At 61.7% G+C, this 113,961-nt stretch carries 107 protein-coding genes, 1 tRNA gene and 1 pseudogene (2 of these 109 only partly in view); 52 read left to right on the forward strand and 57 right to left on the reverse strand.

Going from position 1 to position 113,961, the window contains the following annotated elements; translation table 11 throughout:
• The 4 genes in view from DAES_RS07205 to dgt are tightly spaced (at most 46 nt apart) and all read left to right on the forward strand, a layout consistent with a single transcriptional unit that may run on beyond the window.
• Window positions 1–615, forward strand: partial view of an ABC transporter permease gene (locus DAES_RS07205; RefSeq protein WP_013514375.1) — the 3' portion only. It extends 456 nt beyond the left edge of the window; 615 of the gene's 1,071 nt are visible here — the last part of the coding sequence; the start codon falls outside the window, past its left edge; the stop codon is at window positions 613–615.
• 6 nt (window positions 616–621) lie between these two features.
• Window positions 622–1,539: an ABC transporter permease gene (locus tag DAES_RS07210; RefSeq protein ID WP_013514376.1), complete on the forward strand. Its 918-nt coding sequence runs from the start codon at window positions 622–624 to the stop codon at window positions 1,537–1,539.
• A 4-nt stretch (window positions 1,540–1,543) separates the two neighbouring features.
• The gene (locus DAES_RS07215; RefSeq protein WP_013514377.1) at window positions 1,544–3,079 is read left to right on the forward strand and encodes an ABC transporter ATP-binding protein; all 1,536 of its coding nucleotides are present in this window, start codon (window positions 1,544–1,546) and stop codon (window positions 3,077–3,079) included.
• 46 nt (window positions 3,080–3,125) lie between these two features.
• Window positions 3,126–4,400, forward strand: coding sequence for a dGTP triphosphohydrolase (gene dgt / locus DAES_RS07220; RefSeq protein WP_013514378.1), 1,275 nt, complete (start codon window positions 3,126–3,128; stop codon window positions 4,398–4,400).
• A gap of 98 nt (window positions 4,401–4,498) precedes the next feature.
• Here the strand turns inward: dgt and DAES_RS07225 are convergent, their stop codons facing one another.
• The 6 genes from DAES_RS07225 to DAES_RS07250 all read right to left on the reverse strand — a co-directional run bounded on the left by DAES_RS07225 (window position 4,499) and on the right by DAES_RS07250 (window position 9,914).
• Window positions 4,499–4,726 (reverse strand): YgdI/YgdR family lipoprotein, encoded by a 228-nt coding sequence (locus DAES_RS07225; RefSeq protein WP_013514379.1) that lies wholly within the window; start codon window positions 4,724–4,726, stop codon window positions 4,499–4,501.
• A 65-nt stretch (window positions 4,727–4,791) separates the two neighbouring features.
• Window positions 4,792–5,628, reverse strand: a complete 837-nt coding sequence (locus DAES_RS07230) for an amidohydrolase family protein (RefSeq protein WP_013514380.1) — start codon at window positions 5,626–5,628, stop codon at window positions 4,792–4,794.
• A gap of 137 nt (window positions 5,629–5,765) precedes the next feature.
• Window positions 5,766–6,185, reverse strand: coding sequence for an acyl-CoA thioesterase (locus DAES_RS07235; RefSeq protein WP_013514381.1), 420 nt, complete (start codon window positions 6,183–6,185; stop codon window positions 5,766–5,768).
• A complete protein-coding gene (locus DAES_RS07240) occupies window positions 6,182–7,381 on the reverse strand; it encodes a cofactor-independent phosphoglycerate mutase (RefSeq protein ID WP_013514382.1) in 1,200 nt (399 codons plus the stop codon). Before DAES_RS07240 ends, DAES_RS07235 begins: the two co-directional genes overlap by 4 nt.
• An 11-nt stretch (window positions 7,382–7,392) precedes the next feature.
• The gene (locus DAES_RS07245; RefSeq protein ID WP_013514383.1) at window positions 7,393–8,691 is read right to left on the reverse strand and encodes a homoserine dehydrogenase; all 1,299 of its coding nucleotides are present in this window, start codon (window positions 8,689–8,691) and stop codon (window positions 7,393–7,395) included.
• Between the two features lie 11 nt (window positions 8,692–8,702).
• Window positions 8,703–9,914: an aminotransferase class I/II-fold pyridoxal phosphate-dependent enzyme gene (locus DAES_RS07250; protein WP_013514384.1), complete on the reverse strand. Its 1,212-nt coding sequence runs from the start codon at window positions 9,912–9,914 to the stop codon at window positions 8,703–8,705.
• 191 nt (window positions 9,915–10,105) lie between these two features.
• On the opposite strand from DAES_RS07250, the gene DAES_RS07255 reads away from it, so the two are divergent.
• From DAES_RS07255 to ettA, 9 genes are all read left to right on the forward strand, one after another.
• On the forward strand, window positions 10,106–11,029 hold the full coding sequence (locus DAES_RS07255) for a branched-chain amino acid transaminase (protein ID WP_013514385.1): 924 nt from the start codon (window positions 10,106–10,108) through the stop codon (window positions 11,027–11,029).
• 120 nt (window positions 11,030–11,149) lie between these two features.
• Window positions 11,150–13,114, forward strand: coding sequence for a DNA polymerase III subunit gamma/tau (gene dnaX, locus DAES_RS07260; RefSeq protein WP_013514386.1), 1,965 nt, complete (start codon window positions 11,150–11,152; stop codon window positions 13,112–13,114).
• A 31-nt stretch (window positions 13,115–13,145) separates the two neighbouring features.
• A complete protein-coding gene (locus DAES_RS07265; RefSeq protein ID WP_013514387.1) occupies window positions 13,146–13,457 on the forward strand; it encodes a YbaB/EbfC family nucleoid-associated protein in 312 nt (103 codons plus the stop codon).
• Window positions 13,458–13,641: 184 nt separating this feature from the next.
• Window positions 13,642–14,247 carry a recombination mediator RecR gene (recR, locus tag DAES_RS07270; protein ID WP_013514388.1) on the forward strand — a complete coding sequence of 202 codons (606 nt, stop codon included), beginning with the start codon at window positions 13,642–13,644 and terminating at the stop codon, window positions 14,245–14,247.
• A gap of 16 nt (window positions 14,248–14,263) precedes the next feature.
• On the forward strand, window positions 14,264–16,474 hold the full coding sequence (gene recD2, locus DAES_RS07275) for an SF1B family DNA helicase RecD2 (protein ID WP_013514389.1): 2,211 nt from the start codon (window positions 14,264–14,266) through the stop codon (window positions 16,472–16,474).
• A 201-nt stretch (window positions 16,475–16,675) separates the two neighbouring features.
• Entirely contained in the window at window positions 16,676–17,182 is a 507-nt protein-coding gene (locus DAES_RS07280) for a ferritin (protein WP_013514390.1), read from the forward strand.
• 70 nt (window positions 17,183–17,252) lie between these two features.
• Complete coding sequence (locus tag DAES_RS07285; protein WP_013514391.1) at window positions 17,253–18,956, forward strand: 2-oxoacid:acceptor oxidoreductase subunit alpha; 1,704 nt, start codon at window positions 17,253–17,255, stop codon at window positions 18,954–18,956.
• Window positions 18,957–18,972: 16 nt separating this feature from the next.
• Window positions 18,973–19,803: a thiamine pyrophosphate-dependent enzyme gene (locus DAES_RS07290; RefSeq protein WP_013514392.1), complete on the forward strand. Its 831-nt coding sequence runs from the start codon at window positions 18,973–18,975 to the stop codon at window positions 19,801–19,803.
• 94 nt (window positions 19,804–19,897) lie between these two features.
• Complete coding sequence (gene ettA, locus DAES_RS07295; protein WP_013514393.1) at window positions 19,898–21,580, forward strand: energy-dependent translational throttle protein EttA; 1,683 nt, start codon at window positions 19,898–19,900, stop codon at window positions 21,578–21,580.
• A 57-nt stretch (window positions 21,581–21,637) separates the two neighbouring features.
• Here the strand turns inward: ettA and DAES_RS07300 are convergent, their stop codons facing one another.
• From DAES_RS07300 to DAES_RS07310, 3 genes are all read right to left on the reverse strand, one after another.
• Window positions 21,638–23,959, reverse strand: a complete 2,322-nt coding sequence (locus DAES_RS07300; RefSeq protein WP_013514394.1) for a GGDEF domain-containing protein — start codon at window positions 23,957–23,959, stop codon at window positions 21,638–21,640.
• Window positions 23,960–24,156: 197 nt separating this feature from the next.
• Entirely contained in the window at window positions 24,157–26,403 is a 2,247-nt protein-coding gene (locus DAES_RS07305) for a carboxyl transferase domain-containing protein (protein WP_013514395.1), read from the reverse strand.
• Between the two features lie 11 nt (window positions 26,404–26,414).
• Window positions 26,415–27,833: a biotin carboxylase N-terminal domain-containing protein gene (locus DAES_RS07310; protein WP_013514396.1), complete on the reverse strand. Its 1,419-nt coding sequence runs from the start codon at window positions 27,831–27,833 to the stop codon at window positions 26,415–26,417.
• A 248-nt stretch (window positions 27,834–28,081) separates the two neighbouring features.
• Between DAES_RS07310 and DAES_RS07315 the strand changes: the two genes are divergently transcribed.
• Window positions 28,082–29,344, forward strand: coding sequence for an NAD(P)/FAD-dependent oxidoreductase (locus DAES_RS07315; protein WP_013514397.1), 1,263 nt, complete (start codon window positions 28,082–28,084; stop codon window positions 29,342–29,344).
• A 54-nt stretch (window positions 29,345–29,398) separates the two neighbouring features.
• On the opposite strand, the gene DAES_RS07320 is transcribed toward DAES_RS07315, so the two are convergent.
• Window positions 29,399–31,624, reverse strand: coding sequence for a CHASE2 domain-containing protein (locus DAES_RS07320; RefSeq protein ID WP_013514398.1), 2,226 nt, complete (start codon window positions 31,622–31,624; stop codon window positions 29,399–29,401).
• Between the two features lie 237 nt (window positions 31,625–31,861).
• Between DAES_RS07320 and DAES_RS07325 the strand changes: the two genes are divergently transcribed.
• The 4 genes from DAES_RS07325 (at window position 31,862) to DAES_RS07340 (ending at window position 36,825) form a co-directional block, all read left to right on the forward strand.
• Window positions 31,862–33,148, forward strand: a complete 1,287-nt coding sequence (locus DAES_RS07325; RefSeq protein WP_013514399.1) for a TolC family protein — start codon at window positions 31,862–31,864, stop codon at window positions 33,146–33,148.
• 84 nt (window positions 33,149–33,232) lie between these two features.
• Complete coding sequence (locus tag DAES_RS07330; protein ID WP_013514400.1) at window positions 33,233–34,924, forward strand: peptidase domain-containing ABC transporter; 1,692 nt, start codon at window positions 33,233–33,235, stop codon at window positions 34,922–34,924.
• A gap of 8 nt (window positions 34,925–34,932) precedes the next feature.
• Window positions 34,933–36,357: an HlyD family type I secretion periplasmic adaptor subunit gene (locus DAES_RS07335; RefSeq protein ID WP_013514401.1), complete on the forward strand. Its 1,425-nt coding sequence runs from the start codon at window positions 34,933–34,935 to the stop codon at window positions 36,355–36,357.
• Window positions 36,358–36,642: 285 nt separating this feature from the next.
• Complete coding sequence (locus DAES_RS07340) at window positions 36,643–36,825, forward strand: ferredoxin (RefSeq protein ID WP_013514402.1); 183 nt, start codon at window positions 36,643–36,645, stop codon at window positions 36,823–36,825.
• 62 nt (window positions 36,826–36,887) lie between these two features.
• Here the strand turns inward: DAES_RS07340 and DAES_RS07345 are convergent, their stop codons facing one another.
• The 4 genes from DAES_RS07345 to mauJ all read right to left on the reverse strand — a co-directional run bounded on the left by DAES_RS07345 (window position 36,888) and on the right by mauJ (window position 42,211).
• Window positions 36,888–37,340 carry a DUF1499 domain-containing protein gene (locus DAES_RS07345; protein ID WP_013514403.1) on the reverse strand — a complete coding sequence of 151 codons (453 nt, stop codon included), beginning with the start codon at window positions 37,338–37,340 and terminating at the stop codon, window positions 36,888–36,890.
• A gap of 77 nt (window positions 37,341–37,417) precedes the next feature.
• Window positions 37,418–38,305, reverse strand: coding sequence for a DMT family transporter (locus DAES_RS07350; RefSeq protein WP_013514404.1), 888 nt, complete (start codon window positions 38,303–38,305; stop codon window positions 37,418–37,420).
• Window positions 38,306–38,920: 615 nt separating this feature from the next.
• Window positions 38,921–40,969 carry a methyl-accepting chemotaxis protein gene (locus tag DAES_RS07355; RefSeq protein ID WP_013514405.1) on the reverse strand — a complete coding sequence of 683 codons (2,049 nt, stop codon included), beginning with the start codon at window positions 40,967–40,969 and terminating at the stop codon, window positions 38,921–38,923.
• 498 nt (window positions 40,970–41,467) lie between these two features.
• Entirely contained in the window at window positions 41,468–42,211 is a 744-nt protein-coding gene (mauJ, locus tag DAES_RS07360) for a methylamine utilization protein MauJ (protein ID WP_013514406.1), read from the reverse strand.
• A 329-nt stretch (window positions 42,212–42,540) separates the two neighbouring features.
• Here mauJ and DAES_RS07365 point away from each other — a divergent pair, with 329 nt between their 5' ends.
• On the forward strand, window positions 42,541–43,191 hold the full coding sequence (locus DAES_RS07365) for an IS1595 family transposase (RefSeq protein WP_013513093.1): 651 nt from the start codon (window positions 42,541–42,543) through the stop codon (window positions 43,189–43,191).
• Between the two features lie 131 nt (window positions 43,192–43,322).
• On the opposite strand, the gene DAES_RS07370 is transcribed toward DAES_RS07365, so the two are convergent.
• The 5 genes and pseudogenes from DAES_RS07370 to DAES_RS07390 form a co-directional block, all read right to left on the reverse strand.
• Window positions 43,323–43,418: transfer RNA gene (locus DAES_RS07370), tRNA-Ser, on the reverse strand.
• A gap of 228 nt (window positions 43,419–43,646) precedes the next feature.
• Window positions 43,647–44,722, reverse strand: a pseudogene (locus DAES_RS16930) (IS3 family transposase); the annotation flags it as partial.
• Window positions 44,723–45,009: 287 nt separating this feature from the next.
• Entirely contained in the window at window positions 45,010–45,660 is a 651-nt protein-coding gene (locus tag DAES_RS07380; protein ID WP_013513093.1) for an IS1595 family transposase, read from the reverse strand.
• A gap of 24 nt (window positions 45,661–45,684) precedes the next feature.
• Window positions 45,685–46,182: a nucleoside deaminase gene (locus DAES_RS07385; protein WP_013514408.1), complete on the reverse strand. Its 498-nt coding sequence runs from the start codon at window positions 46,180–46,182 to the stop codon at window positions 45,685–45,687.
• Between the two features lie 5 nt (window positions 46,183–46,187).
• The gene (locus DAES_RS07390) at window positions 46,188–47,003 is read right to left on the reverse strand and encodes a phosphoribosylformylglycinamidine synthase subunit PurQ (protein WP_013514409.1); all 816 of its coding nucleotides are present in this window, start codon (window positions 47,001–47,003) and stop codon (window positions 46,188–46,190) included.
• A 172-nt stretch (window positions 47,004–47,175) separates the two neighbouring features.
• On the opposite strand from DAES_RS07390, the gene DAES_RS07395 reads away from it, so the two are divergent.
• From DAES_RS07395 to DAES_RS07460, 14 genes are all read left to right on the forward strand, one after another.
• The gene (locus tag DAES_RS07395) at window positions 47,176–48,819 is read left to right on the forward strand and encodes a CTP synthase (protein ID WP_013514410.1); all 1,644 of its coding nucleotides are present in this window, start codon (window positions 47,176–47,178) and stop codon (window positions 48,817–48,819) included.
• Window positions 48,820–49,629: a 3-deoxy-8-phosphooctulonate synthase gene (gene kdsA / locus DAES_RS07400; protein ID WP_013514411.1), complete on the forward strand. Its 810-nt coding sequence runs from the start codon at window positions 48,820–48,822 to the stop codon at window positions 49,627–49,629.
• Window positions 49,622–50,149 (forward strand): KdsC family phosphatase, encoded by a 528-nt coding sequence (locus tag DAES_RS07405; protein WP_013514412.1) that lies wholly within the window; start codon window positions 49,622–49,624, stop codon window positions 50,147–50,149. Before kdsA ends, DAES_RS07405 begins: the two co-directional genes overlap by 8 nt.
• Window positions 50,150–50,770, forward strand: coding sequence for an LPS export ABC transporter periplasmic protein LptC (gene lptC, locus DAES_RS07410; protein WP_013514413.1), 621 nt, complete (start codon window positions 50,150–50,152; stop codon window positions 50,768–50,770).
• Between the two features lie 13 nt (window positions 50,771–50,783).
• Complete coding sequence (locus DAES_RS07415) at window positions 50,784–51,725, forward strand: LptA/OstA family protein (RefSeq protein WP_157864822.1); 942 nt, start codon at window positions 50,784–50,786, stop codon at window positions 51,723–51,725.
• A complete protein-coding gene (gene lptB / locus DAES_RS07420; protein WP_013514415.1) occupies window positions 51,726–52,451 on the forward strand; it encodes an LPS export ABC transporter ATP-binding protein in 726 nt (241 codons plus the stop codon).
• A gap of 243 nt (window positions 52,452–52,694) precedes the next feature.
• Window positions 52,695–54,101 carry an RNA polymerase factor sigma-54 gene (gene rpoN, locus DAES_RS07425; RefSeq protein ID WP_013514416.1) on the forward strand — a complete coding sequence of 469 codons (1,407 nt, stop codon included), beginning with the start codon at window positions 52,695–52,697 and terminating at the stop codon, window positions 54,099–54,101.
• Between the two features lie 35 nt (window positions 54,102–54,136).
• Entirely contained in the window at window positions 54,137–54,676 is a 540-nt protein-coding gene (gene hpf / locus DAES_RS07430; RefSeq protein ID WP_013514417.1) for a ribosome hibernation-promoting factor, HPF/YfiA family, read from the forward strand.
• Window positions 54,677–54,678: 2 nt separating this feature from the next.
• The gene (locus DAES_RS07435) at window positions 54,679–55,128 is read left to right on the forward strand and encodes a PTS sugar transporter subunit IIA (protein ID WP_013514418.1); all 450 of its coding nucleotides are present in this window, start codon (window positions 54,679–54,681) and stop codon (window positions 55,126–55,128) included.
• A 20-nt stretch (window positions 55,129–55,148) separates the two neighbouring features.
• Entirely contained in the window at window positions 55,149–56,030 is an 882-nt protein-coding gene (gene rapZ / locus DAES_RS07440) for an RNase adapter RapZ (protein ID WP_013514419.1), read from the forward strand.
• 2 nt (window positions 56,031–56,032) lie between these two features.
• Window positions 56,033–56,488, forward strand: coding sequence for a PTS sugar transporter subunit IIA (locus DAES_RS07445; protein ID WP_013514420.1), 456 nt, complete (start codon window positions 56,033–56,035; stop codon window positions 56,486–56,488).
• Entirely contained in the window at window positions 56,485–56,949 is a 465-nt protein-coding gene (locus DAES_RS07450) for a PTS sugar transporter subunit IIB (protein ID WP_013514421.1), read from the forward strand. The genes DAES_RS07445 and DAES_RS07450 overlap by 4 nt, the downstream gene beginning before the upstream one ends.
• Window positions 56,950–57,004: 55 nt before the next feature.
• Window positions 57,005–57,646: a PTS sugar transporter subunit IIC gene (locus DAES_RS07455; RefSeq protein WP_269077529.1), complete on the forward strand. Its 642-nt coding sequence runs from the start codon at window positions 57,005–57,007 to the stop codon at window positions 57,644–57,646.
• Between the two features lie 93 nt (window positions 57,647–57,739).
• A complete protein-coding gene (locus tag DAES_RS07460; protein ID WP_013514423.1) occupies window positions 57,740–58,660 on the forward strand; it encodes a manganese-dependent inorganic pyrophosphatase in 921 nt (306 codons plus the stop codon).
• A 320-nt stretch (window positions 58,661–58,980) separates the two neighbouring features.
• Here DAES_RS07460 and dapA read toward each other — a convergent pair whose 3' ends face one another.
• The 14 genes from dapA to DAES_RS07530 form a co-directional block, all read right to left on the reverse strand.
• Window positions 58,981–59,862: a 4-hydroxy-tetrahydrodipicolinate synthase gene (gene dapA, locus DAES_RS07465; RefSeq protein WP_013514424.1), complete on the reverse strand. Its 882-nt coding sequence runs from the start codon at window positions 59,860–59,862 to the stop codon at window positions 58,981–58,983.
• Between the two features lie 46 nt (window positions 59,863–59,908).
• Window positions 59,909–60,766, reverse strand: a complete 858-nt coding sequence (locus DAES_RS16935) for a UshA-like (seleno)protein family 2 (protein ID WP_420705206.1) — start codon at window positions 60,764–60,766, stop codon at window positions 59,909–59,911.
• A 1-nt stretch (window position 60,767) separates the two neighbouring features.
• The gene (locus tag DAES_RS07475) at window positions 60,768–61,043 is read right to left on the reverse strand and encodes an HU family DNA-binding protein (protein WP_013514426.1); all 276 of its coding nucleotides are present in this window, start codon (window positions 61,041–61,043) and stop codon (window positions 60,768–60,770) included.
• 135 nt (window positions 61,044–61,178) lie between these two features.
• Window positions 61,179–61,988 carry a MinD/ParA family protein gene (locus DAES_RS07480; RefSeq protein WP_013514427.1) on the reverse strand — a complete coding sequence of 270 codons (810 nt, stop codon included), beginning with the start codon at window positions 61,986–61,988 and terminating at the stop codon, window positions 61,179–61,181.
• 12 nt (window positions 61,989–62,000) lie between these two features.
• Entirely contained in the window at window positions 62,001–62,834 is an 834-nt protein-coding gene (locus DAES_RS07485; protein WP_013514428.1) for a GGDEF domain-containing protein, read from the reverse strand.
• Window positions 62,827–63,946 (reverse strand): peptide chain release factor 2 gene (gene prfB / locus DAES_RS07490; protein WP_173358451.1). Its coding sequence is split into 2 segments (ribosomal slippage): window positions 62,827–63,870 and window positions 63,872–63,946, totalling 1,119 coding nucleotides; the frame shifts between segments, so codons are not numbered across the junction. Before prfB ends, DAES_RS07485 begins: the two co-directional genes overlap by 8 nt.
• A 7-nt stretch (window positions 63,947–63,953) precedes the next feature.
• Window positions 63,954–65,465, reverse strand: a complete 1,512-nt coding sequence (gene lnt, locus DAES_RS07495; protein WP_041271384.1) for an apolipoprotein N-acyltransferase — start codon at window positions 65,463–65,465, stop codon at window positions 63,954–63,956.
• Window positions 65,466–65,467: 2 nt separating this feature from the next.
• Window positions 65,468–66,286, reverse strand: a complete 819-nt coding sequence (locus DAES_RS07500) for a hemolysin family protein (protein ID WP_013514431.1) — start codon at window positions 66,284–66,286, stop codon at window positions 65,468–65,470.
• 133 nt (window positions 66,287–66,419) lie between these two features.
• Window positions 66,420–68,303 carry a tRNA uridine-5-carboxymethylaminomethyl(34) synthesis enzyme MnmG gene (gene mnmG, locus DAES_RS07505; protein WP_013514432.1) on the reverse strand — a complete coding sequence of 628 codons (1,884 nt, stop codon included), beginning with the start codon at window positions 68,301–68,303 and terminating at the stop codon, window positions 66,420–66,422.
• A 14-nt stretch (window positions 68,304–68,317) separates the two neighbouring features.
• Window positions 68,318–69,544 carry a M20 family metallo-hydrolase gene (locus DAES_RS07510; protein ID WP_013514433.1) on the reverse strand — a complete coding sequence of 409 codons (1,227 nt, stop codon included), beginning with the start codon at window positions 69,542–69,544 and terminating at the stop codon, window positions 68,318–68,320.
• Between the two features lie 96 nt (window positions 69,545–69,640).
• Entirely contained in the window at window positions 69,641–69,922 is a 282-nt protein-coding gene (locus DAES_RS07515) for a PxxKW family cysteine-rich protein (protein WP_013514434.1), read from the reverse strand.
• A gap of 128 nt (window positions 69,923–70,050) precedes the next feature.
• Entirely contained in the window at window positions 70,051–71,388 is a 1,338-nt protein-coding gene (locus DAES_RS07520; protein WP_013514435.1) for an amidohydrolase family protein, read from the reverse strand.
• A gap of 4 nt (window positions 71,389–71,392) precedes the next feature.
• Window positions 71,393–72,142: an S-methyl-5'-thioadenosine phosphorylase gene (gene mtnP, locus DAES_RS07525; RefSeq protein ID WP_013514436.1), complete on the reverse strand. Its 750-nt coding sequence runs from the start codon at window positions 72,140–72,142 to the stop codon at window positions 71,393–71,395.
• 13 nt (window positions 72,143–72,155) lie between these two features.
• A complete protein-coding gene (locus tag DAES_RS07530) occupies window positions 72,156–72,677 on the reverse strand; it encodes an adenine phosphoribosyltransferase (RefSeq protein WP_013514437.1) in 522 nt (173 codons plus the stop codon).
• A gap of 117 nt (window positions 72,678–72,794) precedes the next feature.
• Here DAES_RS07530 and rsmA point away from each other — a divergent pair, with 117 nt between their 5' ends.
• From rsmA to cbiB, 9 genes are all read left to right on the forward strand, one after another.
• The gene (gene rsmA / locus DAES_RS07535) at window positions 72,795–73,580 is read left to right on the forward strand and encodes a 16S rRNA (adenine(1518)-N(6)/adenine(1519)-N(6))-dimethyltransferase RsmA (protein WP_013514438.1); all 786 of its coding nucleotides are present in this window, start codon (window positions 72,795–72,797) and stop codon (window positions 73,578–73,580) included.
• 270 nt (window positions 73,581–73,850) lie between these two features.
• A complete protein-coding gene (locus tag DAES_RS07540) occupies window positions 73,851–74,123 on the forward strand; it encodes an HU family DNA-binding protein (RefSeq protein WP_013514439.1) in 273 nt (90 codons plus the stop codon).
• Window positions 74,124–74,140: 17 nt separating this feature from the next.
• Window positions 74,141–74,314 carry a hypothetical protein gene (locus tag DAES_RS17580; protein ID WP_013514440.1) on the forward strand — a complete coding sequence of 58 codons (174 nt, stop codon included), beginning with the start codon at window positions 74,141–74,143 and terminating at the stop codon, window positions 74,312–74,314.
• 182 nt (window positions 74,315–74,496) lie between these two features.
• A complete protein-coding gene (rpsU, locus tag DAES_RS07545; RefSeq protein WP_013514441.1) occupies window positions 74,497–74,697 on the forward strand; it encodes a 30S ribosomal protein S21 in 201 nt (66 codons plus the stop codon).
• A gap of 2 nt (window positions 74,698–74,699) precedes the next feature.
• Window positions 74,700–75,149: a GatB/YqeY domain-containing protein gene (locus tag DAES_RS07550; protein ID WP_013514442.1), complete on the forward strand. Its 450-nt coding sequence runs from the start codon at window positions 74,700–74,702 to the stop codon at window positions 75,147–75,149.
• Between the two features lie 23 nt (window positions 75,150–75,172).
• Window positions 75,173–77,491: an endonuclease MutS2 gene (locus DAES_RS07555; RefSeq protein WP_013514443.1), complete on the forward strand. Its 2,319-nt coding sequence runs from the start codon at window positions 75,173–75,175 to the stop codon at window positions 77,489–77,491.
• Window positions 77,492–77,519: 28 nt separating this feature from the next.
• Window positions 77,520–79,292, forward strand: coding sequence for a DNA primase (gene dnaG, locus DAES_RS07560; RefSeq protein WP_013514444.1), 1,773 nt, complete (start codon window positions 77,520–77,522; stop codon window positions 79,290–79,292).
• Complete coding sequence (gene rpoD, locus DAES_RS07565; protein WP_013514445.1) at window positions 79,279–81,024, forward strand: RNA polymerase sigma factor RpoD; 1,746 nt, start codon at window positions 79,279–79,281, stop codon at window positions 81,022–81,024. The genes dnaG and rpoD overlap by 14 nt, the downstream gene beginning before the upstream one ends.
• 101 nt (window positions 81,025–81,125) lie before the next feature.
• On the forward strand, window positions 81,126–82,076 hold the full coding sequence (cbiB, locus tag DAES_RS07570; RefSeq protein ID WP_013514446.1) for an adenosylcobinamide-phosphate synthase CbiB: 951 nt from the start codon (window positions 81,126–81,128) through the stop codon (window positions 82,074–82,076).
• 26 nt (window positions 82,077–82,102) lie between these two features.
• Here cbiB and DAES_RS07575 read toward each other — a convergent pair whose 3' ends face one another.
• From DAES_RS07575 to DAES_RS17585, 18 genes are all read right to left on the reverse strand, one after another.
• Window positions 82,103–82,840 carry a hypothetical protein gene (locus DAES_RS07575; RefSeq protein ID WP_157864823.1) on the reverse strand — a complete coding sequence of 246 codons (738 nt, stop codon included), beginning with the start codon at window positions 82,838–82,840 and terminating at the stop codon, window positions 82,103–82,105.
• Between the two features lie 176 nt (window positions 82,841–83,016).
• Entirely contained in the window at window positions 83,017–83,814 is a 798-nt protein-coding gene (gene proC, locus DAES_RS07580) for a pyrroline-5-carboxylate reductase (protein ID WP_013514448.1), read from the reverse strand.
• Window positions 83,814–84,236 carry a nucleoside-diphosphate kinase gene (gene ndk, locus DAES_RS07585; RefSeq protein ID WP_013514449.1) on the reverse strand — a complete coding sequence of 141 codons (423 nt, stop codon included), beginning with the start codon at window positions 84,234–84,236 and terminating at the stop codon, window positions 83,814–83,816. Before ndk ends, proC begins: the two co-directional genes overlap by 1 nt.
• A 91-nt stretch (window positions 84,237–84,327) precedes the next feature.
• Window positions 84,328–85,122: an ABC transporter ATP-binding protein gene (locus DAES_RS07590; RefSeq protein WP_013514450.1), complete on the reverse strand. Its 795-nt coding sequence runs from the start codon at window positions 85,120–85,122 to the stop codon at window positions 84,328–84,330.
• Entirely contained in the window at window positions 85,119–86,030 is a 912-nt protein-coding gene (locus DAES_RS07595) for an ABC transporter permease (RefSeq protein WP_013514451.1), read from the reverse strand. Before DAES_RS07595 ends, DAES_RS07590 begins: the two co-directional genes overlap by 4 nt.
• A 117-nt stretch (window positions 86,031–86,147) precedes the next feature.
• Window positions 86,148–87,098: an ABC transporter substrate-binding protein gene (locus DAES_RS07600; RefSeq protein WP_013514452.1), complete on the reverse strand. Its 951-nt coding sequence runs from the start codon at window positions 87,096–87,098 to the stop codon at window positions 86,148–86,150.
• Between the two features lie 379 nt (window positions 87,099–87,477).
• On the reverse strand, window positions 87,478–88,455 hold the full coding sequence (gene fliM / locus DAES_RS07605) for a flagellar motor switch protein FliM (RefSeq protein WP_013514453.1): 978 nt from the start codon (window positions 88,453–88,455) through the stop codon (window positions 87,478–87,480).
• Window positions 88,456–88,817: 362 nt separating this feature from the next.
• Window positions 88,818–90,059: a divergent polysaccharide deacetylase family protein gene (locus tag DAES_RS07610; protein ID WP_013514454.1), complete on the reverse strand. Its 1,242-nt coding sequence runs from the start codon at window positions 90,057–90,059 to the stop codon at window positions 88,818–88,820.
• 18 nt (window positions 90,060–90,077) lie between these two features.
• The gene (locus tag DAES_RS07615) at window positions 90,078–91,361 is read right to left on the reverse strand and encodes a S41 family peptidase (protein ID WP_013514455.1); all 1,284 of its coding nucleotides are present in this window, start codon (window positions 91,359–91,361) and stop codon (window positions 90,078–90,080) included.
• Between the two features lie 46 nt (window positions 91,362–91,407).
• Window positions 91,408–92,511 carry a murein hydrolase activator EnvC family protein gene (locus tag DAES_RS07620; protein WP_013514456.1) on the reverse strand — a complete coding sequence of 368 codons (1,104 nt, stop codon included), beginning with the start codon at window positions 92,509–92,511 and terminating at the stop codon, window positions 91,408–91,410.
• The gene (locus tag DAES_RS07625) at window positions 92,508–93,167 is read right to left on the reverse strand and encodes an endonuclease III domain-containing protein (RefSeq protein ID WP_013514457.1); all 660 of its coding nucleotides are present in this window, start codon (window positions 93,165–93,167) and stop codon (window positions 92,508–92,510) included. The genes DAES_RS07620 and DAES_RS07625 overlap by 4 nt, the downstream gene beginning before the upstream one ends.
• The gene (locus tag DAES_RS07630; RefSeq protein WP_013514458.1) at window positions 93,164–94,039 is read right to left on the reverse strand and encodes a 50S ribosomal protein L11 methyltransferase; all 876 of its coding nucleotides are present in this window, start codon (window positions 94,037–94,039) and stop codon (window positions 93,164–93,166) included. Before DAES_RS07630 ends, DAES_RS07625 begins: the two co-directional genes overlap by 4 nt.
• Before the next feature lie 82 nt (window positions 94,040–94,121).
• A complete protein-coding gene (locus tag DAES_RS07635) occupies window positions 94,122–94,346 on the reverse strand; it encodes a hypothetical protein (protein ID WP_013514459.1) in 225 nt (74 codons plus the stop codon).
• A gap of 71 nt (window positions 94,347–94,417) precedes the next feature.
• Window positions 94,418–95,632 (reverse strand): aspartate aminotransferase family protein, encoded by a 1,215-nt coding sequence (locus tag DAES_RS07640; protein WP_013514460.1) that lies wholly within the window; start codon window positions 95,630–95,632, stop codon window positions 94,418–94,420.
• Between the two features lie 18 nt (window positions 95,633–95,650).
• Window positions 95,651–96,109, reverse strand: coding sequence for a dUTP diphosphatase (dut, locus tag DAES_RS07645; RefSeq protein WP_013514461.1), 459 nt, complete (start codon window positions 96,107–96,109; stop codon window positions 95,651–95,653).
• 139 nt (window positions 96,110–96,248) lie between these two features.
• Complete coding sequence (locus DAES_RS07650; protein WP_013514462.1) at window positions 96,249–97,856, reverse strand: sodium:solute symporter family protein; 1,608 nt, start codon at window positions 97,854–97,856, stop codon at window positions 96,249–96,251.
• Window positions 97,857–98,003, reverse strand: coding sequence for a symporter small accessory protein (locus tag DAES_RS17785; RefSeq protein WP_013514463.1), 147 nt, complete (start codon window positions 98,001–98,003; stop codon window positions 97,857–97,859).
• 112 nt (window positions 98,004–98,115) lie between these two features.
• A complete protein-coding gene (locus tag DAES_RS17585) occupies window positions 98,116–98,253 on the reverse strand; it encodes a hypothetical protein (RefSeq protein WP_013514464.1) in 138 nt (45 codons plus the stop codon).
• A gap of 374 nt (window positions 98,254–98,627) precedes the next feature.
• Between DAES_RS17585 and DAES_RS07655 the strand changes: the two genes are divergently transcribed.
• From DAES_RS07655 to secF, 8 genes are all read left to right on the forward strand, one after another.
• Entirely contained in the window at window positions 98,628–100,154 is a 1,527-nt protein-coding gene (locus DAES_RS07655) for a glutamate synthase-related protein (protein WP_013514465.1), read from the forward strand.
• A gap of 12 nt (window positions 100,155–100,166) precedes the next feature.
• Window positions 100,167–100,613, forward strand: a complete 447-nt coding sequence (locus DAES_RS07660) for a 4Fe-4S dicluster domain-containing protein (RefSeq protein ID WP_013514466.1) — start codon at window positions 100,167–100,169, stop codon at window positions 100,611–100,613.
• Between the two features lie 32 nt (window positions 100,614–100,645).
• Window positions 100,646–101,947, forward strand: a complete 1,302-nt coding sequence (locus DAES_RS07665) for an NAD(P)/FAD-dependent oxidoreductase (protein WP_013514467.1) — start codon at window positions 100,646–100,648, stop codon at window positions 101,945–101,947.
• Between the two features lie 38 nt (window positions 101,948–101,985).
• Window positions 101,986–103,083 (forward strand): class II glutamine amidotransferase, encoded by a 1,098-nt coding sequence (locus DAES_RS07670; RefSeq protein WP_013514468.1) that lies wholly within the window; start codon window positions 101,986–101,988, stop codon window positions 103,081–103,083.
• A 1-nt stretch (window position 103,084) separates the two neighbouring features.
• Window positions 103,085–103,843: a GltB/FmdC/FwdC-like GXGXG domain-containing protein gene (locus DAES_RS07675; protein WP_013514469.1), complete on the forward strand. Its 759-nt coding sequence runs from the start codon at window positions 103,085–103,087 to the stop codon at window positions 103,841–103,843.
• A gap of 45 nt (window positions 103,844–103,888) precedes the next feature.
• Window positions 103,889–104,239 (forward strand): preprotein translocase subunit YajC, encoded by a 351-nt coding sequence (yajC, locus tag DAES_RS07680; protein ID WP_013514470.1) that lies wholly within the window; start codon window positions 103,889–103,891, stop codon window positions 104,237–104,239.
• A gap of 124 nt (window positions 104,240–104,363) precedes the next feature.
• Window positions 104,364–105,959, forward strand: coding sequence for a protein translocase subunit SecD (gene secD / locus DAES_RS07685; protein WP_013514471.1), 1,596 nt, complete (start codon window positions 104,364–104,366; stop codon window positions 105,957–105,959).
• 9 nt (window positions 105,960–105,968) lie between these two features.
• Complete coding sequence (gene secF / locus DAES_RS07690; protein WP_013514472.1) at window positions 105,969–107,036, forward strand: protein translocase subunit SecF; 1,068 nt, start codon at window positions 105,969–105,971, stop codon at window positions 107,034–107,036.
• Between the two features lie 166 nt (window positions 107,037–107,202).
• Here the strand turns inward: secF and DAES_RS07695 are convergent, their stop codons facing one another.
• The 6 genes from DAES_RS07695 to DAES_RS07720 form a co-directional block, all read right to left on the reverse strand.
• Window positions 107,203–107,871 carry an adenylate kinase gene (locus tag DAES_RS07695; RefSeq protein WP_013514473.1) on the reverse strand — a complete coding sequence of 223 codons (669 nt, stop codon included), beginning with the start codon at window positions 107,869–107,871 and terminating at the stop codon, window positions 107,203–107,205.
• 96 nt (window positions 107,872–107,967) lie between these two features.
• Window positions 107,968–108,978 carry a tRNA lysidine(34) synthetase TilS gene (tilS, locus tag DAES_RS07700; RefSeq protein WP_013514474.1) on the reverse strand — a complete coding sequence of 337 codons (1,011 nt, stop codon included), beginning with the start codon at window positions 108,976–108,978 and terminating at the stop codon, window positions 107,968–107,970.
• A 10-nt stretch (window positions 108,979–108,988) separates the two neighbouring features.
• Window positions 108,989–109,339, reverse strand: a complete 351-nt coding sequence (locus DAES_RS07705; RefSeq protein ID WP_322785283.1) for a hypothetical protein — start codon at window positions 109,337–109,339, stop codon at window positions 108,989–108,991.
• Window positions 109,336–110,709, reverse strand: coding sequence for a glutamyl-tRNA reductase (gene hemA / locus DAES_RS07710; RefSeq protein WP_013514476.1), 1,374 nt, complete (start codon window positions 110,707–110,709; stop codon window positions 109,336–109,338). Before hemA ends, DAES_RS07705 begins: the two co-directional genes overlap by 4 nt.
• Entirely contained in the window at window positions 110,706–111,518 is an 813-nt protein-coding gene (ccsA, locus tag DAES_RS07715; protein ID WP_013514477.1) for a cytochrome c biogenesis protein CcsA, read from the reverse strand. Before ccsA ends, hemA begins: the two co-directional genes overlap by 4 nt.
• The gene (locus tag DAES_RS07720) at window positions 111,505–112,182 is read right to left on the reverse strand and encodes a precorrin-2 dehydrogenase/sirohydrochlorin ferrochelatase family protein (RefSeq protein ID WP_013514478.1); all 678 of its coding nucleotides are present in this window, start codon (window positions 112,180–112,182) and stop codon (window positions 111,505–111,507) included. The genes ccsA and DAES_RS07720 overlap by 14 nt, the downstream gene beginning before the upstream one ends.
• A gap of 104 nt (window positions 112,183–112,286) precedes the next feature.
• On the opposite strand from DAES_RS07720, the gene DAES_RS07725 reads away from it, so the two are divergent.
• Both DAES_RS07725 and DAES_RS07730 read left to right on the forward strand, forming a co-directional pair.
• Window positions 112,287–113,552 (forward strand): glycosyltransferase family 9 protein, encoded by a 1,266-nt coding sequence (locus DAES_RS07725; protein WP_013514479.1) that lies wholly within the window; start codon window positions 112,287–112,289, stop codon window positions 113,550–113,552.
• A 1-nt stretch (window position 113,553) separates the two neighbouring features.
• Window positions 113,554–113,961 carry the beginning of a CgeB family protein gene (locus DAES_RS07730; RefSeq protein ID WP_013514480.1) on the forward strand. Its footprint extends 861 nt past the window's final position, so 408 of the gene's 1,269 nt are visible here — the first part of the coding sequence; its start codon is at window positions 113,554–113,556; the stop codon falls past the right edge of the window.

Consider the following 113,961-nt stretch of genomic DNA (forward strand, 5'->3'; position numbering starts at 1 on the left):
CTCAACTATATCGCCATACTGCTGCTCGACTATCTCGTCTTCGGCGTGTGGAAAGATCCGACCAGTTTCGGCTTTCCCATGACCCCGGAGTTCACGCCCGGAGCGGTCATCCAGGGCATCGGCGACAGCCGCGTCCACTGGGGGCTGCTCTTCTGCGCGGTGGTCGGCGTTGGGCTGTGGGCCTTCATGCGCTTCACCCGGCTCGGATTCGAACTCAAGGCCAGCGGCGAGGGCGCGCGCGTGGCCCGGTACGCCAAGATCCGTTACGGGATGCTGACCATGTTCGTCATGTGCCTCTCCGGCGGATTCGCGGGCTGGGCCGGGTGCGTCGAGACCTCGGCGGTGCTCAACCGGCTCCAGCCGAGCCTGATGGTCGGGTACGGCTACACGGCCATCGTGGTGGCCTGGCTGGCCCGGCTTGAGCCGCTCAACATCGCGTTCGGCTCGTTTTTGCTGGCCGCGCTCAGGGTCGGGGTGGAGAATCTCCAGCTTGAGTTGCAGATACCGGCGGCCTTTGGGGTGATCATGGAAGGCATGATTCTGCTCACGGTGCTGGCCGGGCAGTTTTTCCTGACCTACCGGATCGTGCGCGTGGCGCGAAACGGGGAGGAGTAGGCGGCCATGGGGGAGTTCCTGATACCGCTCTTTGCGGCCACGGTGCAATCGGGCACGCCGATCCTGTTCGCCACCCTGGGCGAGATGATGACCGAGAAGGGTGGGGTGCTCAATCTCGGCGTGGAGGGGATCATGTCCGTGGCCGCCCTGGCCGCGTTCCTGACCAGCTTTGCCACCGGATCGCCCTGGCTCGGCTTCCTGGCGGGCGGCACGGCAGGCCTGCTTTTCGCCTCGCTGCACGGCTTTGTCTGCATCACCTGCCTGGGCAATCAGGTGGTGTCCGGGCTGGCCCTGACCATCCTGGGGCTCGGGGTGACCAATTTCCTTGGCGTGCCCTATGTGGGGCTGCCCGCGCCCGGCTTTGATCCCTTTCCCTTCCCGCTGCTCTCGTCCATTCCGGTGCTGGGCGACATTTTTTTCAGGCACGACATGCTGGTTTACGTCTCCTTTGTGGTGCCCTTCATTTTCTGGTTCTTCTTCAGGCGCACCAGCCTCGGGCTGCATGTGGCGGCCACGGGCGAGATGCCCGCCGCAGCCGCAGCCGCCGGGCTCAAGCCCGTGGCCCTGCGCTATTTTGCGGTTCTGGCGGGCGGGTTTCTCATGGGTCTTGGCGGAGCCTACCTCTCGCTGGCCTACACCCATCTGTGGACCAACGGCCTTGCGGGCGGGCGCGGCTGGATCGCGGTGGCCCTGGTCATCTTCGCCTTCTGGCGACCGGGCCGGGCTGTGGTCGGGGCCTATCTCTTCGGCGGGGTCATGGCCTTCCAGCTCAGGCTCCAGGCCATGGGCACCCATATTCCGTCGTCCCTGCTCCTGATGCTGCCGTATCTGCTGACCATCCTCGTCCTCATCCTCTCGGCCTGGCGGGGCCGCCGCATCGACGCCCCGGCAGCCCTGGGCACCAACATCGAGCCGGAGGGGTAGGGCGATGTCCGAGCTGCGATACGTCCGGCCCGCCCGCGTCAGGCCGCTGCCCGAAGGCACTGCCCCGGTGGTCCGGCTCAAGGGGCTGACCAAGCGGTTCGGCAAGGTGGCGGCCAACGACGCCATAACGCTGGACATTTACCCAGGCCGCATCAAGGCCCTGCTGGGCGAGAACGGGGCGGGCAAGTCCACGCTGATGAGCATGCTGGCTGGCCGCTACAAGCCCGACTCCGGGACCATGGAGGTGGACGGCGTGCCGGTCCGCTTCGCCTCGTCCAAGGACGCCATCGCCGCCGGGATCGGCATGGTCTACCAGCACTTCATGCTCGTCGAGTCCATGACCGTGGCCGAGAATGTCCTGCTCGGCCAGGAGGGGACATTTTTCATCGACCCCGACGAGATGGAGGCGCGGGTCGCGGCCATGGCCGAGACCTACGGCCTGGATGTGGACGTTTCGGCCCGCATCTGCGACCTGTCCATGGGCGAGCGGCAGCTGGTGGAGATCCTCAAGCTGCTCTACCGCGAAAGCCGCATCCTCATCTTTGACGAGCCCACGGCGGTGCTCACGCCCGAGGAGACCAACCGGCTCTTCGAGGCGCTGTGGCGTATGACCGAGCAGGGCAAATCCGTCATCTTCATCAGCCACAAACTGGAGGAGGTCATCGCCCTGGCCGACGAGATCGCCATCCTCCGGCGCGGCAGGATCGAGGGCGAGCTGGACCCCTCGGCCATCGAATCCAAGGCGGACCTCGCCTCGCGCATGGTGGGCAGGGAGGTGCTGCTGGAGGTGGACCGCCAGCCCGCCGAGATCGGCGAGCCGGTGCTGGAGGTCAGAGGCATGACCGGCCTTGGGCTGACCGACGTGAATTTCGAGGTGCACAGGGGCGAGATCGTGGCCGTGGTCGGCGTGGCGGGCAACGGGCAAAAAGAGCTGGTGGAGGCCGTCACCGGCCTGATCAAGCCGCCCATCGACACGGTTTTCATCATGGGCCAGCCCTGGCGCAAGTTTTTTGCCGAATCCACCTGGAACCGCTCCATGTGCTACATCCCCGAAGACAGGCTGGGCCTGGCCACCATGCGCAACCAGAACCTCGTGGACAACCTGCTGCTGACCACCCGGATGGGGTTTGCCAAGGGCATGTGGCTCGACAAGAAGCGCGCCGAGCGCGACACCGAGGCGCTGATTGAGAAGTACGACATCCGGCCCGGACGCATCCACGCCCTGGCCTGGCAGCTCTCGGGCGGCAACCTGCAAAAGGCCGTGCTGGCCCGCGAGCTCTACCGCCAGCCGCGCTTCATCGTGGCCGAGCAGCCCACCCAGGGGCTGGACGTGTCGGCCACCGAGGAGGTCTGGCGGCGTCTGCTCGACGCCCGGGCCATGGCCGGGGTGCTGCTGGTCACGGGCGACCTCAACGAGGCGTTGCAGCTGGCGGACCGGATCGCGGTCATGTACCGTGGCCGCATCCTCGGCATGCTGCCCACCGCCGACGAGGACACGGCCAGCCGCATCGGGCCGCTCATGGCCGGGGTGCTGGACTGATTGCGCCGCCTCCCGCCCCCCCCAACCCCGTTCAGCGGAGGAATGCGTGAAGAACACCTTCTACAACGACTTTGACATCGAGAGCATCGGGCGCGGGCAGTCCCGGCACGACAAGGGTCGCACCCCGTTCGAGCAGGACCGTGACCGGATCATCTATTCGCCCGCCTTCCGCCGCCTCCAGTCCAAGACCCAGGTCTTCCTGTCCGGCGAGTTCGACTTCTACCGCACCCGGCTGACCCATTCCATCGAGGTCTCCCAGATTGGCCGCTCCATCGTCAATCATCTCAACCGGTCGTCCGGGGAGCTGCACGACGGGTTTCACATCGACCAGGATCTGGTGGAATCCATCTGCCTGGCCCATGATATCGGGCACCCCTCGTTCGGCCATGCGGGCGAGCAGGTGCTCAACGAGCTGATGCGCGACTGGGGCGGATTCGAGGGCAACGCCCAGAACCTGCGCATCCTCGCGGACCTCTTCTACCGCGACAAGGCCACCTGGACGGGCATGAAGCCTACCCGCGCCTTTCTCGACGGCCTGCTCAAGTACAAGACCCTGTTCCGGGATTCGGCACAGAAGCGCCATCACTTTCTGTACGATTTTCAGAAAGACATCCTTGATTTCGTCAGCCCGGATGTCTCGTTTGCCAGCCTGTTCGACTCCGAGGACGCGCTCAACGGCTTCAAGTCGCTGGAATGCCGGATCATGGACTGGGCCGACGACATCGCCTATTCGGTGCATGATCTCGACGACGCCATCCGGGCCGGGTTCATCTCGGTCAAGAAGATACGCAACTGGACGGACGGGCAGGGCGACGCCCTGGACGCCGAGGAAATGCGGTTTCTGGACGATCTGTGCGGGGCCGTGATGGACGATTCGTTCGGCGCGTTCCTGGCCCGGCGCATCGGCGGGTTCATCCACGCCACCACCCTGGTCCGGCGCGACAACGTGCTGGCCGGGCAGACCAACCGCTATTGCTACGACATTGAGGTGAACCCGGTGGCCCGGCGGTTGTGCGACCTGATGCAGCGGCTGGCCGTGGCCCTGGTCTTCCGCACGCCCCAGGTGCATCAGCTCGAATACAAGGGCGGCATGATCCTGCGCAAGGTGTTCACGGTCTTCGAGGACGAGTACGTGACCAAGGGCGAGCCGTCATTCCGGCTGCTGCCCGAACACTACCACCTCGCCATCCTCAAGCACGATGGGCAGGGACGGCGGCGCATGCTCTGCGATTACCTGTCGGGCATGACCGACGGGTTCGTCATCCGCACCTACAAGCGGCTCTTCGACCCCGGCTTCGGCTCCATCATCGATCTCATCTGACCGGGACCGTCGGGTCAGCGGCTGAGCCGGAGGATCGGCGCAAAAAAAGCCCCCGACCCGAAGGCAGGGGGCTGGTCGGCGGATTCGCGGCGAAGGCGTTACTCCTTCTGTTCCTGGATGACGTCCACATCGGCCCGTTTGAGGATGACCTCCTCGCCCTTTTCGTCCGTGAACTTGTAGGTCTCGCTCTTCATGTCGTATTCGGGTGCGCCCTGGGTGTGGAAGGTCTCGCCCGTCTTAGTCGTGACCTGATAGTTCCTGCTGCCGCAGGCGGCCAGCACAATCAGCATGAGCAGTACAAGCAGGGTCGTGATAAAGCGTTTCATTCCTGTCTCTCCCCCCGTTTGAAATCCCGTGATGTCTTCCCCATACACGCTCGCTGCCGATATCATCAACAGCTTTTTGCCTGTTCCCGTTCTTTTGGCCGCGCAAACACGGGATGTCGGGCGAGGATATCCCCCGCGTTGCTCAGGATGGCCTCCAGCTCGCCGGACGAGAGGTTGAGCCGGCGTTGCAGCCGTTCAAGCTCGGTCCCTGGATCAAAGAGCGGGTAGTCGCTGCCAAAGAGGATGCGGCGGCTGCCAAAGGCGCGGTAGAGCCGCAGCAGCATCGGGTCGTCCACAAAGTCGAGGGTGCTCGACGAGTCCACCAGCACGTCGGTGGCCGCCAGATGCTCCAGGGCGTATTCCCAGTGCAGATAGCCGCCCATGTGGGCCGCGATCATGACCGGGGCCGGAAAGACCTTGCGCAGCTGGGCCAGCTTGCGCGGGCAGGAGGGATTTTCTTCAGGGGGCAGGGCGTCGCCCACGTGAAAGAGGCAGACAAAGCGGTCGCCGACCATCTCCATGACATCGTAGAGGGCCGGGTCGTCCAGCCTGAATCCCTGGAAGTCGGGATGAAATTTCAATCCCTTGATGCCGTTGGCCTCCAATCTGTCCAGCTCCTGCTCCATGGCGTCGAAGCCGGGGTGGACGGTGCCGAACGGGATGAGCTGCGGGTGGTCGCGCTTGATGGACAGGGACCAGTTGTTGGCCGGAATGACCTGGGCCGGGGTGGTGGCCGCGGTCAGGACCACCGCCGTGTCGAGATGCGCCCGCTCTATCCGCGCCAGCAGGTCGTCCACCAGCCCGGTGCCCACAGGGGTGATGGCGTAGTGGTCTTCAAGCTGGGCCAGCACCTTGCCGGATATCTTGGGATGAAAGGCGTGCATGTGGATGTCGATGTACATGAACGCAGTGTGCCAGACGCAGTGGCGGCCTGTAAACGGTTGTTTGAATTGAGAGCCGAAAAAATAATCGAACTATCCTGAATGATTGTCCAGGTCCGGCAGGCAATTCTCGCGCGTGGGGGGGGGGAGGTGACTGATCAGTCGAACAATTCCCGGAGCCAACCGGGCACGCGCACGGGCTTGCCCGTGGCGTCCACGGCGGCGTGCTCGGTCATGCCCGTGGCGTGGAGCACGGTCCTGTCGTGGTTCATGACCTCGTAGCTGAAGGTCATGGACGCACGCCTCCACTGGGTGATGCCGACATGGACCAGTATCTCGTCGTCGAAGCGGACCGGGACGCGGTAGCGGCACTGGGCCTCGCGCACGGGCAGGATGATGCCGCGTTGCTCCACCTCGGCGTAACTCATGCCGTGCTCGCGGATGAAGAAGCTCCGGGATCGTTCGAAGATGTGCAGGTATTCCGCGTAGTAGAGCACGCCCATGGTGTCTGTCTCGCCATAGGAGACAAAGTGGCGGTACCAGGAGGACGAGGCCGGAAACTGCGGGGCAACGGTCATTGGCCAATCCCCAGCGTCTTCATGGCAAAGGGAAGAAGCTCAAACCCCTTGTCCAGAAGCAGGCCGGTGCTGTCGGCGGTCGCTTCGCTGAAACCGTCCACGCCCGACGCGGGGCAACCGGGGCCATGGATGATGAAGGGGACAGGGTCCGTGGTGTGGGTGCGCTCGACAATGGGGGTGAAGTGGTCGCAGGTGATGATGAAACCCACGTCCTGGCCTTTGAGCGCGGCGCGCAGGGGGGCGACCACCCGCGCGTCAAAGCGGCTGATGGCCTCCACCTTGTCCGCCGCGTTGCCGCCATGGCCGCATTCGTCCGGGCCTTCGAGGTGGACAAAGGCGAAGTCGTGGTCCTTGAGAAAGTCGAGGGCAGCGTCCACCTTGCCCTGGTAGTTGGTGTCGAGCAGGCCGGTGGCGCCCTCGATGTCGAGCACGCGCATGCCCGAGGCGTTGCCCAGCCCCTTGATCAGGTCCACCGCCGAGATGACGGCCCCGCGCAGGCCGAAGGTGTCGCCAAAGTCGGGCAGCATGAGCGGGCGGCCCTGGCCCCACGGCCAGACGGAGTTGGCCGCGCTCGTGTTGACGGTGCGGTCGGCCAGCAGGTCTGCGGCCTCGAATACGAGATCCCACAGCGGGGCGCTGCGCGAGAGGGCGCGCAGGTCGTATTTGATGGATTTGTCCGTGATGTCATGGGGCGGGTTGATCAGGAGTCCCGCGTCGTCGGTGAGTGCGCCGCCTTTCTGGACCAGCAGGTGGCGGTACTGCACGCCCGGGTAAAAGACGTAGGTCTCGTTGCCGAGCTTTTGTTGCAGGGTTTCGATGATGGGGCGCGAGACCTCGGTGGCGATATGGGCCGAGGAGTAGTCGCGCATGATTCCGTCGATGTCCAGGGAGGTGACCGTGACCAGGTTGAGCCGCCAGACGAGGTCGTCGGGGTCGAGGACGAGGCCCTGGGCCGCCGCCTCAATGGGGCCGCGCCCGGTGTGGTGGCTGGCCGGATCGAATCCGAGCAGGGACATGTTGGCCACGTCCGAGCCTGGGGCCATGCCTTGGGGCACGGTCCGGGCGCGACCCACCATGCCGGTCCTGGCCAGTTCGTCCATATGCGGCGTGTGCGCCGCCTCCATGGTGGTCTTGCCGCCCAGTTCCTTGAGCGGCCAGCCACCCATGCCGTCGGCAACGAGATAGAGAAGTTTCATCAAATGTCCTGTTAGAGAATTCTGAAGCTGACGCAGGGTTCGACGCTGAAGTCCATGGCGTCCACCTCGGCCACCACGGCCTGTGCGGCATCGGCCCGTGTCTCGTGGCTGATGATGACCAGGGGAACGCCCTTGGCCCCGGCCTCGCCGTCCTGCACCGCCTGGGCGATGGACACCCCGTGGTCGGCCATGGACCGGGTGATGGAGGCCATGACGCCGGTGCGGTCAGCCACAGTGAAGCGGAAGTAGAATTTGGATTCCGACTCTCCGGGCGGGACGATATCCGCCCTGGGGATGGGCTGGTTGCGAAAGCCGGTGTTGTCCAGGATGTCGCACCGCCCGGTGGTCTGCCGGGCCAGATTCATGATGTCGGCCAGCACGGCGCTGCCCGTGGGCAGGTCGCCCGCGCCCTGGCCGTGGAGCATGATCGGCCCCACCGCGTTGCCTTCCAGGCGCACGGCGTTGTAGTTGCCGCCCACCCTGGCCAGCAGGTAGGTGTAGGGCACCAGCGCCGGGTGCACGCCCGCTTCGAGTCTGCCGTCGCTGGTCATGGCGTGGGCCAGCAGCTTGATGCGGTAGCCGAATCTGCGGGCGAACTCGATGTCCATGGGTGTGACCGTGGTGATGCCCTGGACCGGCAGTTCGTCCAGGGGATAGTCCACCCCAAAGGCCATGCGGATGAGCACGCACAGCTTGTGGGCAGTATCAAACCCCTCGATGTCGAAGGTGGGGTCCGCCTCGGCATAGCCCAGGGCCTGGGCCTCGCTCAGGGCAATGGTGAAGTCCATGCCCTTGGTGGTCATCTCCGAGAGGATGTAGTTGGCTGTGCCGTTCACGATGCCGAGCATCTTGACGACCTCGTCCCCGGCCAGGTTCTCCTTGAGGGTCTGGACGATGGGGATGCCGCCCGCGCAGCTCGCCTCGAACATGAGGCCCACGCCGCTGGCGCTGGCCGCCTCGAAGAGTTCGAGACCGTCCACGGCCAGCAGGTGCTTGTTGGCCGTGACCACATGCTTGCCTGCACCAAACGCCTTGAGCATCAGCGCCTTGGCCGTGTCCAGCCCGCCCATCAGCTCGACCACGATGTCGATGTCCGGGTCGTTGACCAGGACATCGGGATCAGTGGTGAAGGCGACGCCCGTGCCTGGGTCGAACGTGCGCTGTTTGGTCAGGTCGCGCACGAGCACACGCCGTATTTCAATGCGTTTGCCAAGCCGCTTGGCGATGCGCTCGCCATTGGTGTCGAGTATCCGTGCCAGGCCGGTGCCGACAGTGCCGAAGCCAGCCAGGCCGAGTCGTATCACATCCATGAAAACCTCGATTAACCCTTTCCGAAGAATTTCCGGAGATTGCGCACGGCCTGGTTGGTACGGTGGCGGTTCTCCACAAAGCTGAACCGGACATGGTCGTCGCCGTATTCGCCAAAGCCGAGGCCGGGGGAGACAGCCACCTCCGCCTCCTGCAGGAGCATCTTGGAGAATTCGACCGAGCCCATGTGCTTGAATTCATCCGGGATGGGCGCCCACAGGAACATGGTCGCCTTGGGCGGGGTCACGGCCCAGCCGATGCGGTTGAGGCCCTCGCACAGGGCGTCGCGCCGATCGGCGTACACGGCCATGATGTCCTTGACGGCCTGATCCATGTCCTCGACCGTGAACTTGGGGTTCTCGCCCAGGTCGCCGTTGAGGGCGCAGGTGGCCGCGATCTGGATGGGCTGGTAGATGCCGTAGTCGAGGTAGCTCTTGATGCGGGTCAGGGCCTGGACCATGTCCTGGTTGCCCACGCAAAAGCCCACGCGCATGCCGGCCATGGAGTAGCTCTTGGTCATGGAGAAGAATTCGACGCCAACGTCCTTGGCCCCTTCGGCCTGCATGAAGCTCGGGGCGGTGTAGCCGTCGAACACGAAGTCCGCGTAGGCAAGGTCGTGGACGACGTACAGCCCGTGCTCCTTGGCGAAGTCGACGATGCGCTGGAAGAAGGGCAACTCCACACACTGGGTGGTCGGGTTGTGCGGGAAGTTGATGATCAGGAGCTTGGGCTTGGGCCAGGTGTGGCGGACAGCGGTCTCCAGATTCTCGAAAAAGTCCTGGCCCGGGCCGATGGGCACGCGGCGCACGTCCGCGCCCGCGATGATGGAAGCGTAGGGGTGGATGGGATAGGCCGGGTCCGGGGCGAGCACCACGTCGCCGGGGCTGAGCATGGCCAGGGCCAGGTGGGCCAGTCCTTCCTTGGCACCCATGGTCACGCACACTTCCTGGTTGTCGTCGAGGGAGACGTCATAGCGGCGCAGGTACCAGTCGCGGATCGCTCTCCTCAGCCCCTTGATGCCTTTTGATGCTGAATATTTGGAGTTTCCTGGTTTGTATGCCGCCTCGGCGATCTTGTCGAGGATGGGTTTGGGGGTGGGCACATCAGGGTTGCCCATGCCCAGGTCGATGATATCCGCGCCTGCGTGGCGCATTTTCATCTTCAGTTCGTTGACCTGGGCGAAGACGTAGGGAGGCAGTCGATCGACTCTCGCGAATTTGGACATGGCAAGAAACTCCTGAAATGGTATGGGTGCAAGAGTAGTTTTCTTACTCTTGACGCCAATCCCTGTCAAAATGAAATTCCGTCCGGTGACACATCGTGTCTTGACCTCGAAGTCGCTTTTTTTTAGTTTCCATTCTTTACTCGTGCTCTGCCGCATCTTGCTGCCACATCTTCCCAACAGGAGCGAATTCCATGGTTCAGAAATCGGAAACCATCTGGTTCGACGGCAAACAGGTCCCCTGGGACGAGGCCAATGTCCACGTCCTGACTCATACACTGCACTACGGCGCGGGCGTTTTCGAGGGCATCAGGGCCTACGAGTGTGCCGACGGCAGCTCCGAGGTCTTCCGCCTTGAAGAACACATGATCCGTCTCGTGAACTCGGCCAAGATCCTCGGCATCAAGGTGCCCTACACCGTGGCCGAGCTATGCGCCGCCGCCACCGAAACCCTGAAGCGCAACAAGCTGGCCGGGGCCTACCTGCGCCCGCTGGTCTTCATCGGCGACGGCGTCATGGGCGTGCATCCGGGCAACAACCCCATCCGCACCGTCATCGCCACCTGGCCCTGGGGCGCCTATCTTGGCGACGAGGCCCTGGAAAAGGGCATCAAGATCAAGACCAGCACCTTTGCCCGCCATCATGTCAATGTCATGATGACCAAGGCCAAGGCGTGCGGCAACTACGTCAACTCCGTGCTGGCCAAGACCGAGGCCGTTGCCGACGGCTACCACGAGGCCGTGCTCCTCGACACCACCGGCCATGTGTCCGAGGGGTCTGGCGAGAACATCTTCATGGTGGTCAACGATGTCATCTACACCCCGCACTCCGACGGTGTGCTGGGCGGTCTGACCCGCGACTCCATCATCACCCTGGCCACGGACCTGGGCTATGAGGTGCGCGAGGAGCCCATTACCCGTGACATGCTTTACATCGCGGACGAGGTCTTCTTTACCGGCACCGCCGCCGAGCTGACCCCGGTCAGTTCCATCGACCGCCGCGAGATCGGCGAGGGCAAGGCCGGGCCGGTGGCCAAGCTGCTCCAGACCGAGTACTTCAAGATCGTCAAGGGCGAGAATTCCGACTACGAGCACTGGCTCCACCGCTACACCATCTAGTGGCAAGTCGGTCCATCATCTGCTAGACAAGGGGGAAATCCGGCGCGGCTGGTCGGGTTTCCCCCATTTCCGTCCGTTTTTCCGGGACTGCGTGGCCGCGCACAAGCATCAGGCATACCCATGAGCACATCGAATCTGACCGCCAAATACCGTCCCCAGACCTTTGCCGAGGTGGCCGGGCAGGAGGCCATCAAGGCGATCCTCTCCAGGGCCGCGGAGCAGAACAGGATCGCCCCGGCCTATCTCTTTTCCGGCACGCGCGGGGTGGGCAAGACCACCCTCGCCCGCATCTTTGCCAAGGCCCTCAACTGCGCCAATGCGCCCACGGCAGAGCCGTGCAACCAGTGCTCCAACTGCCGGCAGATCACCGCCGGAGTGGCCGTGGATGTCATCGAGATCGACGGCGCGTCCAACCGCGGCATCGACGACGCCCGCCGTCTCAAGGAAGACATCGGCTACGCGCCGGTGGAGTGCCGCTACAAGGTCTTCATCATCGACGAGGCGCACATGTTGACCAAGGAGGCGTTCAACGCGCTGCTCAAGACCCTTGAGGAGCCGCCACCGCGCGCCACCTTCATCATGGCCACCACCGAGCCGCACAAGTTTCCGGCCACCATCGTCAGCCGCTGCCAGCACTACACCTTCAAGATGCTCTCCCAGCAGGCGCTGGTGGAGCATCTGGAAAAGCTCATGAACGCCGAGGCACTGCAATACGAGCCGGGCGCGCTCCAGATCATCGCCAAGCGCGGCGCGGGCAGCGTGCGCGACTCCATGTCGCTGCTCGGCCAGGCTCTGGCCATAGGCGAGGACGTGCTGCGCGAGGAGAGTGTGCGCGGTTTTCTCGGACTGGCCGGGCAGGATGTCTTCTTTCGGCTCATGGAGGCCATGCACGCCCGCGATCTCGTGGCCGTGGGCATGGTTCTGCGCCAGGTGCTCGACCAGGGGCTCGACCTCGGGTTCTTCCTGCGCGAGCTGACCACCTGCTGGCGCAACATGTTCCTGCTGCGCCAGGCCGGGCCGGACGCGCTGCCCCTGCTCGGATTCTCCGGCGAGGAGGCCTCCACCTGGATGGACTGGGCCGGAAAGTTCGCGCCCGCGCACATCCACGCCTGCTGGCAGATGACCCTGGACGGCCAGCGCAAGGTCATGACCAGCCTCGAACCCGCCCTGGCGCTCGAACTGCTGCTGCTCAACCTGACCAGCCTGCCGGACCTGATCAATCTCGAAGCCATGACCGGCCCCATGACCGGCCCCGTGACCGGCACTGGGTCGGCAGCGGGGCAGGGGGGCGGCCAGACCCTGCCGCGCCCGCCTTTGGCACAGCAGCCCGGTTCGCCGCCGCCTGCGGCTGGCGGCCAGCGGTTCGCGCCACAGCCGCCGCGTCAGGCCCCGCCCCGGCAGGCGGGACAGCCCGCAATGCCCCAGGCGCCCAGGCAGAGCCAGCAGGGGAACGGACGGGATTCGTCCGGCAACGAGCCGTCCGGAACCGAACCGTCCGGAGGCCCGGACGACCCTCGACCCGGACACGGAGCCTCGCCCCGGACCATGGCCCCTGCGGCACAGGAGCCTGCGCCGCCCTCCTACGACGACGGCCCGCCTGACGACAGCGACTGCCCGGATATTCAGGATGTACGGGAGGCCGGGGTCTGGACTGAGACGGGTGACGCCCCGTCGCCGCCTTCGGCTCTGTCGAAGGGGCCTGCCGCGCCCGTGGCCCGGCCATCAGGCCCGCGCGACTGGGCCGGATTCCTCGATTTCGTGGCCGAGCGCAACGGGCAGGCCGGGGTCAGGGTGGCCATGCTCCGCCTGACCGAGGGCCGGGTGGGCGACGACACGCTGGTGATCCGCTGCAAATCGCGGATGCACTGCTCACAACTCTCTGAAAATACGACGCTTTCAGCCTTGGGTATCCTGACCAGGGAATATTTCGGCCCCAAGGTTGAAGTTCGGGTGGAAACAGGCGATATTGCCGTCCCCAAGACGGACAGGCAGCTTCAGGAAGAGGCCGAAAACCATCCGGGCGTGCTCAAGGTGATGGAAACCTTCAGCGCCCAGATGCTCTCGGTCGGACACCGCAGGCAGTAATCAACGACATCAGCCCTATTCGGAGAATACCATGAGAAATATGAACGAGATGATTCGTCAGGCGCAGGTCATGCAGCGCAAGATGAGCCAGAAGCAGGATGAACTGAAAGCCATGATCGTCGAGGCGTCGAGCGGCGGCGGCATGGTCACGGTCAGGGTCACGGGCGGCCAGGAGGTGGTCGCGGTGGTCATCGAGCCGAGTGTGGTGGAGTCCGGCGACGTTGAGATGCTTCAGGACCTGGTGCTGACCGCGGCCAACGAGGCGCTCAAGAAATCCAAGGAACTCATGGAGAAGGAACTCTCCTCGGTCACCGGCGGGTTGAACATCCCTGGCATGTTCTAGTGGCGCGCCCACGAAGGGTGTTGCTTCATTTCGCGACTTTCACCCTCGATACACAGGCCGGGCGAACGCCGGGCTCGCCGCCATCGGCGGCGTAAGCGAGCCGAAAACCGCGATTTTCGGCGCAGCGGTCTTCCGAAAAGACGGCTTTGCGTGAGTATCGGACAGCACACGAGGAGAGGTATCGTTGCAGAATATTCCCGGCCCGCTCAGGGAGGTGGTGGAGCAGCTCTCCAGCCTCCCCGGAGTCGGCCCCAAGTCGGCCCTGCGCATGGCGCTGACCCTGCTCAAGATGCCGCGCGAGCGCGCCAACGGCGTGGGCCAGGCCATCCTCGACCTGCGCGAGAACCTCTGCCTGTGCGAGGAGTGCGCCTGTCTGGCCGAGGCCAGCCCCTGCGCCATCTGCGCGGACCCGAGCCGCGAGACGGACCAGCTCTGCGTGGTTCCCGAGTGGGACGCGCTTCTGGCCATGGAGGACATGGGCGTGTTCCGGGGCCGCTATCTGGTCCTGGGCGGCCTGCTGTCGCCTCTTGATGGCGTGTCTCCGGCCAACCTGGAGACCGACCGGCTGCGCCGCCATCTGCGCGCCGGGCATGTCAGGGAGCTGATCCTGGCCCTGGGCGCGACGCTCGACGCCGAGGCCACGGCCTCGTTCATCAAGAACATGGTCGGGGCGGATTTTTCCGGCATCACGGTCAGCCGTCTGGCCCAGGGAATCCCCATGGGCGGCGAGGTCAAGTTCATGGACCGGGAGACGCTTCGGCAATCCCTGGTCCACAGGCAGAAAGTGTGACCCGCAGGCACCGGCCATGAGCGACGAACAGTTGACCTTCCTCTCCGGCGCAGAGGTGCAGTCCGTCGTCTACCACAACAAGGAGAACGGCTACGCCATCGCCCGCTGCCGTATGCGCGACGAGCCGGGCCAGTTCTCCATCGTGGGCACCATGGGCGAGTTGAGCGCCGGGTCCACCCTGGACCTGCACGGCGTCTGGACCACGCATCCCAAGTTCGGGCGACAGTTCGAGGTGCGCACCTTTGAGCAGGCCCGGCCCGCCACTGAGAACGGGGTCATCCGATTCCTGCAATCCTCCATCAAGGGAGTGGGCGAGAAGACCGCGACGAGGCTGGTGGAGGCCTTTGGCGTGGCCGTGCTCGACCTGCTCGACGACGACCCGGAGCAGCTCCTGTCCATCAAGGGCATCTCCAAAAACAAGCTCACGGACATCATCGACTCCTGGAGCCGCCAGCGCGAGATCAAGAACCTGCTCGTCTTTCTTCAGACCCACGGCGTGCCGACCACCTTTGCCGGGAAGATATTCCACCTGCACGGTGCCCAGGCCGAGCGCAAGCTGCGCGTCAACCCCTATGACCTGGCTTACGAGATTCGCGGAGTGGGCTTTCGCACCGCGGACCAGATGGCCATGAAGCTCGGCTTTGCCCCGGACTGCGCCCAGCGGCTGGAGGCGGCCATCGTCTACGCCCTGTTCACCTCCTGCGAGCGCAGCGGGCACCTGTTCATTCCCAAGGACACGCTGCTCTCGGACGTGGCCCGGATGCTCGACACCTCGGACTACGACAGGCTGGAGCTGGCGCTCTATTCGCTGGAGGAGAAGAAGCGGGTCCGCATTGAGAACCTGCCCGAGCAGGGCGTGTCGGACGCGGTCTATCTGATGCATTTCTACCACTATGAGAACGAGATCACCCAGCGGCTTTACCAGCTCGTCAGCCATCCCACGCCCGTGAGCCGCAAGAAGATCGACAAGACCCTGCCCCTGGTGGAGGACAAGCTCGGCTTCAAGCTCTCGGACGAGCAGCGCCGGGCGGTCTTCGAGGCGTGCAGCAACAAGGTCTTCATCATCACCGGCGGGCCGGGCACGGGCAAGACCACCATCACCAAGGCCATCATGCTCACCCTTAAGGAGCTGGGCCTCACGGTCAAGCAGGCGGCCCCCACGGGCCGGGCGGCCAAGCGCATGACCGAGGCCACGGGCCATCCGGCCCACACGGTCCACCGGCTGCTCCAGTATCAGCCCGACGGCGGCTTTCACTACTGCGAGGATCAGAAGCTCAAGGCGGACGTGCTGGTCATCGACGAGGCGAGCATGGTGGACGCGCACCTGTTCGTGTCCATCCTGCGCTCCCTGCCGCATACCTGCCGCCTGATCCTGGTGGGCGATGTCAACCAGCTGCCCAGCGTCGGGCCGGGCAACGTGCTGGCCGACCTGATCAACTCCGAGCGGGTGCCGTGCGCCGTACTGACCCATATTTTTCGGCAGGCGCAGGAGAGCTTCATCGTGGTCAACGCCCACCGCATCAACAGCGGGCAGTTCCCCCGGCAGCATCCGTGCCAGGCTCCTGAGGCGGATTTTTTCTGGATACCGCAGGAGGACTCGGCCAAGGTCCAGAAGCTCATCCTCGACAGCGTCTGCGAGCGCATCCCGGAGCGGTACGGGCTTGACCCCCGGCGCGACATCCAGGTGCTCACGCCCATGCACAAGGGCGACGTGGGCACCCAGGCCCTGAATGCGGCCCTGCAGGCGCGGCTCAACCCGCCCGGACCGCATGTCCGCGAACTCAAGCGCAAGTTCGCCACCTACCGGGCCGGTGACCGGGTCATCCAGCTCAAGAACAACTACGACAAGGAAGTGTTCAACGGCGACCTCGGCTGGATCGTGGATGTGGACACCGAGGCCCAGGAGCTGTTGGTGGAGTTCGACGGCAACAACGTCCAGTTCGAGGCGGGGGAGTTGGACGAGCTGGGGCTGGCCTACGCCGTGAGCGTCCACAAGTCCCAGGGCAGCGAATACACGGCGGTGGTCATGCCTATCGTCACCCAGCACTACATGCTCTTGCAGCGCAATCTGCTCTACACCGGCTTGACCCGCGCCCGCGAGCTGGCCGTGCTCATCGGCAGCGAGCGGGCCTTCCAGATTGGCCTGAACAACGCCACCGCAGGCCAGCGGAACACGAACCTGGCCTATCGGCTCCGGAACATGTTCACCCAGAACCGGCTTGTCTGACAGGTCAGACTGACAGGCCAGACTGACAGGCCAGACAGGCGGGCCAGACCGTTCGCATTCCCTTGCAAACCGACCTGAAAGATGGTGTATTCGTTAATGACGTTTCATGAAGACATGAGACGACTGCCAGCTATGCCCGGCCCGCGCTCAAGGCGCGAGTCAGATCAATGAACCAATCCGCCACGAGGCACAGGAGTTTTCATGCTCAGCGAGAAAATGCAGGACGCGCTCAACGCCCAGATGAACTGGGAGATATACTCGGCGCATATCTACCTTTCCATGGCCGCCCATTTCTCCAAGGAAGGGTTGTCCGGGTTCTCCACCTGGATGTATGCCCAGTATCAGGAGGAGATGTTCCACGCCATGCGCTTCTTCAACTATATCAATGAAGCCGGTGGCCACGCCAAGCTCGGCGTCATTGATGCGCCCCAGTATTCGTGGGAGACGCCCCTGGCCGCCTTTGAGAACGCCCTGGAACATGAGCAGGGCGTGACCGCGCGCATCAACGCCCTGGCCGATCTCGCGGTGGCGGAGCGCAACCACGCCGTGGGCATCTTCCTGCAATGGTTCATCACCGAGCAGGTGGAGGAAGAGGACACGGTGGGCGCCATCGTGGGCAAGCTCAGGATGCTGGGGGACGGCGGCGGGCTGTTCATGCTCGACCGCGACCTGGGCACCAGGGTCTTCACGCCGCCGACCAACGCGTAAGCGGGCTGAATCACAAAGGCCGGACGGTGCATCCCTCCGGCCTTTCCATTGACTGACACAGGAGGCGGACATGCCGGATACGGGCATCAACATCGTCATCGGCGGCGAGGCCGGGCAGGGGCTGGCCACCCTAGGGCAGATCATGGCGCGCGCAGTCATGCGGGCCGGGTATCATCTGCTGGTCAAGCAGGACTACATGTCGCGCATCCGGGGCGGGCACAATTTCTTTTCCATCCGCATGGGGGCCGAGCCGGTGCTGGCCGTCACCGAGGCCATCGACATCCTCGTGGCCATGGACGCCCGGACCATCGAGCTGCACCGCGACCGGCTCAACCCCGGAGCCGTGGTCATTGCCGGGGATTCCATCGACACCGCCGGGCTCAATGCGCTGCGCGTGCCGCTCAAGGATCTGGCTCCCAAGCCGCTCTTTTACAACGTGGTGGCCCTGGGCGTTCTGGGCGGGGCCGTGTGTGCCGATGTGGCCATTCTCGAAGATTTGCTGCGGCAGACATTCGGCAAAAAGGGCGACGCGGTGGTCCAGGCCAACATCGAGGTGGTGCGCAAGGCCCATGCCTGGGTCGGGGAGCAGAAGTACGACTTCTCCTGCATCGCGCCGCTGCCAAAGAATGCGGAAAAGCGGCTGATGCTCAATGGCAACGAGGCCATCGCCATGGGCGCGCTGGCCGCCGGATGCAATTTCGTCTCGTTCTATCCCATGACACCGGCCACCACCGTGCCCACCGCCCTGATTGCCAAGGGGCGCTCGCTCGGCCTTGTCCACGATCAGGCCGAGGACGAGATCGCGGCCATCAACATGGCCATCGGTGCCTCTTATGCCGGGGCCAAAGCCCTGGTGGCTACCTCGGGCGGCGGGTTCGCCCTCATGGTCGAGGGCGTGAGTCTGGCCGGGGTCTCGGAAACACCCCTGGTGGTCGTGGTCGCCCAGCGGCCCGGTCCGGCCACGGGCCTGGCCACCCGTACCGAGCAGGCAGACCTCAACCTTGTGCTCCACGCCGGGCACGGCGAGTTTCCCAGAGCCATCTTTGCGCCCGGCACGGTGGAGGAGTGTTATTACCTGACGCATCACGCCTTTGACCTGGCCGAGCAGTACCAGACGCCCATGTTCGTGCTCACGGACCAGTTCCTGGCCGATTCGTACCGGGACGTGCCGCCCTTTGACCTCGACGATCTGCCGCAGATCGCGCAGCCGCTCATGGAAGCCCCGGTTCCCTACAGCCGCTACGCCGTGACCGATGACGGGGTGTCGCCCCGCGTGGTGCCGGGCTTTGCCGAGGTGCTGGTCCGGGCCGACTCCCACGAGCACGACGAGCAGAGCCACATGACCGAGGACGCGGCCAACCGCGTGCGCCAGAACGTCAAGCGGCTCGACAAGGGCAACGGCCTGATGCAGGACGTCATCGGCCCGGATTATTATGGTCCTGACGAGAACGATGAGGACGCGGACCTCGTGCTCCTGTGCTGGGGCTCGTCCCTTGGCGCGTGTCTCGAAGCGGCGGAAACCCTGAACAAGAAGGCTGCGCGGCGCGTGGCAGTGCTCCACTTCAGCCAGGTCTATCCCCTGCGCGAGGAGCAGTTCATGGACCGGCTGGAAGCGGCGGGGCAGGTGGTGGCCGTGGAGGGCAACGCCACGGCCCAGTTCGCCCGGCTGGTGGCGCGCGAGACGGGATTCACCGTCACCGGCTCGGTCCTGCGCTTCGACGGCAGGCCGCTGAGCCCGGAATATGTCCTCAAGGGACTGGAAAGCATCATCTAGCCCAAGGAGCGAAAGCATGACCTCCATAGAGCAATACGGCCAGTTCGAGACCTCCTGGTGTCCCGGCTGCGGCAACTTTCCCCTTCTCGAATCATTGAAGAAGGCCCTGGCGAGGCTCGACCTGCCCCCGCACCGGGTCATGGTCTCGTCCGGCATTGGTCAGGCGGCCAAGACGCCGCATTACATGCACTGTCACATGTTCAACGGTCTGCATGGCCGCTCCCTGCCCGTGGCCCAGGGCATGAAGATGGCCAACCCGGAAATGACCGTCATCTGCGAGTCGGGCGACGGCTGCGTCTACGGCGAGGGCGGCAACCACTTCCTGGCCGCCATCAGGCGCAACATGGACATCACCCTGCTGGTCCACGACAACCAGATATACGGGCTGACCAAGGGACAGGCCAGTCCCACCTCCGGGCGCGGCCATGTGACCAAGACCCAGCCCGAGGGCGCGCCCTCGGAGGCGTTCAACCCTGTGGCCGTGGCCGTGGCCATGAAGGCCGGGTTCGTGGCCCGTGCCTTTACCGGCGAGCCCGAACACCTGACGGAGATGATCGTTCAGGCGGTCAGCCATCCGGGATTCTCCCTGGTGGACATCTTTCAACCCTGCGTCTCCTTCAACAAGGTCAACACCTTTGGCTGGTACAAGGAGCGCTGCCTGATGCTGGAAGACCATGATCCCACGGACTGGGCCGCGGCCCTGGCCAGGGCCGACGAGTTCGGCGAGCGCATTCCCCTTGGCGTGCTCTATCGCAACGACCGCCCGGTTCTCGCCACGAGCCAGCCCCTGGCGAAGCACCGCTACGCTGCCGAAGACCTCAGGGCCGCGCTGGAGTCCTACGCCTGACGGGCGGAGCCTCGCTGCTGATACTCCTTTACAAAGGGCGGCTTCTTTGCAAAAGCTCATGCCCACGAGACAACCCCCATTTCACGAGGTGAGAATGAGCAACGATTCGGAAAAGATCATCTACTCCATGTACAAGGTGACCAAGCGTCACGGACAGCGTGAAGTACTGAAAAGCATATCCCTGTCATACTTCTATGGTGCCAAGATCGGCGTGCTCGGCCTTAACGGGTCGGGCAAGAGTTCGCTCCTCAGGGTCCTGGCGGGCGTTGACAAGAATTTCGAGGGCGAGACGCACGTCAAGGAAGGCTACACCGTGGGCTACCTGGAGCAGGAGCCGCTGGTGGACGAAACCCGCACCGTGCGCGAGGTGGTCGAGGAGGGCGTGGGCGAGATCATGGCCATTGTCCGCGAATACAACGAGATCAACGAGAAGTTCGCCGAGCCCATGGAGGCGGACGAGATGGATGCCCTCATCGAGCGCCAGGGCAAGGTGCAGGAACTGATGGATGCCAAGGGGGCCTGGGATATCGACTCCAAGCTCGACATGGCCATGGACTCCCTGCGCTGTCCGCCGTCGGACACCTTGGTCTCGGTCATCTCCGGCGGCGAGCGCCGCCGCGTGGCCCTGTGCCGCCTGCTGCTCCAGGCCCCGGACATCCTGCTGCTCGACGAGCCCACCAACCATCTGGACGCGGATTCCGTGGCCTGGCTCGAAAAATTCCTGTCCCAGTTCCCTGGCACGGTCATCGCCGTGACCCACGATCGCTATTTTCTCGACAACGTGGCCGGCTGGATTCTCGAACTGGACCGTGGCCGCGGCATTCCCTGGAAGGGCAACTACTCGTCCTGGCTCGAACAGAAGCAGAACCGCCTCAATCTGGAGAGCAAGGCCGAGTCCGAGCGCCAGAAAACCCTGGAGCGCGAGCTTGAGTGGATACGCATGTCGCCCAAGGGTCGCCGGGCCAAGGGCAAGGCGCGCATCAACGCCTACGAGTCCATGGTCAGCCACGAGAGCGAGCGTCTGGCGGACGATCTGCAGATCTACATTCCGCCGGGACCGCACCTTGGCAAGAAGGTGGTCGAGGCCGAGCACGTGACCAAGTCCATGGGCGACAAGCTGTTGGTGGAGGACATGAACTTCATCATCCCGCCCAATGCCATTGTCGGCATTGTCGGCCCCAACGGCGTGGGCAAGTCCACGCTGTTCAAGATGATCGTGGGCGAGGAAAAGCCCGATTCTGGCACCATGATCCTTGGCACCACGGTCAAGTTGGCCTATGCCGACCAGAATCGCGGGTCGCTGACGCCCGGAAAGAGCGTCTACGAGATCATCAGTGGCGGGGCGGAATTCATCAAGCTGGGCGAGCGCGACGTCAATGCCAGGGCCTACTGCTCACGCTTCAATTTCGCGGGACAGGATCAGCAAAAACCCGTGGAAGTGCTTTCGGGCGGCGAGCGCAACCGGGTCCATCTGGCCCAGATGCTCAAGTCCGGGGCCAATGTGCTGTTGCTTGACGAACCGACCAACGACCTGGACGTGAACACCATGCGCGCCCTGGAGGACGGGCTGGAGAACTTTGCGGGCTGCGTGCTGGTCATCAGCCACGACCGCTGGTTCCTGGACCGCGTCGCCACCCACATCATCGCCTTTGAGGGCGATTCCACGGCAGTGTTTCTTGAGGGCAACTACAGCGACTACGTGCTGGACCGCAAGAAGCGGCTGGGCGTGGACGCGGACCAGCCCCACCGGGTCAAGTTCCGCAGGCTGACCCGCTGATCCCTCTGGATCGCGAGCAAGGACAGGCCCTCCGTCGTCATCGGCGGAGGGCTTTTATTATCGTTTGGCCTCTTCGGAGCCCAGGGGCGGACGGCGGTCCATGGCCACGGAGTTGCCGGGCCGGGACTTGGCGAATTTCTTGACGTGGGCGGCGCGTTCGCCGATCTCCATGAGCGAGCACTGGCCGCAGATTTCGATGACCCCGAGCGATATGCTGACCAGGGGATAGTTGCGCTCCTGGCCGTCGCGCCCTCTGGCCTTGATCCAACCCCTGGCCCGGTCCTCGGGGCAGTAACACCGGTTGATCAGCCTGCCAAAGCAGCGGTGAATGGACCGGCATATTTTTTCGACAGGCTCCGGCGCGGTGATGAGCACGAAGTCGTCGCCGCCGATATGGCACACCTGGGCCTCCTGCCCCGCGTGCTTGCGCGCGGCCCAGCTCATGATGTCCGCAGCCAACTTGAGAACCCCGTCGCCGTTCTTGAACCCGTAGGTGTCGTTGTAGACCTTGAAATTGTCCAGGTCGGCGTAGATGATGCTGAATTTCCGCTTCTGGGCGATGCGGCTCTCCACCTCTTTCTCGATGGCCACATTGCCGGGCAGGCCGGTGAGCGGGTTGGTGCCCTTGGCCATCTCCACCTGGATCTTGGCCATGGCGTTGAGGAGGTTCTGCACCGAGACGATGCCGTAGAGGCGGCCCTTGCGGGTGATGATGATGTCGTCGTAGGCCTTGAGATGCTCGCGCTTCATGGCCTGGCGCGCCGCCTGTTCCACCGGGGTGTCCAGTTCCACGGTCAGTGGTGTCGCGTCCATGACCGCCTCGATGGGGCGGCGGTAGTACAGGGCGATGCCGTACTGCGACGAGAGCTGGCGGTTGAGGTGGTACTCCATGACCAGCCCGCGTGGGATATCGTCGTCGGTCACGATGATGCTTGAGAAACGGCTGTTGTTCTTGAAGAATTCTTGCGCATCGGCAACGAGATAGTCGGCAGGCACCGAGTGGGGCGGGTGCGCCAGGTCGCCGATGGGCAGGGAGCAGGTGATGTTCCGGGCGCTGATGTCGCTCACGGACTGGATGTCCAGGCATTCCTTGGTCAATTCCGGCTTGGGAAAGGCGGGCCGGGCCAGAAAATACCCCTGGCCGCAGTGGACGCCGATGTCCTTGAGGCAGAGGGTCTGCGCCTTGGTCTCTATGCCCTCGGCAATGATGCGCGAGCCGATCTTGTCGGCAAAGGTCACGGTGGTCTCCACCAGGGCGCGCTTGACCGGGTCCTTGTGGATTTTGTCGATGAGCAACTTGTCGAGTTTGATGTATTCGGGCTGGAGTTGGGCGATGAGGGTCAGGCCGGCGTATCCGGCCCCGGCATCGTCCACGGCCACACAGAATCCCTGGCTGCGATAGTGATCCAGCGTCCGGTAAAAGAGGTCGAAATCCTGGACGCTGTGCCGTTCGGTGATCTCGAAGACGATGTCGTCCGGCACCAGCCCGGCCTGTTCCATCAGCTCCAGGGTCTTGCCCGGCGTGAACTCCGGATCAGCCATGGTCTTGGGGTGGATGTTCAGGAAGAGCTTCTGCCCTTTTCGCAGGGGCCCGGCGTTCCTGATGGCCGACTCGCGACACAGCCGCTCCAAGGCGAACAGCCGCCCGAACTGCTCGGCGGTCTCGAAAAGGATGACCGGGGAGCGGAAGGACGACCCTTCGGGCCCGCGCGACAGGGCCTCCCAGCCGAGAATTGAGCCGGACTTGAAGTCCAGGATGGGCTGGTAATGGGTGGAGATCAGGCTTTTGGCCAGGATGTCGTTGTAGGTGTTGGCGATGGAGAGTCCCTGCATGTCCAGCGGAGTGCGCAGGATGCGCCGCGCCTCGTCCAGGGCCGACTCGAAGCGTATGGGATCATCTCCGTCGCCGAGGCTCCCGGTGGCGTCTGGCATGGATGATCCAACCTCCAGGGTGGCGAAGCCCATGCCCAGGTCAATGCCGATGCCGGTGTGGTTGAACATGGTCCGCTTCAGTCCGTTCTGGGCCTTGAGCTTGTATTCATAGGCAATGTCCGCAGGGGCGTTGGTTCTCGGGACAATGAACGAGACCTGGCCCGGCCCGACGCTGATGGCTTCCATGTGGCGGCAGTCGTTGTTTTCGTGGGCCGTGGATGCAATGGCCTCCTTGAGTTCGTGTTCCAGTTGCTGGATGAACCCCTGACCGTACATCTCGTTGAGGATGAAGTAATCCTTGATGGCGATCAGGACCAGCGTGAACCCGCACTGGGCGGGGTGGTGGTTTCCTGTTTTGGAGAAACCCGATAGATCATAATTCATTTCAGCCTCTTGGGCGTTGTAGTTCTTGTTGAACATGAATCGCGAGAGCAAGGAGTAGGGCATGGTGTTTCCCCGGTGTCCACGAGCGGGAGCGGCTGTTGTGCCGAGGGGCATCCTGTCGGCAACAGCAATTTTCTACCTCTCGCGTGACATGAGTTGTTACTTCGGTGTGACAATTTTGCGGAGATTGCGGGCGCGAAAAAAAGGGTGGCCGCGTGATGCGGCCACCCTGACGATGCGAGGCTTGGAACAGTGGGGAATCAGCGGTAGTAGAGGTTTCGTCCGCCGATGGTCAGGAGCGCCTGCCGAAGGTTGTTGCGGATGTCCTTGCGGCTCCACACGCCCTGGATGTGGCCCCTGGACAGGGCCTTGAAGCAGTTGTGGTAGTCGGGCGGAATCTCCACCCCGGTGGTCTCCTTGATCACGCCTGGACCGGCAAAGCCGAGCCGCGAGGAGCGCACGGCATACTGGTAGGGCGAGCAGCCGAGGAACGAGGCCACTGGTCCGGCATAGGAGTTGGTGTCGTAGAGGACGATGTAGAGGCCGCCCTCCTCGATGTATTTGCGCACGGCCATGGTGCAGCGGGGCATCTGGATGAGGCCGTTGACGCCCTCCTGGATGCGGATGCCCGCCGTGCCGTGGACATAGGCCAGGAAGGGCTGGTGTTTGGACTGGGCCAGCTCCAGGGCGCGGATGAACTTCTCGCCCTCTGCCGCGCCCACCGAGCCGCCCCGGAAGTTGGCGATCAGCGTGGCGCACGTCAGGCGGATGCCTTCCAGGCTGGCGTTGAAGGTCATGCAACTGCTGTGCAGCCCGGTCTTGGCCCTGGCCGCCTCGATGCGCTTCTCAAAGCCGGGGAAGCCGGTGGGGTTGCCCGAGGCGATATCCCTGTTGAATTCGCGGACTGACCCCTTGTCGAAGACGTTGTGGAGATACCACTGGTATTCCATGGGGAAGTTGTAGCCGCAGTGGGGGCAGACACCAGAGAAGTCGGTGAACAGATCGCGCGCCCAGATGTCAAGGCAGCCGCGCTTGTCGGCGTGGGGGCAGGTGATCTCGCGGTCCACGCGCGCCTGGGGGCTGACATAGTCGCAGCTGTTGTCGATGCACAGATCCTGTGGATCGGTCTGCGACAGGCCGGTCAGCCGCATTTCCTTCTGCCTGTCGCCGATGGATCTGACCCCAAGTTTCTTGAGTGTGGACCGGTACATGGAGTCGATCTTGCCAGTGACCACATGGATTTCGTCCGTGGCCTCCTCGACGATGCGGGCGATCTTGTGCTGGAACGGCTTGATCAGCCCGTAGTGGACCGCCGAGGTGGTGGTGGAGACGATGACGCTCCGGGTGGCGTTGAGTTTTTCCAGCAGGGAGCGGTTGTCGTGGAAGGCGTGCCGGGCCAGCTTGCGGTATTTCTTGAAGCGGCGCTGGATGAGGCGCTCGCGCGCGTTCTCGGTCAGGGTCCAGCGCACGATGATGTCCGCGTGCTTGTGAAAGTGGCGCATGGCGAATGCCCGGAACAGGCGCATGCCGCGCACGGACAGGGTGACTTCATCCGTGGCCCGGACCACCTGATCGCGCAGTCGCTTGTAGAAGTCGAAATGGTCCGCCCGCACGCCCAGCGCCGGTTCCTGGATGATCTCGTCGATGTAGCCGTTTCTCAAGTTGTCCTGGGCCGTGATCTGCTGGGCAATGGCGCAGGACTCTATGAGTTCCGCCGGGGCGCGTTCCGAGCCCCGGATGCGGCCCTCAATGGCTGCCGCACCTTCGGGTGAGATGACCGAGTAGTAGCCGTGGGAGAGCATGAGCCGCTTGTCGGCCATGCCGATGGCCTCGGCTCCGCCCGAGCCGCCCTCGGAAAAGATGGCGATGATGGGCACAGGCAGCCCGGCCATTTCATAGATGTTTTCCGCGATCTGCTGGGCCGCGCCTGGGAAGTCCTCGACAGGATAGGAGCCGGGCGTGTTGACATAGGCGTGGATGGGAATCTGTTCCCTGGCCGCGACCTTCATGTATTTCAATGCCTTGCTGTTTCCCCAGGGCTTGATGGAGCCGCCGTTGCGGAACTCCTGGCCGTGGCCTTTTTCCTGGCCCACCACCATGACCGGCTGGTTGATGAGTTTCCTGCCCTTGCGGCGGGTGATGTAGGCGCGGGCGATGAGCATGCCCGGATCGATGGAGTGTTCGTCCTTGCCGCCGATCTCGGTGTAGTTGTCGTAGACGTTTTCAAGGATGTCCTTGAGGCAGGCGCGCTGGGGGTGGCGCACGATGCGCACCTTGTCCATGGCGGTCAGTTGCGCGTCTATGGCCGTCTCCATGGTCGAGAGGCGGACTTCGAGGGACTCCAGGGCACGCACGGCCCTGTCGTCGGCCACGACGTTGTTCTTGTCGGGAAATTCGCTGATTTCCCTGGCAAAGGCGTCCAGCTCAGGGCGGTCCTTGTTGCCGAGTATTTCACGGGCGTAGTTGACCCGTTCCATGAGTTCCGTGAGTTTTTTTTCTATAGTCATGGTGTGCTTATCTAGAATTCTAGCAGGTTTTCCGTGCGATCCAGAAGAAAGGGGATGTTCGATTTCATGACGCCGCCGCCAGAGTCCACGCCGCCGAGCTTCAGGTCCGCGAGGAACTCGAGACCGCGCCGTTTTGCTTCGTCAAGATCCTTGCCCCAGATGATGGCCAGGGCCAGGTTGGGGTCGTATTCCGTGGGGATCTGGTAGGGCCGGTCCAGCGGGATGTGGGTGTGAAGCGAGAGCCAGTCCCGCGGTGTCCACCGCAGTTCGTCGATTCTGCCCACCCATGGGGCGAAGCCGTTCTCGGTGTCTTCGGCGATGATCCGGTACTCGATGCTCACGCCGTCAAAGGAGATGTCTTTCTGGCTGTAGCCCTGACTCTCGCCAAGGCCGAGCCGGATCTGCTCGCGCACGAGGTTGACGTTGCTGTCGCCCCTGATGGAGGAGATGTCTGCCGAGACGCCGTTTTCCACCTGGATGCGGGTGTTCACTTCCATGAGAAAAGGCTTGCCGTCCGGAGTGACGATCCACTCCCAGGTGCCCACGTTGTCGTATTTGATCTCCCTGGCGATGGACAGGGAGTAGCCGGTGATGTCGTCGATCACCTTGGCCGCGTCGAACTCGTAGCGCAGGTTTTCGGGCCGGAATCCGGGGGCGATCTCAATGCGTTTTTGCAGGCCGGGGCTTTGCACCGAGCAGTTGCGGGTGCCGAAATGGACCGGGTTCTTGCCGCTGCGGTCCGACACGATCTGCACCTCAAGGTGGTTGAAGTTGAACACCCGCTGTTCGATGAGCACGCCCTCGTCGCTGAAGGTGCGCAGCGAGTAGTTGCGGATGCGGCGGTAGGTCTGCCGGAAGCGGGCCATGTCCTCCACCACGTCGATGCCCATGCCGCCGCCGCCCGCGGATGCCTTGACCAGGACCACGGGCCGCTTGATGCCCATGTTGGCCTGGAACTCGAAGAGGCTCTCGGCAATGGCCTCGGCCTCCATCTCGTCATATATGGCGCGATCAGAGCCGGGTACGGTGGGTACGCCGAGGCTTCTGGCCAGTCGCTTGGTGTTGATCTTGTCGCCCAGATCGCGGATGACGCGCCAGGAGGGGCCGATGAAGGCCATGGGCCTGTCGCGCTCGCTGACGCGCCGGGCGAAGCGGTAGTTTTCAGAAAAGAATCCATATCCCGGATGAATGGCCGTGGCCTTGGCCTGGTCAGCCACCGACAGGATGTCGCCCGCGTCGAGATAGTTCTGGATTCTGAAAAGCGATCCCTGGCCGCCGAGCTTGCGGGCCATGTCCACATGGCCGGAGTGCTCGTCCTCCCTGGTGTACAGGGCAACGAAGTCGAGCCCGAGCTCGGCGCACGCCTGCATGATCCTCACGGCGATCTCGCCCCTGTTGGCTATCAGTACCTTATTCCCTTGTATGCTCACTGTGACTCTTCGTCTCCTCAATTTGCGTTTTGAAGCTGCTCTAAATAGCCCTTCTCGGATGATCTTGCAAATTCTTTGCTTGTCACATAATTGCTTGGATTTCAGGTTTTTGTGGAGAAACGGGCGTTTGAATTTATTGTTATGGATTTTTTTGGGAATACTGGGTAAAGAGACTGTCCGCTTGCATTTTGCCGCCTTTTTGAACAGAATTGGGAATGGATACCGAATCGAACACAGGGAGAGTTTTCATGGATTACGTTATTGTCGGAAACGGCGTTTCGGCCATAGGAGCGATAGAGGGAATTCGACTGAAAGACACTTCCGGGAAGATTCTCGTCATCAGCGACGAAGAGGTGCCCACCTACGGAAGGCCGCTCATTTCCTACTATCTGTCCGACAAGATCAAATTCGAGACGCTCCCCTACAGGCCGGAAGCATTCTATCAAAAGAACAATATCGAGATGAAGCTCGGCTCGCGGGTGCTCTCCGTGGACACCGAGGCCAGGGAACTGCTGCTCGACAGCGGCGAAAAGGTGACCTACGGCAAGCTGCTGCTGGCTACCGGCGGCGCGCCGGTCAAGCCCGCCCTGCCGGGCATCGACGGCCCTGGCGTCTACAACTTCACCACCGTGGCCCATGCCGAGGCCCTGCGCGAGCTGGTGGACAAGGTCAAGAAGGTCGTGGTCATAGGCGCGGGCCTCATTGCCCTCAAGGCTGCCGAGGGGTTTGCCGAGAAGGGCGTGGATGTGACCATCGTCGTGCGCTCCCGGATCATGCGCACCTATTTTGACGAGACTGCCAGCGAGCTCATCGTGGCGCACCTGGAGAAGAACGGCATCCGCTTCATGCAGGGGACCGGCACAAAGGAGATCGTCCGCTACTCCGACGGCACCATCAAGGGCGTGGAGACCGACCAGGGCTTTGTGGGCGCGGATGTGGTCATAGTGGCTGCGGGCGTGCGGCCCAACATGGGGCTGGCCGTGCAGGCGGGCATCAGTACGGTCAAGGGCATCCGGGTCAACGACTTCATGGCCACCAGCAATCCCGAGGTGTTTGCGGCGGGCGATGTGGCCGAGGCCAGGGACATGCTCACCGGCGAATTCACAGTGCGCCCCATCTGGCCCAACGCCTATTCACAGGGCCGCTACGCCGGGCTGAACATGGCCGGGGCGGGCAAGCCCTATACCGGCGGCATGTCCATGAACTCCATCACCTACTACGGCCTGGCCACCATCTCGGTGGGCGAGACCAACCCAGGCGAGGGGGAAGGCTACGAGACCGAGACCTTTCTCGACCGTGACAAGTCCGTTTACCGCAAGCTCGTCTTCAAGGGCGACAAGCTGGCCGGCTGCATCCTCATCGGTGACATTGACGGTGCCGGTTTCTACACCAGTTTCATCAAAAACGGCTTCACCCTCGACGCCGACGCCCGCAAGCGGCTCATGGAGGGCGACCCCTCGCCCGCCCTGTGGCCCGACGAGTTCATCGAGGCCATGCACAATAATCCTTAAACTACAGAATAATTCATGAAAAAGGGCCGCGCATTTTGATGCGCGGCCCTTTTCCTATTTGGTCTTGTGGGTGAACACGCCGTCCCAGGTTTCTCCGGGCGGTTCCTCGGCCAGATGCTGGCACCGTTCGATATACATGTCGCAGAGCACAGGCTCGTTGCCCAGCGCCCGGAGCTCCTCGAACAAGGCGCGTGCCTCGTCGAAGCGCTGGGCCAGGTACAGTTCGTGGGCCTGCTCGTAGGTGGCCAGCTCGGCCTCCCGGATCTGCGCTTCCGCATGGGTGTAGGCTGTATAAATGGTCACCGGCTTCTCCTTGCCCTTGACCCGCACGCTGTCCAGGATGCGGAAACGGTAAGTGTCGCCGCAGGCGTCCACGATGGTCTGGCTGACCACGAGTTTCTGCCCGTAGTATTTGGTCAATCCCTCCAGGCGCGAGGCGAGGTTCACGTTGTCGCCGATCAGGGTGTAGTCGAAGAGGTCGGCGGACCCCATGTTGCCCACCCGGACGCGGCCACAGTGCACGCCGATGCCCACGGCGATGGTGAAACCGTATTTCTCGATGAACAGCGTGTTCAGGTCGTCGAGCCGGTCGAGTTGCTCCATAGCGGCGTGCAGCGCCTTGAGCTGATGGTTCTCGACATCAAGCGGCGCGTTCCAGAAGGCCATGACTGCGTCGCCGATGAACTTGTCCAGCGTGCCCTGGTTCTCGGTGATGATCCGGGTCATGGGCGTCAGGTAGTCGTGCAGCAGATTGGTCACCTGGGTGGGGGTGAGCTTTTCCGAGAGGGTGGTGAAGCTGCGCACGTCCGAGAACTGGATGGTGATTTCCTTTTCCTGGCCGTCCAGGGACAGGGACTCCGGGTCGTCCATGATCTGCGAGATGACCGAGGGCGCGAGGTAGTGGGCGAACGCGCCGTGGATGAACTTCTTGGCACTCTCCTCGCGCCAGAACTTGATGGCCGTCAGCAGGAGGAAAGTCAGCCCCAGGTTGATGAAGGGGTAGAGGGGCGAGATGAAAAGGGACTGCCGGGCGTAGAGTTGCACCGTGGCGTACCACATGGCCCAGCCCAGGGCTACCAGGGGCAGCGCCAGCCACGCGGCCCTGGCCCACATCAAAAGCAGGGTGGTCAGCAATCCCATGGTCAGCATCATGGCCAGCTCGACCCCCTTGGCCCAGTCCGGGACCATGAGGAACTGCTTGGAGAGGATGTTGTCGACGATGGTGGCGTGCGCTTCCACGCCCGGATAGCCGGGGTCGAGCGGGGTGGCCCGGATGTCCTTGAGTCCGGCGGCCGAGGTGCCGATGAAGGCGATCTTGCCGCTGAGCGCACCAGGGGCGAGGCGTTTGTGCAGGATGTCGGAGGCGCTGATGTATTCAAAGGTTTTCATGCGACCGCGATAATTGATGAGCATGCGTCCGCGCTCGTCCGTGGGGATGACGGTCTGGCCCAGGCGGACCGACTCCACCCCGTTGGACGACATCTTGAGGACCGTGGATTCCGCCCCGGTGGCCTCCATCAGGGTGGAGAGGGCCAGGCTGGGGTAGAACTGTCCGTTCCAGCTGAAGAGCAGGGGGACGCGGCGGTAGACGCTGTCCTCGTCGGGCGCGATGGTGATGAATCCGGTTCTCGGAGCCGCCCCTGCCAGGACCGGCAGCGGGCAGATGGCCTCGACCGCCCGGAAGAGCATGTCGTGGGGCGAGGGCGCGCCGGGCGGGGCGATGACAGCCACCTTGGCGGGCGCGATGGCGCAGTCCGTGCCCGAAGCCGCACCGTCCTCGCGCTTCACGGCCTGGGTCAGGAAGTCAAAGCCGAGCACAAAGGGGCCGGTGGCGATGTTGCGGGCCAGCAGTTCGTCGTTGTCCTCCAGGGCCGGGGGCAGCCCCTGGATGACGATGTTGATCTTCATCTCTTTTTTGAGCTGACTGATCAGCACCCGTGGCGAGGTCCGGTCCGGCTCGGCAAAGATGATATCGATGCCCACGGCTGCCGCTCCATAGGACTGGAGGTACTTGAGCAGCATGGCCATCCGGTATCTGGGCCAGGGGAACTGGCCCATCTCGGAGAGGCTTTTTTCGTCGATGTCGATGATGACCGGCACGTTTGTGGCGTTTGAGTCATGGTAGCTTCGCAGGTATTGGTCATAGACCTTGTAGTCGAGAAAACGAAGGAATGTCGGCTGGATGATGAACAGTGCTGTCATGAGCAGCGAAGCCCCAAGCCCGGTGCCGAGGAGGATGAGCTGATCCTTTCCGAACGCTTTTTTCAGCATTGCGAGCATTTGTCTTACCTGCCTTGCGCCGGGATTGAAAGTACGTTCATAATCTTGCCATATCCTGGTAGAAAATGTGATTTTTGTTGAAAATAGTCAAAAAAGCGCATACGGTGTGCCAGTTTCATTGTGCGAGGCGGGGTGGTTCGTGAAAATAATTCACAGGATAGCTCGCTCGGACTGGTCCGAACATACACGTGGAGATGGGCTTTGAAAAGGCGTTGTACACTTTTTTGTGCCGGATTGATGGTGGTTGTGTGCGTCCTGATCCAGACAGGAAGCGCTGCCGCGCAGGAGGAACGGAGCATTGATCTCAATGCCCTGCTGCGCGAGCTTGTGGAGAGCCATGACCGCGTCAAGGCATCCGAGGCGCAACTCGAATCCGCCACGCACCAGTACAAGCGGGCACAGGGCGGCTGGTATCCCAAGGTGGATGCCAAGGTCGAGGGCGGGCGCGAGAATCTCAGCAAGCCCCTGGAAGCCGAGACCCAGATGAACCGCAACCAGCAGAAACTCTCGGCCACACAACGAGTTTACGACTTCGGCGGCACCTCCGGCTCCATCGATTCAGCCTCCGGGCGGGTCAGGGAGTTCGAGGCGCTTCTGGCCAGGACCAAGCAGGTGGTCATCACCTCGGGCATCACGGCCTATCTCCGGGTCATCCGCTCGCGCGAGCTGCTCAAGTATGCCCGCAGATCCGAGCAGAGCATGAAGGAACTCTCCGGCATGCAGGAAGTGCTCGTCCAGCGCGGGGCCGGCTACTCCTACGAGGAGTTGCAGGTCAAGGGCCAGCTGGCAGGCGCCCAGTCCTACCGCGTCACCCAGGAGCGCGAACTGCAAATTTCCATCAACAACTTCAAGGCGGTATTCGGTTTTCCTCCCACCCTGGAGGAAGTGAACCGGATGAACACCGTGCCTTTGCCGAGCCGCTTTGTACCCACCAATGTTGAAGAGGCCGTGGACATCGCCTTTGAGTCCAACCCGGTGCTGCTTGAAACCAAGTACACCCTTGAGCGCCTGGAGGGCGACCTGTCTGCCCAGGAGGCGAACTACTACCCGAAGTTCGATGCCGTGCTCGAAAGCGAGCGCAAGGAAAACGATCAGGCCAGCGCTGGCGTCAGGTCCGAGCAGCGGGCCACCCTGATGATGACCTACAACCTCTTCTCCGGTTTTCAGGATGTCGAGGGTGCCCGCGCCGTCAAATCCGAGATGACGGGCACCAGCCGCACCCTGCTGGATCGCCGCCGGACGGTGGAGGAGGGCGTGCGCAACGCGTGGCTCGAGCTGACGACCCTGCGGCAGAACTCCGAATTGTACGAGAACCAGGCCAATATCACCTGGGAATTTCTCGGTCTGGTCAAGAAGAAGAAGGCCCTGGGCGAAGATGTCCGCCTGCTCGACATCCTGGTGGGCGAGCGCGATTACATCTCCTCCATCAGCGCCAAGGTGGTCACGGATATCGACATCATCATCGCGGCCTACACCCTGCTCTACGAGATGGGCGTCATCACCGAAGACACCACCGGGATGTAGGCCCGCCGCGACGCGGGACTTCGGTCGCGATCGCCGGGACGGCCCGGACCATCTGATTTCAACGGGAATGCACAAGGGGTTGGCATGAACGAGCTCTTCAGACGCCTGTTCCGTTCCAAGCCCCTGGCGGTGCAGATCATTGTCGCCTCGTTCTTCGTCAACGTCCTGTTTCTCGCCTCTCCCATCTTTGTCATCCAGATTCTGAGCCGCTATGTGGGCTACGGGTTCGACGGCACCCTCTACACCCTGACCGCGGGCATGATCATCGCCCTGGTCCTCGGCCTCGCCTTTTCCATGATCAGGACGCGCATGTGCGCCACCCTCAGCGCCGAGCCCGACAGGCTCATGCAGGCCGCGGTGCTCGATTCCCTCTCCCGGATCAAGGCGGTCGCCTTCGAGCGCATCCCCCAGGCCCGAATCCAGGAGGTCATGGCCGGGCCGCAGGTGGTGCAGAGCGCCTACGAGTCGGCGCACATCGCCGCCGTGCTGGACATGCCGTTCTTTCTCCTCTTCCTGCTGGCGATCACGGCCTTGAGCCCGTGGCTTGGGCTGATCACGCTCCTGGCCGCCGTCACCACCGTGCTGGCGGGCCGGATGAACATGCTCCGGGCAAGGGACACGGACAACGCCCTGCGCGAGGAGCTGATCCGCCATCGCGGCGGGGTCAATTCGGCCATCCAGGGGGCCGAGACCGTGCGCGCCTTCCACGCCGCCGGGTTTCTGGGCAGGCTGTGGACAGAGCAGGTGGAGCGGCTCATGGCCCTTCGGGAGCTTGCCGTCAACCAGAAGAGCTGGGCAATGGCCGTGGTGCAGGGGCTCAATTCGCTGCTGCGGGTCCTGATCTACGCCGTGGGCGCCAAGCTGGTGGTCTCCGGCGATCTGACGGTCGGCTCCCTCATAGGCATCAGCATCCTCTCGGCCAAGGCGTTGCAGATTTCGACAGGCTTCATGCAGTCGGTCCAACTCATGGGCAAGGCCGAGGACACCATGCGCATGATCGGCGAATTCATGAGCCTGCCCAGGGAATCGGCTGGAGGCACGGCCATCAAGCGGTTCACAGGCCGGATCGAGTTCAGGGACGTTGCCATCGCCTTTCCCGGTGCCACAGGGCCGCTGTTCGAGTCTCTGAACCATGGTGTGGAACCGGGAACTGTGGTCGGTATTTTTGGTGCCAACGGCGCGGGCAAGACCACCTTGTCCAAGCTGGTGGCCGGGCTGCTCGAACCGAGCCGGGGCCAGATTCTGGCCGACGGGGTGGACCTGCGCCAGCTCGCCCCGGAGTGGTGGCGCAGGCAGGTGATGTACCTGCCCCAGGAGCCCACCTTTCTGAATGGCACCTACCGCGAGAACATCACCCTGCTCAATCCCGACATGGAGGACGCCCAGCTCAACGATATCGTGCGTCGGGCCGACCTGCGCCGCTTTCTCGACTCTACAGCCACCGGCCTGGATACCCCGATCACCGAGGGTGGGCGCAGCCTCCCCCTTGGCGTGCGCAAGCGGCTGGCCATTGCCCGGGCCCTGGTGGCCCAGGGCAGGCTGGCCGTCTTTGACGAGCCCACCGAGGGGCTGGATGTCGAAGGGTGCGAGGCCGTGTTTCAGGTCATGAATCACCTGGCCAAGGACGGCGTCACCCTGATCATTGTTTCCAGGGACCCCAACATCGTCAAGGGCTACACCACGATCATCGATCTCAACTCCAAACCCGTCCCCAAGATCGGCCTGGTGCAGAAAAAGCCCGTGGCCCCGGATCAGGCAACGGCCATGAAGTCATAGGCGGCAGGATGACGAACACGGACAACGCCCGCGAACTGGACCGGAACACGAAGGTATTCTTCTATCTTTGCGCCGGGTTCTGCATCAGCTTCTTTGTCTGGGCGTCGTTCAGCCCGCTTGATATCGTCAGCGACGCGGTGGGCGAGGTCATCCCCAGCTCGCGGGTCAAGCGCATCCAGCATCTTGAGGGCGGCATCGTCCGAAAGATCGTGGTGCGCGAGGGCGACCTTGTCGAGGTTGGGCAGCCGCTCATCGAGCTTGAGACCACGGCCAGCGATTCCACGGTGGAGGAACTCAATGTCCGGGTCAGTTCGCTCACGGCTGAAATAGCCCGGCTTGAAGCGGAATCCCGCTGGTTTGTTGTGGGCGTAGACGCGGCTGCGCAGGAAGAATCGGCGGACGCCAACGCCACCCGGTCAGAGGACTCCGGAATCGAACCCCTGGAACTCCCGAGTGTCGAAGTTGCCGGGGTGGGGCTGCGCCTTGACCCGTTTTCCGTTGAGATCGCGTTTCCAGAACAGCTTCTGCACGACGCGCCCGGCATGGCCGATCAGGCCCGCCAGCTCTATGAGGCGCGGCGGGAAAGGTTCGTCAACGACCTCAATGCGCAGCGCGAAAAGATCAAGCAGCGCGAGCAGGATGTGCAGGAGATTTTTGTCAGGATACGCAACCAGAAACAGGGCCTGGTCTATGTGCGCGAGCAGATCGCCATCAGCGAGGAATTGCTCAAGGACAAGCTGACCACGCGCTACAAGCACCTGGGGTTCCTCAAGGAGGAATCCACTCTGATCAGCCGCATCCAGGAGGACGACGCCGCCCTTGCCAGGGCCAGATCAGCCCTTGTGGCAGCGCGCGACAGCCTGGACCAGATATTCAACTCCTTCCACGAAGAAGTGCAGGAAACCCTGCGCAAATCGCGCCGCGAGCTTCTAGAATTCTCCCAACGGCTGCGCAAGATGTCCGACAGCCTGGAGCGCACGGTCATCCGCTCCCCGGCCAACGGTATCGTCAAATCCATTTACATCATGGGCGAGGGCGAGGTGGTTCAGCCGGGCATGACAGTCCTTGATATCGTCCCGGCAGGGGACAAGCTGGTCATCGAGGCGCATCTCGCCCTGGGTGACATCGGCTATGTCCAGGTGGGCCAGTCGGCCACGGTCAGCCTGGCCACGGGCGACGCCCGCATGTTCGGCCATCTGGAGGGAACGGTCGCCACCATCAGCCCTGACGCCATCACCAAGGAAGACGTGGGCACCTACTACAAGGTGCTTGTCGAGACCGAGAACGACCGCTTCGAGAAGGATGGCCGCAGGTACCAGCTCTATCCCGGCATGCGTGTGCTGGTCGGCATCAAGACCGGTGAGCGGACCGTGATGGAGTATCTCGTCTATCCCTACTTCGACACCCTCTATCACGGCATGCGCGAGCGGTAGGGCCGGGCATTTACCCGGTCCTTCGGGGGTTCAGATGTTCCTGGAGAGCATCAGCCAGCCCAGGGCGAAGACGGGGAAACCGGCGGCGACACTGGTGGCGGCAAGGGGCAGGATTTCAGGCATGGGATGGGCTTACGCCCCAGGGCCGCATTGCCAACCCGCGCACTGGGTGTTTTTTCGCGGCATAGATAAAAAAGGTTGCAACGAAAATGGCTCAAGGGGTATAGGAAGGAAAGCCATGAGCTTGTAAGGTAATCATCATAAATTGTTTCAGGAGGTTCTACTATGGGTATTGTCATCGATCACGATGAATGCATTGGCTGTGAGTCCTGTGTTGAGATTTGTCCCGATGTCTTCGAGATGGATTCCGATGGCGAAAAGGCTATCGTCATCAACGCCGACTCCACTGCCGATTGCGTTGACGAGGCCATCGAGACCTGTCCCAACGAGGCTATCTCCAAAAGTTAGCCTTCCTGATCGAACCGAAACGGCCACGCTCTGTGGCCGTTTCGGTTTTGTTCTGCCCTTGATCAATCCCCCCGATTTTCCGAGAAGATTTTCCGCAGTTCCTCGACGCGGTCCCGGCTGGCGTTGAAGTCCATCTGGCCGATGCGCGAGGACGAGCGGATTTCTATGACACCCCGGCCCTCGTCATAGTGACACTCCAGGTCATCCACCAACCGCAGCACCCGACTGGTGAACTCGGCCCGCAGGTAGGGGCCGTCCATGACCACGGCCTTGCCGCCGAACATGGACTCGATGGCATTGGACAGATCGACCATGACCACCTCCGGGCTGCCTGTGGCCGCGATGGGCGCGACGTGGTGCGGCCCGTTGTCCTGGGACGAGACGCAGGCCGGGCTCTCCGGACAGGCGGCGAATCTGCCGTTGCGCAGGCCCAGGGTTTCGGGTGCCTTGCTGGCGCAGGCGGACAGGATCAAGGCGGCCACAACCAGGGTGAGGAGGGGGGTGAGGTGCTTCATACCTCGCAATCTATGGCATTTCGCGGGGGATGATCAATGGTTTTGAGCGCGGATTCTTCGTCATCGGCAAATGGCGTTCACCGTTGGCGCGTTGCCAGGACCACTCCGGTGAAGATGAGCACGAATCCGACGCCGTGCCACACCGTGATGGGCTGGCCCAGGAGAAAATAGGCGGTGATGCCGCTGAAGACCGGCGTGAGGTATTGGAACAGGGACGAGGTGCCGGGCCCGATGAGGCAGACCGCGGAACTCCAGAGGAAGAAGGCGGCCAGCGACGCCCCGAGGCCGGTATAGAGCGCTGCCCCGACAATGGCCGGGGTCATTGCCCAGGCGGGGTGAAAATGCTGCTCGATGAGGGCCGCGGGGATGAGCGGGATGAGGCCGATAAGGAAGGTCACGCCCAGGAAGGAAAACAGGCTGACACTGGGTGACCGCCGTTTGATCAGGATGCTGTAAACGGCCCAGAGCAGTCCGGCCAGGAGCATGGTCAGATCGCCCGTGCGGAAGGTCAGGGTGCGCAACATGTCCAGGTCGCCGCGGGTGGCGATGGCAACCATGCCGCCCACGGCCACGGCAAGGCCAGCCGCCCTGAAAGGCGTGATTTTCTCCCCAAGGAAGAGGCGGGAGAGAATGACCACGAAGATGGGCGTGGTGCCGGTCAAGAGGGCGAGGTTGACGGTGTCCGTGGTCCTGGCGCTGTAATAGATGAGGGTGTTGAAGACCGTGACCCCGGTGAAGGCCGCGCCGCACAGGGGCAGCAGATTCGCGCGGATGGCGGGCCATTCGCGGCGCATGCGCCCGACGACAAACGGCGCGAAAAACAATGTGGCCGTCCCCCAGCGCAGGGCGGCCAGGGTGATGGGCGGCAGCGCGTCCACAAAGCCACTGGCAATGACGAAATTGCCGGACCAGATGACAACGGCCAGCAGGGCGTAAACATATCCAAGTGTCTGTGGCTGCAACATGGTCGGCGATTGATAGGGAATCACGGGTTCAATGGCAAGGGGGACGTGGCTGACAGGTCTGCCTGTCGAAATGCCGAGTCCTTCAAGATGGCATTGGAGCGGGAGCCGTGCCCGATAGTTTTTACTCGCATTCTGTAGAGATTACAGCAGGTTGTTTCTTGTCTTGACGCATGTTCCATGAGTCTTGAGGAATACTCTGTGATTTCTGAGAACGCACTTGCATTTTCAAAAAATGAGGCCTAGGGGGAAGGAGTGTCAATTGATTTTTGCCGACAGGGACTGTTTGTGATTCTGTGTGATTCATCCGGGAGTTTTTTTACGATTTCTCGGACTCAAAGTGTATATGTTCGGTTAGATGTCTGTTTCTTGTCAACCTTGTGAAGCATGTTATTGTAAATTTTGAAATAGGAGCATAGTCGTGGAATACATATTACCCATCGGATTGCTTGCCGTCATCGCAGCTTTTGCCGTGTATTTTTTCATGAGGCAAAAGTAGCTCTCCAAGGAAAGTCAAATCGCAGGCCGTGTTTTTACAATAGCTGAAAAGAGCCGTAAAACACCCACCTGCGGCAATGCCCCTGAGCCTGTTCCGACCCAGGGGCATTGCGGCCATCTCTAGAATTTTTCGAATCCATCATCCTCGTGGGCTTCGAGGGCCTGGGGCCGGGGCGATCCGTTCGAGGCGGTCCGTCCCCCGGCGTCGTTGCGCGCGCCGACTGCCGGACGCGGTGCGTTGCCGAAGCCAGAAGCGCGCGCCCTGCCGTCATTTGTCAGCCTGCCGATGTTGAAAAAGGCCATGGTTGTCTGCAACTGTTGGCCCTGGCTTGCCAGCTCCTCGCTGGTGGATGCCATCTCCTCCGAGGCCGAGGCGTTTTGCTGGATGACGGAATCAAGCTGATTGATGGCGTGGTTGATCTGGTTGGCCCCGGCGTTCTGCTCGTTGCTGGCCGCGGCAATCTCCTGGACCAGGGCGGCGGTGCGCTCGATGTTGGGCACCAGCGTATGTAGCATCTCCCCGGCCTTTTTGGCTATGGCCACGCTGCTGCCGGAAAGCTCGCTGATCTCGGCTGCTGCAAGGCCGCTGCGCTCGGCCAGCTTGCGCACCTCGGCGGCGACCACGGCGAAACCCTTGCCGTGCTCCCCGGCCCTGGCCGCCTCAATGGCCGCGTTGAGGGCCAGCAGGTTGGTCTGCCGGGCTATCTCCTCGACGATGGATATTTTTTCGGCGATGCTGTTCATGGCCTGCACGGTTTTGCCCACTGCCTCGCCGCTGAACCGGGCATCGTTGGCCGCTTGCTTGGCAAGGGCTTCGGTCGTCTTGGCGTTTTCCGCGTTCTGGCTGATGTTGGCGGTCATCTGCTCCATGGAGGAGGAAACCTCCTCAATGGATGCGGCCTGCTCGGTGGCTCCTTGAGACAACCCCTGGGACGAGGCCGAAAGCTCCTCGCTCCCGGCGGCGACATTGTCCGTGGCGGACTGCACGTCGCGCACCACCCCGGTGAGCTTGTCGCTCATCTCCCGCAGGGCTTCGGCGAGCTCGCCGATTTCATCGCGCTGATGCACATCGACCTTGGCCGTCAGGTCGCCCTGGGCAAGGGCTGTGGCAAACTCCACGCCCTTGCGGACCGGGCCGGTGATGGACTTGGCCAAAACATAGCCCAGCACGAGGGCCAAGCCCGTACCAAGGAGCATCCCGACGATGGAGATGGAGGCCGACCATGATGCCTCGGCAGCGGCCCTGCTTCTGGCTTCGACCGATATCTTTTCGTTTTCCACGAGCAGTTTGTCCAGAATGCCCAGGACCGCCTGCTGCTTGAGCCTGGCGATGATCATGGCCTGTTCGTTCATGCTTTCGTAGACGGTCTCGCCCTCGGCGGCCACGGACCGAAGCTCCCTGAACCTGTCGAATATCTCCTCGGCCATGGGGGCAAGGGTCTTTTCGTAGACATCCCATGCCCGGCCATTCTCGTTCGACTCGGCGTAGGCCTTGATTTCGGCCACAGCCGCGTGAAAGGCGTCGTGCGGCTTGACGGTTTCCGCCAGTATCGTTTTGATCCTGGGGTTGTCTGTCGTGGCCAAGGTCTCGTTCAGCCACATGCCAAAGGCGCACATGCCAGGATCATCGCCGCCATGGAACATGACATGGAACTGCACCGCGTTGGGCACCTGCGACATGATCTCGTAGTGGTCGGCGCGAAATTCCTCCAGCCGCCTGCGCATGTCCGTGGGGTTGAGGACGCCGTTGGCCATCAGCCTGTTCTGCAGGTTGACGAACTCGTCATTGGCCTCGTCCCACGCCTTCATGGCCGGGACAAGCTCCTCCATCATGGCCAGCTGGTCGCTGTTCTGCGGCAGGGCCGCGTATGCGTCACGGGCCGCCGCGTAGGCGTCGTGGGCCGCGTTCATGTTGACAAGCTGGGTCTGCCGTTCCTCCCTGCTCAGGCCCGGATTGAGCAGCGTGCGCTGGGCAACCCGTATGGATTCGATCTCCTTGGCCATCAGTTCCAGATGGGTGACTGCGGGCAGCCGCACCTCGCCCAGTTCTTCCACATGTCCGGATATCGAGTTGATGCTGAACCACCCCGTCATGCCCACGGCAAGGGTGATGATGGCAACCAGGATGAATCCGCCGAGCAGCTTGACCATTAATCTGATGTTTTTCATTGGAGCCTCAAAGCTATGTTCAATTATGCAACACAAAAAAAATGCAGTTAACTTGAAACAAAAATGTCACAGCTTAACATTGCAACAACACAAGAGATATCCCTATGTCATGCCAACTGTTTTTGCCTACGCTTCTTCAATCGCTCATTCAATGAGAAATTCACATGGGGGATGTTTTAAACAGCCTGGGGTAGCGGGGGCGCTGTTGATTAAAGAAGGGGTGGCCAACGACGGGGCGTGTGGGACAAAATATGCCTGAGCGTGAAATTCAGGGCTTTCGTTTTTCCTTGGCGGAGAGGGGGGGGCGAGAAGTTTTACTATCAACCTTTGGAATCATTGATACTTTTTTGCTTCGTGTTCTAGGTGTAGTGTAGCAGTCAGGTGTAGCGGTTGGCAAGGTATGATATGCTTGATTGTATGGGTGGTGGAGGCGGGGAGAGCTGAGTGCCTCTACCAACATTTGATTTTCAATCTGTCTATAGTGTAAAAACAAGATGTTTAATATTGTAATAGGTTGGGAATCCCCATTTCATCCACCATGTAATGTTCAGCTGCCATCTTGATGATGTTGTAGCATAGCCCCGTTTTCTTGTGGTCATATAGGCTTTGCACGTCGATAGCTTCCTTTCCGCCATGTGCAACGCCACACCTGCCATATTTCCACAATACCAGTTGCAGTTCGGCTGGGTCTTTAGGGACGTATTCATATGGCTTGTCAAATCCAAACCCGTCCCAATGCTCTGTCAGAAAATTTGTAACCCACTCTCGGCGAGTGGGCGCATCCATTCGAATTTCAAAAATTTTGTATAGACCAAGCAGCTGGAAGAACACACTGGTACTACTGAATCCTTCTTTGAATAGGCCTACAGCTAATCTCTGTTCATGATCAAGCGGCATAGGTTTGTAATATCTCATGTCCACATTAACGTGCATGCTTCTTTGTCCTGCCAACATCGCAATGCACCTTCCTCCACCGCCAGTCATATGTTCAGTTGCAAGGATTTTGACCTTGTAAAGCCATGACAGTTCACTGAGGAACATCATGCCTACTTCGTGTTCAGCATCACCGTTACTGTTTTTAACTTTAATTTTTAGCTGGTTGGAAATGAATTTTGGAACCGGATATTCTTCACGTACTTCGAATACTTCCTTGGTTAGTTCTATTTCATAGCCATTATAATTAAAGGCGTATGACTCCTGATCAAACATCCCACTGAAGTCAAAACCAATTATTGCGTACATCAGCTACTCCTTTCCAAGATGATTATCACATAATCACAAGTCTGTAAGTGGGCGTGTATAGACCTCAAATAGATAGATGCACACCAAGAAAGAAACAAGGGAAAACAAAACCCGTCCAGAAGCGCAGTCAGGGCGGGAGATTGCGGGAGCTGTACGAGGCATCCTGTTTTCTGATTTGACCCCAGGTCCCTGGGAATTCGGGGACACCTTACTAAATACAAATCCAATAAAAATTGATTTCCAAAAAAATCCCCCTGCACGTCAGCGCAACCTATAGGGAAAAAGTTTGGGGCTGTACCAGATAACTCCTCTGGGTTATCGGTATGGCAATGCGAAAAAGTCGTTTGAGTCAGAAAAAGCAGCTCCGATTGATTGAGCATTTTGTAGCTGGCACCACTGCCCGCTGTGCAGCTGATCTGGTTGGAGTGAACGTCAAAACAGCCGCCTTTTACTTTCATCGGCTCCGGGAAATCATAGCTGAAGAAGAGGCCGGTGAAGGGATGGATTTTGGCGAATTTGAAGTCGATGAAAGTTACTTCGGAGGAAAGCGGAAGGGCAAACGGGGCCGAGGGGCCGCAGGCAAGGTGCCTGTTTTTGGAATTCTTAAAAGAGGCGGGAAGGTATACACACAGGTGATTCCTGACGCCAAGAGCAAGACGTTGCTGCCTATTATTCGTGGGAAAGTGCAACCAGACAGTATCGTGTACTCAGATGCTCTTTACAGCTACAATGTCCTCGACGTTTCCGAGTTCAAACACTTCAGGATCAACCATTCGAGGTTGTTTGCCGACAAGCAAAACCACATCAATGGGATTGAAAATTTTTGGAACCAGGCCAAGCGCCACATGAGGAAATTCAACGGCATTCCGACCAAGAACTTTCCTCTATTCTTGAAGGAGTGTGAGTGGCGTTTTAACAACACCAATCCACAAAGACAGTTTAAGCAACTGAAACAGTGGGTTAAGAAACATATGGGCTAGTTATCTGGTACAGCCCCAAAAGTTTTGGAAAAGGGAGGGGATGGAGTCCAGAGGAAGGGGAGGGAAAGAACCTTTTTCAAAAGGTTTTTCCCTCCCCTTCCTCTGGCCGCAGGAGGCATTACAAAAAAAAGTGGCGGAGAGGGTGGGATTCGAACCCACGTACGGGCTGTTAACCCGTAACTCGATTTCGAGTCGAGCGCGTTACGACCGGACTTCGCTACCTCTCCGCGTGGGGCGGCGCGCCAGGGGCGGGCGCCGACGTGGAATGGGTTTATAAACAGACTCGGCGCGGGTGGCAAGCAATTTCGCCACCCGCGCCGAACCGTTTTGGGAGTGTGCCGCCCTGAGGTGAGGGGTGGGCGTGTAAAGTCCCCTTTCATAGGGCCAGTTAACGGTAGAGACTCCCGACAGTTTTCGGGGGGGTTGCCCAGAGGGCAGGGGGTACCCCCTGCCCTCTGGGCAGCAAAATTTATCGGCGACATATTCCCCAGGGATTCATGAGGACGTCCCTCGTTGTACTCACGGATAAAGTCCTCCGTAATGGCCCGAACTTCGCTCAGGCTGTTGAACACGTACAAATCAAGCACTTCTTCTCTGTAGGTCCGGTTGAACCGCTCGATGTATGAGTTCTGGGTGGGCTTGCCAGGCTGAATGAACTCCAGATTCACGCCATGCGATTCTGCCCAGGCCGCCATGACAGTCCCCGAGAACTCCGGACCATTGTCCATTCGCAACCTTTCGGGATAGCAGCCACGCTCTTCGGCGACCCGATCCAGCACCCTTACCACTCTTCCTGCTGGCATATTGGTATCGATTTCCACGGCCAAGGCCTCACGGTTGTAATCATCTACAGCGTTGAAAGTCCTGAAGACGCGACCGCTGTAAAGGGTGTCCCGCATGAAATCGATCGACCAGCAATGGTTTGGCGCAAGCGGCTGGGCCACTGCCGTCCGAGAGGCTTGCGGAAGCCGCTTCTTGGCCTTGCGCTTCAGGTTCATTTTCAAGAGGCAGTAAACCCTCCAAACCTTCTTGTGGTTCCAGGGCTTGCCCTGCTGTCGAAGGACGTTGAAAAGTTTACTGAAGCCCCATGTAGGCTTTTTCTCGGCCAGTTCAGTCAAGGCTGCGATGACATCGCTATCGTCCCGCGGGTGCGGCTTGTAGGCGTAGTAGCTCCTACTGATGCCCATGGCCGCGCAGGCCTTGCGCGAGCTCAGCTCAAACGCGTTGACCATGTGCGTGACAACTTCCTTGCGTTGAACTGGCCTCAGAGTTTTTTTTCGATTACATCCTTGAGCGCCATGTTTTCCAGGCTGAGGTCGGCGAACATCTGCTTGAGCTTACGGTTCTCCGCTTCGAGATCCTTCATCCGTTGGATATCGGATGCCTCCATGCCGCCATACTTTGACTTCCACTTGTAGTACGTGGCGCTGCTCACGCCGTGCTCGCGGCAGACATCGACGACAGTCCGTCCGCCTTCCACTGCCTTCAGGATCTTGACGATCTGGTACTCACTGAACTTCGATTTACGCATACAAAACTCCTGTCCCATTTTGGGCCAGAAGTCTCTACTTGGCAATGGACCTAGTTTACGGGGACTTTACAGGCGGCCTAGGTGCGGTCCGCCCGTTTCAGGGGTGACGCGGACTCGCAAGGGTTCAACACCCTCTGCATAGCATGTTTGCGAGGTTTGTAAAGAAAATCAGGAAATTCAGAGCGGTGTGGTGGGAAATTGTCCGGGCCGGGGGCGGTCAGGGCCGGGGGTGCGCCGGACATGCACTTGAAGCGTCAACGCTTTCTTTTTGGGGCTGTACCAGATAACTAGCCCATATGTTTCTTAACCCACTGTTTCAGTTGCTTAAACTGTCTTTGTGGATTGGTGTTGTTAAAACGCCACTCACACTCCTTCAAGAATAGAGGAAAGTTCTTGGTCGGAATGCCGTTGAATTTCCTCATGTGGCGCTTGGCCTGGTTCCAAAAATTTTCAATCCCATTGATGTGGTTTTGCTTGTCGGCAAACAACCTCGAATGGTTGATCCTGAAGTGTTTGAACTCGGAAACGTCGAGGACATTGTAGCTGTAAAGAGCATCTGAGTACACGATACTGTCTGGTTGCACTTTCCCACGAATAATAGGCAGCAACGTCTTGCTCTTGGCGTCAGGAATCACCTGTGTGTATACCTTCCCGCCTCTTTTAAGAATTCCAAAAACAGGCACCTTGCCTGCGGCCCCTCGGCCCCGTTTGCCCTTCCGCTTTCCTCCGAAGTAACTTTCATCGACTTCAAATTCGCCAAAATCCATCCCTTCACCGGCCTCTTCTTCAGCTATGATTTCCCGGAGCCGATGAAAGTAAAAGGCGGCTGTTTTGACGTTCACTCCAACCAGATCAGCTGCACAGCGGGCAGTGGTGCCAGCTACAAAATGCTCAATCAATCGGAGCTGCTTTTTCTGACTCAAACGACTTTTTCGCATTGCCATACCGATAACCCAGAGGAGTTATCTGGTACAGCCCCTTCTTTTTTCGAGGAAAAACCGCTTGAGCAGGGTGGAGCATTCCTCTTCCATGACACCCTGGACAAACCACATGCGGTGGTTGGCAAAGGGCAGGGCGTGGCCCTGGAGGTTGGAGATCACGGCCCCGGCGCGGGGATCGAGTGCGCCCATGACCACGCCCGCCACCCTGGCGTGGATGAGCGCGCCGGTACACATGAGGCAGGGTTCCAGCGTCACGGCCAGGATGGTGCCGGTGAGCCGGTAGTTGCCCAGCCTGGCCGCCGCCTGCCGCAGACAGAGCACCTCGGCATGGGCCGTGGGGTCGTTCAGGCCGACAGGGTTGTTGCGGGCCGCGGCCAGCAGCGCGCCATCGGGCGCGAACAGGGCGGCCCCGATGGGGGATTCGCCCTCCTTGGCCGCCATGCACGCCTGGGCAAAGGCCACGTCCATGAGCGACCGCCACGAGGTCCCGGCGGGCGGATCGGGCGGCGTCAAGGGCATGGGGATTACCGTGTCCTGAGGTAGTTGACGCCCGCCTCGAGCATGGCCAGCCCCAGCGGGATGGCCGGATCAGTGCCGCGCGTCCACGAGGGGTGGTTGGTCGGGTGGTTGTAGCATTCCGGGTGGGGCATCAGGCCGAGGATGCGGCCCGAGGGATCGGTCAACCCGGCAATGCCCAGCGGTGAACCGTTGGGATTGTAAGGATATTCCTGGGTCGGTTCGCCCGTGGCCGGGTCCACGTACTGCACGGCCACGAGGTTGCTCTCCTGAATGGCCCTGAAGGTGGCCTCGTCCATGGGGATGATCTTGCCCTCGCCGTGGCGGATGGGAACATCGAGCAGGTCGAGACCTTTGGTGAAGACGCAGGGCGAGGCGGGATTGGCCTTGAGGCGCACCCAGCGGTCCTCGAACCTGCCGGAATCGTTGTAGGAGAGGGAAACCTGCCGCTCGAAATAGCGGCCGCCCACAGCCGGGAGCAGGCCGAGCTTGCACAACAGCTGGAACCCGTTGCAGATGCCGAGGATGATGCCGCCGGAATCAAACAACGCCTTGAGCTGGTCGAGCACGGGCGAGCCGTCGACGGTATTGGCCCAGCGCCAGCGCAGGGCCGCGGCCTGGGCCGCGCCCAGATCGTCGCCATCAAGAAACCCGCCGGGGCAGAGGAGGTAGTTGTAGCTGTCCATGCGCACATGTCCGGCCACGAGGTCCGAGAAGTAGGCGATGTCGGCGCTGTCCGCGCCGGCGGCTTTCAGTGCGTAAGCGGACTCGTTTTCGCAGTTTGTGCCGTATCCCGTGATAACGAGGGCGTTGACGCGAGCCATGAAAATCTCCTCTTGCTGTTGACTTTGTTGCAGTACCCTGCAAAATTTGCGAAGCAGTTTTTGCTGGGCAGGAACATACGTGTCCGGGACTTGTCAGTCAACATGGACGGATCATGGGGTTGCTCGTCATTTTTCCTTACAATTCAAGTATAACGAAGGGGCTTGCTGGCATATGAAAACCAAATTCATATTTATTACCGGTGGTGTTTTGTCCTCCCTTGGCAAGGGGCTGGCCGCCGCTTCAATCGGGGCATTGCTCCAGGCCAGAGGGCTCAAGGCCACCATCCAGAAGCTCGACCCCTACATCAACGTGGACCCAGGGACCATGAATCCCTTCCAGCACGGAGAGGTCTACGTCACCGACGACGGCGCCGAGACCGACCTCGACCTGGGCCACTACGAACGCTACCTGGGCAAGGCGCTCACCCAGCAGAACAACTACACCTCAGGCTCCATCTACTACTCGGTCATCCAGAAGGAGCGGCGCGGCGACTACCTGGGCGGCACGGTCCAGGTCATCCCGCACATTACCGACGCCATCAAGGAAGCGGTGGTCGGCCTGCCCACCGACGAGGACGTGGCCCTCATCGAGATCGGCGGCACTGTGGGCGACATCGAGGGCCAGCCCTTCCTGGAGGCCATCCGCCAGCTCAAGAACGACCTGGGCAAGGAGAATGTCCTTTACATCCACCTGACCCTGGTGCCCTACATCAAGGCCGCTGGCGAACTCAAAACCAAGCCCACCCAGCACTCGGTCAAGGAACTGCGCAGCGTGGGCATCCAGCCCGATATCATCATCTGTCGTTCCGAGGTGGAGCTGGACGAGGACCTGAAGCGCAAGATAGCCCTGTTCTGCGACGTGGACCGCGATGCGGTCTTCACCGGCGTGGACGTCTCCTCCATCTATGAGGTGCCGCTGAAATTCTACGAGGAGGGCGTTGACCAGAAGATCGCCATCCTCCTCAAGCTGCCCGCCAAGAACGCGGAACTCGGCCCGTGGGAAAGGCTCGTGGACCGGCTCAAGAATCCCAAGGGGTCGGTCAAAATCGGCATCATCGGCAAGTATGTGGACCTGACCGAGGCCTACAAGAGCCTGCACGAGGCGCTCATCCACGGCGGCGTGGCCAATGATGTCAAGGTGGAGCTCGAATACGTCAACTCCGAGAAGGTGACGCCCAAGAACGTCGAGAAAAAGCTCAAGGGCCTGGACGGCATCCTCGTACCCGGCGGGTTCGGCTCGCGCGGCATCGAGGGCAAGATTCTGGCCATCAGATACGCTCGCGAGAATAAGGTTCCCTTTTTCGGCATCTGCCTTGGCATGCAGTGCGCGTGCATCGAGTTCGCGCGCAACGTCATAGGGCTTGAGGGCGCCAACTCCGAGGAGTTTGACCCGCTTACCGAGCACAACGTCATTTATCTGATGAAGGAATGGTACGACTTCCGCACCAGAAAGACCGAGACGAGGTGCGAGGAGTCGGACAAGGGCGGCACCATGCGCCTGGGCTCCTACCCCTGCAAGATCAAGAAGGACACCGTGGCCCACGTCGCCTACCAGACGGTCAACATCGACGAGCGGCACCGCCACCGTTTCGAGTTCAACAACCGCTTCATCGATCAGTTTGTGGAGCAAGGCATGGTCTTTTCGGGCACAGCCCCGGACGAATCCCTGATGGAGATCGTGGAGCTGCCCGGTCATCCGTGGTTCCTGGGCTGCCAGTTCCACCCGGAGTTCAAGTCCAACCCCATGAATCCCCATCCGCTGTTCCGGGATTTTATCAAGGCATCCAAGAACGAAAAGGCGAAAAAGGACAAATAATTGGCAATCTGCGAACTCTACAGGGCCAGCCGGTCGGGTCCCTTTGTCCTGGCCGGACCGTGTGTCATCGAAAACAGGGAGATCACCCTTGAGACGGCGCGGGTCCTGGCCGGGGTGGCCGACAGGCTCGGCCTGCCCCTGGTTTTCAAAAGTTCCTTTGACAAGGCCAACCGCACGGCGGTGACGAGTTTTCGCGGCCCCGGCATGGACGAGGGGCTGGCCATCCTGGCCGAGGTCAAGCGCGAGACAGGGCTGCCCATCGTCACGGACATCCACAGCCCCGAGCAGGCGGCCCGTGTGGCCGAGGTGGCGGATGTGCTCCAGATCCCGGCCTTCCTGTGCCGCCAGACCGACCTGCTGGTGGCAGCGGCGCAGACAGGGCGGATCGTGAACATCAAGAAAGGGCAGTTTCTCGCCCCCTGGGACATGAAAAACGCCGTGGAAAAGGTCCGCGCCTCCGGCAACGAGCAGGTGTGGCTGACCGAGCGCGGCTCCACCTACGGCTACAACAATCTGGTGGTGGACATGCGCTCCATCCCGGAGATGCGCAAATTCGACGTGCCTGTGATCATGGACGCCACCCACTCGGTGCAGTTGCCCGGCGGCCTGGGCGGAGCATCCGGCGGGCAGCGTGAATACGTGCCGGTGCTCGCCTGCGCAGCAGTGGCCGCCGGGGCCGACGGAGTGTTTCTGGAGACCCACCCCGACCCGGACGCAGCGTTGTGCGATGGTCCCAACAGCCTGCCGCTGGATAAAATCGAGTCTCTGCTGGTTCGGCTCAAGGCTATCTGGGAGTTGAACAATGGATGATGGCGTCATGGCGCTGGCCAGCAAAATACGGCTGCTCGTGCTCGACGTGGACGGCGTGTTGACCGACGGAGGGTTGTACTACGATGCCGACGGCCTGGTCATGAAGCGATTCAACGTCCAGGACGGCTTCGGCATCAAGCTGGCCCAGTCCGTGGGGCTGGAGATCGGCGTCATCACCGGTCTGGACCAGAAGCCGGTGGCCAAACGCATCAGGGAACTCGGCATCGTTCACTACTATCCGGGCAACCACAAGAAGCTTCCCCATTTTCTTGAGATGTGCGAAAAGGCCGGGGTCAGTCCCGGCGAGGCGGCGTTCATGGGGGACGACTGGATCGATCTGGCCGTGATGCGCGAGGCCGGGCTGGCCATGTGCGTGCCCAACGCCCAGCCTGAGGTGCTTGACGCAGCCGACTGGGTCTCCACCCGCCCCGGCGGACACGGCGCGGTACGCGAGGCCATCTCGTTCATCATGCAGGCCAGGGGGCTTACGGAAGACGCGCTGAAACAGTGGGCGGAGTAGATGAAAAGGCGTCCCGAGCTGCTGCTCGTCACGATCTTCCTGGTGGGCCTTGCCCTGGGCATCGCGGTCAAGGCCGTCTTCTTCTCCGACGAGATCATCGAGCCCACGGCCCTGGAGCCGGTGGAGGGCAAGTCCCGGGCGCAGCTCCTTGACGAGGCGGATATCTCCGCCGAGGACATCGAACTGGTGCAGGGCACCCAGGGCGCCATGACCTGGAAGCTGCTGGCAACATCGGCCCGGTACAACCAGGAGCGAAAGCTGGTCGGCGTGGACAGGCCGCAGCTTTCCGCCTATTTCGGGGTGGACCGGCAGGAGGTCTATGTCAAGGCGGACCGGGGTGAGGTCGATCAGCCCAACGACAACCTGACCCTTTACGACAACGTGACCGGGCGGTTCGGCTCGCTTGCCCTGGACGCGGCGCATCTCGACTATGTTGGAGCCATCGACAAGGTCTATCTCAAGGGCGGCGTGACCGTGCGCAGGCCCGACATGACGCTCAAGGCGGCAGCTGTGGAGATCGATCTGGTCACCCATGAACTGAAGGCGGCCGGAGGGGTGGAGGCGCTGTTTGCGCCCAAGGGATTTGACGGAAGCCCGTTCTTGGACCAGGGCAGGGAGTAAGGCTTTGATGAATATGACAGGCAGATTTTTCACGGTGGCCCTGTGCGTGCTCGTGTTCGCCTCGGTGGCGCAGGCCGCAGACTGGGGCGAGATACGCGAGGCCGCGAACACGCTCAACGTGCGCGAGGACCGCACGCCCCGCAGCGAGCATGTGGTCACCCTGGCCAAGGGCCAGCGGGTTAAGGTCGATTTTCTGAGAGACGGTTGGTACGCGATTTTTCCCGTCAACGAGACCGAGCGTAGCGAGAAGCGGGCCATGGGCTATGCCAACGCCAAGTATCTCGTGCCGGTGACGGCGGGCGCGCCTGCTCCCCTCCATGACACGCAGCCGGAAGAGTCAGGAGACACGTCAGGGGAAGCGTCAGGAGAAGCGGCGGCAGAAGTGTCTGCTGCCCTGACCGGTCAGGACCAGCCGGTTGCGGCCAAGCCTGCGCGAAGCGGCGAAGCAGGGGTGCAGGGCGAGGGCGCGGTCAAGGGGCCGGTGGCCTCCACACCGCCAGAACCCATCCAGGTGGGCGTTGACCCGAGCCAGGTGCCGGTCAAAATCACCTCGGACCGCATGACCTACGATGAGAACGGCAAGGTCGTCTCCTTTGTGGGCAACGTGGTGGCCGTACACGGCGAACTGACCCTGTGGGCCAATCGGCTCTCGGCCTTCTTCTCGTCACGCAGCGGCAAGAAGTTCGCCGTGGACAGCATCGATCGGATCGTGGCCGAGGGCGACGTGCGCGCCCAAAAAGGCAAGACCGAAGGATCGTGCGGCAAGTTGACCTACCTGGTCGAGGAGCAGATTCTCAAGATGGAGGAGGACCCGATCCTCAAGGACGGGCCGAACAGCCTGACCGGCAATGTCATCAACTTTTTCGTGCGCGAGAACCGCAGCGAGGTTGTGAGCGGCCAGGGCAAGCGGGTCCAGGCCATTTTCCTGACGCCCGAAAAGATCAAGGTGCAGTAGATGGCCGTCGGACTCATCGCAGCCAACCTCTCCAAACGGTACGGCCAGAAAGAGGTCGTGCACGGGATCAATCTCGAACTCAACACCCGCGAGGTGGTCGGCCTGCTCGGCCCCAACGGGGCGGGCAAGACCACCACGTTCTACATGCTCGTGGGCATCGTCAAGCCCAACACCGGGCATGTGTCGCTGGGCGGCGTGCCCCTGACCGACAAGCCCCTGCACGAGCGCGCCCGCATGGGCGTGAGCTATCTGCCGCAGGAAAGCTCCATCTTCAAGAAACTCACGGTGCGCCAGAACCTCCAGATCATCCTGGAGCAGACGGCCATGACCCCTGCGGCCCAACACCGACGGGCCAACGAGCTGATGGAGATGTTCACCATCACCAAGCTGGCCGATCAGGCGGCCATGTTTCTCTCCGGCGGCGAGCGGCGCAGGCTCGAGATCGCCCGCGCCCTGATCATGGACCCCAAGTTCATCCTGCTCGACGAACCCTTCGCCGGTATCGATCCCATTGCCGTCATCGACATTCAGGAGATCATCTCGGTCCTGAAAAGCATGGACATCGGCATCCTTATCTCCGATCACAACGTGCGTGAAACATTGAACATCTGCGACCGTGCCTATCTCGTGTACGAAGGGTCGGTCATTCTAGAGGGCAGCCCGGAGGAGATAGTGCAGGACAGCCGCGCCCGCCAAATCTATCTTGGCGAGGATTTCCGCCTCTGATCCCCTTTTTCCCCATCCTTCCGCTCTTGGCGATTTACACCAGGGTGAATCATTGGTACACTTTTTTCATGTGGCGTATTCTCTGGTATTAATCGAGACGCGACAGTGGGTTATAAGTATTGTGTTGCGTCCTTTTGTGATGTGTGGCAGTGTCTGAACCAAGAATCGCATGTGATGGTGAAATAAAGTGAAACGAACCCCCGGAACGCAGTCGCGATGACTCTGGTCCGAGAGGCTTAGAATATGGGATTGGAACTCAGGCAGCAACTCAAGCTCTCCCAGCAGCTGGTCATGACCCCGCAGTTGCAGCAGGCCATCAAGCTGTTGCAACTCTCGCGACTGGAGCTTTTGGAGACGGTCCAGCAGGAACTCATGGAGAATCCGTTTCTCGATGAGACCGAAGTCGAGACCGAGATTCGCGAACCTGAGAAGTTGACTGAATCCCAGGCCGAGGAGGAGCTTGTCCGCACTGCGGACTGGGAAAACTATCTCGGCGAGTTCTCCAGCACATCCAAACAATCCACGGCCCGCGACTCCGAGATTCCTGAGGAGGGGCTTTCCTTTGAGGCGCGTCTGGCCTCGAAGCCGACCCTGGAGGGGCATCTCAACTGGCAGATGCGGCTCTCCAACTTCACCGAGCGCGAGGTCGCCATTGGCGATGTGGTGGTCGGCAACCTCGACCACAACGGGTATCTCCAGGCGACCATTGAAGAGATCATGAGCATGGTCACCGCCACGCCCGAGGAGGTGGAGTCGGTTATCCGGCGGTTGCAGCGGCTCGACCCGGTGGGTGTTGGGGCGCGCACCCCGCAGGAGTGTCTGCTGGTGCAGATGGAGGTGCTTGGCTACGACGATCCGATCCTGGTCTCCCTGGTCCGCGATCACCTGGAAGACCTGGAGAAGAACCGTTTCAAGCCCCTGGCGCGCAAGTTCAAGATTTCCATGGACGAGCTCAAGGAGTACATCGAACAGCTCCAGACGCTCGACCCCATGCCCGGCTCCCACTACGCCAGCGCCGAACCCCATTATGTCAGCCCGGATGTTTTCGTCTACAAGTACGGCGAGGATTTTGTCATCATCCTCAACGAGGACGGGCTGCCCCGGCTCCAGATGAACTCTTTCTACCTGGAGACCATGCAGGGGGCCAAGAACAAGGAAAAAGAGTATTTCCAGGAAAAGATGCGATCTGCCGCCTGGCTGATGAAAAGCCTGTACCAGAGGCAGAGAACCTTGTACAAAGTAGTTGAGAGTATTGTCCGCTTTCAGCGTGATTTCTTTGAGGAAGGCGTGACAAGACTCAAACCGCTCATCCTCAAGGAGGTGGCAGAAGACATCGAGATGCACGAGTCCACCGTCAGCCGCATCACGACCAGCAAGTACGTGTCCACACCGCACGGCATCTTCGAGTTGAAGTTTTTCTTCAACAGCGCGCTGGATCTCAATGACGGCTCCCAGGTAGGCTCCGAGAGTGTCAAGGCGCTCATCAAGCAGATGATCGCCGCGGAAGACCATAAAAAACCCTTGAGCGACGAGCGGATAGGCGAGATACTTCAGGAGAGGCTCGAAGTGAACATCGCCCGCCGCACAGTGGCCAAATACCGCTCCGCCATGGGCATAGCGTCGTCTTCCAAGAGAAAGCAGTATTTCTAAGGCAGGCTTTCAGCACGTTCAACCAGGAGGAATGTATGAACATAAGCTTCACTTTCAAGAACTTTGAGCCGTCCGATCATCTCAAGGGCTATGCGCAAAAGCGTTTTGAAAAGGTGGGCAAGTATGTTTCCGACGCGGAGGCCGACCTCCAGGTCAACCTGCTGGTCGACAAGTTCCGCCACAAGGCGGATATCATCCTGAATGCCGACGGCATCCATATTTCCGCCTATGAAGACTCCGAAGACATGTACTCGACCATCGACATGGTGCTCGACAAGCTGGAAGCCCAGATGCGACGGATGCGCGAAAAGATCAAGGACAGGACCAAGCAGGCGCGCGGCAACAAGGTCCAGATGAACTTCCTGTCCTACGGGAGCATTCCCGGAGAGTCCGGGCCGACCATAGTCGGCACCGACACTTATGAACCAAAGCCCATGTCCGTTGACGAGGCGGCCCTCCAGTTGGAGACCCTTGACAACGAGTTCCTCGTGTTTCTCAACGCCGAGACCGAGGGAGTGAACGTAATCTACAAGCGCAAGAACGGCGACTTCGGTCTGATCGATCCTGGAAACTAAGCATGAAACTCGGTGATTACCTGGACAAGGACCTCGTCCTTTATGACCTCGCCTCCGCCACAAAGCCGGAGGTGCTTGAAGAACTCCTCGCCCCGGTGGGCGTGAAATATCCAGAGATGGACACGGACCTCGCGGTCCGTGTCCTTCTTGATCGTGAAAACCTCGGCACCACGGGCATCGGTGACGGCATCGCCATCCCCCACGGCAAGCTCGAAGACCTGGAGCAGGTCATTGTGGTGGTCGGCAGGAGCGTCTCAGGGGTCGATTTCGCGGCCCTGGACCACAAGCCGTGCGCCATCTTCTTTCTTGTGCTCGCCCCTGAGCAGGTGGCAGGCATGCATCTGCGCATCCTGGCCCAGGTCTCCCGGGTGCTCAAGGACGAGGCCTTCCGGCGCGAGTTCATGGAGGCCGAAAGCAACGAGGCGCTCTGGAAGCTCCTCGAAGAGGTCTAGCCTGTGCAGGAGCCATGTCAGTGACGCCAGCCAACACCTTTCCCATGGTCGTCGTGACCGGCATTTCCGGCTCTGGCAAAAGCACGGCGCTCAAGGTCTTCGAGGATCTCGGCTTCTTCTGCATCGACGGTCTGCCGTCGGGCATGTCTCCGAAGATCGCCGATCTGATCCTCAAGCAGGATTCCAAGTACCGCGGGCTGGCGCTGGGCATGGACATGCGTCAGCCGGAATTTCTGGAAGGGTGGGACACCGCCCTTGAGGAGCTGGCCAACATGGGCATCACCCCCCAGGTGCTCTTTCTCGAAGCCAAGCTCGGCGTACTCATGCGGCGCTACGCCACCACCCGCAGGCCGCACCCCCTGGAGAGCCAGTCCTTGGGCCTTGAGCAGGCGCTGGAGCAGGAGAAATCGCTCCTCGACCCCATCCGCGCCAACGCGGAACTGGTGCTCGACACCTCTGACTATTCGGTCCATGACCTGCGCCGGGTCATCCAGACCAAATGGTCGGCCATCGAGGAGCTGGGGCGGGGCATGCGCGTGCACATCATCACCTTCGGATTCAAGTACGGCGTGCCGTCCGAGGCGGATTTCGTCTTTGACCTGCGCTTTCTGCCCAATCCCTATTTCGACAAATCCCTCAGGCCGCTTTCCGGGCTGGACGAGGCCATTGCCGACTATGTGCTCGGCAGCGAGGTCGGGGCCAAATTCAATGAGAAATTTTTAGAATTCATCACCTATGTGCTGCCCCTGTACGCCGACGAGGGCCGCTACAGGATAACCCTGGCTCTGGGGTGTACGGGCGGAAGGCACCGTTCGGTCAGCGTGGCCGAGTCCGTGCTGGCGACGCTGAAGGAAAAAGGGTATGCAGTCACCATTGAACACAGACATATGGAACTGGGATAGTCATGGCTGCGAAGAATGATAAGAATGACAAGAATGCAATGGTCGGCGTGGTGCTGGTCACCCACGGCACCTTTGGCGAAGGGCTGCTCCAGGCGGCGGTCATGGTGCTGGGACCGCAGGAGAATTGCGTTGCCGTTGGCGTGGACGTCTCCACCGGGGTGGACGAATCCATGGAGGCTATCCGCAAGGCCATCAAATCCGTGGAGAGCGGCAGGGGCGTGATCGCGCTGACCGATCTCTTTGGCGGCTCGTCGACCACCATGAGCCTGTCGCTGATGAAGTCGGAGCGGCTCGAGGTCATCACCGGCGTCAACCTGCCCATGCTGATCGCCACGCTCTCGTCGCGGCTCATGGAACTCGACGCCCTGGCCGACAAGGCCATGGGGGCCGGGCAGCAGGGCATCAAGGTGGCAGGGGCCATGCTGCGCAAACGGGCGGCAGACAAGGCAAAGCCATGACCCTGGTGCGCATCGACAACCGTCTTATCCACGGCCAGATCATCGAGACGTGGCTGCCCTACACCGGGGCCACCGCCGTGGTCGTGGCCAATGACCAGCTCGCTGCCGACATCCTCCAGCAGGAGATCATGTCCCTGGCCATCCCGGAGACCGTCAAGAGCGCCTTTGTCGGGGTGGAGGGTGTGGTCGAGGCTGTGGCCCGTTACCATTCGGTTCGCGAGACGGTCGGAGTTCTCGTCCTTTTTTCCAACTGTGCCGATGCCAAGAGGGCGTATGACTCCGGATTTGCCTATGATGTCCTGAACATCGGCAACGTCCACTACAGTCCCGGAAAGCGGCAAATATCGCCAAGCGTCGCCCTTTCCACCGAGGACGAGGGGTGCCTCAAGCAGCTCTCCAGACGTGGGGTGGCCCTGGATTTCCGCTGTGTCCCCAACGATCCCGTGCAGGTGAGGTTCTAGTCGTGGCCTTGTCGAATCCTTTCCTCTGGTTTGCCCTTGTCGCTTTTTTTTTGCCCTGTTCTCCCTCTTCAGATTCGCGCTGACCATCGGGCTGCTAGAACGCCCCCTGGTCATTGGCCTGTTCTGGGGCCTGGCCACGGGCGACATGGAAACAAGCCTGTGCATCTCCATCTTCTTCGAACTCTTCTGGCTTGATCTCATCCCGGTCGGCACCTACATCCCGCCGCACCTGACGGTGGCTACCTTCGTGGCCCTTTCCCTGACGACGTATTTCGGCCTCGACCAGCCCGGGCGCATCAGTTTCGTGCTCTTTGCCAGCATGCCCCTGGCCTGGCTCGGCACCCGTCTTGAAGCGCTGCTCAGGGAGCAGGACCGGAGCAACTACAATCGGCTGCTCAACTGGGTGCGCAATCCGAAAAACCCGCACCTGCCCTCGCTGATCGTCATGCGGTCGGTGGGTCGGACCTTTGTCCTGTCCGGGCTGGCCTTCTATGTGGCAGTCATCGCACTCATGTATGCGTTCAAGGCCTTCTTTGCCTTGTATCCGAGCCGATTGGATATCGGCGTCACCTGGCCCCACCTCTGGGTGGCGGCCACCCTGGGAGGCCTCATGGCGCTCAGGCTCAAGCGTGCCTATGCCGTTTTGGCGGCGGGAATATTTCTTTTCATGATTTTCATCTTTTGGGGCAGGTTTTAGCTTGGCAGCCGGGGTTGATTGTGATATTCGTCACATTCTCTTTCGCTGGCGTACTATCCTGAGTTCAGGACTAATCAATTAGGAGGACTTGATATGGCTATTCTGGTTGTAGGACACAAGAACCCCGATACCGACACCGTCGCTTCCGCGATTGCTGTCGCCGATCTTTTCACCAAACGCGGCATGGCCGCCAAGGCGATCACCCAGGGCGAAATCGCTCCTGAGACCGCGTTTGTGCTGAAGAAGTTCGGTCTTTCCGCCCCCGCCATCGTGACCGACGCGACCGATCAGAAGATCATCCTCGTCGACCACACCGACATCTCCCAGACCATCGACAACCTGGACAAGGGCGAGTTGGTCGCTGTTGTCGACCACCACAAGCTGGGCGATGTCACCACCTCCAACCCGCTCGAGATGTGGGTCTGGCCCGTGGGCTGCTCCGCCACCGTCATCAAGAACATGTACGATTTCTACAATGTGGCAGTCCCGGCCAACATCGCCGGCATCATGCTCTGTGCCATCCTGAGCGACACCGTCATGTTCAAGTCCGTGACCACCACCGACGCCGACAAGGTCGCTGTGGAGGCCCTGGCCAAGATCGCCGGCGTCAAGGACACCATGGCTCTGGGCATGGAGATGTTCAAGGTCAAGTCCGCCGTTGACGGCGCCACCCCCGAAGCCCTGGTCTTCCGCGACTACAAGGACTTCGACATGTCCGGCAAGAAGGTTGGCATCGGCCAGCTGGAAGTTGTCGACCTGTCCATGCTGGACGCCCACAAAGCCGCCCTGCAGGCCGAGATCGAGAAGGTCAAGGCTGATGGCCGTCACTCCGTCTTCCTGCTCCTGACCGACATCATGAAGGAAGGCACCGAGATGCTCATCGCTTCCGACGACCCGTCGGTTGTCGAGAAAGCCTTTGGCGTCAAGGCCACCGGCAAGTCCGTGTGGCTGGACGGCGTCATGAGCCGCAAGAAGCAGGTCGTGCCCTGTTTCGAGAAAGGCTTCAAGGCCTAACACGGCCCAGCCTGCTGGTTATAGCGCAAAGTCAGGCCCGTCAGCGTTGTGCTGGCGGGCCTTTTCACGTCCTGTGAACGGCGCGGTTGCTGTTCTTGCATGGTCTCTCGTGAGTCGTGGCAGGGGAGGGGGCTTGTGCCAAGATGCACAATCCATGCGTTGCAATCCCGGTGAGAAAAGATGAGCAGTTCTTCCTGGCCCGGTCCCAGCGCTGTGCGTCTACGGAGAGGATTCGCAAGAGAAGGGCGGGGCAGGAGTCTCCTGCCCCGCCCTGGCGGTGTACTGATGATGCGCGCCTTGACCTGGCGGCATGGGGGAAACTACAGGAGCCCGGCTTCCTTGAGCACTGCTTCGAGCCTGGGGACGTTCTCGTCCCGCAGGGGGACGATGGGCAGGCGGAATTCGGCCCTGGGGAAGATGCCCATCATGCGCAGCGCGGTCTTGACCGGTATGGGATTGGTCTCCATGAACATGGCGCGGATGACCGGGGCCATCTTCAAGCTCAGGTCAATGGCTCCCTGGTGGTCCTTTTCCATGAAGAGCCTGCACATGTCGCTCATGGCCTTGGGCATGATGTTGGAGATGACCGAGATGACGCCCTGACCGCCCACGGAGAGCAGGGGAATGACCGTGAAATCGTCGCCAGACAGGAGCTGGAACCCCTGGCCGCAGTATTCGACCACCTGGGCGGCCTGGCACATGTTGCCCGTGGCCTCCTTGACGGCAATGGCCTGGGGCACGGCATCGACGATGCGCTTGAGATCCTGGGGCAGCAGGTTCAGCCCGGTTCGGCTTGGCACGTTGTAGATGACGAACGGGATCGAAACCTTGTCGGCAATGGCTTTGAAATGGGCGATCAACCCTTCGGGCGTGGGTTTGTTGTAGTAGGGCGTGATTTGTAATGTCGCGTCCGCACCGGCCTCTTTGGCGAGGCTGGTCAGCTCAATGGCCTCTTTGGTGCTGTTGGACCCGGCCCCGGCGATGACCGGCAGACGGCCTTTCACCTGCTCGACGCATATCCTGATGATGCGTCCCTGCTCCTCGTGGGTCAGGGTGGCGGCTTCGCCGGTGGTGCCGCAGGGTACCAGCCCGTCTATGCCCTGCTCGATCTGCCATTCGATGAATTCGCGGTAGGCGGCCTCGTCAATGGCGCCGTCCCTGAACGGGGTAGAGAGAGCGGTAAATGCTCCTCTGAATTCCATAAAACAATTCCTCCTGAGTGTGTGGGCCTGGGCCTGGGCGGTTTTCCTACTGGAGGATTGCGCTCACGTCCGGGTTGTCATCATATTGGTCGCCAAGGCCGATGGTGGTCGGCATGATGGTGCCCGGTTCCGACCATTTGAACGAGGCGGTGCGCTCCGGCCAGCTCTGGACCTGGATCTGGCTCACGGTTTGTCCCTTATCATAGGGACGGACCCAAAGACAACGGCCATTGGCCTCGATGCGTCCGTTGACACCGGAACCGCGCCCGCTGCCCAGCAGGATGTCGGGCACAAAGCCCGGCTTTTGGGCCAGATACTCGCGTTCGCCGACCCAGCCCCAGTCGGAAAGGGCCACGATCAGGCGCACCGAGGCGCGCTCCTGCCTGATTTGCCGAGAAATGTTCTCGATCAACCGCTGTGGCGGGATGTCCTTGCCCTGCGGCAGGGAAGGGAAGCGGATGAAACCGATCCGATCGCCGGACGCTGTTTCGATCACGGTGAAGGGAGTGTTTTCAGCGGTCTGCCTGACCGGTTCAGGCTCTATTCCCAGGCCGGCCAGCGTCTGGGCCTCGGACTGTCCGGCAAGCCCGATGTCATAGCGCAGGAGCCCATAGGCCTGCATCAGGCTCTCAAGGACTCGTGTGTCGGGCGTTGTGCCATCGGGATTCATGAATTCCCATCCGCCCGAGACCAGCAGCCTGGGCGCCTCTGATGTATGCACATCAAAAAAATACGTAGCCCGCCGGGCCACGCCACCAAGGGTTCGTCCGCCTCAGGATGGGCATGGCCTGACAGTGCCATACGTGTTCGCCGTATAGAGGATGGTCAGAACGGGTTGCGCCTGCGCGGGACCGCAATGAAGCAGGCCGACCGCCAGCAGCAGGCAGAAGAGAATTCGTCGCATCCTAATCGTTGATAAACTCTTTCAGCTCTTTGCCCGGACGGAAGAAGGGAAGCTTCTTGGAACGGACCTGGACCACGCTGCCGGTCTTGGGGTTGCGCCCGGTGTAGCCTTCGTAGTCCTTGATCTTGAAGCTGCCAAAGCCCCTGATCTCGACACGGTCGCCCCGCAGGAGCGCTTCCTTGACGGAATCGACGAAGGCTCCGACCACCTTGGTGGCTTCGTCAACGTGCATTTTCTTCTGTTCTGAAAGAGCCTTGATCAATTCGCTCTTGTTCATGGTTTCCCCCTGAAGCGTTAGGTTATCGCGGAACGACAATTCATCCCGCCAGGAAACAAAAAAATGATTCTCCAGCGGAATACTAACTAACTATGCCAAAAAATGGCTCTTTTCGTCAACCCCTTATTTCATTAATCACAAAGAGGGAAAATCCTTCAGGATGGGTCTGCCGGAAATGCGCTCGCGGTTGTCCTCCCGGTAACGGATGATCTTTTTGGCCAGGGCATAAATATCTTTGGCAGCCGGGGAGTTGGGGGCATATTTCATGAGCGGGGTCTGGCGCCTGACAGACTCGACCACGGTCCGGTCCTGGTGGATGAACCCGAGGTTTCTCAGTTCGATGCCCAGGAAATTCTTGCAGGCCGCAGCCAGTCTGTCAAAGGTCTGTTTCGCCTCGCTCGCCGAGGTGGCCTGATTGACGATGACCAGGAAGTCCTTCACGTCGCGCTGGGTGGCCAGCACCTTGATCACGGCGTAGCTGTCGGTCAGGGAGGTGGGCTCAGGGGTGACGATCACTATCCGAAGCTGCGTCAAGGTGGCGAATGAGAGGACCGTGTTGCTGATGCCGGCACCCAGGTCGAGCATCAGGTAGTCGTATTCCCCGGCCAGGTTCACGAGCTTCTTGAACAGGATGTCCTGGAGGTCTTCGTCCATTTCCACCAGCTCCGGGATGCCGCTGGTGGCCGGGAGCATGTCAAAACCCTTTTCGATGCAGACCAGCACGTCCTCGGCTTTGACGCCGTTTTGGAGCAGGTCGTGCAAGTTGCGTTCGGGCGAAATGCCCAGCAGCACGTCGAGATTGGCCAGTCCAAGGTCGCAGTCCATGAGCATGGCCGTCATGTTCTCCAGATGCAGGGCATAGCCGAGATTGAGGATGATGTTGGTCTTGCCGACACCGCCCTTGCCGCTCATGACGGAAAGACTCAATGTGTTGTTTCGGTTCATGTCCTGTCTCCGTTATTTCCCGCCGAACAGGAATTGCTTTTCGTTTGCGTGGACCAGCGTGTCGCTTGGGACGTTGTCGGCAAAAGGCAGTCTGGAGACCCTGATCTGGTCCTTGCCAGCGTTCTTGGCTTCGTAGAGGGCGTCGTCCGCCATCTGTACCAGCTCGACCGGCTCCAGGTCCACGGTCCCCTTGAAGCAGGTCAGGCCCACGGAGCAGGTCACGGAGAAGGTGTGGGAACCGTCCGGGGCGGTGAATTCCATCTGCCGGAACTCGGAGAGCAGCCGTTCCAACAGACGCTGCGCCTTGACCACGCCCGATCCGGCCATGACCAGGGCAAACTCCTCGCCTCCGAACCGGGCGGCGAGATCATAGCGGCGGGTGGTTTCACTGACCCTTCTGGCAAAGGCGATCAGCACTTCGTCGCCCTTGGGATGTCCGTAGGTGTCGTTGATGCGCTTGAAGTCGTCGAGGTCGAACAAGGCGAGGGAAAGGGGTGTCTTGGCCCGTCTTGAGCGTTCCACCTCGATTTCCAGGGTCCGGTCAAAGGCGCGGCGGTTGGCCAGCCCGGTAAGGGGGTCGTGGTCGGTCTGGTAGGCCAGCCGCTCAAGGGTCGCCTGGAACTGCCTGAGGTGCGGAAACGTGTCGCCGTCGATGGGCAGGGTGAGCCACTGGTACAGGTCGTATTTGCTGGCCAGGGTCTCCCATTGATCGGGCTTGAGTCCCTTGATGAGCCGGAACACCCAGACCGCGTCGGGCGAGTCGCCGTCTGGATTGAAGGCGAAGCGCAGCTCCTTCTGGAGCTCGGCCAGCTCAGAGATGAGCGCGTCTTCCTGGAAATTAGTCATGTTTTCCTTGAGCATGGACAAAAAGGAGATGGTTTCTGATCATGGCGTCAAGATCGCCGTCCAAAAACGCGTCCACATTGCCCGTTTCACTGTTGGACCGGTGGTCCTTGACCAGACGATAGGGTTGCAGGGTGTATGTCCTGATCTGGCTGCCCCAGGCTATGGCGCCCTTGGCCTGATAGTCCTGCCTGCGGCTCTCCTCGATCTTCTGCAGCTCCCTCTCGTAGAGGCGCGCCTTGACCAGCCGCAGGGCCGTGGCCTTGTTGCGGTGCTGGGACTTCTCGTTCTGGCACTGGGCCACGATGCCGGTGGGCAGATGGGTGATGCGCACGGCAGAGCTGGTCTTGTTGACGCTCTGGCCGCCGGGGCCGCTGGAGCGGAACACGTCGATGCGCAGGTCTTCGTCGCGTACCTCGATCTCGATGTCGTCGTCCATGTCGGGATAGACATCGACCGAGGCGAACGAGGTGTGCCGCCTCCCCGACGAGTCAAAGGGGGATATCCTGATGAGGCGGTGGACGCCGCTCTCGCCCTTGAGCAGGCCGTAGGAATAGAGCCCCTCGATCTGGAGGGTCACGCTCTTGATGCCCGCCTCTTCCCCAACCTGGTAGTCGAGCTGCGTGATCTTGAACCCCTTGCGCTCGGCAAACCGGGTGTACATCCGAAGCAGCATCTCGGCCCAGTCCTGGGACTCGACGCCGCCCGCGCCGGGGTGGATTTCGAGGATGGCGTTGCCCTTGTCGTGCTCAAAGGCAAACATGGTGGCCAGCTCGGTGATGCCCAGCCGTTCCTTGAAGACCGATATCTGGCCGTCGAGCCCGGCCATGGCCTCCTCGTCGCGGGATTCATGGGCCAGTTCGAGCCATGCGTCGAGGTCGTCCTTGGCCTGGGCCAGGCTCTCGTACATGGCGAGCTTGTCGGAAAGCTGCGTCTTCTCGCGCAGGAGCGGGGTCAGGGCGCCGGGCTTGTCCCAGGCGCCGGGCTTGGAGAGTTGGTGCTCTATCGCTTCGAGGCGGGTTTTGGTCTCGGCATAGTCAAAGCCGCCCCCAAAGCGTCCCGAACTTGTCGATGAGTCCTGCGGAAATGGTTTTGAGTTCGTGGTATTCGAGCATGGGAAAACTATCCTTTCGCGTTGTTTCTTGTGCGCAGGCCTACCCAGGCGAAGCACAGGGCGGTCAGGGCGTATATGGCGGAACCGAGCCAGGGGAACACCCGATGAAACACGGTGGTTTCATTGATGGGGGCGATGGCCGCGCTCAGGCTCTCGGCCTGGAACTGTTCCCCTCTGGCGACAATGCGGCCTGCCGGGTCGATGAAGGCGGAGATTCCGGTATTGGTGCTGCGGACCAGCCAGCGTCCCTGTTCCACGGCCCGCATGACTGTCAGGTTGAGGTGCTGCCGGGGAGCTGAGGTGTCGCCGAACCATGCGTCGTTGCTCATGTTGAGAAGGGCCTGCGCGCCCTGTTCCACCTGTTTCTGGGCAAGCTCCGGGAATATCCCCTCATAGCAGATGAGCACTCCGAGGGCAACGGTGTCCACGGTGATGGGCCGATTGTCAGTGCCCGGAACAAAGTCGCCCACGGCCTGGACCAGCTTCTCGAACGGCACCCATTCCTTGAGGGGCATGTATTCGCCAAAGGGCACCAGATGCTCCTTGTCGTAGGAGCTGAGGACGCGGCCCGTGTCGTCCACGAGCCAGGCGCGGTTGTAGAGCACGTAGGTGCGCAGCTCCATGTTGGTGATCCGGTAGGCGGGCGCGCCGGTGATGATGGGCGTCTTGGTTTCGCGGGCCAGCTGGCGCACAGCCTCGCTCAGCAAAGAGGCGTCCTGGAGGTAAAAAGGCATGGCCGTCTCTGGCCACACCACCAGTCCCGGTGCATGGTCGCGGATGGCCGCGCGGCTCAGATCCGCATATTTCTCAATGGTTTCGACCTGGAATCGGGGCTCCCATTTCATGCCCTGGTCCACGTTGCCCTGGACGACCGAGACCGTGAAGTCTGCCGTGCCGCTGTCAAGGGCATTGACCCTGTAGAGCCCGAAGGCCGTCAGCGTGATGGCAAGCCCCATGGCAAAGACCAGGGTGCTGCGGTAGGTGGAGTAGAGCAGGATGGCCACGGCCAGGGCGGCCAGGACGCCGGACAACCCGTAGGCTCCGATGATCGAGGCTCCCTGCACGGCAAAGGGCCAGGGCGCGAATGCCGCCGCCAGGTTCATCCAGGGGAAGCCGGACAGGACCATGCCGGTGAGCATCTCCATGGACGCCCAGGACAGCCCGGCGAGCAGGCACAGCGGGATGCCGGTGATGTGCCGCCCGGCGTGATGCATGCCCACGGCGAACAGGCCGTAATAGACGGCCAGCGCTGCCGCCAGGAGCGCCGGGCAGGGCATGGCCACATACCAGGGCAGGCCGCCGTATATCTGGACCGGGATGACCATCCAGTAGAAACAGCCCGTGCCTGCCAGCAGTCCGGCGAGCCAGCCGTATTTGAATGCGTGCCTGCCGGAGGTGGCCCGCAGGCCGATCCAGGCGAGCCCCAAAGGAAAGGCGAGGGCGGCCAGGGGAAAGTGAAAGACCGGATTGGCGAACCCAAGCCAGGCCCCCAGGGTGGCGAGCAGGACGAGCGTCAGCACCGTCACTCGTGTATCGGGTCGATGCGGATTGACCAGATTTGCCGCTCGTCGGAGCGGATAATGGTGAACTGCCTGTTGTCCACGAGAAAGACCTCCCCTTCGCGGGGGATCCGCCCGGCCATGGCCGCCACATACCCGCCGATGGAATCGACCTCGCCGCTCTCAAGCTCGAAGCCGCACTTGTCGGACACCTCGTCGAGCAGGGTGCGGCCAGAAACGATGAACACGTTGTCCTCGATTTCGAGGATTTCGTCTGGCCGTTCCTGATCGTATTCGTCAGAAATCTCGCCCACGATCTCTTCAAGCACGTCTTCCATGGTGACCATGCCCGAGGTGCCGCCGTATTCGTCCTGCACGATGGCCATGTGGTGTTTTTCGCGCTTGAAGGAGGCCAGCACCTTGTCCAGGCGCATTTCCTCGGGAACGAAAAACGGGGGGCGCATCAGGCTCGTCACGGGCATGTCCCTGCGGCCCTCAAGAAGCGGCGGCAGGAGATCCTTGGCATGCACGATGCCGAGGATGTAGTCCCGCGTTTCCTTGAAGATGGGGATTCGGGAGTGGGCGCCCTGGTTGATGATGATTTCAGCGATGTCACCGACCGTGCTGCTTGCGTCGGCGCAGGCCATGTCGGTTCGCGGGACCATTATTTCCGAGACATGTTTCTCGTCAAAATCCAATATGTTCAGGAGCATCGAGACTTCTTCGTTCTCAATTTCCCCTTCGGCCCTGGCTTCGAGGATGTGCTCCTCAAGCTGCTGTCCGTTGGAACCGAAAATTTTCTTGAAAATATTGGATAATCGACTATCAGACCCTTCGTCCAAGACCAGACTCCTTGAATAATGACGTTTTGTTGCTTCCTTGGCCGGGATGGGCTCCCGGTGCGCAGGAATGATTGCAGATTCCTTAATTAGTCTGTGGCGTATGTCATGTCAATACTCGCATATGCCGGTTTTGTCACAACAGACCGCGTTTTTTGAGGTCGATTTCGAGACACGATATGGCCGCCGGGGTGACGCCGGAGATGCGGCTGGCCTGGCCCAGGGTCAGGGGCTGGATCGCGGTCAGTTTTTCCACCACCTCGCGGGTCAGGCCGGAGACGGTCGCATAGTCCGTGTCCAGGGGCAGGGATACGTCTTCGAGCAGCCTGGAGCGGACCACCAGTTCTTCCTGTTTCCTGAGATACCCCTCGTAGCGGATGCGTGTTTCGGCCTCGGTCAGCACCTCCTCGTCCATGTCGGCCAGGGCGGGGTGGAAGGCGGCCAGACTCTGGATGGACACCTGCGGCTGCCGGAGCAGGGCGGCCAGCTCCACGGCCTTGCCCGGCACTGCCGCGCCGATCCGCTCCATGATCCCGCGGTTGACGGCGTCGGGCCGCACCCGGATGGTCTGCAAGGCCTCAATGACCGATTGCAGACGCTCCCGCTTGGTCGTGAAAAGTCGCCAGTGTTCGTCGTCCACCAGTCCGAGGTCGCGCCCGAGCGGGGTCATGCGCTCGTCGGCGTTGCCCTCGCGCAGGAGCAGGCGGTGTTCTGCGCGCGAGGTGAACATGCGGTAGGGCTCAAGGGTGCCCTTGGTCACCAGGTCGTCCACCAGCACGGCCATGTACGCCTGATCGCGGGTGGGCAGGAACGGCTCGCGGCCCGTGGCCCGGCAGACCACGTTCAGGGCGGCCCACAGTCCTTGGGCCGCGGCCTCCTCGTAGCCCGAAGTGCCGTTGATCTGCCCGGCCAGATAGAGTCCGGGCAGCACTTTCGTCTCCAGAGTGGGGCGCAGCTGGGTGGGCGGAGCGTAGTCGTACTCGATGGCGTAGCCGGGGCGCACGATCTGTGCGTTTTCCAGGCCGACGATGGCCGCGACCATCCGCTTCTGGATGTCGAGCGGCAGGCTGGTGGGGATGCCGCTGGGGTAGACTTCGGGGTTGTCCAGCCCTTCGGGCTCGATGAAAATCTGATGGCGGTCCTTTTCCGGAAATCGGGCGACCTTGTCCTCGATGGACGGGCAGTAGCGCGCTCCTGTGCCCTCGATGACGCCCGTGAACATGGGCGAGCGGTCAAAGCCGGAGCGGATGGCCTCGTGGGCCTCGGGGTTGGTGTAGGTCAGGTGGCAGGGGACCTGGGGCAGCGGCACTGTGGTGTTGCGAAAACTGAAGGGCTTGGGCGGATCGTCGCCCGGCTGCGCCTCCATCCTGTCGAAATCCACGGACGACTTGAGCAGCCGCGGGGTGGTGCCGGTCTTGAGGCGGCCAAGGGTCAGCCCAAGGGCGCGCAGGTTGCCCGAGAGCGGCCCGGACGCGGGATCGCCCATGCGTCCGCCGCTGAAATTGTCGAGCCCCACATGGATGAGCCCCTTGAGAAAGGTGCCGGTGGTCAGCAGCACGGCCCGTGACCTGATGGTCTCGCCCAGCTGTGTCCTGACCCCGCACGCCTGCCCGCCCTCCACCAGCACGCTGTCGGCGGTGTCCTGGAACACCCAAAGATTGTCCTGGCCGAAAACGGATCGCTGCACCACGCGCATGTATTCGGCCCGGTCGATCTGCGCCCGGCTGGAGCGCACCGCCGGACCCTTGCGGGTGTTGAGGGTGCGGAACTGGATGCCAGCCGCATCGGCCCACAGCCCCATCATGCCGCCCAGGGCGTCGATCTCCCTGACCATGTGGCCCTTGGCCAGCCCGCCGATGGCCGGGTTGCAGGAGAGGTGCCCGATGCGGTCGATGCTGATGGTCAGGAGCAGGGTGGCGAGGCCGAGACGCGACGCGGCCATGGCGGCTTCGCATCCGGCATGGCCTGCGCCCACCACTATGAGGTCGAAACTGTCGGGAAACCGGGCTTTACGCTGCATGCGCCCTCTTTGGCTCACCCCTGGATCAGGAGCATGTCGGCGATGACCTTGGCGTCGCCGATGGTGTTCCTGATGGAGGCCCACTCGTTGGGCTGGTGGGCGTTGTGGTTCAGGGTGGCCCAGACCACGGCGTGGAATCCGCGGCGGCGCAGGAAGGCGGCCACGGTGCCGCCGCCGATGCCCACCGCGCGGGGGGTGTTGGCATAGACCCTTTTCACGCTGGTCATGACCCGCCGCACGATCTCGCTGTCCACCGGGGTGGACGGGGCGGCCTGCTCGTACATGGTCTTGTCGTAGGAGATGGTCACGCCGTGGGCCTTTTCCACCGCGTCGCCAAACCCCCGGATGGTGTCGAGCACCTCGTCCAGCTTGTAGCAGGGCAGCACGCGCGAATCCACATGGAAGACATCGCGACCCGGTATGGTGTTGACGTTCTCCACGTTGGCCTCTTTCTTGGTCGGCTCAAAGGTGGAGTGGGGCGGGTTGTAGATGGGGTCCTCGGCGTCGTAGATCCGCTCCAATTCCTTGATGCGCAGGATGAAATCCGCAGCCGCGACCAGAGTGTTGATGCCCTGGGCCGGGGTGGAGGCATGGCACTGTTTGCCCTCCACCGTGATCTTGAGCCAGAACATGGATTTTTCGGCCACCTCAACCATGGTCGAGTCCGGCTCGCCGGAATCGGGTACCAGGAAGAGGTCGTCGGGCGAGAACATGTCGGCGTGCTCGCGCACGAGATAATCCAGGCCCATGGCGCTCCCGGTCTCCTCGTCAGCCACGAAGAGCATGCCGTAGTTCATCTCCGGCGTGAGGCCGAGGTCGAGCAGGGCCCGGGCCGTGATGATGGACGAGACGATGCCCTGCTGGTTGTCCTCCACGCCGCGGCCCACCAGGATGTCGCCGTCGCGCTTGAGGGTGTAGGGATCGGTCTTCCACAGGGCGAGGTCGCCCGGAGGCACTATGTCGATGTGGGAGATGACCCAGAGGGTTCTGGAGGTGTCCCGGCCCGCAATGACGGCGGCCACGCTCGGTCTGTACCCGCAGGACACGGCTGCGTCAGGGGCGCGAAATTCACGGATGTCACTGATGCCCATGGACTCCAGATGGCTGATGAGAAATTCGGCCTTGTCCTTTTCCCCGTCGCCGCCGTTCTTGGGTCCAAGGGCCGGGATGGCGGTGAGGCGACGCTGGAGTTCGCAAACGTATTCGGTTTGTCCGTCGAGTGCGGTGAAAAGGGCGTCCATGATTCCTCCGTGTTCTGGGCGTGTCAGAGATCGGGCCTGCGGGCGACGCAAATAAAAAAGGCGGGGCAAGCCCCGCCTTTGTGAATACCGGTTTGTCTAGCGGCCGCGGGCTGCGCGCTTGGACGCCTTGAGCGGGTTGACCTTGACCTTCGTGCCCTTTTCGGCTTCGCGGGTGTGGGTGGCAAAGTTGCATTTGCCCTTGGTCCACTTCAGCGCAGGCTGGGCGTAGGTGGTGCAGTAGCTGGCGTCCTCGAAGGGCACGACGCGGTCACACCCTTCACACTTCTCGACGATGGTTTCCATGATGACGCCTTTGTAGTTCAGACCGGCGTCGGTCTTGACTGCGCCTTCCAGGGAAACGGGTTTCTTTTTGGCCATGTTGTGCCTTCCTCCTAAAAATGATGCGGCTCAGGATATGCCGGTGGCATAAAAATCTCGTATTGGTGCAAGAGCAGAATTCGATATGCACCCAAGGTGGGTGTTGTCAAGTTGTTTGGTATTCTTTTTCATTTTCCGGCCTGGGAAACGACCCATCTGGAAGCCCGCAAAGCCTTGGCCTGCAACGATTTTACGTCGATGGTCCTGAAATCGCCGAAGAGGTAGAGGATTGTGCCGGCCACCATGGTCATGCACACTTCCATGCCGGTGGCCGAGTAGACCGCCAGTGAAACGTGGTTGTAGGCTGGCTGCATGTTGGGACCGGAGAGATCAAGGGCGATCATGTCCGCCGGATGGCCGGCCTCAATGCGCCCAAGTCCGGGCTGGCCCAGGCAGGCAGCGGAGCCGCGCGTGGCCATGTCGAGCACGGACTGAGCCGACATGGCGGCGGCGTTGCCATGACGGAGTTTGCCCAGCAGGGCGGCATAGGACAGATCGCGGAACATGTTCAGCTGGTTGTTGCTGGCCGCGCCGTCCGTGCCCAGGCCCACGGTGACGCCCGCGTCGAGCATGGCCTGCACCGGGGCGATGCCCGAGCACAGCTTGAGGTTGGAGACCGGATTGTGGACCACCCGGGCCCCGGTCCGGGCCACGATGGCGATCTCCCTCGCGTCGAGATCAACGCCGTGGTGGAGGACCGTGCGCCGGGTGAGCAGGCCGCGCTCGTGCAGGATGTCCAGGGGGCGTCTGCCGTATTTCTCCACACAGACGGCGGTCTCGGCCGGGGATTCGGCCAGATGGATCTGCCAGGGCGTGTCGAGCTCGCAGGCCAGTTCAAAGCTCTCGGCCAGCTCCTCCGGGTTCACGGTGAAGGCGGCGTGGGGGGTGACGGCGGTGGTGACAAGCGGATTGTCGGCGTAGCGCGCGTGGAGTTCCCTGATGGTCTGCCAGCAGGCCTGGGCCGTGGGGAACATGGGGGACGGGAAGCTGAAGAACCCTTCGCCCAGCACGGCCCGCAGCCCGGCGGTCGAGGCCGCGTCGCCGGTCACCTGCTCGTGGAAATAGCCGTTTAAAAATGCGGTGCATCCGGTGCGGATCAGCTCGGCGCAGCCCAGGGCCGCGCCGATGCCGAGCATCTCCTCAGTCAGCTGGAATTCCACCGGCCAGATGTGTTCCTCAAGCCACTCCATGAGCGGCATGTCGTCGGCAAACCCCCGGAACAAGGTCATGGGCAGGTGGGTGTGCCCGTTGACCAGTCCTGGCATGAGCATGCACCCGCCAAGGTCGAGCCGGTCCGCTGGGGCATACGCCCGTTCCATTTCCGGTCGCGGGCCGATCCGGTCCACCAGCCCGCCCGTGACGGCCACCGCGCCGTTGCTGATGACGGTGCGGGCGTCGTCCTGGGTGATGATCACGTCGGCCAGGACGAGCAGGTCGCAGGGAGAGGGTGGCAACGAGTTGGTCAAGGAATCAGTCCAGGTTGGCGATGGTTTCGGTCAGGAGCGAGGTGACCATTTCCACATTGCTCCTGAACACCTCGATGATGTCATCCCAGGAGACAGGGGCCTCGTCGGTCTTCCAGCAGTCGTAGTCCGTGCTCATGGCGACCGAGGCATAGGGGATGCCCGCCTCGTTGGCCAGGATGCATTCGGGCGCGATGCTCATGTTGATGACATCCGCCCCCCACATGCGGAACATGTTCGATTCCGCCCTGGTGGAGAAGCGCGAACCCTCGATGGTGACGACCGTGCCGGTCTTGTGGTGGGCGATGCCCAGCCGCTCGCAGGCGTCAATGAGGTGCCTGCGCAGCGCGGCGTCAAAGGGGTCGGCCATGCCTGTGTGTCTTGGATCGTGCGGGGCAAAGGTTTCGTAAAACGAAACGTGGCGCAGCCGGGTGAAATCGATGAACTGGTCGAGGATGATCAGGTGCCCCCGGTCGATCTCCTGGCGCAGGGAGCCGCAGGCCGTGGTGGCGATGATGCAGCCGCATCCGGCGTCCTTGAGGGCCTTGATGTTGGCCCGGTAATTGACATGGGTGGGCGGGATGGTGTGTTCGCGGCCATGCCGGGCAAGGAGGACCACGTCCCGGCCTGCCATGGTGCCATGCCTGAGCGGGGCAGAGGGGACGCCGTAGCTGTTGGAGACCTCCACGTCGCGGGCGTCGTGCAGGATATCCGGGTTGTCCAGGCCGCTGCCGCCGATGATGCCTATGAGGGTCATGAAAGTGTTCCTTCTAGTCGAGTTCAAGCAGGAAGCAGTGCTCCTGTCCGGCGTCCTGCATCCGCTTGGGGCCGTCCAGGAAGCCGAGCTGGATGACAAAGCCGCAGCCCACGATCTCGCCGCCCGCCTCGGCCACCAGTTTGAGCATGCCCTCGACGGTGCCGCCCGTGGCCAGCAGGTCGTCGATGACCAGGACCTTCTCGCCCGGAGCGATGGCGTCCTCGTGCATGCACAGGGTGTCGGTGCCGTATTCGAGGTCGTAGGTGACGCAGCGGTTCTTGAAGGGCAGCTTGCCCGGCTTGCGCACGGGCACGAAGCCGATGCCCATCTTGTAGGCCAGCGGCGCGCCGAAGATGAAGCCGCGCGCCTCCGCGGCCACGATTTTGGTGGCCCCGCAATCCTTGAACTTCTCGGCCAGACAGTCGACCGCGTGCCTGAAGGCGTCAGGGTCGCTGAGGATCGGGGTTATGTCGAAGAAAACGATGCCTTTTTTCGGGTAATCGGGAATGTCCCGAACATAGTCGCGCAGATTCATTGCTCCCTCCAGCGGATAATTACCGCCGATTCATACGTTTGAAAATCCGCAGCTGTCAATGGTGTTGCCTTGGCCCGGCGCTTGGGCTAGTGAGGTGGCCACACGGAGACCAGAAACATGCACGGCGAAGCGTACCATCACAAGGCCAAGAAGAGCCTGGGCCAGAACTTTCTGACCGACCAGAACATCTGCCGCAGGATCGTGGACGCCATCGCGCCCGGCCCGACGGACACTATAATAGAAATAGGTCCGGGGCAGGGGGCGCTGACCGGGTTCATCGCCCAGGCCCATCCGGCCCGGTTCAGCGTGATCGAGCTGGACGACGGGCTGGCCGACCGGCTTGAGGGCGCATATCCGGACATCGAGGTGATCCGGGCCGACGCGCTGAGATTCCCGTGGGAATCCCTCAACGCGGGGGAGCGGTGCAAGATCGTCGGCAACCTGCCCTACAACGTGGGCTCCAAACTCATCTGGGATATCGTCTCGCGGGTGCAAACCCTTGATCGGGCGGTGTTCATGGTCCAGCACGAGGTGGCCCTGCGCCTGACCGCCGAGCCCGGCTGCAAGGCCTACGGCGGCCTGACCGCCTGGGTGCGCAATTTCGCGGACACCCGCTATCTCTTCAAGGTGCCGCCCACGGTCTTTCGTCCGCAACCCAAGGTGGATTCCGCCGTGGTCGCCTTTGTCCCCAGGCCGGTCGGGGAATGGCCCCGGTCGCCCCAAGCGCTGGACAGGCTGATCAAGATGCTCTTCCAGAAACGGCGCAAGCAACTCTCGAACATACTCAAGCCGTTGTGGAGCCAGGAGATCGAAAATTGGTTCGCAAGCCAGGGGATAAGCCCGATGGCGCGTCCGGAGACCCTGTCGCCGCAGCAATTCCTTGAACTGTCCGCCCTTATCTGAACAGATTGCCCGCAAGTCCTTGCCCGGCAAGAGCATTGCGCCAACGGGCGCGACCGTCCCGGACAGTGGAGCGGATCGGAAAAATCCCCCGGAAGCACCAACTGGCTTCATTTTTTTCAGATTTATGGCCCGACGGGCTGGACACGGGGTGAAAGTTCATTTAAAGGCCAGTAAGTGAGTTGCTACGGATTCGAAGTGCGGACGCAAACCCGTGCGTGCCGGGCTTTTACCCAATACGTAGGTTAATTTCTTAGTGAGGAGGAAGGACTGATGACAAAGGCTGAGTTGGTTGTCAAAATTGCTGAGAAGGCCAATCTGACCAAAGCGAACGCCGAGCGCGCCCTGAACGCTTTCCTGGAAAGCGTGGAGGGCAACCTCGTGAGCGAAGGCAAGCTGACCCTGACAGGTTTCGGCACCTTTGTGGTTGAGCAGCGCAAGGCTCGTGTGGGCCGCAATCCCCGCACCGGTGCCGATATCAAGATTCCGGCCACCAAGGTGGTCAAATTCCGTCCTGGCAAGCTCCTCAAGGATGCCATTAAGTAATCTGGAGGAGATTCCCCATGATGATTCACGGTGAAACCGTTCACAGTCCGCTCCCGATGGACCTTCCCTGGTGGATGCCCGATCATTTCATCTTCTTCGGCGTCCTGTACGTCGTTCTGGGCGTCATCGGTGTTGGCCTGACCTACACGATCGCCAAGTCCTGGTGTGACGCCAAAAAGGCGCACCACTAGGCCTGTCATGCATCACGCGTAGCCTGCCGGAGCAAATCCGGCAGGCTGCTTTTATTGCCCCGCCCCAAGGTCGAGGTATGCATCTCTTTTGTGGTTGCAATTCGTCGGGCGGGGGTGTATGTAGCTTTTCTTATTTCGCCAGCCCGCCTGAGGCGGGCGGTTCACCGAGGAGGTGATTTCCATTGCCCGGCGTATATTTAGACGATAGCGACAACTTCGACATCTCCCTGCGTCGTTTCAAGAAGCAGGTTGAAAAGGCCGGAATTCTTTCCGAGCTCAAGAAGCGCCAGCACTACGAGAAGCCCAGCGTCCAGAAGAAGAAAAAGAAGGCCGCCGCCAAGAAACGGCTCGCCAAGAAAATGCGCAAAGTGCGCGGTATGTAGACATGAGTCTGTTGCAGAAGATAGACACTGACTACATAGAGGCCTACAAGGCCAAAGCGACGGTAAAAGTGGCCGTCTTGAGGCATCTCAAGACGGCCATTCAAACTCGCATGGCCGAGGGCAGGGGCAAAGACGTCACGGATGATGACGTGCTTGATCTCATTGCCAAGCAGGTCAAGCAACGCAAGGATTCCTTCGAGCAGTACACCAGTGCGGGTCGCGACGATCTTGCCAGGGTCGAGGCCGAGGAACTGGCAGAGCTTGAGCAGTATCTGCCCAGGCCCCTTGGCGACGAAGCGCTAGCTGCCGCCATCGACAAGGCCGTGGCAGACCTCGGGGCGACCGGTGTGCAGGACATGGGCAAGGTCATGCAGGCCGTCCTGAGTGCCCACAAAGGGCAGGTCGACGGCAAGAAGGCCAGCGCCCTGGTTCGTTCCAGGCTTTCCGCCTAACTCTCCAAACATAGACGGCTCATATGGAGTCCAGATCATTTCAGGTATTGGAGTTCCCGAAAATTCTCGGGGCATTGGCCGGTTTCGCCGTTTCCGGAGCCGGGACTTCCGCCTGCCTGAAACTCCATCCGTTCAAGGAGCTCGACGAAATCAGGGAGGCCCTTGTCCTCTATGGGCAGGCTGCCGCCTGGGTCGTCGAATCCTCCTTTGTCATGCGCGCCTTCCCGGAGCTGGGCGGGCTGTTCGCCTACCTTGAGGGGCCGGGCAACGCCCTGGACCAGGACGATCTCTTTGCCCTCAAGCAGGTGCTTGATGTGGCTGGCGAGGCGCGCCAGTCGCTTGAGAAATTTCAGGATCGCGGCTGGGACATCCTGGGCCGGACCCTCTTTGCCTATGCGTGGCCATCACGGACCGTTTCCGGCATAGGCCGCTGCCTGGACCCGGAAGGCAGCATCCGCGACGCCAGCTCGCCCGAGCTGCTGGCCGTGCGCCAGGAGATCCGGGCCATCCACCAGCGTTGCACCAAGAGGGTCAAGGACTTCATCCTGGCCGAGAACCTGGGGCAGGCGCTCCAGGACGAGTTCATGACCATCTCGTCCGACCGCTACGTGCTGCCCTTCAAGGCCAACTACAAGAACAAGACCAAGGGCATCATCCACGATTATTCCCAGACCGGCGAGACCTGCTATTTCGAGCCCATGTTCCTGGTGGAGACCAACAACCGGCTCCAGGAACTCAAGCGCGAAGAGCGGGAAGAAGAGTACAAGATTTTGAAATACCTGACGGAACTTGTCCGTCAGGAGCAAGAGGGCGTGCTGGGTGCGTACAGCGGTCTGGTCACTCTCGACGTGCTCATGGCCAAGGTGGCCCTGGGACGGGCCATCCAGGGGAGGGCCATCGAGGTGGAGCGGGAAGGCGAGCCCAGGCTCGTCAGGGCGCGGCATCCGCTGCTGGCCCTGACCGACACCGCCGTGCAGCCCGTGGATATCGAACTGCTGGCCGGGCACAAGGCGCTCATCATCAGCGGCGGCAACGCGGGCGGCAAGACCGTCTGCCTCAAGACCCTGGGCCTGATCGCCCTGATGACCTTTGCCGGGCTGCCCGTACCGGTTGCCGAGGGAAGCGTGCTTCCGCTGTGGACGGACATTTTCGTGGTCATGGGCGACGAGCAGAGCCTGGAGGAGAACGTCTCCACCTTCACCGCCCAGATCAAGTACCTGTGCCGGGTGTGGGACCAGATCGGCAGGCGCACGCTCTTCATCCTCGACGAATTCGGCGCGGGCACGGACCCCACCCAGGGCGCGGCCCTGGCCCAGGCGGTCATCGACAATCTGGTGGAGCGCGAGGCCACCTCGATCATCGCCACGCATTTTCCGGCCCTCAAGGCATACGCCATGGCGGCCGATTCAGTCAGGGCGGCCAGCGTGCTCTTTGATCCGGGCACCAAGAAGCCGCTGTTCCGGCTGGCCTACGATCAGGTGGGAGCGTCCATCGCCCTTGACGTGGCCCGCGAACACGGGCTGCCCCGGACCATTCTGGAACGCGCCGAGCGCTACCTGCTGCTGGAAGGCTCGGACACCTCCTCGGTGCTCGACCGGCTCAACGAGATGGCGGTCAAGCGCGAGCAGGAGCTGGACGCCGTGCGGGCCGAGCGCGAGAAGCTGGAGCACAAGCGCGACAAGCTCGAAGCACGCTTCGAGAAGGAACGCGCCAGGGTGCTCAAGGACATCCAGGCCCAGGCCCAGGCCATTGTCAGGCAGTGGCAGGCGGACAAGCTGGGCCGCAAGGAAACGCGCAAAAAGCTGGCCGAGGTGCGCGAGCGGGTGCTGGAGATGGGGCCGAATCCCACAGCCGGCACCGGGAACACGGCGGGAGATGGTGACCTTTCGTTTGCCGACATTGTCCCCGGCCTGAAAGTGTCGTATCCGGCATGGAACAAGTCCGGCACCGTCATCGAGGTGAATGTCCGCAAGCGGCAGGCCAAGGTGGACATTGGCGGCGTGGCCATGTGGATCAAGGCGGAGAACCTCGGTCCGGTCGAAAAATCGGGCGAGCCGCTGGCCAGGGCCGAAGTCGTGTCCTCAGGGCCGCCGTCGGAACTGGTGGTCGAGGTGGACATCCGGGGCAACCGGGCCGACATGGCCCTGAGCATGCTGGAGCGGGCCATGGACGACGCCCTGCGCAAGGGTGCGGGCAAGATGGAGATCATTCACGGGCGCGGGACCGGAGCCCTGCGCCGCGAGGTGCATGACTTCCTGGGGCATTATCCGGCAGTGGCGGAGTTTTCCATCGCCAATGAGGAACGCGGCGGCGACGGCATGACCGAAGTAACTCTCAAGTAGCCGGTTTTCGACCGGTGCGGAGGCGCACATGGACAGGAGTGCTGTCGAGGCCGTCAAGGCCCGCATCAGCATCGCGGACATCGTACGCCGCTACGTGGACCTGAAACCCGTTTCAGGCCGCTGGATGGGGGCGTGCCCGTTTCACCAGGAAACCAAGCCGTCCATGTCCGTGAACGACGACGAGGGTTTTTTCTACTGCTTCGGCTGTCAGGCTTCTGGCGATGTTTTCGATTTCTACGCGCGCATCAACGGGCTCGAATTTCGCGAGGCTCTGGAGCATCTGGCCGCCGAGGCCGGGGTGGAGCTTGGCAATGTTCCCCACGATCCGCACGCGGCAGAGCGCAAGGCGCGCATTGCCATGCTCTTTGACATGCACGACGAGGCCAATGCCTGGTTTCAGCGCAATCTGACCATGGAGGCAGGTGCGGTGGCCAGAGAGTATCTGACAAAACGGGGGATGACCCCGGACGTGATCCGCAAATTCGGCCTGGGCTACAGCCCGGACGACTGGCGCGGCCTTGAGAGCCACCTCAAGGGAAAAGGGCGCACGCCCGAATTGGGGGTCGAGGCCGGACTTTTGTCTCAGAACGAAAAAGGCAACATATACGACAGGTTCCGTGGAAGACTCATCTTCCCCATTCAAAATTTGTCGGGTCGGGTCATTGCCTTTGGTGGCAGAATAATTACAGATGGGGAACCCAAGTATCTGAACAGCTCGGATACCCCGATTTACAAGAAGGGTGACCATCTGTACGGGTTGAATCTGGCACGGTCCACCATGACCCGCTCCAAGCGGGCTTTGCTGACCGAGGGGTACATGGATGTCATCTCGCTCCACCAGTTCGGCTACACCGACGCCTGCGGCGTTCTGGGCACGGCCCTGACGCCCGAGCAGGTGAAACGGCTGGCCGGATTCTGCTCGCGCGTCGATCTGGTCTTTGACGGCGACGGGGCGGGGCGCAAGGCAGCCCTCAAGAGCAGCCGGATGATCCTGCTGCAGGGCGTGGCCTGCCGCGTCGTGCTCATGCCCCAGGGCGAGGACGTGGACAGCCTGTTGCAGACCAAGGGGGCCGAGGGGTTCGAGGCGTGCATGGAGCAGGCCCCGGACGGCCTTGATTTTTGCATGACCACCTTGCGCAACGAATTTGCGCCGCGTGAGATCATGGCCTGGGCCAAGGGGTTCCTGACGGATCTGCCCGATGCCTCGTTGCGCGCCTTCTACCTGCCGCGCATCGCGGGCGGTCTTGGGTTGTCCGAGGCCGATTTCAGGCGCGACACGGGCGTTTCCGGACCGCCGCGCAACACGCCCGGCAGGAGGCCGCCAGAGCGGGGCAGCCATCAGGCGCAGGATGGACAGGGTCGCCAGAATCTTCCGGCAGTGGGCAAGGAAGACCATGACGACAAGTATTTTTTGCGTTTCGCCATCCAGTACCCGGACTATGTCCAGGCGCTGGCCGAGAGGGGTTTTGCGCATGTCCTCGCCACGCAATGGGCCGGGGCGCTCTGGGAGAAGCTCGTCAATGCGCAGCATGGCCAGATACTGAGCCAGCTGAACGATCAGGAGAAGAGCTTCTACTTTAAGTGTCGCGCGGAGGTGCGCCAGACCGCGCTCACGGGACGCGAACTGCTGGACGAATGGGAACATATCTGCAATAAGATCGCGTTTGCACAGCAGAAAGAAGACAGGCGGCAGCTCAAAGAGGCCCTGAACCAGGCGCAACTCAGCGGTGACAGGCAGCGGATAAACGAGTGTTTTCGGGCCTTGGAAGAATCTCTCAGGAGGGACGATGAGCAACATTAAGGAAATCCAGCAGATCAAGACCCTGATTGCCGAAGGCAAGCAGAGGGGATTTCTGACATACGAGGAGTTGAGCAAGGCCCTGCCTTCTGACTACAACACCCCGGAACAGCTGGAAGAAATTCACGCCATCTTTGACCAGATGGGCATCGCCCTCGTCGATTCGGACGAAGACGACAAGAAGCTTGAAACCGACGACAAGGAACTCGAGCTGACCGAAAAGGACGACGATTCCGCCGATTACGCCTCGCGCAGCACCGACCCTGTGCGCATGTATCTGCGCGAGATGGGCGCCGTGCCGCTGCTCGACCGCGAGGGCGAGGTGGTCATCGCCAAGAAGATCGAGAATGGCGAGCTTGAGGTGCTCTACTCCCTGATCGAGGTGCCCGTGGCCGTGGAGGAGCTCATCTCCGTGGGCGAGGATCTCAAGGATGGCCGCGTCAAGCTCAAGGACGTGGTCAAGACCATCGAGGAGGACGATCCCAGCGAGGACGAGATGAACCAGCGCCAGCGCGTCATCTTCCTGCTCGACGAGGTCAAGAAGCTCTTCAAGAAGAAGCGTAAGATATACGAGAAGCTCGACTACTGCGCCCAGACCGACAAGCGCGTCTACGGCGTGCAGAAGGACATCCTCGTCTACAAGGACGAGGTGGTCACCCGTTTGCGCGATATCAAGCTGGAGAAGACCCTGATCGACCGCATCATCGAGACGGTCAACGACTACGTCCGCCAGATGCACAACTGCCAGCGCGACCTTTCGGCCTATGTCCTGTCCGTGGGCCAGACCAAGGCGGAGATCGAGGAGTTGTTCCGTCAGGTGGACGCGCGCACCGTCAATCCGGTGGTCGCCGCCGACACCCTGGGCCTGACCGTGGAGGAGTTCTTCTCCTTCAAGGAGATGCTGGCGGGCAAGCTGGAGATCATGAACCGGCTCCAGGACAAGTGCTGTCACAGCGTGCACGACCTGGAGGAAGTGTTGTGGCGCATCAAGCGCGGCAATCTCTCGGCCATGCGCGCCAAGCAGGAGCTCATTCGCGCCAACCTGCGTCTGGTCGTCTCCATCGCCAAGAAATACACCAACCGCGGCCTTCAGTTCCTGGATCTCATCCAGGAGGGCAACATCGGCCTGATGAAGGCGGTGGACAAGTTCGAATACCAGCGCGGCTACAAGTTCTCCACCTACGCCACCTGGTGGATTCGTCAGGCCATCACCCGCGCCATCGCGGATCAGGCCCGGACCATCCGCATCCCGGTGCACATGATCGAGACCATCAACAAGCTCATCCGCACCTCGCGCTATCTGGTGCAGGAGCTTGGCCGCGACCCCTCGCCCGAGGAGATCGCCGAGCGCATGGACTACCCGCTGGAAAAGGTCAAGAAGGTCCTCAAGATCGCCAAGGAGCCCATCTCGCTTGAGACCCCCATCGGTGACGAGGAGGATTCGAGCCTGGGCGATTTCATCGAGGACAAGAAGGCCACTGCGCCCGCCGAGGAGGTGGTCTCCACCAAGCTCGGCGAGCAGATCGCCTCGGTCCTCTCCGACCTCACCCCGCGCGAGGAGCAGGTGCTGCGCAAGCGGTTCGGCATCGGCGAGAAGTCGGACCACACCCTTGAGGAGGTGGGCAAGCTCTTCAACGTCACCCGCGAGCGCATCCGCCAGATCGAGGCCAAGGCGCTCCGCAAGCTGCGCCATCCGGTGCGCAGCGCGCTGCTCCGTTCCTACTTCGAAAACTAGGCACTGGAAGGGCCGGGAGAGACATCCTCTCCCGGCCTTTTTTTATATCTGCCGCTCCATGCGGCCCCGCGCCAGAACCCAAGCCCCACGGGATCAGGACCATGGAACAGTTTGTCTTCCTCTTCATCGTCCCGGCAGCCGCTGTCATCCTGGACGCCCTGTTCGGCGACCCGAAAAACCTGCCGCACCCGGTCCGCTCTATCGGACAAGCGCTCGACCTCTACGAGGCGTCCGCGCGCAGGGTGGGCATCAACCTGCGCGCCGCAGGCTGGGCCGCCGTGATCCTGCTGCCTGCCGCTGCCTGGGGCGTGGCCGAATTCCTCATGGCCATCCCGTATCTCGGCGTGTTCATCGCCATCTATCTCGCCTATGCCGGGCTGGCCCTGGGCTGTCTGGCGCGCGAGGCGTACAAGGTAGCCTCGTTGCTCGACACCGGCGATCTGCCCGGCGCACGCGCGGCCCTGTCCATGCTCGTCAGCCGCGACACCTCGACCCTCGACCCCAATGACGTACGGCGCACCCTGGCCGAGACGGTCAGCGAGAACCTCAACGACGGGTTCGTGGCCCCCATGTTCTATCTGGCCCTGCTCGGGCCGGGCGGCATGTGGGCCTACAAGGTGATCAGCACCATGGATTCCATGTGGGGGTATCGCACGGACCGGTTCCGCGATCTTGGCCGCGGGGCGGCCAAAACCGACGATATCCTGGCCTGGATTCCGGCCCGGATCACGGCCCGGCTGCTGATCTTCGTGGGACGTGGGCGCGGCCTGAACCACGACGCGGCCAGGGCCAACTTTGCCCGCGACGCGGCCACAATGGAGAGCCCCAACGCGGGCTGGCCCATGGCCGCCGCCGCCTGGCTCCTGGGTGGCCAGATGGGGGGCAGGGCGGTCTATTTCGGCGAGGTCAAGGACAAGCCTGTCCTCGGCCCCGTTGACGCCGTCTGGGACAAGGCCATGGTCCGCTCGCTCATATCCCTGTGCAAGTCCACGGGCCATCTGGCCGCCTGGATCTTCATCGCGGTCCTGGGCTGCCTGCGCTGGGTTTTCTGACGCCGGGTGTCGGCGCGAGCCAACGCCTAGCGGTTACATGCGGGGCGAAAGACCGTCACGGCAGCTGCAAAGGCCGCCACGCCGATGAGACCGAAAAGCCACTGCGGCCCGCTCACATAAAGCATGACGCGGATGCCGCTGCCCCAGAGAAAAATCAGGAATGCGGTCAGGATCAGAATGGCCCATCTGGTTGGCTGATTCTCCGGGGCAAAGAGGCGTTGGAGCCGAGGCATGGCGCGTCGAAAGAAGAGCCAAAGCGCCCAAGCGAGCAGCGCGGAGCCGAGGATGAAGACCCACCAGGGCGAGATGCCGGTAGCGCGATCAAAAATTCCGACATCTCCGTGCCCGGAAAATGCGCGCATCCAGACATAGGCGACCAGTTCCATGACATTGGCCACCACGAGCCAGTAGACCACATGAAACACCCATCGCCTCCTTGCGAGCCAGCGTCCGCGCATGAGGCCGATGCCGATGCCCACGACCAGTGAATGCATGATCAGCGGACAGAACCCGATGAGCGCCGCATGAAGGGTGCGCCCCTGGGCGAACAGCCGTTCGTAGTCCACTCCTTCGTCCCATCCCGTCATGGTCAGGGGGTTGCCCCAGACAATGCCCAATGGGCTCGGCATCTCCCCAAGAACCCAGGCCATGGTGCTATGGGTGAATTCGTGTGTCACCACCACTAGGGATTGCATGACGAGAAAGGTGACGATGGAAATGACGAGGTAGGGCAGGGCGCCCATGGCGTGTTCTCTTGTATCCATCCTCACCCGGTATCCCCTTGCTTCGCATGCCGTCAAGTCTGCTCAACCGGATTGGCGGCTCTGGCATGCATCCGTTTCAGCGCGGGAACGAGCCCTTGCCTGCTATGCATGACGCAATAGCTGCATGAGAAAGGGCTCCTCGCGGAGCCCTTTCTTTTAACTCTGATAGAAACAGCCTATTCGCCAAGCTCGATGCTGCGCAGGTAGGACTCGAACACGCCGTCGATGATGTCGCCGCGCACGCCCTGGCGGTCGAAGTGCATGAGAGCCCGGATGGTGGTGCCGCCGGGCGAGGTGACCATCTCACGCAGCTGCGGGATGGACAGGTCGCTCTGGGCGGCCAGCTTGGCCGAGCCGGAGAACAGCCCCTTGACCATCTCCGTGGACTGGGTCCGGGACAGCCCCAGGGCCACGCCGGATTCGATCAGCGCCTCCATGAAGTAGAAGACGTAGGCCGGGCCGGAGCCGATGACGCCGGTAAAGGCGTCGAACAGCTTCTCGGGCAGGATGTGGACCTGCCCGATGCCCTGGAAGAGACCGGGGATGAAGGTTTTCATCTCTGTGCTCAGGTCCCTGTCGTCCAGGCAGACGGCAAAGACCCCCTCGGAGACCAGGGCCGGGGTGTTGGGCATGACCCGGACCACCGGGCACACTCCCTCGGACCAGTCCTTGAACCTGGAGAGGGTGATGCCCGCGCAGATGGAGACCAGACACTTGGCGGCGCCAAGTTCTGCGGCGATCTCCTTGACCACGGGTTCGGCGTGCTGGGGCTTGACGGCCACGACGATCACATCGCACTCGTTGGCCAGCGCAAGGGGCGAGTCGTGGCTGATCACCCCGAATTCCTTGTCCAGGGCCGCGAGCTTGTCCGCGTCGTGATCCACGCCATGCAGCTCGACATCGCGGGAGGCCAGCCCCCGGATGATGGCTGAGCCCATGTTGCCAACGCCTATGAACCCGATTTTCTTGCTCATTACCCCACCAACTCGTTTTTATTGAAGAAGTAGGCCACCTCGGTCCTGGCGGTCTCGGAACCATCGGAACCGTGGCAGGAGTTGTTCTGGATGTCCAGGCCGAAGGCGGCGCGGATGGTGCCCTTTTCGGCATTGGCCGGGTTGGTCGCGCCCATCAGCTTGCGGTAGTTCTCGATGGCGTTCTCGCCTTCGAGACAGGAGACCACGACCGGGCCGGAGATCATGTAGTCCACCAGCTCGCCGAAGAAGGGGCGCTCCTTGTGCACCGCGTAGAAGCCCTCGGCCTTGGCGCGGTCCATGTGGATCATTTTCATGCCCTTGATGCGCAGGCCGGAGTCGGTGATCATCTTGAGGATGTCACCGATGAGGTTGCGTTCGACAGCGTCGGGTTTGATGATGGAAAAGGTCTGTTCGATAGCCATGGGAGCCTCCCGGTGTTTTCAATGTATACGTGTCGGACGATCTTTGCCAAGAGCTTTGCCAGAGTAACTGTGCCGGGGCTGCCGGCGCAGCCTAGCAGAGCAGCATGCGGTCTGAGACCCCGGCCTCTCCGCGCAACTCGGAGAAGCGTCGAAGCAGGTCCTCGACCTTGAGATTTCGTTTTTCCTCGCCAGCGATGTCCAGGACGATTTCGCCGCGATGGAACATGATCAGCCGGTTGCCCAGGCTGATGGCCTGGGCCATGTTGTGGGTGACCATCAGGGCCGAGAGATGCTGCGACTGCACGATCTCTGCGGTCAGGTCGAGCACCATGCCTCCGGTCTTGGGGTCCAGGGCCGCGGTGTGCTCGTCGAGCAGCAGGAGCCGGGGACGCACCAATGTGGCCATGAGCATGGTCAGGGCCTGGCGCTGGCCGCCGGAGAGCAGCCCGGTGGAGGTCTTGAGCCTGTCCTCGAGGCCCAGGCCGAGCATGGCCAGTTTCTCGCGGAAAAAGGCGCGGTCCGCAGCCTTGACCCCAAGGCCCAAGCCCCGCCGCTGGCCGCGCTTGAGGGCCATGGCCAGATTCTGCTCGATGGTCGCCCCGGAACAGGTGCCCAGGAGCGGGTCCTGGAAAACCCTGCCAATGAGCGAGGCGCGGCGGTACTCGGGCCAGCCCGTCACATCGTCGTCGCCCAGCCTTATGCTCCCGGCGTCCAGGGGGAACGACCCGGCCACGGCGTTGAGAAAGGTCGATTTGCCCGCGCCGTTGGAGCCGATGATGGTGATGAAGTCGCCATCCTTGATGTGCAGGGTGACATCCCTGAGGGCCAGGACCTCGTTCACATCGCCCTTGTGAAATGCCTTGGTGATGCCGGTCATGGAGATCATTTCGTCCTCCCGGCGGCCAATCCGCGTTTCATCCTGCCCTTGATCTGCGGCATGACCAGGGCGACCACCACCAGCAGGGCGGTGATCAGGTTCAGGTCGCTCGGCGTGATGGAGAAGCTGCCGAGCTTGAGGCCCAGGGCCAGGGCAATGGCTATGCGGTAGAGGATCGAGCCGAGCAGGGCGGCGATGATAGCGCGGGTGATGGTCCTGTTGCCGAACACGGTCTCGCCGATGATGACCGAGGCCAGCCCGGCGATGATGGTGCCAACGCCCATGTTGACATCCGCCGCGCCCTGGTTCTGGGCCACCAGCGCGCCCGAGGCGGCCACCAGCGCGTTGGACAGGCCCACGCCGAAGATGACGATGGTGTCCGTGTTCACGCCCTGGCTGGTGATCATCTGCTTGTTGTTGCCCGTGGCCAGAAAGGCCAGGCCGAGTTCGGTGTGCAAAAACCAGATGAGCGCGGCTACCACCATCACGCAGATGATGCCGAAAAGCACGGGCGTGGATATGTGGGGCGCGAGGACACTGACCTCGGCAAACCAGTCCACCACGGTGTCCTGGCCGAGCAGGGTCATGTTGGGCCGCCCCATGATGCGCAGGTTGATGGAATAGAGCGCGATCATGGTCAGGATCGAGGCCAGGAGGTGGAGAATCCTGAATTTCGTGTTGAGGATTCCGGTTGCGGCGCCGGCCAGGAATCCCGCGCCGGTGGCCATGAAAACAGCCATGACCGGGGAGTGGCCCGCGGTGATGGCCACTGCCGACACCGACGCCCCCAGAGGCAGGCTGCCGTCCACGGTCAGGTCCGGAAAGTCGAGTATCCGGAAGGTCAGGTAGACTCCGACGACCATGAGGCCGTAGGCGAATCCCTGTTCTATGGCTCCGAAGAACGCGTAACTGGTCATGTGTATTCCTGGATTGCTGCGGCCTGCCGAGTCTGGCCCAGCCGGGCCGGGCAACGAACAAGGCGCGTTGCGAACAACGCGCCTTGTATACTGTTGGCGTCAAATACGCAAATGGGGCTACTCGACAACCTTCGCAGCCCGGGCGATGGTGGCCTCGGGCAGGGTCACGCCCATGGCCGCGGCAGCCTTCATGTTCACATGCAGGTTGAGGTCATCGAGAAATTCTACCGGGATATCCCCAGGAGCCACGCCTTCGACCAGAATCCGATAGGCCATGTCGCCGGTCTGAAGGCCCATCTTGTAGTAGTCCACGGCCACGGCAGCGATGGCACCGCGATCCACGGAATCGACATCGGCCACGATGAGGGGCAGCCGGTTCTGGGTGCAGACCTTGATGGCCGATTCCAGGGCGGAGACCACGGTGTTGTCCGTGGGCACATAGACCACGTCGGCCCGGCCCACGAGGCTCTTGGCCGCCTGATACACGCCGCTGGAGTTGGCGACGGATGCGCCCTCCACCGTCATGCCAGCCTTGGACGCCTCTGCCTTGAGGGCGTCCACTAGGACAACGGAGTTGGGCTCGCCCGCATTGTAGATCACGCCGATGATTTTGGCCGCCGGGACGATCTCGCGGATCAGGGCGACATGCTTGTCCATGGGGCTGAAGTCGGACATTCCGGTGACGTTTCCGGTGCCGGAGTTCTGCAGATCCTTGACCAGACCGGCGGATACGGGATCGGTCACGCCGGTGAAGACGATGGGGATATCCTGGATCTTCTGGGCTGCGGCCTGGGCGCCGGGGGTGGCGATGGCCAGGACCAGGTCGGGCTTTTCGCCCTTGATCTGGCTGATGATCTGGACGTTGGTGGCCATGTTGCCCTGGGCTATATGGACGTTGTAGGAAACGTCCGCCCCCCGTTCCTTGAGCCTGTCCATGACGCCGTTGCGCATGGCGTCCAGGGCGGGGTGTTCGACGATCTGAGTGACCGAGACAGTGTACGGTCCTGCCGCGAACGCGTTCAGGGCCAGCAGGCACAAGGCGATGAGGGTCAAGAGAATTCGTTGCATGGGCAGGTTCCTCCGCAAGGGAATTTTGACGGATAGTGGACTCGAAAATCGCGCCAAGTCAAGGTGTATCCAACGCGCGGACAAACAAAAGGGCCGCTTGAGCGGCCTCAGACTGCTGACAAAGGCCCGATTGCGTCGTTGCTTCAAAAAAGGCACAAATCCGCAGGACAGCGGATTTGGACGTTGGCTTTGCCGATGCCCCGAAGGGGTGAGCCCCAGGACGGGGCGAATCAAACCCCCGCGTATTGTCTATACGCGTCGGTCTTGGCTTTATTTAGCGCCGAGCACTCGAACCTTTCTCAGCAGCCTGCCAGAGTGGGCTTTGTCAATACTCTGAGGCCGTGTGTATGGCCTTCTGTTTACGAATTTGGCGTTCGGGTCAGAAGCGGATTTCCTCTTCCTTGATCACCTGGAAGGATTTGTTGCCCTTGACGCGGCCTGGCAGCCCCTGGAATTTACGCACGCCCTCGACCTCGGCTTCGAGCAGTTCGTCCTCGTCGGTGTCGAGCAGGATGATGTCGCCCTCCTGAAGGTAGAGCAGCTGGCGGCCACTGATGGTCGTGCGGCCCATGCGGATCACCATTTCCACCGGGGTCTCCATGAGCCGCTCCTTGAAGCGGTTGATCCAGACATGGTCCACCTCCAGCCGCTCGGACTGGAAGGAGGCGTGCAGCTTGGAGCGGATGGGCTCCATGGTGGCGTAGGGCAGGCAGACGATGAGCGAGCCGATGGCGTTTTCGAGCTCCACCTCGAAGGTGACCACGATGACCACGTCAGAAGGTGGCACGATGGCCGCGAACTGGGGGTTGACCTCGGTGCGGACCAGCTCCACGTGGACTTCGTGGACCGGCTTCCAGGATTCCTCCATGTTGGCCAGGGCGATCTTGACCACGCGCTCGACAATGGCCTGCTCAATGGGCGTGAAGTCGCGTCCCTCGACCTTGGGCTGACTGCCCGCGCCGCCGAAGAAATTTTCCACCAGGGCAAAGACGAGGCGCGAATCGACCACCAGCAGGGCGTTGCCGCGCAGCGGGTCCATCTTGAAGATGGAAATGGAGGTGGGCACCGGCAGCGAGCGCATGAAGTCGCCGAACTTGGACATGTCGATGGAAATGGGGTTGATGTCCACCCGCTTGCGCATGGTGTTGGCCAGGGCGTTGGTGCACAGCCGGGCAAAGCGGTCGTTGACGATTTCGAGAACGGGCATGCGGCCCCGGATGATCCTGTCCTGGTTGGCCAGGTCAAAGGACACCACGCCGGAGTCGTCCTCCGGTATCTCGGTCTCTGTCTCGACATCCCCCCCCGAAAGACCTCGGAGCAGGGCGTCGACTTCATCTTGTTCGAGGATTTTGCTCATCTGGGAAAAGCCTCATGAGTTGGCCGCGCATCCGGCCCGCTTGTTGCCGGCCATGCCGGGATTTTGAACATCGTGAAACGATTAGCAAAAAGCGGGCCTAACCCGTCACATTCCTTTCGACCGGATGCCTGTTTCTCTTTAGTCACCTGTTACACTCGGCCCGCTGCGAAGGCAATAGAAAGAGACGAGGCGGGCCGTATTGGCCATGAAAAAGTCTATACATTCTCCAGATGAGGCTGAGCCGGCGCACACTGTAGTGGATAGTATCAATTGATTCAACGTATTGACGATTGATGAAAAAAGAAAGGACAGGCGTTGGGCAGGGAGTGTCCATGGACGGGCCGGGACAAGGGAAGGTCCGTCTATTGCGGCTTCAGGAGCGAGAGGGGGAGTACGCGAATGTTTGGATTCTTGCGCGCGTGCCATGATTTGAGGGCGGCCAGGGTTTCCGGGTAGGGGTGGCCGATGGCGATGGCGACCCCGTTCTTGAGGGCCACGTTTTCCGCCTTGCGCAATTGGAGGGTGATGGCCGACACGTCCTTGACGTTGTCGAGAAAGATGTCGCGCTGATAGAAAGGAGTGCCGGTCTGGCGGGCTACGCTGCGGGCCACGCTGCGGGCCGAGGTCAGACTGTCGAGGAAGAAGAGCCCGCGCTGCCTGAATTCCGACAGGGCGGTGGTCATGCCCGGCGTATGGGCGGTAAATTTCGACCCCATGTGGTTGTTGACGCCGATGGCCTCGGGTATGCGGGCGACGCTGTCGGCCACCCGTTTTCGTATGGCCTCCTCGGACATGGTGGTGAACAGGGCGTCGCTGCCCGGATTGTAGGCTGGATAGCCCATGGGCTCCATGGGAAAGTGGATGATCAGGTCGCGCCCGGAGGCCTGGATGAGCCTGACGGATTCGCGGGACTGGCTGGCATTGGGCCAGACCGCCAGGGTGACGGGAAAATTCAGGTTGATCAGCCCTTTCAGAACGTGCAGATCCTCACCAATGTCGTCGATGACAATGGCGAGCATGGGGCCTTTGCCCGTTGGTCTGGGCAGTGTCATGGGCACTGTTTCGAGCATCAGCCGGTGGGTGGGCAGGCTGGCTATGGTGATGACCGCCTCGGCGTTGCCTTTGTCGGTCAGGACGGCATCGGGCACCCGCACGGCCAGACGGTTCTTCAGCCCGGTCAGGAACGCGCTCCTGTCCTTGAGGGGAGGGATGTCCAGCACCTGATAGTGATAGGGGCGACCATCAAGGGTGCGCAGCTCCACGTCGAGGAGGCCGAGCCGGGCCAGATCCATGCCCGCACCGCGCATGGCCTCGATGACCGCGAGATCGGCCTGCCGGACCAAATCCTCCATGTCGCCTGTGGTGTCCTCCTCGTAGACCTTGGGGACCACGGTGACGGGCTCGGCCTTGATGACCATGCCCGCTGCGGCTGCGACCTCGTCGGGCGGGGTGGTGTCGGTGAGGATGAAATACCCAAGGGTGATCAACCCGGCAAAGGCCAGGGTGAAAAGCGCCACAAGAGGACCGGGCCGGTACAGCTTTGCGAAAAAGCTGACCGGTCCGGTCTCTTCATTCCTGGTTTCGTCCCTGGATTGATCGTCCATGGGGAGACGCGGCTTCCTTTACTGGATTTCCCTGAGTTTGGGCAGGCTCTTCACCAGCTCAAGGGCCATCCTGAGCTGATTGTCGCGCTCAAGCATGTCCTTGACCTCCTGCTCTGCATGGGGGCCGGTCTTCTTGCTCTCGTCGCCGTTTTCCAGGTGGCGGCTGAGATCTTTTTCCCTGACCGTGAAGCGGTCGCGCATGTCCTTGTCCTCGTCCTTGGACGGGGCCAGGAAGGCGATCTTGAGGTCGGGTTCGATGCCCATGGCCTGGATGGAGCGGCCACTGGGGGTGTAGTAGAGGGCCGTGGTCAGCTTGATGCCCGAGCCGTCGGCCATGGGGATGATGGTCTGCACCGATCCCTTGCCAAAGGAGCGCTCGCCCACGATCAGGGCGCGCTTGTGGTCCTGGAGGGCTCCGGCCACGATCTCCGAGGCCGAGGCCGAGCCAGCGTTGATGAGCACGACAAGGGGCACCTTGATTTCGTCGGAGTTCCTGGAAGCAAAGAAATCCTTGCGGTTGGACTCGTCCTTGCCCTGGATGTAGACGATGGTGCCGTCCTCGATGAAGGTGTCGGTCACGGATACCGCCTGGCCCAGGAGCCCGCCGGGGTTGTTGCGCAGGTCGAGGACAATGCCCTTGAGGGGATGCTGCTTCTGATACTGGGCGATCTCGTCGCGCATGTTCTTGGTCGTGGACTCGTGGAACTTGGTCAGACGCAGGTAGAGATAGCCGTCGTCCAGCGACTGGGTCTTGACGCTGGTGATGGGGATGGTGCCGCGCACGATGGCGACTTCCACGGGCTTGTTGGAGTCCCTGTGCAGGATGAGCAGGTTGACCGTGGTCCCCTTTTCGCCCCGGATGAGCTTGACCGCGTCCAGCAGGGTCATGTCCTGGGTGGATTGTCCGTCGATCTCGAGGATCAGGTCGCCGGGCTGGAGACCGGCCTTGTAGGCCGGGGTGTCCTCAATGGGGGAGACCACAGAGAGCCGTCCCTGTTCAAGGCTGATCTCAATGCCGATGCCACTGAACTTGCCAGCGGTATCCACCTGTATTTCCTTGTAATCCTCAGGGGAGAGATAGGCAGAGTGCGGGTCCAGCTGCTCGATCATGCCCTTGATGGAGTTGTCGATCAGCTCCTTGCGGGAGATGGGCTTGACGTAATAGCTCTCGACCATGTCGAGAACCTGGGAAAACCGCTTCAGCGCCTCGAAGTGGTCGTCCTTCCCGGCCTGGGTAGGGCCAGGGGCCACCGTGAGGGTGAAAAGCAGGGCAAAAGTGACAATCCAAAGTGATATGCGCATGCAAGCCTCCAGCCGGACGAACGCGCCATGTGCCGTCAGGCATGATTCATTGTGTCGATGTTAACCAAAGTTTCGGGTTAATTGGTTTTTGATGAAAACGCAATTCAAAATACAGGCCCGGTCCATCGACCAGGGGATAATACCCGGCGAGTCCCAGGGGCTCGTCCTTTTCAACCTCCTGCCCGTTGGTCACGTGCGTCTCGGACAGAAATGCATATAAACTGTAGTAATCATTGCCGTGGTAGACAATGATCACATGCCCGAATCCGCGCAGGGTGTCATTGTGCACCACCTTGCCCCAGAAGACCGAACTCACGGAGGCCGCATCCTGGGTGCTTATGGCCAGCCCCCGCACCGGCGGGTTGGCGTTGGGGTTGAAACCGGCCACGAGCCGCCCTTGGACAGGCCAGGGCAAGGTCCGCTTGTGGTGCGAGAATCGCTTGGTCTTCTGTGACTGCAACTGATACTTGAGGCTCTGAATGGCGGACAGGATGCTGCTCAGTTCGGCCTCGGCATCGTCGCGCTTCCTGGTCACGGAGCGCAGGTTCTTGCGCAGGGCGTATTTGCGGTCCAGGAGCCTGTCCTTGGTGGTGTTGACCTGATCCAGCTGCGCTTCGGCCTCCTTTTCCAGGGTCCGCTGCCGCTCCAGGTTGCTGGCGATGCGCTCGGAGTTGACCCTGGCCTCCTCGAATTTGGCCCTGGTGGCGTTGTAGATGTCCGCCAGCCAGTTGAAACGGCGGTCAAAGGTGTCCCAGCTATCCACGCCCTCAAACCGTGAATGGGCGCTCTGCAGATGCACCGGCCACAGGGTGCGCACCAGTCCAGAAAGCTCCTTGGCGATGCGCTGTTTCTCCTGCTCAAGGGCAAAATGCTCCTGGCGGGTGGCGCGTTCGTTCTTCCTGATCTCCTGGAGGACGGTTTCCTGTTTCCTGATTCTTTCCAGCAGACTGGCGATATCGTTTTCAATGCCAGAAAGGGACGTGGACAGCTCTCCCGCCTTTTCCGTGAGTTTTCGGACCTCCATCTCGCGCTGGTCGGCGCGGCGATGCTCCTGTTGCAGGCTCTCCTGCAACGAGCCGCTGTCCTCGGCACGGGCCGGGACGCAGACAAGGCAGAGGCACAGCAGAAACGGCAAAACCCACGTCTTCATGGCGACTCGTCGAGAAACGGTTGCAGCGGGCATGTGGCGCACAGCCCGGCCTTTTTCCGGCACCAGTCCTTGCCTACACGGACAATGAGCGCATGGAATTCATTGTAGAGTGACACATCCTCGGGCAGGGCGTCCATGAAAATGGAGCGCAGCCCGTGATAGTCGATGCCTTCATGGGCCAGTCCGTGGCGGTCCATCATCCTATAGGTGTAGGCATCCACCACAAATGTCGGCATCTCCAGGGCATAGAGCAGGATCGAATCAGCGGTTTCAGGGCCGACCCCATTGATGGAGAGCACTTTGCTTCGAAGTTCATCCATTCCTTGAGTCTTGAGCGATTCGATTTCGAACCCAGCTTCATCATTGAGAAAATTCAGGAAGTTGCGCAGCCGCGCTGCCTTGATGTTGTAGTAACCGGCGGGGCGGATGAGTTCCGCCAGCTCGCCCGTGTCCAGGGCGTGCATGGCCCTGGCCGAGAGCAGATCGCGGGCCTTGAGGTTGGCGATGGCCTTTTCCACGTTCCGCCAGTTGGTGTTCTGGGTCAGAATGGCCCCCACGGCGATCTCGAAGGGCGTGTCGCCAGGCCACCATCGGCTGGGGCCGAGCGTGGCGAGCATGGCGTGGTACATGCCTGTTATGGTGGCGGCGCGGCTCATGCCCGGTCCCAGCCCTCCACGCGTTCCCAGACGAGACAGGCCCATTCGCCCTCGATGTTGATGACTGGCGCGCCGATGCCGAGCCGCTCGTAGGCCTCGGTCACGGCCTCCTTCTGTTTGTCGGCCAGGATGCCGGAGAGGATCAGGCTGCCGCCGGGGCGCACATGGAGCAGGATGTCGCGGGCCATCTCGATGAGCGGGCCGGACAGGATGTTGGCGACCACTATGTTGAAGACGGCCTCCGGTTCAAGGAAATCGATGCTGCCCACGGCGCAGCGCATGGACTGGGCCACGGCGTTGGCCTCGGCGTTTTCCCTGGCGCATTCGATGGCCTGGGGGTCGATGTCCAGGCCAATGCCCGTGAGCCCCAGCTTGCAAAGCCCGATGCCGAGGATGCCGGAGCCGGTGCCGAGATCGAGAAAGGACTGGCCCGGTTCGATGACGCCGTCCTTGGCCATGGTGCCGATGGTGGCGAGGCACAGGGATGTGGTGGAGTGATGCCCGGTGCCAAAGGCCATCTTGGGCTCGATGACGATGTGGGTGGTGCCGTTCTCGCTGCCGTCCTCAAGCCAGGGCGGAAGGATGGTGAAGGTCTCGCCGCAGTTGACCGGGTTGAAGAAATCCTTCCAGGCCATGGCCCAGTTCTCGGACTCGCGCTCGGACCAGGTCACTTCGGAATCGGGAAACTGCGTTTCCATGGCGCGGATCAGCTCCATGCCCAGCGGGTGGTCTTCGAGGTAGAGGGTGAACCTGCGTCCCGGACCGCAGGGAGTCTCCTCCCAGCCGTGGGGAACCTTGGTGGCGATGAAGATGCCGGCCTCGTCGGCATGGTCTTCGGCAGTGACGAATTCGATCTTGAGAAGAGTGGACATGTTTTTGTCTCCGGCAAGGAAATATGACAAGGCCGGGGAGACTGGTCCCCGGCCACATGGTTGATGCGGTTGAAGCGTTCCTCTAGAAAACCCTGTCGATGAATGCGCCTTTTCCCGTGTCCTGAAAGCCCTGGACCGTGGCTTTGTTGTCCCGGTTTCCCGAGGCCTGCACCGACAGGACAAAGGCCTGCTCATGGGGCGCGGTGTCGGCTGGTTCCGGCCTGATGCCCCCGGCCTGTTCGCGCCTGTCGTCCCGGAGGGCGGGCGCATGTTCGTCCGCAGCGTTGATGGGTGCAATGGTGCTCATGCCGTTGTCCTCGGCTCCAGCATTACGCCCTCAACCCTGCATGGTCAAGGCGGGCCATGCCGGGCCGCGGCCTAGGCAGGCTCCGGGAGCGTCTCCAGCACACTGTCCAGGGCGGCCATGAAGGCGGTGATGTCCGCTTTCTCGATGGTCAGGGGCGGCACCAGACGCAGAATCCTGCCCTGGGCGAGGTTGCAGACCATCCTCTTTGCCAGCAGCCCCTTCCACACGGCAGGGCCGTCGCAGGAAAGCTCGATGCCGAACAGCAGGCCAAGGCCCCGCGTGCCCGCAATCTTGCCGGGGTGTTTGGTCATGAGCCGCTGCGCCTCGACGCGGGCAAAGGCACCCAGGTCGAGCGCCCGCTCGGCCATCTTCTCCTCCAGCATGATGTCCACGACCTTGGCAGCCACGGCAGAGACGACCCCGCCGCCGCCAAAGGTGGTGGCATGGGAGCCGGGCGTGAATCCCCTGGCCACCTCGTCCGAGCAGAGCACTGCGCCCATGGGCAGGCCGTTGGCCAGGGCCTTGGCCGAGGTGAAGATGTCCGGGACCATGCCGTAGTGCTGGTGGGCCCAGAACCTGCCGGTGCGGCACATGCCGGTTTGGACCTCGTCCACGATGAGCAGGATGCTGTTCTCGCGGCACAGGGCCACGATATCCGCCGCGTAGTCCGAGGGCAGGGGGCGTACGCCGCCCTCGCCCTGAACCATCTCGATCATGATGGCCGCCGTGTGCGCGTTGACGGCTCCCCTGAGGGCGTTGACGTTGCCGAACGGCACGGTGATGAACCCTTCGGGCAGCGGATCATAGCCGTCCTTGATGGGACCGGTCTGCCCGGTGGCGGTCAGGGTCGAGAGCGTCCTGCCGTGAAAGGATTTCTCCAGGGTGATGATCTCGTGGCGGTCCTCGTTCCTGACCCGGTGCATGTAGCGGCGGGCGAGCTTGATGGCCCCCTCGTTGGCCTCGGCCCCGGAGTTGCAGAAGAAGACCTTGCCCGCCGCGCAGGTGGCGAGCAGCTTTTCGGCCAGATCGAGCTGCGGTTCCTGGTAGAAGAGATTGCTGACATGGACCAGCTTTTTCGCCTGCTCGGCCATGACTTCGGCCAGATCGACCCGGCTGTGGCCCAGGCTGCACACGGCGATCCCGGCGAGGAAATCGAGATATTCCTCGCCGTCGAGGTCATACAGCCTGCATCCCTGGGCCTTGGACACGGCCAGCGGATACCGGCCATAGGTGTTGCACAGAAGCGATTGCTCTCTTTTGACTATGGCGTCGAATTTATTGCTCATTACACTGCTCTTTGGCGATTAGAGTTTTCCTGTGGACCCGAAGCCTCCAGCCCCGCGGTCCGTTGCGCCCAGTTCCTCGACCTGGTTGATGGCGGCCTGGAACACGGGCATGAACACCAGTTGGGCGATGCGCTGTCCGCGCCTGATTCGTCGGACCTCGCCCGAGGTGTTGAGCAGGGAGACCTTGATCTCGCCGCGATAGTCGGGATCAATGACGCCGACCCCCTGGCTGACGGTCAGGCCGTCCTTGGTGCCAAGGCCGCTGCGCGAGAAGACATACCCGGCCACGCTCGGCTCGCGGATTTCGATGGTCACTCCCGCGGGGATGGATTTCTTCTCGCCGGGGCCGATCTCAAGCTCCTCGACGTCGATGCAGGCCCGAAGGTCCAGCCCGGCAGAGAACTCGGTGGCGTAGGCGAGATCGTTCTCGTCCCAGACCGGGTGCATGAATTTGACGTTCACATCGATTTTTCTCATAGCGTCTGGTCCCTGGTTATTCCTTGATTTTGATGCGTTGTTTATTGGGCCGAAACCGCCCGGCTGTCAATTGCGCAAATACAAGGAGCGCCGGGGCTGTCTGCTCCGGCGCTCCTGTTGAGTCATGCATGTCAACGAGTTAGCAGAGACCGTCCCAGCAGAGGTCAAGGTGCGTGCTCTCCATGCGTCGGGTGGCGAGGCTGACGCCCACGGCCAGGGCCAGGGACACGGGCAGGGCGACCACGTTGGGGTCCACCCACTGCATCAGCCACATCCACGAACCCGGCTCTCCGCCCGCGGCCAGCGAGGGCTGGCCGGTGATGGCGGCGCACAGGCCGATGGACGCGGATTCCTGAAGGTGGACGAAGAGCAGCCAGAACATGGACACCCCGAACCCGCCCACCATGGATATTTTTGCACCGATCTTGGTCATGCCCTTCCAGTACAGGCCGAGCACGTAGATGGGCAGGAACGACGCCGCGCACAGGCCGAAAAAGAAGGCCGTGGCCCTGGCGATGATGTTGCCCGGCAGCACCCAGGCCCAGACCAGGGTGGCGAAGACCGCGATGATCACGCCGAGCCGGTTGAGCTTCATGGATGATCCGCCGTTGCCGATGGTCACATGCTGCTCCAGGAAGTCGCGGGCCAGGGAGGTGCCGCTCACATGATACTGGGAGCTCATGGTGGACATGGCCGCCGCAAACATGGCCACCAGGAAAAGGCCGGAGAACCAGCCGGGCATGATCTTGTCGATGTACAGGGGGATGATCCTGTCGAAGTTGCCCTCGGCCATGGCAATGGATATCTTGCCGAATTCATTCTGGAAGACGACATTAGACAAGGCGCCGACCACAAAGGCCACGCCGGTCATCAGCAGGATGAAGATGCCGCCGATAGCCACGGCCCGGTTGAGTTCGCGGTCAGACGGCACGGTCATGTAGCGCACGGCCAGTTGCGGCTGGGCCAGCACGCCGATGCCAACGCCGTAGACCAATGTGGTGTAGATGGTCAGGCCGATGGGCGAGTTGATGTCCGGTCCTGTTGTCCAGCCGGTCATGCCGCCCGCCTTGAGTTTTTCGGGCACCAGGGCGACCATGTCGGTCAGGGCCTGATGGGCGTCGGTCACGCCGCCGAGCAGGACGTAGGTGGTGATGATCAGGATGAGCATCATCACGGCCATGATGCTGCCCTGAAAGGCGTCGGTGTACATGACGGCGCGCAGCCCGCCGGTGACCACGTACATGGCCACCAGGGCGGTGACGATGAGCAGCCACGCCCCGTAGCTGACCATGGGAAAGGCCACTTCGAGCATCCGGCAGATGCCGATGAGCACCGCGGCAGCGTAGATGGGCATGAACAGAAAAATGAGCACGCCTGAGAACTGCTGGACAAACTTGGAGTGATACCGTCTGCCCAGGAGTTCTGGAAAGGTATGGGAGTTGAGGGCCAGCCCCATGCGCCGGGTCCGCTTGCCGAAGACGACCATGGCGATGAAGACGCCCACGAAGATGGTCAGGAAGGTCAGCCACAGCATGGACATGCCGAACATGCCCGACACGCCGCCGAACCCGACGATGGCCGAGGTGGAGACAAAGGTTGCGCCATAGGACATGGCCAGGATGAACGGGTTCATCTGCCGCCCGGCGAGCATGTAGTCCGTGGACCGGCTGGTCTGCTTCCACGCCTTGTAGCCAAGGTAGAAGATGCCGACGAGGTAGACGAGGATGCCAAGTATCTTGCCTTCCATTTACAGATCCTCCTCGTGCACGGTCTTGCCCGCCTGTGCGCCGGTGTTGTTCCAGTTCACAATTCCGTAAACGATGCACAGGGCCGCAGACCCGATGCTCAACCAGAAAGCCACTGCGATTTCAATGCTGCCAAAGCCCATCATCATGCCCGTTTACTCCTCTGATTTTCGGCCCCAGGTCCAACCGGCGGAAGACAAAAGAAAAGGGCCGCCGGCTGGTTGCCTGCGGCCCTTGTTGTGTCTGTACTTCCGTTAAAGATTACTCGCACACCCCAAGACCGCAGGCGCTTCTAAAAAAGCGGAAGCCAAAAAAGAAAAAGAAGCCGAAGCGGTTCTGGTGCGAGTTCATGGGCATTTCATAATTCAAAAGTTCGCGGGCTGTCAAGCGGATACCCATGGTATCATCCTCTATAATGGTCGATTGGAATCAGGCCATTGTCCTGCGAACACGGTTCTACAATTATGTAGCTTTCCAACTCCTATTTTGTGGGTTCATTGGTGTATCTCCGGTCATGAGCAGTTCGGCTGTGAATGGGGCAAAGTCATGGCAGGGGTGTCGCCCCCAGGCCGGGAGCCTGAATTGACACGTAATAAATTCAAGCATTCAAGGCGATTAAAAGTTTTCTTGACAGCTTTATGCTTCCTGTGCTTTTGTGACTCCCCTTCACAAGAAGAGCATTTGCCTGAATTGTGAAAAGCCGAAAACGGTGCCGCTGTCATCTCGTGCAAACGATGACTTTTTTGGCAACCAAACGAAAGAGGGTACCCGCCTTGCTGTTTCAACCCGTCAATAAAAACTACCATGAGTTTTGCATTGACCGCGATCCCGACCTGTGCATCAACTGCAAGGTCTGCGTGCGTCAGTGTTCCTATCAGGCCCATTACTTTGACGAGGCCCGGCAAAAGGTCATGCACGACAACACCAAGTGTATCGGCTGCCATCGCTGCGAGGCGCTCTGTCCCACGGCTGCCCTGAACATCCGCAACAAGCCCTCGGATTTCAGGGCCAACAAACTGTGGCGGCCCGTGTTCCTCCAGAACATCTACAAGCAGGCGGACACCGGAGGCGTGTTGCTGGCGGGGATGGGCTCGCCGGTTGACATCCCAGTCTACTGGGACCGCATGCTGCTCGACGCCAGCCAGGTGACAAACCCGTCCATTGACCCGTTGCGTGAGCCCATGGAGCTCAAGACCTTTCTCGGAGCCAAGCCGAGGCAGCTCAAGATCGAAACCGACAAAAACGGCAAATCCACCCTCAAGACCAAACTCTCCCCGCAGATCGAGCTCGATGTACCCATCATGTTTGCGGCCATGAGCTTCGGGGCAATCAATTTCAATCTGCATCAGGCCATGGCCCGCGCGGCCACCGAGATGGGCACGGTCTACAACACCGGCGAGGGCGGCCTGCACAAGTCCCTCTACAAGTACGGCAAGAACACCATTGTCCAGGTGGCCTCGGGCCGTTTCGGCGTGCATCTCGACTATCTCAAGGCGGGCGTGGGCATCGAAATCAAGGTGGGGCAGGGCGCCAAGCCCGGCATCGGGGGCCATCTGCCCGGTGAAAAGATCAACAACATGGTCTCCGAGACGCGCATGGTGCCCATCGGGTCCGACGCCATCTCCCCGGCCCCGCACCACGACATCTATTCCATCGAGGACCTGCTCCAGCTCATCTTTGCCCTCAAGGAGGCCTCGGAGTACAAGGTGCCGGTGGCCGTCAAGATCGCGGCGGTGCACAACGTGGCCGCCATCGCCTCGGGCATTGTCCGGGCGGGCGCGGACATCGTCACCATCGACGGCATGCGCGGCGGCACGGGCGCGGCCCCGGCCATGATCCGCGACAACGTGGGCATTCCCATCGAGCTGGCCCTGGCCCAGGTGGACCAGCGGCTGCGCGACGAGGGCATCCGCAACCAGGCGTCCATCGTGGCCGCGGGCGGCATCCGCTGCTCGGCGGACGTGGTCAAGGCCATCGCGCTGGGCGCGGACGCCGTGTACATCGGCACGGCCACCCTCATCGCCGTGGGCTGCACCATCTGTGGCCGCTGCTACACCGGCAAGTGCCCCTGGGGCATCGCCACCAACGACCCCAAGCTCTCCAAGCGGCAGAATCCGGACATCGCGGCCAAGAAGCTCTCGAATCTGCTCCGCGCCTGGGGCCACGAGATCGAGGAGATGCTCGGCGGCATGGGGCTCAATTCCATTGAGAGCCTGCGCGGCAACCGCGACAAGCTGCGCGGGGTCGGCCTTTCCGACACGGAACTCGACATCCTCGGCATCAAGCACGCCGGGCGCTAGACGGAGAACGCCATGAAAAGAGTCTACCCCGACAAATCCTACTGTATCGGCTGCCATCTCTGCGAGCTGGCCTGCATCACCGCCCATTCCGCGAGCAAGGATATCATCATCGCCTACCGCGACGAGCGCGCGGCAACCGGCCTCTCGCCCTGCAAGCGCGTGTTCGAGAAGGGCGACACCTGCGTGGCCATCAGCTGCCGCCACTGCGACGAGCCGTCCTGCGTGGCGGCCTGCATCTCGGGCGGACTTTACAAGGACCCCGAAACCGGGCGCACCGTGTACGACCGCGACAAGTGCGTGGGCTGCTGGTCCTGCCTCATGGCCTGTCCCTACGGGGCCATCCGCAGGCACCCCATCGAGAACAAGATCGTCAAGTGCGACCTGTGCGAGGGCAGGGCGGAAGGCCCGGCCTGTGTCCAGGCATGCCCCAACGCGGCCCTGAAGTACGAGGAGCGGTAGCCGCCGCGCGACCATAATCCACGAGGTCAATCATGAAATATGTCATCATAGGCAACGGCATCGCCTCCATCGGGGCCATCGAGGGCATCCGCAAGGTCGATGCCGCAAGCGAGATACTGGTCATCGGAGCCGAGGATTCCCCGGCCTACGGGCGTCCGCTCATCTCCTACCTGCTGGCGGGCAAGATCGGCCCGGACAGGCTCTCCCTGCGGCCCAGGGAATTCTACGAGAAGAGCAACGTCACCCTGAAGCTCGGCACCACGGTCACGGCCATCGACATCGCTGCCCAGACCGTGACCACGGACAGGGGCGAGACCATCGGCTACGAGAACCTGCTCATCGCCACGGGCGGCATCCCCTTCACCCCGCCCATCCCCGGCGCGGACGGATCCGACGTGTACAACTTCACCAATCTGGCCCACGCCCAGACCCTCATCGCCAAGGCCCGCGAGATCAAGCGGGCCGTGGTCATCGGCGGCGGGCTCATCGGCCTCAAGGCGGGCGAGTCGCTCTTTGACCGGGGCGTGGAGGTGACCATCCTCGAACTCTCGCCGCGCATCTTAAGCCTCGCCTTTGACGAAAACGCCGCGTCGCTCGCGGGCGGCAGGCTGGCCGAGGTGGGGCTGGCCGTGCGCTGCGGCGTGTCGGCCAAGGAGATTCAGCGCGACAGCGCGGGCAATCTCAAGGGGGTGCACCTGACCGACGGCGACTTCCTCCAGACCGACGTGGTGGTCATCGCCATCGGCGTGGTGCCCAACTACGGGCTGGCCAAGGCGTCCGGCATCGAGGTGGACCGGGGCATCAAGGTGGACGACCACATGCGCGCCAGCGCGCAAGGCGTGTTCGCGGCGGGCGACGTGGCCCAAGCCAGGGATCTGCTTTTTGGCGACGACCGGGTCATCCCCATCTGGACCAACGCCTACAACCAGGGCTTTTGTGCGGGCAAGAACATGGCCGGGGCGGACATCCGGTTCATCGGCAGCCTGGCCATGAACTCCATCAGCTTCTACGGCCTGCCGACCATCTCGGTGGGCACGGTCAACCCGCCCGAGGGCGATCCCGCCTACGAGGTGTCCATCACCTTGGACGAAAAGAAGAAAAGCTACCGCAAGCTCGTGTTCCAGAACGACCATCTGGTGGGCTATGTCCTGGTGGGCGACATCGACATGGCAGGCATGTACACGGCCTTTGTCAAGTTCCAGATGCCCATCCCCGAGGAGGCGCGCAAGCAGCTCGTGGCCGGCGCGCCGGACGTGCTCATGTGGCCCGACGACTTCTTCCGGGAGACCTGGAATCCTGGGCGCGAGGCCTGGAATCCGGGGACTCACGAATAAGACATCCGAGTCCCGCACGGGACGCATGGAGAGAGAGAATGAAAGCGCCTGAACGGTATCATGATTTTCAAAAGGATATTTCCGGTTGCGGGATATTCGGCGTCATCCACAAGAAGCGCGGCCTGATCCCGGGCCAGATGCCCATCGCGGCCATGACCTGCATGCATGACCGTGGCAACGGCCTGGGTGGGGGGTTCGCGGCCTACGGCATCTACCCGGAACACGACGACAAGTACTGCTTCCACATGATGTGCGACGGCGAGGCGGCCATCGAGGGGTCGGAGAAGCTGTTGCGCGCCTATTTCGACCTGCACCACTTCGAGCCGATCCCCACGCGCCGGGTGCTTTCCATCCCCAGGCCGCCGAGATTCAATCGCTATTTCGTGACCGTGCCCGAAAAGCCGGTCAACGAGTTCTCCGAACTGGCCGAGGAGGACTATGTGGTGGCCGTGGTCATGAAGATCAACACCTCTGTTGGGGGCGCGTTCGTCGTCTCCAGCGGCAAGAACATGGGCGCGTTCAAGGGTGTTGGCTTTCCCGAGGACATCGCCGACTTCTTCCGCCTGGAGGAATACAGCGCCTACATCTGGACCGGCCACAACCGTTTCCCCACCAACACTCCGGGCTGGTGGGGCGGGGCGCATCCCTTCACCATCCTCAACTGGTCCATCGTCCACAACGGCGAGATATCGTCCTACGGCATCAACCGCCGCTACCTGTGCGAGCACGACTACCTGTGCACCATGATGACCGACACCGAGGTGGTGGCCTACGAACTGGACATGCTCATCCGCAAGCACGGGCTCTCCTGGGAGATGGCCGCCAAGTGCTTTGCCCCGCCTTTCTGGGACGAGATGGAGCGCATGGACGCGGACGACAGGGAGTTGTACACCGCGCTGCGCGCCACCTACGGCCCGGCCATGCTCAACGGTCCCTTTGCCATCCTCGTGGCCGACAACACCCGGCTCATGGGTCTCAACGACCGCATCAAGCTGCGGCCCCTGCTGGTGGCCGAAAAAGATGACATGGTCTTCATGTCCAGCGAGGAATCCGCCGTGCGCGAAGTGTGTCCCGAGCTGGACAGGGTCTGGATGCCCAAGGCGGGCGAACCGGTTATCGTGGATCTGGAGGGCTAGCATGACCAAGAGAAAGCAGAAGACCCTGGTGGCGGGCCGCACCTACTACAAGCAGTTCAACGAGGAGATACGCGCCCTGGTTCGCGAGGGCGTCACGGATTTCGTCATCAAGGAGTGCAACGGCCAGCGCTATCTGGCCACGGCCCTTGAAGGCGACCTCACCTTCGACATATACGGCGTGCCGGGTCAGGATCTGGCCGCCTTCATGCGCGGTCCCAAGATCCGCATCCGCAACAACGCCCAGGACGGTGTGGGCAACACCATGGACGGCGGGCGCATCATCATCGAGGGCCTCGCGGGCGATGTCATCGGCTACGCCATGCGCGGAGGCGAGATATTCATCAAGGGCGATGTCGGCTACCGGGTGGGCATCCACATGAAGGCCTACCTCGACCACCAGCCGAAAATCGTGGTGGGCGGCAAGGCCGGCGACTTTCTCGGAGAATATATGGCTGGCGGAATTATTTTGCTCTTGGGCATGTTTTCTGATAAGCCTGATGCGCCTGTTGCCGGACGGAGTCTGGGAACGGGCATGCACGGCGGCGTGATCTATGTCCGCGGCGAGGTGCCCGAACATCAGCTCGGACCCGGCCTGCACGCGCAGCCCGTGGACTCCGAAGACCTGAAGGTCATCGGGGCCTTGGTCGAGGATTACGCCAGGGAATTGAAGCTGGACAGCAAGGAAATAATGAGCGAGAACTTCGTCAAAATTCGTCCGTTTTCGCATCGGCCTTACGGGAACCTCTACGTTCCCTGCTAAACGCTTCGAGACTGTAAAAACCCTTATCCCTGTCTGGGAGGAACCATGTTCTTCGATTCCATAGCCTACGCGATGGCGCCGCCCTCTGGCGGCGGAGAGTCCGGCGGTCTCGGCGGCATCCTCGGCGGCCCGCTGCCGATGCTCGTCCTGATGTTCGCCATTTTCTACTTCCTGCTCATCCGCCCGCAGCAGAAAAAGCAAAAGCTGCACAAGGCCATGCTCGACGCCCTCAGAAAGGGCGACAAGGTGTGGACCAATGGTGGCATTCTCGGCGTCATCGTCGATATCGACGGCGACAATCTCACCATTGAGATCGCCGCTGGTGTCAATGTCGTGATCAAGCGCGGTTTCGTCGCCGACAAAGACGGCGCTTCCGCAGCAGACAACAAGAAGTAGGCTTGACAGCCGGTAGTCTGGACTTCCGTGCGGACCGGACCACGAGACAAGTGGCCCGGTCCGCGCTTGTGTTTGACCGTGCGTCCCGCACCGGCTGCAACGTGTTCGCATCAAGGGAGTTTTCATGCAGAGTCTGCGCCTTAGAATCCTCGCAACCCTGGTCGTCCTGATCCTTGGACTGGCCTACATGCTGCCGTCCATCCCCGGCGTGAAAGAGTCGCCGCTGGGCGCGCTGCTGCCCGGCAACTCGGTCAGCCTCGGCCTCGACCTCAAGGGCGGTATCCACCTGACGCTTGGCGTCGACATGGACACCGCCATGCACAACAATCTTTCCCGCCTGGGTGACGATCTCAAGGCCGCAGCCGCCGAGGAGGGCATTTTCATCCTCCGGCCCACGGTGATCTCCTCATCCCGCCTGGAACTGGTGCTGCTCAAAGGCGACCAAAAGGCCGGTTTCGACACGGTGATCGACAGGTTCAGCCCGTTCAGCGTCGAGGACACCCAGGTCCTTGGCGACGGCAAGATCAAGTATGTCCTTTCGATACCGGCGCAGTATCGCGACGAGTTGACCAAGCTGACCATGGATCAGGCCATCAAGACCATCCGCAACCGCATCGACCAGTTCGGCGTGGCCGAGCCGGACATCCGCAAGCAGCAGGGCGACCGCATCCAGATCCAGTTGCCCGGCCTGCAGGACCCGGAGCGCGCCATCAACATCATCGGCCAGACCGCCCACCTCGAATTCAAGATGGTGGACGACACGGCTGACCTGGACAAGGCCAAGAGCGGCATCCTCGCCCCTGGCCGCGAGCTTTCGACCCTGGTCACCACCCATGCGGGAGGCGGGCAGACCGAGGCTCCCATCGTGCTCAAGAAGGATGCCGTGCTTACCGGCGAATACATCACCGACGCCAAGGTGCAGCTCGACACCTGGAACCAGCCCTACGTTTCGATCACCTTCAACGCGCGCGGCGGCACCATCTTCGCCAACCTGACCGGCGAAAACGTCAACAAGCGCATGGCCATCGTCCTGGACGGCAAGGTCTATTCGGCTCCCGTCATCCAGGAGAAGATCAGCGGCGGCAAGGCGTCCATCACCGGCAATTTCACCCGGGAAGAGGCGCGTGACCTGGCTGTGGTCCTGCGCGCCGGTTCGCTGCCCGCGCCGGTCGTCATCCTGGAACAACGCACGGTCGGACCCTCCCTGGGGCAGGAATCCATCGACAAGGGCATCATGTCCGCCCTGGTGGGCATGGGCCTGATACTCGTCTTCATGGTCGTCTACTACGGCTTTGCCGGAGTCGTGGCCGATCTGGTCCTGTGCCTGAACATCATGCTGATCATGAGCGGCCTGGCCCTGTTCGGTGCGACTCTGACCCTGCCGGGCATCGCGGGCATCATCCTGACCATCGGCATGGCCGTGGACGCCAACGTCATCATCTACGAGCGCATCCGCGAGGAACTGCGGCGCGGGCTGACCGTCCGGGCGGCCATCGAGGAAGGGTACAGCCGCGCCACCCTGACCATCATGGACGCCAACGTGACCACCATCATCGCGGCGGTCATCCTCTACCAGTTCGGCACCGGACCGGTACGGGGCTTTGCCGTCACCCTGACGCTTGGCATCATCTCCTCGATGTTCACCGCCATCTTCGTGTCGCGCATCCTGTTCGACCTGTACACAAAAAGCGGCTCCCAAAGCGCCAAGCTGAACATTTAAGGGGACGATATGGGACTTCAATTAATCAAACCCGATACCCGGATCGACTTCATCGGTTTCAGGAAGATCGCCTTCATCCTTTCCGCCGTGGTCCTGCTTGCCGGCCTGGGCTCGCTGCTCATCAAGGGCGGCCCCCAATACGGCATCGACTTCGCAGGCGGCATGATCGTCCAGGTCAAGGTGGACAAGACCATCGAGGTGAGCGCCCTCAAGGCCGCCCTTGAAGAGACGGGCCTGCCGGGACTGGTCGTCCAGTCCTTGGGCATGGAGGACGACCACGAATACCTCATCAGGACTTCCAGCTCGGAAGTGTCCTCCAAGGAGGTGCGCACACTGGTCTCAAGCGCTCTGACCAGCCATCTCAGCGGCGTGGCCTTCGACATCCAGCGCCTGGAGATGGTCGGCCCCAAGGTGGGCGCAGACCTGCGCTCCAAGGCCCTTGAGGCGCTGTTCTTCGCCGTCCTGGTCATCGCGGTCTACATCTCGGGCCGCTTCGAGCAGCGGTGGACCGTGGCCGCCATCATGGCTGCGGCGCTGGGCGGCGGCATCTACGCCATCGGCCTGTTGGGGCTGAACATGGGCTGGCTGATCATCGCGGCCATGGTCATGACCATCGGCCTGTGCTGGTACCTCAAGCTCAACTACGCCCTGGGGGCCGTGGTCGCGCTCATCCACGATGTGGCCATCACCATCGGCATCTTCTCCATCCTGGACAAGGAGTTCGACCTGACCATCATCGCCGCGCTCCTGACCATCATCGGCTACTCGCTCAACGACACCATCATCGTCTTTGACCGCATCCGTGAAAACACCAATGCGCAAAAAGACACCAGACGGTTCAAGTCGATCATCAACCAGAGCATCAACCAGACCCTCTCGCGGACCATCATGACCTCGCTGACCACACTTCTGGTGGTGGCCTGCCTGTTCGTGCTGGGCGGCAGCGTCATCCACGACTTCGCCCTGGCCCTGCTCATCGGCATCGGGGTCGGCACCTATTCCTCCATCTTCGTGGCCAGCCCCATCCTTCTGGGCTTTGGCCCCTCGGTGGTAGGCGATACGGAAACCGACGCCTAAGCAAGGTAATCAGACTCGCAAGACAGCAGGGGAAGGGCCACGGCCCTTCCCCTTTTCATTGGGCATCCGGGGATTGACTGCGGCCAGTGCAGCCTGGAAATCGCGCATGAAAAAGCCCCTGCGGCACATGACCGCAGGGGCTGATAACGTCAGTATTGCCGGAAGACTAGACGAGCTGGCTCATCAGGTAGTCCTTGATGGCGGTGATGGAATCCTCGCCATTGAGCTCGATGTACTTGAAGCCGCCGTTCTTCATGTTCTTGTAGAAGTTGCAGGCGGCCATGGTGCCGGTCTTCTCATCGTAGTAGATGTCGTGGCGCTGATCGATGGCGGCTGCATCCTGATCGTCCTGGCGGGCGGAGAGGGCGCCGCCGCAGACACGGCACTTGTCGCCGTCAGGGGCGATGACCGGGATGCCGACGTTGTTGGGGTGGTTGGGATTGTTTTCACACAGACGGCGGCCCATGATCCGGGCCTTGGCGATGTCGCGGGGCAGCTTGATCTCGATGACGTAGTCCAGCTTCTCTCCGCTTTTCTGCAGGGATTCCCACAGTTTTTCACCCTGGACCAGAGAACGGGGGAAACCGTCGAGCAACCAGCCGTTCTTGTCGGAGTTGGCCAGGACATCGAGAACCATGGGAATGGTGATGTCATCAGGAACCAGTTCACCCTTGTTGATGAATGCCTTGGCCTTCAGGCCCAGCTCGGTTCCGCCGCCGATATGCTTGCGGAAGATGGCACCGGACTCGATGTGATCCAGACCGTACTTGTCCCTGGCCAGGGTGCCCTGGGTGCCTTTGCCGGAGCCGTTGGGGCCGAAAATCAGAATATTCATGCAAACTCCTCCTGGTGATAAAAAAAGCAATGCCGCACTGGCAGCAAACACATTGTGCAAAAGATCACATGCTCTTATACCGCACATCCGAGGAAGTCAATGCCTGGGGGAGAAAACCACCCCGGAACCGGTGACTGTGGCTGTCTTTTCACCGGGAAACTGGAAGGTCGCTCCGATGCGCCGGTCCTGCCACGCCCTGTCGAGCCCAAAAAGGGTGTCGGCCAGGGCCTGCCCCGGACCGAGGCTGTCCAGGGCCGCCTTGTAGAGGCGCAAGCGCAGGGCGCGGTGCGCTCCGGCCAGGGTGGCGTCTAAGAGCGTGGTTCCCGCGGTTGCGGTCTGGGCGTCCCAGTAGTCGCGGTCAGCGCTGCCGACCCGCCACAGACGGGCCACGGCATCGAGAAAGTTCGGATTCTCCTGCAACAGCAGGGGCATGACCGTGGACCGGATGCGGTTCCTGGCCCAGCGCGGATCGCTGTTGGTCGCGTCCTCGCGCCAGGACACGCCAAGGGCGGTCAGGAGCCCGGTCAGGGTCGATTTCGGGGTCAGGAGCAGGGGGCGCAGCAGTCGACGGCCATCGTCCCGACCGACCATGCCGGAGAGTCCGGGCCAGGCCGTGCCCCTGGACAGACGCAGGAGCAGGTCCTCGCCCAGATCGTCCAGATGATGCCCCAGAGCGATAAAGTGGGCCTCGTGCTGCGCCAGAACATCGGCAAACAGGGTATAGCGGGCCTCACGCCCAGCCTCCTCCAAGCCCATGCCACGGGATGCGGCCAGGGCGGCCACATCCGCCTCGCGGGCCACGCAGGGCACGCCCAGCGACTCGCACAGGGACGCGGCCCAGCGGGCGTCGTCGTCGGCCTCAGGCCGCAATCGGTGGTTCAGATGGGCGGCCACGACGCGCCCGCCGTTCTTGACGGCCAGCCAGTGCAGGCACAGGAGCAGGGCAGTGGAGTCCGCGCCGCCGGACAGGCCCACGGCCAGCGTTTTGCCGGTCATGTCAAGGGCGAGGTCGTCGCTGATGAATCGCTCGATGCCAAGGCAGAAGTGTGCCCATTTGGGAGGCAGATTCTGCAGGGAACGCGGCATGGCGGGGAACGCACCGGTCATGTCGGCCATCTCAGACGGAGATCTCAAGCTCCTCGATGAACTGGTCGAGGTATTCGATCATGTGTTTGCGCTGGGACGCTGTGGCGTAGCAGACGCAGGAGCAGCGGATCTTCTTCCTGCCGCGCACCAGCAGCTCGAGCTTGAGCTGGTTGCCAGCCGCATGGCGCAGGGTCTCAAGGGCCATGAAATAGGGGCCGCATTCCTCCAGGTGGTCGCGCTGTTCGGGCTGGAGCAGTTCCGCGGGCAGGGGGAGGTAGTAGATGTCGTCGAGCAGGCTCTTGAAGTCCAGCTCGTTGAAGGCGGCAACGATCTTGTCGTAATCGTCGTCGTAGAGGTCTTGGATGAGATAGGTGCGCATCATTGTTCCTTGGTCTTTGAGGCGTCGATGAGCCGGTCGATGTCTTCAGGGGCGCAGCCACAGTTCTTGCGGTCCAGGTGGGCGTCGGGCGGCACGGTCTCGTCGTCGAGATTGAACATGCGCCGGGCCATGTCAATGAACTGATCCGCCGACCCCTCTTCCTGGGTGCGCCGCTTGAGAAAACAGATGGGCTCGTGCAGCGCCTTGCGGCCCACGGAAAGAACAAGCGTTTCCAGTGAGTTCCGGGTGGTCTCGTCCACCGGGCCGATCTTCTTGAGGGTCTTGGCCAGCTCGCGCAGGGCGATGTCCTCGCTGCGGTCCACGAGATCGACGATGGTCGGCTGGAGCGCCAGGGAATTGAGCCAGTTGCCGAACACTTTGGTCTCGGCCTCGACCACGGCCCTGGCCTTGACCGCCTCGCCCTGGCGCTGGGCCATGTTTTCCTCGACCACTTCCTTGAGGTCGTCAATGTCGTAGAGGTAGACGTTGTCCAGGTTGTTGACATCCGGGTCGATGTCGCGCGGCACGGCGATGTCGATGAAGAACATCGGCTTGTTCTTGCGCTTCTTGAGAATCGCCTTGACTTCCCTGGCCTTGATCACAGCCACGGGCGAGCCGGTGGAGCTGATGACGATGTCCACCTCGTGCAAATGGTCGTACATCTGCTCGATCTGGATGGGCTGGCCGCCCATGGTCGAGGCCAGCTCCCTGGCCCGGCCCAGGGTGCGGTTGGCGATGATGATGTCGCGCACGCCGTTCTGGAGCAGGTGGGTGGCGGCCAGCTCGGCCATTTCGCCCGCGCCCACGAGCATGGCGCGGGTGCCGTCCAGGGCGCCAAAAATCTTCTTGGCAAGCTCCACCGCCGCATAGCTGATGGAGACCGCGCTCGAGGCGATGGCCGTCTCGGTGCGCACCCGTTTGGCCACGGAAAAAGACTTGTGCAACAGCCGGTTGATGATGGTCCGGGCCGCCCCCTTGTCCACGGCGTTGCGGTAGGAGTCCTTGAGCTGGCCCAGTATCTGCGGCTCGCCCATGACCATGGAATCCAGGCTGCTGGCCACGGTGAACAGATGCTCCACGGCCTCGAGATCGACATACTGGTAGGTGTTTTCCACCAGCAGGTCCGGCGATCCCTTGCAGATGCCCGCCCAGTAATTGATCACGGCGTCCAGGGCCTCGCGCTCGGACACGCGTTTGACCACGGCCACGATCTCCACCCGGTTGCAGGTGGAGAGCGCCATGCATTCGGCGAGCGGACAGTGGGCCATGAGCCCGGCCTCGAAGTTTTCCACATTGGTGAGGGCGAATTTCTCGCGCACATCGACCCCGGCGGTCCGGTGGTTCAGGCCGACAAGGATGATCTTTCCGTTCATGGCACGGCCCTGAAGGTGATGGTGTGATGAATGAGGGAGACGCACATGCCCGCAAACACCCATATGGCGAGGATGGCGGGCTTGCGCCCCCGCCAGCCGAGAACCACTCGTTGGTGGAAGAGGAAGGCGAACAGAAACCAGACTGCAAATGAGCCGATCTTCATGATATCCCAGGCGAATGGGCGTTTGGCGTCGATCAGGTACCAGAAATAGGTGGAGAACAGCCCCAGGGTGAAGAGGGGGAACCCGATGGTCACAGCCAGCCGGTTGACTGCGTCGAACTTGTCCAGCGACGGGATGCCCTGGCCCATGCTCGACAATCCGGCCTTGGTCTTGAGCTTGCGGTTGTAGTAGATGAAGGCGACAGCCGCGCCAAAGGCCATGATCAACACGCCCAGGGTCAGGATCAGGGTGCCGATGTGCAGGCCGAAGAAGAGCATGGTCAGCTCCGGCGGCATGACCACCCGGATGCCGCCCAGGGCCAGGGAGGCCACATACAGGAGCAGGGCCAGGGGCAGGGCGGTGATGGCCAGGAATTCGAGCCGCAGCCGCCACCAGAGGAAGAAATAAACGGCCAGCACGCACCACGCCAGGATGTTGAAATAGAACGTGCCCGAGCTCAGGGCCAAGGGATCGCCGGTCAGGGCCAGGGAGAGGTCCGCCGTGTTCAGGGTGAACCCGGCCACGGCCAGCCACACGGCAAGGGTCTTGAGCCTGTCGTTGCCCGCGCACACGCCGGTCAGGAAAAGAACCGTGCCCAGCGCATAGAAGGCAATTATGAGGATGTGCAGAATGTCAAACAAGCCCATCAAGCAGCTCCGGGATGTTGGCGTGCAATGGTTGGGGCAATGATTCTTTAAGTATTTCCGAGGCAGCGTCAAGGTCTCTGGCCTTGATCCGGGCCAGAAGATCGGAGTTGACCAGCGAGCGCAGCACCGCGGTGTTTTCCGGCGTGGTCATGCCAAGCCCGAGCACCAGCGGTCTGATGCGGCCCATGAGCGTGAGCAGGCCCGCGTATTCGTCGCCAAAGCTCTCCTGCAATTCCTTGCGGATGCGCTTGGCCATGGCTGGGCTGCGGCCCGCCGTGGAGATGGCTACCGTCAAATCGCCGCGCTTGACCGTGGCCGGGACGATGAAGCTGCACTTCTCTGGCTGGTCCACGATGTTGCACAGGATGGCGCGCTCGGCGCAGAGGGTGCTGATGCGCCAGTTGACCTCCTCGCTGGAGGTGCAGGCGATGACCAGGAACTTGCCGTCCAGGTCGGTGTCGCGAAACTCCCGGCACTGGAAGGAGACGTGGTCCTGGGCCAGCAGCGAGGCCATCTCCGGGTCGGCGGGGCGGGTGTCGATGATGGTCACCGTGCCCGCGCCAGAGTCGATCAGGGACTGGATCTTGCGCTTGCCGACCTCGCCCGCGCCCACCACGAGGCACCCCTTGTTCTCCAGGTTCACGAAAATGGGATAGTATCGCATGCGCCTTGATACCCAAAGCAGGGCCACATGTAAAATGCCAATTGCCCGGTTCTTGCAATATCCTCCGGGAATAGGCTAGGGAATTGACACCAACACGACAGCCAATGAAACACCATCTCGTCATACAACTGGCCCGGTTCGGGGACCTCATCCAGACCAAGCGGCTCCTGGCGACCCTGTGCGCCCGGCCCGACAGCCGCGTCCACCTCTGCCTCGACCGCTCCCTTGAGCCGCTGGCCCGGCTGGTCTTCCCGGATGTGGTTCTGCATCCGGTCACGGCCCACGGCACCGGGCTAAACGGCCACGAGGCCGTGCGCGCCATGCTGACGGACAACCGGCGCGCCTTTGCCGGTCTGCGCGCCGTCAGCTTCGAGCGGGTCTACAATCTCAATTTTTCCGGGCTCAATTTTCGGCTGGCTGCGCTGTTCGATCCCGACACGGTGGAGGGCTACGCCTGGCAGGATGGTCAGGAGCTGATTTCCCTGTGGCCGTCCATGGCCATGCGCTGGTCGGATCAGAGAAGATTCTCCATCAATCTCGTCGATTTCTGGGCCGGGTACTGCCCGGACATGCTCGCGCCGGAGCGGGTCAATCCGTCTGCCCAGTCCAAAGGCAACGGCCTGGGCGTGGTCCTGGCGGGCCGTGAGTCGCGCCGCTCGCTGCCGGTGGAGATCCTGGCGCGCATGGTCGCCACCACGGCCCAGGCCCGCAAGGCGCCCCATGTCCACCTGCTGGGCGGTGCGGGCGAGCACGGGGCAGGGCAGGCAGTCATGAAGCTGCTGCCCCCCGCAGTGCAGGCGCGCACGCGAAATCTGGCGGGCGCGACCAACTGGGCCGACCTCGTGGAGATCGTCGGCTCCCTCGATCTGCTTCTGACGCCGGATACCGGCACCATGCATCTGGCGGCCCATTTGGGCACGCCGGTCCACGCCTTTTTCCTGTCCTCGGCCTGGTGCTTCGAGACCGGGCCGTACGGCGCGGGGCACACGGTCCATCAGGCCGTGGCTCCCTGCCTGCCGTGCCTTGAGACCCGGCCCTGCGACAACGGCGTCGCCTGCCTGGGCGCATTTGCAGACCCCGGCTACCAGCGGTTCATGACCACGCGCAAGGCCGAGCACATGCCCAGTGGCATGATCGCCTACGAATCCCGCTTCGACGCCCTGGGCCAAACCTTTCACCCCGTGGCGGGCATGGACCCGGACTCGGAGCAGCGGGCCAGATTCCGCCAGTTCATCCTGGCGCATCTGAGCGGTGATCCTGACAGTATCGTTGAAAAAATGACCGACATGGACGCGCTCCTGGCCCAGCGCATCTACCGTGAACGCGATTGGATCACCCGCGACCCCAGCGGATCAATCACAGGACCATAGCATGAAGAACCTGCGCATTCTCGTTGTCCTGCCCCTGTACGGCGGCTCCCTGCCCATAGGCCGATACGTGGCCACGGCCCTGAAAGACCTGGGCCACCTCGTTGAGGTCTTCGAGGCCCCGGAGTTCAACGCGGCCTACGACGCGCTCAAGAAGCTGCGGGTGACCACGGACCGGCTCGACTACCTCCAGAACTCCTTTCTCAACGTCATCAGCCAGTCGATCCTGGCCAAGGTGGAGACCTTTGAGCCGGATCTGGTTCTGGCCATGGCCCAGGCGCCGCTCAACCATCAGGCCCTCAAGCGGCTGCGGCGCGACGGCGTGACCACGGCCATGTGGTTTGTGGAGGATCACCGCCTCTTCACCTACTGGAAATCCTTTGCCCCGTTCTACGATATCTTCGCCGTCATC

This window comes from Pseudodesulfovibrio aespoeensis Aspo-2 (genome assembly GCF_000176915.2).
Classification (GTDB): Bacteria; Desulfobacterota; Desulfovibrionia; order Desulfovibrionales; family Desulfovibrionaceae; genus Pseudodesulfovibrio; species Pseudodesulfovibrio aespoeensis.

What these genes read in the sequence shown, in the direction of transcription:
- DAES_RS07595 (WP_013514451.1), bottom strand. Translation starts at nt 86,030, where the DNA reads ATGACCAGTTACGCGTTCTTCGGAGCCATAGAACAGGGATTCGCCTAC.
- DAES_RS07450 (WP_013514421.1), top strand. Translation starts at nt 56,485, where the DNA reads ATGACCCTGGTGCGCATCGACAACCGTCTTATCCACGGCCAGATCATC.
- ettA (WP_013514393.1), top strand. Translation starts at nt 19,898, where the DNA reads ATGAGCAACGATTCGGAAAAGATCATCTACTCCATGTACAAGGTGACC.
- dapA (WP_013514424.1), bottom strand. Translation starts at nt 59,862, where the DNA reads ATGGAATTCAGAGGAGCATTTACCGCTCTCTCTACCCCGTTCAGGGAC.
- DAES_RS07600 (WP_013514452.1), bottom strand. Translation starts at nt 87,098, where the DNA reads ATGCAACGAATTCTCTTGACCCTCATCGCCTTGTGCCTGCTGGCCCTG.
- DAES_RS07335 (WP_013514401.1), top strand. Translation starts at nt 34,933, where the DNA reads ATGACGAACACGGACAACGCCCGCGAACTGGACCGGAACACGAAGGTA.
- tilS (WP_013514474.1), bottom strand. Translation starts at nt 108,978, where the DNA reads ATGACCGGTGCGTTCCCCGCCATGCCGCGTTCCCTGCAGAATCTGCCT.
- DAES_RS07620 (WP_013514456.1), bottom strand. Translation starts at nt 92,511, where the DNA reads ATGAAGACGTGGGTTTTGCCGTTTCTGCTGTGCCTCTGCCTTGTCTGC.
- mnmG (WP_013514432.1), bottom strand. Translation starts at nt 68,303, where the DNA reads ATGCAGCGTAAAGCCCGGTTTCCCGACAGTTTCGACCTCATAGTGGTG.
- ccsA (WP_013514477.1), bottom strand. Translation starts at nt 111,518, where the DNA reads ATGGGCTTGTTTGACATTCTGCACATCCTCATAATTGCCTTCTATGCG.
- DAES_RS07660 (WP_013514466.1), top strand. Translation starts at nt 100,167, where the DNA reads ATGAAAAGAGTCTACCCCGACAAATCCTACTGTATCGGCTGCCATCTC.
- DAES_RS07390 (WP_013514409.1), bottom strand. Translation starts at nt 47,003, where the DNA reads ATGGCTCGCGTCAACGCCCTCGTTATCACGGGATACGGCACAAACTGC.
- DAES_RS07640 (WP_013514460.1), bottom strand. Translation starts at nt 95,632, where the DNA reads ATGAGCAATAAATTCGACGCCATAGTCAAAAGAGAGCAATCGCTTCTG.
- DAES_RS07230 (WP_013514380.1), bottom strand. Translation starts at nt 5,628, where the DNA reads ATGTACATCGACATCCACATGCACGCCTTTCATCCCAAGATATCCGGC.
- DAES_RS07315 (WP_013514397.1), top strand. Translation starts at nt 28,082, where the DNA reads ATGGATTACGTTATTGTCGGAAACGGCGTTTCGGCCATAGGAGCGATA.
- DAES_RS07355 (WP_013514405.1), bottom strand. Translation starts at nt 40,969, where the DNA reads ATGAAAAACATCAGATTAATGGTCAAGCTGCTCGGCGGATTCATCCTG.
- mauJ (WP_013514406.1), bottom strand. Translation starts at nt 42,211, where the DNA reads ATGTACGCAATAATTGGTTTTGACTTCAGTGGGATGTTTGATCAGGAG.
- DAES_RS07365 (WP_013513093.1), top strand. Translation starts at nt 42,541, where the DNA reads ATGCGAAAAAGTCGTTTGAGTCAGAAAAAGCAGCTCCGATTGATTGAG.
- recD2 (WP_013514389.1), top strand. Translation starts at nt 14,264, where the DNA reads ATGAGCGACGAACAGTTGACCTTCCTCTCCGGCGCAGAGGTGCAGTCC.
- DAES_RS07695 (WP_013514473.1), bottom strand. Translation starts at nt 107,871, where the DNA reads ATGAATATTCTGATTTTCGGCCCCAACGGCTCCGGCAAAGGCACCCAG.
- DAES_RS07725 (WP_013514479.1), top strand. Translation starts at nt 112,287, where the DNA reads ATGAAACACCATCTCGTCATACAACTGGCCCGGTTCGGGGACCTCATC.
- DAES_RS07485 (WP_013514428.1), bottom strand. Translation starts at nt 62,834, where the DNA reads ATGACTAATTTCCAGGAAGACGCGCTCATCTCTGAGCTGGCCGAGCTC.
- dut (WP_013514461.1), bottom strand. Translation starts at nt 96,109, where the DNA reads ATGAGAAAAATCGATGTGAACGTCAAATTCATGCACCCGGTCTGGGAC.
- DAES_RS07435 (WP_013514418.1), top strand. Translation starts at nt 54,679, where the DNA reads ATGAAACTCGGTGATTACCTGGACAAGGACCTCGTCCTTTATGACCTC.
- DAES_RS07265 (WP_013514387.1), top strand. Translation starts at nt 13,146, where the DNA reads ATGAGAAATATGAACGAGATGATTCGTCAGGCGCAGGTCATGCAGCGC.
- lptB (WP_013514415.1), top strand. Translation starts at nt 51,726, where the DNA reads ATGGCCGTCGGACTCATCGCAGCCAACCTCTCCAAACGGTACGGCCAG.
- DAES_RS07415 (WP_157864822.1), top strand. Translation starts at nt 50,784, where the DNA reads ATGACAGGCAGATTTTTCACGGTGGCCCTGTGCGTGCTCGTGTTCGCC.
- DAES_RS07225 (WP_013514379.1), bottom strand. Translation starts at nt 4,726, where the DNA reads ATGAAACGCTTTATCACGACCCTGCTTGTACTGCTCATGCTGATTGTG.
- rpoN (WP_013514416.1), top strand. Translation starts at nt 52,695, where the DNA reads ATGGGATTGGAACTCAGGCAGCAACTCAAGCTCTCCCAGCAGCTGGTC.
- DAES_RS07325 (WP_013514399.1), top strand. Translation starts at nt 31,862, where the DNA reads ATGGTGGTTGTGTGCGTCCTGATCCAGACAGGAAGCGCTGCCGCGCAG.
- DAES_RS07555 (WP_013514443.1), top strand. Translation starts at nt 75,173, where the DNA reads ATGGAGTCCAGATCATTTCAGGTATTGGAGTTCCCGAAAATTCTCGGG.
- rpoD (WP_013514445.1), top strand. Translation starts at nt 79,279, where the DNA reads ATGAGCAACATTAAGGAAATCCAGCAGATCAAGACCCTGATTGCCGAA.
- DAES_RS07320 (WP_013514398.1), bottom strand. Translation starts at nt 31,624, where the DNA reads ATGCTCGCAATGCTGAAAAAAGCGTTCGGAAAGGATCAGCTCATCCTC.
- DAES_RS07280 (WP_013514390.1), top strand. Translation starts at nt 16,676, where the DNA reads ATGCTCAGCGAGAAAATGCAGGACGCGCTCAACGCCCAGATGAACTGG.
- DAES_RS07305 (WP_013514395.1), bottom strand. Translation starts at nt 26,403, where the DNA reads ATGACTATAGAAAAAAAACTCACGGAACTCATGGAACGGGTCAACTAC.
- DAES_RS07380 (WP_013513093.1), bottom strand. Translation starts at nt 45,660, where the DNA reads ATGCGAAAAAGTCGTTTGAGTCAGAAAAAGCAGCTCCGATTGATTGAG.
- DAES_RS07475 (WP_013514426.1), bottom strand. Translation starts at nt 61,043, where the DNA reads ATGAACAAGAGCGAATTGATCAAGGCTCTTTCAGAACAGAAGAAAATG.
- DAES_RS07610 (WP_013514454.1), bottom strand. Translation starts at nt 90,059, where the DNA reads ATGGACGATCAATCCAGGGACGAAACCAGGAATGAAGAGACCGGACCG.
- DAES_RS07510 (WP_013514433.1), bottom strand. Translation starts at nt 69,544, where the DNA reads ATGGACGCCCTTTTCACCGCACTCGACGGACAAACCGAATACGTTTGC.
- DAES_RS07575 (WP_157864823.1), bottom strand. Translation starts at nt 82,840, where the DNA reads ATGGATACAAGAGAACACGCCATGGGCGCCCTGCCCTACCTCGTCATT.
- DAES_RS07245 (WP_013514383.1), bottom strand. Translation starts at nt 8,691, where the DNA reads ATGGATGTGATACGACTCGGCCTGGCTGGCTTCGGCACTGTCGGCACC.
- rsmA (WP_013514438.1), top strand. Translation starts at nt 72,795, where the DNA reads ATGCACGGCGAAGCGTACCATCACAAGGCCAAGAAGAGCCTGGGCCAG.
- DAES_RS07300 (WP_013514394.1), bottom strand. Translation starts at nt 23,959, where the DNA reads ATGCCCTACTCCTTGCTCTCGCGATTCATGTTCAACAAGAACTACAAC.
- DAES_RS07590 (WP_013514450.1), bottom strand. Translation starts at nt 85,122, where the DNA reads ATGATCTCCATGACCGGCATCACCAAGGCATTTCACAAGGGCGATGTG.
- hemA (WP_013514476.1), bottom strand. Translation starts at nt 110,709, where the DNA reads ATGAACGGAAAGATCATCCTTGTCGGCCTGAACCACCGGACCGCCGGG.
- DAES_RS07330 (WP_013514400.1), top strand. Translation starts at nt 33,233, where the DNA reads ATGAACGAGCTCTTCAGACGCCTGTTCCGTTCCAAGCCCCTGGCGGTG.
- DAES_RS07635 (WP_013514459.1), bottom strand. Translation starts at nt 94,346, where the DNA reads ATGAGCACCATTGCACCCATCAACGCTGCGGACGAACATGCGCCCGCC.
- DAES_RS07340 (WP_013514402.1), top strand. Translation starts at nt 36,643, where the DNA reads ATGGGTATTGTCATCGATCACGATGAATGCATTGGCTGTGAGTCCTGT.
- DAES_RS07235 (WP_013514381.1), bottom strand. Translation starts at nt 6,185, where the DNA reads ATGACCGTTGCCCCGCAGTTTCCGGCCTCGTCCTCCTGGTACCGCCAC.
- ndk (WP_013514449.1), bottom strand. Translation starts at nt 84,236, where the DNA reads ATGGCTATCGAACAGACCTTTTCCATCATCAAACCCGACGCTGTCGAA.
- DAES_RS07395 (WP_013514410.1), top strand. Translation starts at nt 47,176, where the DNA reads ATGAAAACCAAATTCATATTTATTACCGGTGGTGTTTTGTCCTCCCTT.
- DAES_RS07445 (WP_013514420.1), top strand. Translation starts at nt 56,033, where the DNA reads ATGGCTGCGAAGAATGATAAGAATGACAAGAATGCAATGGTCGGCGTG.
- secD (WP_013514471.1), top strand. Translation starts at nt 104,364, where the DNA reads ATGCAGAGTCTGCGCCTTAGAATCCTCGCAACCCTGGTCGTCCTGATC.
- DAES_RS07540 (WP_013514439.1), top strand. Translation starts at nt 73,851, where the DNA reads ATGACAAAGGCTGAGTTGGTTGTCAAAATTGCTGAGAAGGCCAATCTG.
- DAES_RS07285 (WP_013514391.1), top strand. Translation starts at nt 17,253, where the DNA reads ATGCCGGATACGGGCATCAACATCGTCATCGGCGGCGAGGCCGGGCAG.
- DAES_RS07350 (WP_013514404.1), bottom strand. Translation starts at nt 38,305, where the DNA reads ATGTTGCAGCCACAGACACTTGGATATGTTTACGCCCTGCTGGCCGTT.
- cbiB (WP_013514446.1), top strand. Translation starts at nt 81,126, where the DNA reads ATGGAACAGTTTGTCTTCCTCTTCATCGTCCCGGCAGCCGCTGTCATC.
- dnaX (WP_013514386.1), top strand. Translation starts at nt 11,150, where the DNA reads ATGAGCACATCGAATCTGACCGCCAAATACCGTCCCCAGACCTTTGCC.
- DAES_RS07250 (WP_013514384.1), bottom strand. Translation starts at nt 9,914, where the DNA reads ATGTCCAAATTCGCGAGAGTCGATCGACTGCCTCCCTACGTCTTCGCC.
- dnaG (WP_013514444.1), top strand. Translation starts at nt 77,520, where the DNA reads ATGGACAGGAGTGCTGTCGAGGCCGTCAAGGCCCGCATCAGCATCGCG.
- lptC (WP_013514413.1), top strand. Translation starts at nt 50,150, where the DNA reads ATGAAAAGGCGTCCCGAGCTGCTGCTCGTCACGATCTTCCTGGTGGGC.
- DAES_RS07480 (WP_013514427.1), bottom strand. Translation starts at nt 61,988, where the DNA reads ATGAACCGAAACAACACATTGAGTCTTTCCGTCATGAGCGGCAAGGGC.
- secF (WP_013514472.1), top strand. Translation starts at nt 105,969, where the DNA reads ATGGGACTTCAATTAATCAAACCCGATACCCGGATCGACTTCATCGGT.
- proC (WP_013514448.1), bottom strand. Translation starts at nt 83,814, where the DNA reads ATGAGCAAGAAAATCGGGTTCATAGGCGTTGGCAACATGGGCTCAGCC.
- DAES_RS07215 (WP_013514377.1), top strand. Translation starts at nt 1,544, where the DNA reads ATGTCCGAGCTGCGATACGTCCGGCCCGCCCGCGTCAGGCCGCTGCCC.
- DAES_RS07530 (WP_013514437.1), bottom strand. Translation starts at nt 72,677, where the DNA reads ATGAATCTGCGCGACTATGTTCGGGACATTCCCGATTACCCGAAAAAA.
- DAES_RS07615 (WP_013514455.1), bottom strand. Translation starts at nt 91,361, where the DNA reads ATGCGCATATCACTTTGGATTGTCACTTTTGCCCTGCTTTTCACCCTC.
- DAES_RS17785 (WP_013514463.1), bottom strand. Translation starts at nt 98,003, where the DNA reads ATGATGATGGGCTTTGGCAGCATTGAAATCGCAGTGGCTTTCTGGTTG.
- DAES_RS07670 (WP_013514468.1), top strand. Translation starts at nt 101,986, where the DNA reads ATGAAAGCGCCTGAACGGTATCATGATTTTCAAAAGGATATTTCCGGT.
- mtnP (WP_013514436.1), bottom strand. Translation starts at nt 72,142, where the DNA reads ATGACCCTCATAGGCATCATCGGCGGCAGCGGCCTGGACAACCCGGAT.
- DAES_RS07675 (WP_013514469.1), top strand. Translation starts at nt 103,085, where the DNA reads ATGACCAAGAGAAAGCAGAAGACCCTGGTGGCGGGCCGCACCTACTAC.
- DAES_RS07290 (WP_013514392.1), top strand. Translation starts at nt 18,973, where the DNA reads ATGACCTCCATAGAGCAATACGGCCAGTTCGAGACCTCCTGGTGTCCC.
- DAES_RS07515 (WP_013514434.1), bottom strand. Translation starts at nt 69,922, where the DNA reads ATGGCCAAAAAGAAACCCGTTTCCCTGGAAGGCGCAGTCAAGACCGAC.
- DAES_RS07650 (WP_013514462.1), bottom strand. Translation starts at nt 97,856, where the DNA reads ATGGAAGGCAAGATACTTGGCATCCTCGTCTACCTCGTCGGCATCTTC.
- DAES_RS07385 (WP_013514408.1), bottom strand. Translation starts at nt 46,182, where the DNA reads ATGCCCTTGACGCCGCCCGATCCGCCCGCCGGGACCTCGTGGCGGTCG.
- DAES_RS07665 (WP_013514467.1), top strand. Translation starts at nt 100,646, where the DNA reads ATGAAATATGTCATCATAGGCAACGGCATCGCCTCCATCGGGGCCATC.
- DAES_RS07625 (WP_013514457.1), bottom strand. Translation starts at nt 93,167, where the DNA reads ATGAGCCGCGCCGCCACCATAACAGGCATGTACCACGCCATGCTCGCC.
- DAES_RS07405 (WP_013514412.1), top strand. Translation starts at nt 49,622, where the DNA reads ATGGATGATGGCGTCATGGCGCTGGCCAGCAAAATACGGCTGCTCGTG.
- DAES_RS17585 (WP_013514464.1), bottom strand. Translation starts at nt 98,253, where the DNA reads ATGGGTATCCGCTTGACAGCCCGCGAACTTTTGAATTATGAAATGCCC.
- DAES_RS07550 (WP_013514442.1), top strand. Translation starts at nt 74,700, where the DNA reads ATGAGTCTGTTGCAGAAGATAGACACTGACTACATAGAGGCCTACAAG.
- DAES_RS07705 (WP_322785283.1), bottom strand. Translation starts at nt 109,339, where the DNA reads ATGATGCGCACCTATCTCATCCAAGACCTCTACGACGACGATTACGAC.
- hpf (WP_013514417.1), top strand. Translation starts at nt 54,137, where the DNA reads ATGAACATAAGCTTCACTTTCAAGAACTTTGAGCCGTCCGATCATCTC.
- fliM (WP_013514453.1), bottom strand. Translation starts at nt 88,455, where the DNA reads ATGAGCAAAATCCTCGAACAAGATGAAGTCGACGCCCTGCTCCGAGGT.
- yajC (WP_013514470.1), top strand. Translation starts at nt 103,889, where the DNA reads ATGTTCTTCGATTCCATAGCCTACGCGATGGCGCCGCCCTCTGGCGGC.
- DAES_RS07720 (WP_013514478.1), bottom strand. Translation starts at nt 112,182, where the DNA reads ATGCGATACTATCCCATTTTCGTGAACCTGGAGAACAAGGGGTGCCTC.
- DAES_RS07630 (WP_013514458.1), bottom strand. Translation starts at nt 94,039, where the DNA reads ATGTCCACTCTTCTCAAGATCGAATTCGTCACTGCCGAAGACCATGCC.
- DAES_RS17580 (WP_013514440.1), top strand. Translation starts at nt 74,141, where the DNA reads ATGATGATTCACGGTGAAACCGTTCACAGTCCGCTCCCGATGGACCTT.
- DAES_RS07345 (WP_013514403.1), bottom strand. Translation starts at nt 37,340, where the DNA reads ATGAAGCACCTCACCCCCCTCCTCACCCTGGTTGTGGCCGCCTTGATC.
- DAES_RS07240 (WP_013514382.1), bottom strand. Translation starts at nt 7,381, where the DNA reads ATGAAACTTCTCTATCTCGTTGCCGACGGCATGGGTGGCTGGCCGCTC.
- DAES_RS07255 (WP_013514385.1), top strand. Translation starts at nt 10,106, where the DNA reads ATGGTTCAGAAATCGGAAACCATCTGGTTCGACGGCAAACAGGTCCCC.
- DAES_RS07460 (WP_013514423.1), top strand. Translation starts at nt 57,740, where the DNA reads ATGGCTATTCTGGTTGTAGGACACAAGAACCCCGATACCGACACCGTC.
- DAES_RS07210 (WP_013514376.1), top strand. Translation starts at nt 622, where the DNA reads ATGGGGGAGTTCCTGATACCGCTCTTTGCGGCCACGGTGCAATCGGGC.